The organism is Micromonospora rubida (genome assembly GCF_009908295.1).
Classification (GTDB): Bacteria; Actinomycetota; Actinomycetes; order Mycobacteriales; family Micromonosporaceae; genus Micromonospora; species Micromonospora rubida.
On record NZ_JAAALO010000003.1, the window covers coordinates 283,216 to 398,558 of the forward strand.

Below are 115,343 nucleotides of genomic sequence, written 5' to 3' on the forward strand. Positions count from 1 at the left end.
GAGGTCAGGTCGCTCTCCGCGCCCCGGATCAGGTCGGCGAGGGTACGCCCGGCGAGGTTCGTGGTGCCGACCCCGTCGCCGACGTACCCGCCCGCCCAGGCCAGCCCCGTCGAGGCGGCCAACCCCACGGAGGCCGACCAGTCCCGGGCCACCCCGAGCGGCCCGCCCCAGGTGTGGCTGACCGGCACCTCCGGCCCGAGCACCGGGAACAGCTCGCCCAGCACCCGGCGCAGCGCGACGAAGACCTGCGGCTCCCGGTCGTAGCCGGGGGAGACCCGGGACCCGAAATGGTACGGGGCGCCCCGCCCGCCGAACGCCAGCCGCCCGTCGGCGGTGCGCTGGCCGTAGATGATGACGTGCCGGTGGTCGGAGAACGTCTCCCGCTGGGCCAGACCGATCCGCGCCCAGGTCTGCTCGGGCAGCGGCTCGGTGGCCACCATCAGCGAGTAGACCGGCGCCACCACCCGCCGCTGCCCCGGCAGCCCCGGCGTGTAGCCCTCCGTCGCCCGCACCACCACCGGCGCCCGGACCGTCCCGACCGGGGTCACCGCCGCCCCGGCCCGGATCGCGGTCACCGGCGTCCGCTCGTGGATCCTCACCCCGAGGCGTTCGACCGCCCGGGCCAGCCCGCGGACCAGCCGGGCCGGGTGCACCACCGCGCAGTGCGGGGTGTACGTCCCGCCGCGTACCCCCTCGGCGGCGCACCTGGCGGCGGCCTCGGCGGCGTCGAGCAGCACCAGGTCGTCGGGGCCCAGGCCGTGCGCGCGGGCCTCGGCCACCTCGGCCCGGGCCCGGCCGAGCTGGGCCTCGCTGCGGGCCAGCACCACCGTCCCGCTGAGCTGCCAGTCGCAGTCGATCCCCTCGGCGGCGACCACCCGACCCACCTCGCGGACGGTCTCCTGCATGGCCCGCTGCATCCGCAGCGCCGCGTCCCGGCCATGCCGGCGGGCCAGCGCCGGCAGCGAGGTGGGGAACAGTGCCGAGCACCAGCCCCCGTTGCGCCCCGACGCGCCGAACCCGGCGACCTCCCGTTCCAGCACCGTGATCCGCAGCGTCGGGTCGGCGACCGCGAGGTAGTACGCCGTCCACAGCCCGGTGTACCCGGCCCCGACGATCACCACATCCGCGTCGGCGTCCCCGCCCAGCGGCGGGCGGGGCGTCAGCGGCTCGTCCACGGTGGACAGCCAGTACGACAGCTCCTGATAACGCATGACGGCCGACCGCTACAGCCGTGCCCACGCCTCGGTGAGCACCGCGCGCAGGATCTGCTCCATCTCGTCGAACTGCTGCTGCTCGGCGATCAGCGGCGGGGCGAGCTGCACCACGGGGTCACCCCGGTCGTCGGCCCGGCAGTAGAGCCCGGCCTGGAACAGCGCGGTGGACAGGAACCCGCGCAGCAGCCGCTCCGACTCGGCCTCGTCGAACGTCTCCCGGGTCGCCTTGTCCTTGACCAGCTCGATGCCGTAGAAGTACCCGTCCCCCCGCACGTCGCCGACGATCGGCAGGTCGTACAGCTTCTCCAGGGTGGCCCGGAAGGCGTCCTCGTTGGCCCGGACGTGCCCGATCAGGTCCTCCCGGGCGAACACCTCCAGGTTGGCCAGGGCCACCGCGCAGGAGACCGGGTGGCCGCCGAAGGTCACCCCGTGGGCGAACATGCCGGTCTCGGTGAGGAACGGCTCCATCAACCGGTCGCTGGCGATCATCGCGCCGAGCGGGGCGTACCCGGAGGTGATGGCCTTGGCGGTGGTGATGATGTCCGGCTGGAAGCCGTAGCGGACGGCGCCGAAGTATTCGCCGAGCCGGCCCCACGAGCAGATCACCTCGTCGGAGACGAGCAGCACGTCGTACTCGTCGCAGATCTGACGGACCCGCTCGAAGTACCCGGGCGGCGGTGGGAAGCAGCCGCCGGAGTTCTGCACCGGCTCCAGGAAGACCGCCGCGACCGTGTCCGGCCCCTCCCGCTCGATCGCCCGGCGGATCTCCTCGGCGGCCCAACGGCCGAACGCCTCCGGCGAGTCGCCGTGCTCCGGCGCCCGGTAGAAGTTCGTGTTCGGCACCTTGATCCCACCGGGCACCAGCGGCTCGAAGTCGCTCTTGATGCCGGGCAGCCCGGTGATCGACAGCGCACCCATCGACGTGCCGTGGTACGCGATGTACCGGCTGACCACCTTGTGCTTGTTCGGCTTGCCGGTGCGCTTGAAGTACGCCCGGGCCAGCTTCCACGCCGCCTCGACGGCCTCGGAGCCGCCGGTGGTGAAGAAGACCCGGTTCAGGTCGCCGGGGGTCAGCGAGGCGATCTTCTCGGCCAGCTCGATGGCCTTCGGGTGGGCGTACGACCAGAGCGGGAAGTAGGCCAGCTCGCCGGCCTGCTTGGCGGCGGCCTCGGCCAGCTCGGTGCGCCCGTGCCCGGCGTTGACGACGAAGAGCCCGGCGAGCCCGTCCAGGTAGCGGCGGCCCTGCGAGTCCCACACGTACGCGCCCTCGCCGCGCACGATCGTCGGCACCTCGCCGGCCGAGTAGCTGGCCATCCGGGTGAAGTGCATCCAGAGGTGGTCGGTGGCGTTGGCCATGTCAGCCCCATCGGGTCTCGGGCCGGTCAGGGGTGACACCGGCCGCTCTGCCCACGGTTATCCCACAGTCATCACCGGAAAAGCAAGTGAGATCAGTGGCACCAACCGCCAATAGCAACGGAATCAGCGAGTGGTTACGCCATGTGCAACGGAATCCGCATAATGCACAAGCGCTCGGATCCCCCCGCCCCGCCTCGCCCCGCCCCGCCCCGCCCCGCCCCGCCCCGCCACCCGCCCGCTGTCGCCCTGGGCCCTTGCTCTCCCGCCGTCGGCTCCACCGGTTCCGTCGGCTCCACCGGTTCCGTCGGCTCCACCGGTCTCGTCGGGGTTTACCGGGATCGCGGGGCTCTTCGGGAGCCGCGTTTCCGCGACGCGACGCTGCGGCACCGACCTGCACGCCCTCTCCGGCGTACCCCGCCGCGGGCCTGCCTCGAATGGGGGGTCCTTGCGAGCCGGGAGGCGAACGCGGTCGTCGGGGCCGCGCGAAGCTGCCTCGTCGGCGCTGCTGCTTCTGGTTGGCGTATCGCTCTTGGACGGCACTCCGGCGGGCGGGCACCTGGCACGGCGCACGGGGTCGTTGGTGCCCCCTATGGAGCTGCCCCGTTTGTGCTACCGCTGCTGTGTGGGCCGCCATGGCGGCAGACGTGGTCAATGGCCCTGTCGAGCTGCCCCGTTGGCGCTACCGGTCTCTGCGCAATGGCATATGCCCGGTGCCCGGTGCCCGGTGCCCGGTGCCCGGTGCCTGGTGCCTGACGCCCGGTGCCCGGTGCCCGGTGCCTGACGCCCGGTGCCCTGGTGCCTGGCTATCCGGTGGCCGGTGGCCGGTGGCCGGTGCAGCGTGGCTGACTAAAGCGGCCCACCAGGCCGAGGAGTTTGATGCGGGATCGGGGGAGGGCTTCCCGTGCTGCACCGCTGGTAGCACAGACGGGGCAGCTCCAAAGGGGCCCGTGGGGGACTCCCCATGCTCGTCGAATGGGCCTTCGTCTACCCGTCGCTGTCGCTCTACGACGAACGGGTGGAACGTGGGAGGGCCGAGCTGGCCTGGCTGACTGGCTCAGCTCAGCTCAGCTCAGCTCAGCTCAGCTCAGCTCAGCTCAGCTCAGCTCGGCTCAGCTCGGCTGGGCTCGGCTGGCTGGCTGGCTGGGCATAGCCAGGGCCTTTGACGGGCAGTTCAGGTCGTGAGCGATCCGGTCGACGTTGCTAGCCTGGGGCGCAGGTGGGAGAGCGTCACCGGCGAGGCGCTGCCCCGCCGCCGGTCGATCGAAATGATCAGGGAGGTGGCTACGACGTGGAGTTGACCCACGCACCGACGGCTGCCCGTTGGCGCACTGCGACCCGCAGCAGCAACAACGGCGGGGACTGCGTCGAGGTGGCCGACAACCTGGCCGGGCGGGTGCTGGTGCGCGACAGCAAGGACCGCGACGGCGGGACCCTCAGCTTCGCCCCGGCTGCCTGGCGGGCCTTTGTGGACCTCACCCGCCGGCCGCCGACCGCCTGACCAGCAGCCACCGCCTGACCAATGCGGTTGCCGGCCGCCGACGCCTGGCCGACCGCCTGACCGGTGCAGCCACCGCCTGACCAATGCGGTTGCCGGCCGCCGACGCCTGGCCGACCGCCTGACCGGTGCAGCCGCCGCCTGGCCGGCGGCCGACCGGGCGGTCGGGGCGGCCGGGCGTCGACGATCCACGGCGCAGGCCCAGGCCGAGAACGGCGAGGGCCAGGCTCAGGCCGTACCCCAGCTGTAGGTCTGCTTGCGGAGCTTGAGGTAGACGAAGGCCTCGGTGGCGAGCACGCCCTCGACGGCGCGCAGCCGTTGCAGGATCTCCAGCAGGTGGGCGTCGTTGCGGCAGACCACCTCGGCGAGCAGGTCGAACGAGCCGGCGGTGATCACCACGTAGTCGACCTCCTCGAACTCGGCGAGCCGGTCGGCCACCGCCTCCAGGTCGCCGTCGGTGCGCAGGCCGATCATGGCCTGGCGGGGGAAGCCGAGCTGGAGCGGGTCGGTTACCGCGACGATCTGCATCACCCCGGCGTCGAGCAGCCGCTGCACCCGCTGGCGCACCGCCGCCTCGGACAGGCCGACGGCCTTGCCGATCGTCGCGTACGGCCGGCGGCCGTCCTCCTGGAGCTGCTCGATGATCTGCTTGGCGACGTCGTCCAACAGAGCGTGACTGGCACCCCCGCGGACGGCGACGCGTCGCCCGCCGTTGCCGCTCTCCTGCTGCCGGATGGTCATCGTCCGCTCCCTATGTCCGCTTCTTCCACGGAATCGTAGTGCCCCGGCGCAGTCTGGCGTAATTCGTGGTGCATTGCTATCGCGGCAACGGAATCCCTTGTGAGGTAGGTCGGCTCATGTCAGGATCAGTCGTCCATCGCCTGAAGACCCTCCCGCCGTCGGGCCATCCCCCGTCCCGCCCGCCGGCGATGACCCCCCTAGGAGTCGTCACATGCGAACTCCCCTCCGGCCCCTCACCCGGCGTGGTCTGCTCACCGGCACGCTCGGATCGGCCACGATGCTCGTCACGGCGGGCGCGCTCGCCGGCTGCGGCACCAAGGGCGCCCAGCAGACCGAGGCCGGCTGCGTCAGCGAAGACCTCTCCGGCACGGAGAAGAAGCTGGCGTTCTCGAACTGGCCGCAGTACATGGACGTCGACGACAAGAACGAGTCGAAGCGGCCCAGCCTGGACGCGTTCGTCGCCTCCAGTGGCGTCCAGGTGACCTACACCGAGGACATCAACGACAACAACGAGTTCTTCGGCAAGGTGCAGAACCAGCTCGCCGCCTGTCAGGGCACCGGGCGGGACGTCATCGTGCTGACCGACTGGATGGCCGCCCGGATGATCCGGCTCGGTTGGATCCAGAAGCTCGACCCGGCCAAGCTTCCCAACGTGACGGCCAACCTGCTGCCGTCGCTGCTCAACCGCTCCTTCGACCCGGAGAACCGGATCTCGATCCCGTGGCAGTCCGGCCTCGCCGGCCTCGCCTACCACGGCGGCGTCACCAAGGAGATCCGTACGGTCGACGAGCTGCTGACCCGCCCCGACCTCAAGGGCAAGGTCACCGCGTTGTCCGAGATGCGCGACACGATGGGCCTGCTGCTCCAGTCGAACGGCCACGACGCGGCGAACTTCACCACCGCCCAGTTCGACGACGCGCTGAACAAGCTCAAGAAGGCCGTCGACTCCGGGCAGATCCGCAAGTTCACCGGCAACGACTACGCCCCCGACCTGGCCAAGGGCGACATCGCCGCGTGCGTCGGCTGGTCCGGCGACGTCATCCAGCTCTCCTCCGAGAACAAGAAGATCAAGTTTGTGGCGCCGGACTCCGGCGTGATGCTGTTCAGCGACAACATGATGGTGCCGAACAAGGCCACCCACAGGGCGAACGCCGAAGAGCTGATCAACTACTACTACCAGCCGGCGGTCGCCGCGAAGCTGGCCGCGTACGTCAACTACATCTGCCCGGTCAAGGGCGCGCAGGCCGAGATGGAGAAGATCGACCCGGAGTTGGCCGCCAACCCGCTGGTCTTCCCGGACGATGCCCTGCTGTCCAGGTCCAAGGTGTTCATGGCCCTCGACGAGAAGCAGGAAAAGGAGTACGAGGGCAAGTTCCAGCAGGTAATCGGGGCGTGACGGGGATGAGCGCGAAGACGACGGGACGCGACGCGCCGGCCGGCGACCTGCGGCTGGTCAACCTGACCAAGAGGTTCGGCATCTTCACCGCGGTCGACGACCTCGGCCTCACCATCCCGCAGGGCTCGTTCTTCGCCCTGCTCGGGGCGTCCGGCTGCGGCAAGACCACCACCCTGCGCATGATCGCCGGCCTGGAGCAGCCGACGAGCGGGCAGGTGCTGCTCGGTGACCGGGACATCGCCCGGCTGCGCCCGTACAAGCGGCCGGTCAACACCGTGTTCCAGAGCTACGCGCTCTTCCCGCACCTCAACATCTTCGAGAACGTGGCGTTCGGGCTGCGGCGGCGCGGCATCCGCTCCGTCGACGACGAGGTCATGCGGATGCTCGCGCTGGTGCAGCTCGACGACTTCGGCCACCGCCGCCCGGCCCAGCTCTCCGGCGGGCAGCAGCAGCGGGTCGCGCTGGCCCGCGCGCTGATCAACCAACCGCAGGTGCTGCTGCTCGACGAGCCGCTCGGCGCGCTCGACCTGAAGCTGCGCCGGCAGATGCAGATCGAGCTGAAGCGCATCCAGACCGAGGTAGGGATCACCTTCGTGCACGTCACCCACGACCAGGAGGAGGCCATGACCATGGCCGACACCGTCGCGGTGATGAACGCGGGGCGGATCGAGCAGCTCGGCGCCCCGGCCGACATCTACGAGTACCCGGGCACCGCGTTCGTGGCGAACTTCCTCGGCCAGTCCAACCTGCTCGCCGCCGAGGCCGCCGGGCCCGCCGGGTCCGAGGTGCCGGTCACCGCCCACGGTGCCAACTTCTCCGTGCCCGCCGACCGCGCCCGCGCCGACCGGGGCACGGTCTACCTGGGGGTACGCCCCGAGAAGCTGCACCTGGCCGACTCCGCCGACCGGGTTCCCGCCGGCCACCAGCACGTCACCGGCGTGGTCACCGACGCCTCGTACGTCGGGGTCAGCACCCAGTACCTGGTGCGCACCGGCTGGGGCGGCGAGCTGTCCGCGTTCGCGGCGAACAGCGGGCTCGGCGGCCGGCTGCCGGTCGGCGCGTCCGTGGTGGCGCACTGGGACCCCCGACACGCGTTCCTGCTGCCCCGGAAGCCGGGGCAGGACGACGACCGCACCGCCGGCCTGCTCGACGAGCCGGTGGGTGCGTCCTCGTGACGGCGCTGGCCCACGTACCCACGTCGACGGGGCAACCGCCGGGGCCCCCGCCGCCACCCCGGCGCGGGCGGCACCGGCTGCTGCCGTACCTGCTGCTCCTGCCCGGCGCGGCCTGGCTGCTGTTGTTCTTCGCCGTGCCGCTGTTCCAGCTCGCCGCCGCGAGCCTGTACGACCCGAGCGGCTCGCTCGCCACCGGGTACGCGCTGACTTGGGCATTCGGCAACTACCCGGACGTGTTGCAGGCGTACTGGCCGCAGTTCGCCCGCTCCTTCGGGTACGCCGGGATCGCCCTGGTGCTGGCCCTGCTGATGGGCTATCCGCTGGCGTACGCGATCGCGCAGAAGGCCGGCCGGTGGAAGAACCTGCTGCTGGTCTGCGTGGTCGCCCCGATGTTCACCAGCTTTCTGGTACGCACCCTGGCCTGGAAGACGATCCTGTCCGACAACGGCGCTCTGGTCGGGCTGCTGCGCGACGTGCACCTGCTCGGCCCCGACGGCCGGCTGCTGGCCACACCGATCGCGGTGATCCTCGGGCTGACGTACAACTTCCTGCCCTTCCTGGTGCTGCCGCTGTACGCGAGCCTGGAGCGGCTCGACCACCGGCTGCTGGAGGCGGCCGGCGACCTGTACGCGAGCCCGGTGCAGACGTTCCGCCGGGTCACCCTGCCGCTGTCGATGCCCGGCCTGATCGCCGGCACGCTGCTGTTCTTCATCCCGGCGACCGGCGACTACATCAACGCGGAGCTGCTCGGCACCCCCAACGAATACATGATCGGCAACGTCATCGACTCGGCGTTCCTGGTCCGGCTGGACTACCCGCAGGGCGCGGCGCTGTCGTTCCTGCTGATGGCGGCGATCCTCGCGGTGGTCTTCGGCTACCTGCGCCGGGCCGGAACGGAGGAGGTGCTGTGAGGTTCTCCCGCTGGCTGGCCGACCGCTGGGTGATGGGCGTGGCCCTGCTGGTGCTCGGCTACCTGTCCCTGCCGATCGCCGTGGTCGCCGCACTGTCGTTCAACCGCCCGTCCAGCCGCCTGTCGTACGACTTCAACGAGTTCACGCTCGACAACTGGCGGCAGCCCTGCGCCACCTCCGACATGTGCGACTCGGTGCTGCGCAGCGTGCAGATCGGCTTCATCTCCACCGTCGTCGCCACCGTGCTCGGCACGCTGATGGCGTTCGCGCTGGTCCGGCACCGGTTCACCGGCCGGTCCGGGATCAACCTGCTGATCTTCCTGCCGATGGCCACGCCCGAGCTGGTGATGGGCACCTCGCTGCTGGCCCTGTTCGTCTCCGCGGGCGTGCCGCAGGGCTTCTGGACCGTCGTCATCGCGCACGTCATGTTCTGCGTGTCGTTCGTGGTGGTGACCGTCAAGGCGCGGCTCGCCGGGATGGACCGGCGGCTGGAGGAGGCCGCGGCGGACCTGTACGCCGGCCCGTGGCAGACGTTCCGCCTGGTCACCCTGCCGCTGGTGCTCCCCGGCATCGTGGCCGCCGCGCTCCTGGCGTTCTCGCTCAGCTTCGACGACTTCATCATCACGAACTTCAACGCCGGCACCACCGTCACGTTCCCGATGTATGTCTGGGGTGCCGCCCAGCGGGGCATTCCGCCGCAGGTCAACGTCATCGGCACGGCGATGTTCGTGATCGCGCTGCTGCTCGTCGGGCTCACCTCGCTGCGCGGGCGGCGGTCCCGCCGCGCCGCCCTCCCGGTCGCCCCGACAGCAGGCCGCCCGGTCACCTCGGCAACCGGCCGCCGGGCGAAGAGCCCGTCATGATCCTCCCGCATACCGGCCGGGCGCTCGCCGACGCGGCGCCCGTTCCGTACTGGCTCGACCGGCCGGAACGCCCCGACCCGCTGCCGCCGCTGGCCGGCGCGCACGCCGCCGACCTGTTGGTGATCGGCGGCGGGTACAGCGGGCTGTGGGCGGCCCTGCTGGCCAAGCAGGCCGACCCCGACCGGGACGTGCTGCTCGTCGAGGCCGGCACCTGCGGCTGGGCGGCGTCCGGGCGCAACGGCGGGTTCTGCGCGGCCTCGCTCACCCACGGGCTGGCCAACGGGGCGGGCCGGTTCCCCGGCGAGATCGCCGAGCTGGAACGCCTCGGCCGGGAGAACCTGGCCGACATCGCCGCCACCGTCGACGCGTACGGCATCGACTGCGACTTCGAGCGCACCGGCGAACTGGCGGTGGCCGTCGAGCCGTACCAGCTCGCCGGGCTCGCCGAGGACGCGGAGCTGGGCCGCCGGTACGGCCACGACGTGCGGCTGCTCGACCGCGACGAGGTGCGCGCCGAGGTCGACTCGCCGACGTACCTCGGCGGGATGTGGGACCGCGACCGGGTGGCGATGCTCGACCCGGCGAAGCTGGCGTGGGGGCTGCGCCGCGCCTGCCTCGACCTCGGCGTGCGCATCCACGAGCACACCCGGGTCACCGGCCTGCGCGGCGACGGCCCCGCCCTGCGCGCCGCCACCCTCGGCGGGGCCGGGCGGGCCCCCGGCGTCGTTCGCGCCCGGCGGGTCGTCCTCGCCACCAACGCGTTCCCGCCGCTGCTGCGCCGGCTGCGCGCCTGGCTCGTCCCCGTCTACGACTACGCCCTGATGACCGAGCCGCTGACCCCGGCCCAGCGGGACGCGATCGGCTGGCGCAACCGGCAGGGGCTCGCCGACACCGGCAACCAGTTCCACTACTACCGGATCACCGCCGACGGGCGGATCCTGTTCGGCGGCTACGACGCGGTCTACCACCACGGCAACCGGGTCGCCCCCGAGCTGGAGCAGCGGCCGGCCACCTTCACCGCCCTCGCCGAGCACTTCTTCACCACGTTCCCGCAGCTCGCCGACGTGCGCTTCAGTCACCGCTGGGGCGGCGTCATCGACACCTGCACCCGGTTCTGCCCGTTCTTCGGCACCGCGTACGACGGCCGGCTGGCGTACGCGGCCGGCTACACCGGCCTCGGCGTCGGGGCCACCCGGTTCGGCGCGCGGGTGATGCTCGACCTGCTGGCCGGCGGGGACACCCCGCTGACCCGGCTCGACATGGCCCGGGGCAAGCCGGTGCCGTTCCCGCCGGAGCCCGTCCGGGCCGCCGGAATCCACCTCACCCGCTGGTCGCTGGCCCGCGCCGACGCGCGCGACGGCCGGCGCAACCTCTGGCTCCGTACACTCGATCGTCTTGGTTTGGGGTTCGATACCTGATGCGCATCCTGCTCGTCGGCGCCGGCGGTGTCGGTTCCGCCGCCGTCGCCATCGCCGCCCGCCGAACCTTTTTCGACACCATGGTCGTCGCCGACGCCGACCCGGCCCGCGCCGCCCGCGCGGTCGACGGCCACGGGGACCGCTTCGTGGCCGCGACCGTCGACGCCTCCCGCGCCGACGCGGTCGCCGCGCTGTGCCGCGAGCACCGGATCACCCACGTGCTCAACGCCGTCGACCCGCGCTTCGTCATGCCGATCTTCGACGGCGCGTACGCGGCCGGCGCCGACTACCTCGACATGGCGATGTCCCTGTCCCACCCGCACCCGAAGCGCCCGCACGCCGAGACCGGCGTGAAGCTCGGCGACGACCAGTTCGCCGCCGCCGACCGGTGGGCCGGGGCGGGCCGGCTCGCGCTGTGCGGCATCGGCGTCGAACCGGGCCTGTCCGACATCTTCGCCCGGTACGCCGCCGACGAGCTGTTCGGCGAGATCGACGAGATCGGCGTACGCGACGGCGCGAACCTGACCGTCGACGGCTACGCCTTCGCCCCGTCCTTCTCCATTTGGACGACGATCGAGGAGTGCCTGAACCCGCCGGTGATCTGGGAGAAGGACCGGGGCTGGTTCACCACCGAGCCGTTCAGCGAGCCCGAGGTGTTCCACTTCCCCGAGGGGATCGGCCCGGTGGAGTGCGTCAACGTCGAGCACGAGGAGGTGCTGCTCATCCCGCGCTGGGTCGACGCGCGGCGGGTCACCTTCAAGTACGGCCTCGGCGAGGAGTTCATCGAGGTCCTGCGTACCCTGCACAAGCTCGGCCTGGACTCCACCGAACCGGTCACCGTGCGCGGCGTGCCGATGTCCCCGCGCGACGTGGTGGCCGCCTGCCTGCCCGACCCGGCCACCCTCGGGGCGAAGATGCGCGGCAAGACCTGCGCCGGCACCTGGGTGCGGGGTCTGTCGAAGTCGGGTGAGCCCCGCGAGGTCTACCTCTACCACGTCGTCGACAACGAGTGGTCCATGCGCGAGTACGGCCACCAGGCCGTGGTCTGGCAGACCGCCGTCAACCCGGTCGTCGCCCTGGAACTGCTCGCCACCGGCGCGTGGTCCGGCACCGGCGTGCTCGGCCCGGAGGCGCTGCCCCCGCTGCCGTTCCTCGACCTGCTCACCGGCTACGGCTCGCCATGGGGGATGGAGGAACGTTGACCAGCCATCGCCAGGTTTAGCTTGGGCTATAGTTCTGGCGTGGCGGGATGTCGCAGTGCGGGTGTTGTTCGTCTTCGATCCGTGGTCCCAGGCCGTGCTGCTTGTCGCGGGGAACAAAGCGCACAACCGGACCCGGTGGTACCGGGACAACATTCCGCTGGCCGAGACGGCCTACAAGGCATGGCTGCACCACGAGAGTCAGCGAAGGGGGGAGCCGTGACCGAGTTCCACGACTGGGAGGACATCCGCGACGAGCTTCGGGACGACGAAGCCGCGTACGAGCAGGAGCGTGCCCGAACCGAGGCATGGGTGAGCGCCTTCCACCTGGCCGAGGAGCGCAAGCGGCTCGGGCTCACTCAGCGCCAGGTGGCCGAGCTGATGGGAGTCACCCCGGGTCGGGTGAGCCAGATCGAGAACGGTGACCTCGACGTCAACGAGGTCGCCACGCTGAGCCGCTACGCCGCCGCCCTGGGCGCCCGGCTCCGGATCATCTTCGACTACGGCAACGACCTGCGCCAGATCGCCTGACAAGCGGTGCCACCCGCTGCCCCGAGCACATTTCTCGCTTGAGGCAGCGGGTGGTCGTCGGTTACGGCTGGTCGAGTGATTCGTCGTTCCCGCGCCGGCCGGTCAGGGTGGGAGTGGGGGTGAGGTGGGAGCGGATCAGGAAGCGGAGGCCGTCGGGGGCCTCCAGGCTGAAGCCGCTGCCCCGGCCCGGGACCACGTCGACCGTGAGCCTGGTGTGCTTCCAGAGCTGCCACTGGGATTTCGAGATCCAGAACTCGACGGGCTCGGGGACGCCGTCGACCGCCAGCGACGCCAGCAGCACGTCCGACGCGCCGGTGCGGAACTCGCCCGCCGGAAAGCACATCGGGGCGCTGCCGTCGCAGCAGCCGCCGGACTGGTGGAACATCAGCGGCCCGTGCCGCCCCCGCAGCGACCGGATCAGTTCGGCCGCCGCAGGGGTGAGGGAGACGGGCGACGCCGCGCCGCCCGGGTCGGGTGGGAAACGCGCGCCGGCACCGACCGGGTCGGGCAGGAACTGCGCGCCGGCGCTGACCGGATCGGCCATCAGAAGAAGCCGAGCTTCTTGGGGGAGTAGCTGACCAGCAGGTTCTTCGTCTGCTGGTAGTGCTCCAGCATCATCTTGTGGTTTTCGCGGCCGATGCCGGACTGCTTGTACCCGCCGAACGCGGCGTGCGCCGGGTACGCGTGGTAGCAGTTCGTCCAGACCCGACCGGCCTGAATGGCCCGTCCGGCCCGGTACGCGGTGTTCATGTCCCGGGTCCAGACGCCGGCCCCGAGCCCGTACAGGGTGTCGTTGGCGATCTTCACGGCGTCGTCCAGGTCGGCGAAGGAGGTCACCGAGACGACCGGGCCGAAGATCTCCTCCTGGAAGATCCGCATCGAGTTGTCGCCCTCGAAGATCGTCGGCTGCACGTAGTAGCCGCCGGACAGCTCGCCGCCGAGGTCGGCGCGTTCCCCGCCGGTGAGCACACGAGCGCCCTCCTGGCGGCCGATGTCCAGGTAGGACAGGATTTTTTCGAGCTGGTCGTTGGACGCCTGCGCGCCGATCATCGTGTCGGTGTCCAGCGGGTGGCCCTGGCGTACCGCCCGGGTGCGGTCCACCGCCGTCGCGAGGAAGTCCGCGTAGTGACCCTGCTGGATCAGCGCCCTCGACGGGCAGGTGCAGACCTCGCCGGAGTTCAGGGCGAACATGGTGAACCCTTCGAGGGCCTTGTCGAGGAAGTCGTCGGACGCCGCGCTCACATCGTCGAAGAAGATGTTCGGGCTCTTGCCGCCCAGCTCCAGGGTGACCGGCTTGATGTTCTCGCTGGCGTACTGCATGATCAGCCGCCCGGTGGTGGTCTCCCCGGTGAACGCCACCTTCGCCACCCGGGGCGAGGACGCGAGCGGCTTGCCCGCCTCGACGCCGAAGCCGTTGACGACGTTGACCACGCCGGGCGGGAGCAGATCGGCGATCAGCGAGATCAGGTGGTGGATGGACGCCGGGGTCTGCTCGGCGGGCTTGAGCACCACCGCGTTGCCGGCCGCGAGGGCCGGGGCGAGCTTCCAGACGGCCATCAGGATCGGGAAGTTCCACGGGATGATCTGCCCGACCACGCCGAGCGGCTCGTGGAAGTGGTACGCCACGGTGTCGTCGTCCAGCTCGCCGAGGCTGCCCTCCTGGGCCCGGATCGCCCCGGCGAAGTAGCGGAAGTGGTCGATCGCCAGGGGGATGTCGGCGGCCAGGCTCTCCCGTACCGGCTTGCCGTTCTCCCAGGTCTCGGCGACCGCGAGGGACTCCAGGTTCTCCTGCATCCGGTCGGCGATCCGGTTGAGGATCAACGCCCGCTCGGCGGCCGGGGTGCGGCCCCAGGCGTCGGCCGCGCCGTGGGCGGCGTCGAGGGCGCGTTCGACGTCCTCGGCGGTGCCGCGGGCCACCTCGCAGAACGTCTGGCCGGTGATCGGGGTGGGATTCTCGAAGTACTGGCCGCCGTGCGGCTTGACGTACTCGCCGCCGATGAAATGGTCGTAGCGGGACTGCCAGTGGGTGGGCGCGTCGTAGCGCGTCATCGGTACCTCCGCCGTCGGTGCTCGGGTGACGGCGGCGAGGTTAGTTACCCCGACGTTGCAGCGACGTTGCGCGGCCGAGGTCGTACTCGATGCCGAGCTGGTGGGCGCGGGCCAGCGCGAGGGGCCGGCGGGGGGCGCCCGGCGGCAGCGCCCGCGCCAGGGCCTGCCAGGCGGCCAGGTCGTCGGTGCCGGCGGGCGTCGCGGTCCAGGCCGCGAGCGCCGCCGGGTCGCCGCCGGCCAGCACGGCGGCGCGCAACTGCCCGTCGACCAGCCGGCGCAGCCGCGCCACCCCCGGCGCGTCGGAGCAGGGCAGCAACGACCCCGGGTACGCGTCGAGCGCCCCCGCCACCTCACCCCGTTCCAGCAGCTCGGTGACGGTCCGGAAGTCCGCCCGCACCCGGGCGCGCAGCCGGTACGGGCGGGAGTCGAGCAGCTCCGCCCCCAGCGCCCGGCGCAGCCGGGACAGCTCGGCGCGCAGGGTGACCGGGTGCAGCAGGTCGTCGCCGTACAGGTCGAGGCCGAGCTGCTCGCCGGTGCGCCCCTCGGGATGGTGGAGCAGCAGCACCAGCAGCTCGCTGTGCCGGCGGCCGAGCCGGACGGTCCGCCCGCCGACGCGCACCTCCGCCTCGTCGCGGCCCAGCGCGCGCACGGTGACCGCGTCCGGCTCAGCCGGGCGGGCGGCGGCGAGCTGGGCCTCGGCGGCCCGGGCGGTGGCCCGCACCAGGGCGAGGCTCTGCGGGTGGGCGAGGTGGTCGCCGCCGGTGATGTCGACCGCGCCGAGCAGCCGCCCGGTGGCCGGGTCGTGGATCGGGGCGGCGGCGCAGGTCCAGCGCTGCACGCGCCGGCTGAAATGCTCGGTCGCGAAGATCTGCACGCTGTGGTCGCAGGCCAGCGCGGTGCCGGGGGCGTTGGTGCCGGCGTGCGCCTCGTCCCAGCGGGCACCGGGCACGAAGTTCATCCGCTCGGCGTGCCGGAGCACCCCGGGATGCCCCTCCACCCAGAGCAGCCGCCCGTGCGCGTCGCAGACCGCCATCAGATGCGCGCCGTCCAGCGCGATGCCGCCGAGCAGGTCCCGGAACAGCGGCAGCACCCGGGCCAGCGGGTGGGCGGCCCGGTAGCCCTCCAGCGCGTCGTCGGTCAGCTCGACCGGCGGTGCGACCTCGGGATCGACCAGCGCCGAGCGTTGCCAGGACCGGCGGACCACCTCCCGCACCCGGCCCGGCTCGGTTCCCGCGAGGAACGCCTCGTGGGCGGCGCCGACCTGCGCGATCCGCTCCGCCGGATCGGCGCCGAACTCCAGGGCGAGCCACGGGTCAGCCATCGGCGACCTCCTCGCGACCATCGTGACGCAGCTCACGCCGATCGCCAATACCGGTGGCCGACCTGGTTTCGTCCGGACGTCGCGCCCGTGGGTCCGGTGCCGTCCGGGGTGCGGGGCCCGTCAGCCGAAGGCGCCGTCGAGGATGTCCAGGCCGCGGGCCAGCTCCGCGTCGGAGATGACCAGCGGGGGCAGCAGGCGCAGCACGTTGCCGTACGTGCCGCAGGTCAGCACCAGCAGGCCGGCGGCGTGGCAGGCCGCCGCGACCGTCGCCGCGGCGGCCGGATCCGGGACCAGGGTGCCGGGCTGGACCAGCTCCACGGCGAGCATCGCGCCCCGGCCGCGCACCTCGGCGATCCGCGGATCGCCGGCGGCGACGGCGCACAGCCGCTCGTCCATCGTCGCCCCGATCCGGCGGGCGGCGGCGGCCAGGTCCAGCTCGTGCATGGTCTCGATCGTCGCCAGCGCCGCCGCGCAGGCGATCGGGTTGCCGCCGTACGTGCCGCCCAGGCCGCCCACGTGCACCGCGTCCATCAGCTCGGCCCGGCCGGTCACCGCCGCCAGCGGCAGGCCGCCGGCGATGCCCTTGGCCAGGGTGACCAGGTCCGGGACGACCTCCTCGTGGTCGCAGGCGAACCAGTCCCCGGTGCGGCAGAACCCGGTCTGGATCTCGTCGGCCACGAAGACCACCCCGGCCGCCGTCGCCCACTCGCGCAGCGCCGGCAGGAACCCCGACGCCGGTACGACGAAGCCGCCCTCGCCCTGGATCGGCTCGATCAGCAGCGCGGCGACGTTCTCCGCGCCGACCTGCTTCTCCACCGTCTCGATCGCCCGGGCGGCGGCCTCCGCCCCGGACAGCCCCCCGTCCCGCAGCGGGTACGACATCGGCACCCGGTAGACCTCGCCGGCGAACGGCCCGAACCGGTGCTTGTACGGCATGTTCTTCGCGGTCAGCGCCATGGTCAGGTTGGTCCGGCCGTGGTACGCGTGGTCGAACACCACCACCGCCGGCCGCCCGGTGGCGTGCCGGGCGACCTTCACCGCGTTCTCCACCGCCTCGGCGCCCGAGTTGAACAGCGCCGAGCGCTTCTCGAACGTGCCGGGGGTGAGCGCGTTGAGCCGCTCGCAGACGGCCACGTACGACTCGTACGGCGCGACCATGAAGCAGGTGTGGGTGAACCGTTCGACCTGCGCCTTCACCGCCTCGACCACCCGGGGCGCGGAGTTGCCGACGTTGGTGACCGCGATGCCGGCGGCGAAGTCGATCCACTCCCGCCCGTCGACGTCGGTGATCGTGCCGCCGCCCGCCCGGTCCACGTACGCGCCGACGACGCTGCCGACGCCCCGGGCCACCGCCGCGCCGCGCCGCTTGTGCAGTTCCTCCGAGGAAGTCACGGGGTCAGCCCTCGATGTTGTGCATGACGTGCTTGATCCGGGTGTAGTCCTCCAGGCTGTACACCGAGAGGTCCTTGCCGTGCCCGGAGTGCTTGAAGCCGCCGTGCGGCATCTCCGAGACGAACGGGATGTGGGTGTTCACCCAGACGCAGCCGAAGTCGAGCCGGCGGGTCATCCGCATCGCCCGGCCGTGGTCCCGCGTCCAGACCGAGGCCGACAGGCCGTAGTCGACGCCGTTGGCCCAGCGCACCGCCTCGTCCTCGTCGGAGAAGCGCTGCACGGTGATGACCGGCCCGAACACCTCGTCCTGGATGATCTCGTCGGCCTGGCGCAGCCCGGAGACCACGGTCGGCGCGTAGAAGTAGCCGCGCTCGCCCTGCCGGGCGCCGCCGGTCTGGATAGCCGCGTGGTCCGGCAGCCGGTCGACGAAGCCGCTCACCCGGGCGAGCTGGTTGGCGTTGTTCAGCGGGCCGTACAGCACGTCGGCGTCGTCCGGGGCGCCGGTCCTCGTGTTGCGGGCCTGCTCGGCGAGCGCGGCCACGAAGTCGTCGTGGATGCCGGGGCCGGCGAGCACCCGGGTCGCGGCCGTGCAGTCCTGGCCGGCGTTGAAGTAGCCGCCCATCGCGATCGCCTCGGCCGCCGCGGCGACGTCCGCGTCGTCGAAGAGCACCACCGGGGCCTTGCCGCCCAGCTCCAGGTGGGTCCGCTTCAGGTCCGGCGCGGCGGCGGAGGCGACCTCCATGCCCGCCCGGGTCGAGCCCGTGATCGACACGAGCTGCGGGGTCGGGTGCGCCACGAGGGCACGACCGGTGTCCCGGTCGCCGCAGACCACGTTGAACACCCCCGGCGGGAAGAACTCGGCGGCGATCTCGGCCAGCAGCAGCGTCGACACCGGCGTGGTGTCCGACGGCTTCAGCACCACCGTGTTGCCCGCCGCGAGCGCCGGGGCGATCTTCCAGACCGCCATCATCAGCGGGTAGTTCCACGGGGTCACCTGGGCGCACACGCCGATCGGCTCGCGCCGCACGTAGGAGGTGTGCCCGGCCAGGTACTCCCCGGCGGAACGGCCCTCCAGCAGCCGGGCCGCGCCGGCGAAGAAGCGGAACTGGTCCACCGCCGGGGGCAGCTCCTCTTCGGCGGTGAGCTGGCGGGGCTTGCCGGTGTTGCGGACCTCCGCGTCGACCAACTCGGCCGCCCGAGCCTCCACCGCGTCGGCGAGCCTGAGCAGCGCCCTCTGCCGCTCGCCCGGGGTGGTGTCCCGCCACGTCTCGAACGCGGCGGAGGCCGCCCGCATGGCCGCGTCCACGTCCGCCACGCCGGAGACCGGCGACTGGGCGAAGACCTCGCCCGTGCACGGGTCGATCAGGTCGGCGTACCCGCCCTCCACCGGATCGACGTACGCGCCGTTGACGAAGTTGCGCAGCTTCTGCTGATCGCTCATCAGGTGTCTCCGAGGAATGGCCGAGGGTGCGGACAGCGGAGGTTATCGAAATCTGACTGCCATTTTGGCTACCGAATTCGCGGCAGACAAGGGTTTGGGCGACTGTTTCCGTGCGAGGGCGGGTGGTCTAGGCTGCCGAGGTGTGGAACCGAGAGCCTTCTTCGTCGCCGGCCGCCCCGCACACGGCGAGGGCGAGCTGACCGTCACCCACCCGTACGACGGGCGCGCGGTGGGGCGTACCACCCTCGCCACGCCCGACCAGGTCGAGGCCGCCGTCGCGGCTGCGGCCGGGGTGGCGGCGGAGGCCGCGGCCCTGCCCGCGCACGCCCGCGCGGCGGCCCTGGACCACGTGTCGCGCCGGCTCGCCGAGCGGGCCGAAGAGGCCGCCGCACTGATCACCGCCGAGAACGGCAAGCCGGTCAAGTGGGCGCGGGTCGAGGTGGGACGCGCGGTGTCGACGTTCCGCTGGGCGGCTGAGGAGGCCCGGCGGTTCTCCGGCGAGCTGCAACGCCTCGACACCGATCCGACGGCCACCGGGCGGATCGCCCTGGTCCGGCGGGTGCCGAAGGGGCCGGTGCTCGGCATCGCGCCGTTCAACTTCCCGCTCAACCTGGTCGCGCACAAGGTCGCCCCGGCGATCGCGGTCGGCGCGCCCATCGTGGTGAAGCCCGCCCCGGCCACGCCGCTGTCGGCGCTGCTGCTCGGCGAGATCCTCGCCGAGACGGAGCTGCCCGAGGGGATGTTCTCGGTGCTGCCGCTGCCCAACGAGCGGGCCGCCGGACTGGTCGCCGACCCGAGGCTGCCGGTGGTGTCGTTCACCGGCTCCGGGCCGGTCGGCGCGGCCCTGCGCCGGTCCGTGCCCGACAAGCACGTCACCCTTGAGCTGGGCGGCAACGCGGCGGCCATCATCTGCGAGGACTGGAACACCGACGAGGACCTGACCTTCGCCGCGCACCGGATCGCCACGTTCTCCAACTATCAGGCCGGGCAGTCGTGCATCGCCGTGCAGCGGGTGTACGTGCACGAGTGGCTCTACGACGCCTTCCTGCCCAGGCTGGTCGCGTCGGTGGAGGCGCTGCGGACGGGAGACCCGTCCGACGAGCTGACCGACGTCGGGCCGCTGGTCTCCGTCGCGGCGGCCGAACGGGTCGAGGCGTGGGTCGACGAGGCGGTGGTGGCCGGGGCGACCATCGAGGTGGGCGGCCGGCGCGACGGCGCGACCTACCCGCCGACCGTGCTGTCCGGGGTGCCGGCCGACGCGAAGGTGCACGCCGAGGAGGTGTTCGGGCCGGTCCTGGTGGTCGCCCGGGCCGAGCACGACGCCGCCGCGTTCGCCGCCGTCAACGACTCGGCGTACGGCCTCCAGGCGGGCGTGTTCACCCACCGCCTCGACGTGGCCTTCGCCGCCCACCGCGCCCTGGAGGTGGGCGGGGTGATCGTCGGGGACGTGCCGTCGTACCGGGCCGACCAGATGCCGTACGGGGGAGTGAAGGGCAGCGGCGTCGGCCGGGAGGGCCTGCGCAGCGCGATGGACGACTACACCGACCCCCGCGTCATGGTGCTGACCGGCATGCTGTTGTAGCGCTACCAGGTGCCATCGTCGTGTACCCGGGCGGGGGCGCGGCCGAGCAGCAGGGTGGTGAGGGCGGCGTCGATGTCGTCGCCGAGGAACCACTCGCCGGCCTGGTCCAGCACGAACACCCGGCCCCGCTCGTCGATCGCGATGATGCTGTCCTGGCCCTCCGCGCCGAGGGGGAACAGCCGCGTGCCGAGGACCGAGCCGAAGTCGGCCAGGGTGTCCGCCGAGTGCGCCGCCCGCGTCGGATTGGTGTTGAACCAGCTGATCCACACCTCCTGACCGGGACCGCGACGGTGGGAGTAAACGGCCGGGAACGTGGTGAGGGCGGCCCGCGCCGCCGGGAAGGGCTCGTGTCGGTGCAGCCGACCGGCCACGTCGCACGTGTCCTCGATGGCCCCGGCCGCGAGGGCCGGGTTGAACATCGTGTCCTCCCACCCGCCGTCCATCAGCGCGTCGGCGACCTCGGCGGGGAAGCGGCCGGGGTGGACCGGCGGCTGCGATTCCGGCCGCCGCTCCCGGGTGTAGGCGAGATCGGACCAGTCGAGTGCGTGGAAGTGCACCAGGAAGTTCACGCACGAGTCGCAGGGCCGCTCGGCCGTGCCCCCCGCCGGGTCCCCGGGCTCGCGCACCCGGTGCACCTCGATCCGGCAGGTCTCGAGGAGGGCGCGGGAGCCGGCCATGGTCATCGGTTCCCCACCCTCGGCGGCGCGGCGGTGGTCGTACGCGTGCAGCAGGTCGGACACGACGATCACTTCCGCGTGTCGGTCTCCGCCCCGCGCCAGGTGGCCCGGAGGCAGCTCGTCGAGGTAGGCCCGGACCAGCGGGTGGTGCCGCAGTTCGACGTCGCCCTTTGCGCCCTGCGCCGTGTGGAGACCGCCCTCGACGGTCAGGTGCGCGACGGCACCGGGCGTCGGCAGGCGGCGTACCTCGCGGAGGAGTTGGCTCGCCGGGTCCACCGTGCGCGGCACCGGCTGCGCCGGTCGGCTGCGCCGGTACATCTCCCGCACGGCGGGAAAGGGCAGGCGGGGCCAGGTCGAGACCTCGCCGGTCTCCTTGTCCACCACCATGGTCGGCAGGTCGCCGGGTGGCACGGCGGCGGCCCGGGCCACAGTGGACGTGATCAGGAAGCCGAGGTCGAACTCCTCGACCAGCGGGGCGCACTCGTGCCCGAGGCGCTGGGAGTCCCGGTGGGCCCAGGCGGTGGCGAGCTGCTCGGCCTGCTGACGGTCGATCACCCGATTGAAGTTACCGGACCCCACGGATTCCGTGGCACCCGGTATGTTCTGGCCTACCGACGGTGACGGGGTGGGGAGGGTGGCGGTGGTGGAGAGCGTGGACCGGGACGCCAACCGGGCGCTGCGGGCCCGGTTCGACGAGGTGCACGGGCAGTACCGGCAGCTCCGCTCGGGACTGGACGAACTCCAGAGCCGACTCGCGCACCTCCGGGTCACCGAACGCTCCGAGGACGGCCAGGTGACCGTCGTCGCCGGCGCCCGGGGCGAACTCGTCTCGGTGGACGTCCACCCTTCCGTGTTCCAGGGCCGGGACGCCAAGGCGTTGAGCCGGAAGATCACCACGACTGTGCACCGGGCCACCGCCGTCGCGGTCGCCGCCACACAGGAGCTGGTTGCCGGCTACCTGCCGGCCGGGTCGGGGTCGGTGGAGTTCCTCCGCACCGGCGACTTCGGGGCGCTGCTGGGCCGGGTCGACGCCGTCATGCGGCGCGGGGAGTGAGTGGCGTGGCCGATGGGCAGCTCTGGCTGGACCCGGGCCGCGCGCGGCGCGGCGGCGCCGACCTGACCTCGGCCGGCGAGGCGGTGACCGCCCGGCGCGCGCAGGTGGGCAGCCGGCTCGCGGCGGCCAGCGCGGCCCACCCCTGGGGCCGCGACGACATCGGCGCGGCGTTCGAGAAGCAGTACCGCGGATTCGAGGAGACCCTGCTGCGCGCGTGGGCGGGGGTCGGGCGTGCCCTGGAGAACCTGGGCGAGGGCGCCGTGCGGTCCGTGGACAACGAGGTGACGACGGACGCCCGGAACGCCGGACGGCTCGACCGGATCTCCGACCAGCGGCCAGCCGGGCGCTGACGACCCCGAGGACAGCCGTGAGCCTGCTGCCGAGCCCGATCCCGCACCCGCTCGACTACTCGCCGTGGGAGCTGCCCGGCTGGGTCTACGAGGCCCTCGACTGGGTGATCGGCGTGGAGTGGCCGGAGGGCGACGAGCGGGCGGTCTGGGACCTCGCCGACCAGTGGTACGGCGTGGCCGAGGCCCTGGCCGGGCCGCACGGGGACGCGATCGCCGCCGCCGGTGAGGTACGCAGCGGGTACGGCGGCATCGGGGCGGTGGCCGAGGCGTTCGACGCGGCCTGGCGGCGGGTGGCCGACGGCGACGAGGCCCCGCTGCCGGTCCTGCTGGCCGTCAGTGGCGACCTCGGCCGGCTGGTCGAGGAGTGCGGCTGCGACATCGAGGGGGCGAAGCTCGAGGTCTGGATCGAGCTGGGCATCCTCGTCGTCGAGCTGCTCTCGTTGGCCGTGGCGGCGGTGCTCACCGCCGGTGCCGCCTCCCCCGCCGCCGGCGCCGCGATCACCGCGAGCCGGTTCGTCGTGCAGACGATCTTCAAGAAGCTGATGGCGCAGCTGGCCCGCAAGACCCTCAAACAGGGCCTGAAGGAGGCCGGGGAACGCGCCGCCAAGCGGGTCGCCGAGGGCGGTGTGCGGGGCCTGGCCCGGAAGGCGGCACTCGGGGGTGTGGAGGAGGCGGCCGAGGAGGCCGGGGTCACCCTCGCGACGCAGGCGTACCAGAACTCGACCGGGCGTCGGGACGGGCTGGACCTGGCCGACGCCGGAATGTCCGCGCTCGGCGGGCTGGCCGGCGGGGCGGTGGCGCCACTGGCCGGTCTCGGGCGGCACGCGACCGGGCGGGCGGCGCGGGTCGGCGAGCACTTCGGCCGCGAGATGACCGGCGAGATGATCGCCGAACAGGCGGCCAGCCTGGCCACCGGTCAGGGCCCCGTGTCGTTGGAGGACGCGGCGCGGGCGGCGGCGTCGGGCGTCACGGGATCGGCCACCGGGCAGACCGACGCGGCGCTGCACCACCGGCTGGATGGCCGGATGGCGGTCCTCGCCGGCGCGTCCTTCGCCCCGACGGACCTCGGAGCCGGGTCGGTGCCGACGCCGGCGGACGGCGCGCAGCTTCCCGCCGCCGGGACGACCGCCGGCGTGACGAGCAGGGAGGGTGACCAGCCCCAGCCCCAGCCTGTGGGCGGTGGCGCCCCGTCCGAGCGCGTCGCCGCTGCCGTTGCGCCACCGACCATCGCCACGACGCCCGCACCTGCGCAGGTGCCCTTCGTCCCTGCGGTTGACACCTCCGGGCTCCCGGCAACGCCGGTCCTGTCCGCCGTCACTGTCGATCCCGTGGGCGGCCTGCCCTCCGCACCGCAGTCCGGCCCCGCCTCGGTGGAAGCAGCGGCGCCCGCCCACCCGATGCTGTCGTCGATCCCGGCCGACGCCACGCAACCCGGGAGCCGCGGCGTGGAGACAGGGCCGTCGGCGGCCGCCGGCGGCATCTCGTCGACAGCCAGCGGATCGAGCCCCGCTCCACTGGCTAGCGCGACGTCGACCCCGCACTCATCGCCGATCTCGGCGGCGGCGTCCGGCGCGAACCCGAGCACCCTCCCACCGGTGGTGTCGGCGTCGCCGTACGGCACCGCCGGCCCACTCGGAGCGACCGGGCAGAACAGCTCGGCCACGGAGCACGATCCGACTCCGCCGCCACGCCTTCCCGCGTCGGAGACCGGGGGCCCGCATCCGCGTCCGGCTCCGCAATCGACCCCTCAGCCCGCGCCGGAGCGCCCCGGCCGCCCGGATCCCACCGTTCCTGTGCCGAGGTCACCCGAGTGGTATGCGGCGCGGTGGGCCGCTGAGCGCGAGGCGTTCGACCGGCGCCGGTACCAGGCCTACTTCCAGCGGCAGCGTGCCTGGTACGAGGACAAGCGGCGTCGCGATCGCGCGGCCGAGCTTCGTGAGGGGGCTGAGCGGCACTACGAGCAGGCGCGCTGGCTGATTCGCGAGGCGTACAGCCTGAACGGCGCAGGCCGCCGTGACCTCGCCGACGAGTTCGTCCGGGACGGCCGGCAGAAGGAGCGCCAGTACCACCGGCAGATGGGCCTCGCAGAGGAGGTGCTCGCCGGAAGCGTGGCCCCCAAGGTCGTCGAGGTGGACAACCGGGAGGACTTCGAGCGCATCAACAGCGACGACTACTCCCTCACCATCGGCGTCGTGGAAAGTGCCGGCCCCTCGGCGCTGACCGGCGACGACGACCCGCCCCCGATCGACCGGTCCCGCCGCTACGGGCAGTGGGGCGGGCTTCGCCCGCCGTTGGCGCTGCATCAGTCGGACCTCGAACAGGCGGTGCCCCGGGACGCCGATGGGCGGGTCCTGCGGACCGCCGACCCCCGGCGGGGCGACTGGTTCCGGCTGGCCAACGACGGCGGGCCGGCCGCCGACCCCACCCGGGGCATCAACTGCCTGGACTGCACCCTCTCCTGCTACGAGACGTGGATGCACGGGCGTCCCCGGGTCTCGGCACCCCGCACCTTCGACGGGTACGCCGCCGGGGACATCACCCGGCCCCTCGGCGGTGAGATCGACGGCCCGGGGCGGGTGGAGGACGCCACCGGCGGGCGCTTCCAGAAGGTTGTGGACCCCGATGAGGAGGTCTCCCCGGGGGATACGTGGAGCGCGGTGAGCCGGGGCTTCGGCAGCCTGGAGGGCCGGTTGCGGGCCGGCGGTCACGGCAGCTACGCGTTCCTCATCACCACGTACGAGGGCGGCGGGTCGCACGCCTGGGTGGCGCTCAACCAGAACGGGAGCGTGCTCTACCTGGACCCGCAGATCGGCACCGTCTCGGACATGCCGCTCTACACGCACAGCGGGTTGCCGGCCCCGCACAACGTGACGGGCCTGGACGCCCTGATCCTCGGCCCGAACGGCCGCCCGATGCCGCTGGCGGGGGCCGGGCCGGGGACGTTCAACCAGCGGGCCGAGGCGTCCGATGAGCCTCCCGCGCCCGTGCGGGAGCGGCAGCCGGGCCCCGACGACCCGTCGGACGACGACCTGTACGTCAACCGGATGCACCTGCTCGAAGGCCCAGGAACAGTCGATCCGGGGTCCTGGGGACCCGAGCAATCAGGGCGTCCGAAGGACTACCCTCCCACTTCTGGCGAGGGTGAGGCGGATTCTGAAGCCGAGAGGCTTCGCCAATCCCGTAACGAGGCCCGGGATCACCGTTTAGCGAGTGGGATCTCGCCGAAGGATGTCGTCGCTGCCAGCTCTGATCTCGATCAGGTATTCGCTGCCGGTGTCACACCGGTGGAGCTCGCGTCCGAACTGGACGGGGCCACCCTGCGACGGCTCGTGCCACAACTGCACGAGGCGGCAGCTCAGGATACTGTCAGGCTCCTCGCGGACCACAGGGTACGTCAGATGCTGGACGACACCTGGCGGGTTCCATCGATCGGCGAGCCGCTACTTGCCGAGATGCTGGTAAAGCAGGTGGTGCAGCAACCGAACCTGGTGCGGATGATGTTGGAGACGCCGGAGTTGGTCGTGTCCCTGACGGCGCGTCCAGAGACGCTGCATCACCTTGCGAGCTATGAGCGTGCGATCGGCGTACTGGAATCCGTAGCGGTCGAGGTCAACGGGCGCGATCTAGATTCGATGGCCGATGCGAGTGCGCCAAAGCCACTGCCCACGCCACTGAGCGCCGAACAGCGAGCAATCAGCGCGAGCATCGATCTGGGATCCAGTGATCCGGCGCAGCCAGGTTTCGACCAGACACGGCGTGCAGATGTCGAATACCAAGCCGAGTTCCTCGAACTCCTCTACCAGGCTTCGGTGGCCGCGCAGGAAGAGCTGGTGACGCTGGCCCAGGACCTGGCCCATGATGGGGACCGGGTGGTCGGTGCGGCGGGCTGGCGCCCTAGGCCCAAGGGCAGGAAACGCGCGGAGGACAAAATAAGGAAATATCAGGGTGATGTGTCGCGGTTGCTCGATCTCGCTGCGGCGAAGGTCGAGTTCAACTCGCTGGGTGATGTCTACAAGGCCCTCGAGCGCCTGCGTGACCACCCCAGAGTTCAAATCGTCGCTTGCGACGACCGGTTCCAGGCTCCACAGAACAGTGGTTATCGCGATGTCCAGTTAGTGCTTAGGATGTCCAACGGGTATCTTGCGGAATTTCGGCTGCACTTGGCAAGTATGGACGAGGTGGCTGTCTGGGAGCATTCTCTCTATGAGGTCAAGCGAGACCTTGAGTCTCTGGCGCGTCAGGATGGCCGGAAGTTGAATTTGCGAGAGCGGGCGATAGTTGACGGTATCCTTGAACGCCAGCAGCAACTTTTTTGGAACGCGCTAATTTCGTCCCTATAGGAAACCAAATGAGACCTGTGCCCGGCCTGATCCTTCCCTCCTTTTATCGCTACTACGCCTCACCGGTAAAGATCGTAGCCTCATCTGATGGCGGTATCCGGGTGTGGCGGGTCTCCATCGACACTGGCGGCTGGAAACAGGAAGATGAAATTTTCGAAGAGATTGTCTTTGCCGTCGGTGGTGAAATTTTCACGCTTTCGCCTGACCGGTTCGTGCAGGAGGTGGAAGCGTATCGAGGCCGGCATCTGTCAGGGGAAGGGCCGATTTTCGCGCTCTATGAGACAGTCGATGCAATCATCGGCGCGGAGACTCGAGAGGGTCGCCGTCTCACAGAGCGAGAGCAGGCGTTGGTGCGAGGCATCAGGCGGCAGACCTTCGTCTTGTTCGAGGAGCAGTTGCAGCAGGGAGGTGATCCTGGAGCAGACCCGTCCATCGCCGCTCCCTAGTCCGGAACTCCCCAGCGTGGATCTCTCGATCAGTCGTTCTGGCCGTGGAAGCGGTCCCTCCTCGGGGTCCGCGCTGCACCAAGATCCACTAGCGGTGTCTGAGGGGTTCGGGAGAGAGCGGGCCGGGAACCCGGTGGACGTGGGTGGTGGGGGTGTGGCTATTATTAGTCCGCACGCCGCCCGGCCTAGCCGGCGCGGGGAGCATGGTGGCTGTAGCTCAGTTGGCAGAGCACCGGGTTGTGGTCCCGGTTGTCGTGGGTTCAATTCCCATCAGTCACCCGTTACACGAAGGCCCCCTCCCTGCGGAGGGGGCCTTCGTCGTGCCCGGGGCTGCCGGTCAGGTGGTCGGCTCGGCGCTGGGGGTCTCGGCGGTGTCGCCGGGAGTGGCCTCGGCGCTCGGGGAGGCGGCGGCGTCCGGGTCGTACGGCAGGGCACTGCCCTTGACGTACTCGTCCCAGCTCATGTTCCAGTCGGTCCAGCCGTTGCCGTTGGCGAGCTTGCGCTCGGTGCCCTTGACGGTGATCGGGTCGCCGACCCGGGTGTTGGCGAACAGCCAGGCGCCGTTCTTCATCGAGACGTTCACGCAGCCGTGCGAGACGTTGACGCTGCCCTGCTGCCCCTCCGACCAGGGGGCGGCGTGGATGAACTCGCCACCCCAGGTGAGCCGCTGGGCGTAGTCGATCTTCGTGCGGTAGCCCTCCTCGGGGCCCAACTCCTCCATGGTGTCGAAGACCGTCTTGCGCAGCTTCTCGATGACGACCATGGTGCCGCTGGAGGACGGGGTGCTCTTCTTGCCCAGGCTGACGGGGATGGTCTTGATCACCTTGCCGTCCTTGGTGACGGTCATCCGCTTGGTCTTGTTGTCGACCGTCATGATCACCGCCGGGCCGGTCTTGATGTCGACCGACAGGTCGGCCCGGCCGTACCAGCCGTCACCGAGGGGCAGGCCGCCGGCCTGGATCCGGTACGAGACGGCCGTGCCGGCCTTCCAGAACTCCTTCGGCCGGAACCGGATCTCGGTGGGGCTGACCCAGTGCCAGATCCCCTCCTGGGCGGGCGTGGAGGTCACCGTCATCCGGCGCTGGACGTCGTCGCGGTAGTCCTCCGGGACGGCCCGGCTGAACTTCACGATGAGCGGCATGCCGACGCCGACGACCTGGCCGTCCCCGAGGAAGCTGCTGATCCGGACCTGCTTGCTCGGCTTCGCCATCGTGGTGAAGGTGCTGGTCGCCTGTGCCGGCCTGTCGTCGTCGCCGGTGGCGGTGACGGTGGCGGTGTAGGTCTCGCCGTACTTCAGGGCACCCTTCGGCAGCCAGCTTTTGCCGTCGCCGGCCACCGTGCCCTCGACGGCCGCGCCGGCGGAGTCCTTCAGCTCGACGGTGGTGTCCTTCGCGTCCTTGGTGGTGAAGGCGATGCCGGTGGACGCCGGCACGTCCTTGGCGTCGGCCGCGGGCCCGGTGATGCTGGCGGCGGCCTTCGGTGGGCTCTCGCCGCCGCCCTGCCAGGCTGGCGACTTGCCCCCGTCGCCGTCGTTCGTGCAGGCGGAGGTGACCGCCAGTACGGCGGCGAGCAGCCCCGCCGCGAACATCCGGCGGCGGCCGTCCCGCCGGCTCAGCTGGTCCTGCGTCGCGCGCATGATTCCCTCACTGTCGTGGTGCCCCGGTTGCCCCATCGTCTCTCACTGACGCACGGGAACGCGTACCCGTTGCAGGGGGTGAAGAGAAACACGCGGTCGCCTGCGTCCGAATGCCGATAAAATGTCGACCTTTGCGAGCGCTGCTCCTAAACGGCGGGGAGGGCAGGGCGCCCGAAAGTCGGGTGCCCTGCCCTCCCCGGGCGGTCGTCGCGTCAGGCCAGAGCCGGGCCGGAGCCGCCCTCCGGCACCGGCAGCGCGCTGCCCTTGACGAACTCGGCCCAGCTCAGGCTCCAGGCCGTCCAGCCGTTGCCGGCGGCGAGCTTGCGCTCGGTGCCCTTGATCGTGATCGGGTCGCCGACCTTGGTCTCCGAGAAGAGCCACTTCGCGTGCGCCGTCGAGACGTTCACGCAACCGTGCGACACGTTCTGCCGCCCCTGCGCGTGCTCGGACCATGGCGCGGCGTGGATGTACTCGCCGCCCCAGGTGAGCCGCTGGGCAAAGTCGATCTCGGTGACGTAGCGGTTGGCCGGGTCGGGATCGTCCCGGGTGTCGAAGGTCGTCGACTCCTTCTTCTCCATGACGACCATCGTGCCGCTGGAGGACGGGGTGCTCTTCTTGCCCAGGCTGACCGGGATCGTGCGAACGACCTGGCCGTCCTCGTAGACGGTCATCTTCTTGGTGGCGTTGTCGACCTTCATGACGAACGACCGGCCGATCTTGGCAGTGGCGCTTCGGTCGACGTTGCCGTACTTGCCGTTGCTCAGCGGGATGCCGGCCAGCGCGATCCGTACGGTGATCGTGGTGCCGGACTTCCAGTACTCCGGTGCCCGGTAGTACGCCTGCGTGCCGTTGGAGACCCAGTGCCACGCACCCGGCTGCGGCGGGTCGGTGCGGACGAACATCCGCTTCTGCACCGCCTTCCGGTCCTTGGCCGGGATGCCCGGGTGGAACTCGGCGACCACCGGCATCCCGACGCCGTACGTCTTGTCGCTGAACAGGTAGAGCCCGGAGGCGATCGTCGACTTCGGCTTGGCCATCGTGGTGAAGGTGCTGGTGCCCTGCCGGGTCTCGCCACCCTCGCCGGCGGCGGTGACGACGGCCGTGTAGCGGGTGCCGTACTTCAAGGCGCTGCTCGGAACCCACGACGAGCCGTCGGCGCGCCAGCGGCCCTCGACCTTGCCGCCGTTGGCGGCGGTGAGGGCGACGTCGGTCACCTTGCCGCCCTCGGGGATATTCGCGGAGATCTCGGCGCTGACCGGCCTGTTCTTGGCGCCGTCCGCCGGGCTGACCGTGAGTGACGGGCCGGCGCTGGTGGCCGGCTCGGCCGGGGCCGTCCCTGATTCCGCGGCGACGCTACTGCCGGCGGAGGGGGCGCCGCCGACGAACTCCGCCTTCTTGGGGTCATCGCCGCACCCGGTCAGTGCCAGCGACGCCATCAGGCTCAGGGCCCCCACCCTCGCCCCGACCCGCGCGAACCTGCCCATTCCCACCTCTGTTCTCGCGTACCTGGCGGACATCGTGCCGCATGAGGGCCAGGAAGTGTCGCCTGCGCGCACCTGAGCCGATGATTTGAGAGTGTATGTCCGGTAAGCCTGCCCGAAGGGGGGAGCCGGGTATCGGATTGGAGCACCCTCCAGAGGGCATGCTAATGTTCTCCACGTTGCCAACGAGCGCCGCTAGCTCAACTGGCAGAGCAGCGGACTCTTAATCCGCGGGTTCGGGGTTCGAGTCCCTGGCGGCGCACCAACGAGCAAGGCCCTGATCTGGCAGTTCTCTGCCGGTCGGGGCCTTTTTCGCGTACGCCGGTGGTGGATGGTCGCTCGGCGGGTGCTCGGGAGCCGTTGGACCCTGTCGGCGATGCGGGGACTGGCTGTTACCGGTGGGACGCGGCCTGAGAGGAGGCGATCACCGATGGGCGATCATGGCTCGGTCGATCTCGTCATCTTCGACTGTGACGGGGTATTGGTGGACAGCGAGCCGATCGTCAGCCGGGTACTCGCCGACCGGATGCGGCAGCTGGGTATCCAGATCACCGACCAGGAGTGCACTCGTGCGTTCGCCGGCCTCGATCAAGCGGCGGCGGCCCGGTTGATCGCCGATCGCCTTGGTGGTGCTGTCCCGTCCGGTTGGTTCGACGCGCTGACCATCGCGGTTGATGCCGCGCTGCGTGCCCAGGTGGCGCCGGTGCCCGGCATCGTGCCGGTGCTGCAGCAGCTTCGTGTTCCCGTCTGCGTGGCGTCGAACGGGCGACCCGAGAAGGTCGCGTTGACCCTGGGCACCTGTGGCCTGGCGGCGTACTTCGAGGGCCGGATCTTCACGGCCGCCGAGGTCGCCCGCGGCAAACCGGCTCCTGACCTGTTCTTGCTGGCCGCGTCCAGGATGGGCGTCCCGCCTGCCCGCTGCGTCGTTGTCGAGGACAGCGAGTCCGGGGTGGCGGCCGCACGTAGCGCAGGAATGCGGGTGCTGCGGTACGCGCCCGGCGGCTCCGCGCCGGGGCCGGTTCGAGCCTTCAGAAGCATGGCGGAGTTGCCGTCGCTGCTCAGCCTTGCCAACGGCAACAGGAGCATCTCGGTACGCGCCGATAGCCAATGAGGACGGAAGATCGATGGCAGCTCACGGTAGTGTCATGCCCATGGGTTCGACGGCGCGAAGGGTATCGCTGACCGGCATCAAGCCGACCGGTGAGCCGCATCTGGGCAACTACATCGGCGCGATCCTGCCGGCGCTGCGATTGGCCGACAGCTACGAGTCGCTGTATTTCATCGCGGACTATCACGCACTGACCACGATCCGCGACCGTGATCAGTTGCAGCACTACACCCGCTCCGTGGCGGCCACCTGGTTGGCGGCCGGACTCGACCCGGATCGCACCACGTTCTACCGCCAGTCGGACATCCCGGAGATTTTCGAGCTGAACTGGATCCTGGCGTGCATGGCCAGCAAGGGCCTGATGAACCGGGCGCACGCCTACAAGGCGTCACGAGACCGCAACCGGGAGGCCGGCAAGGAGGATCTTGACGCCGGCGTGAACATGGGCCTGTTCAACTACCCGGTGCTGATGGCGGTCGACATCCTCATCATGGATGCCGATGTCGTGCCCGTCGGCCGCGACCAGGTCCAGCATGTCGAGTACGCCGCGGACATCGCTGGCTCTTTCAACGCTGTGTACGGGGACCGGTTCAAGTTCAAGATCCCCGCTGCTGTCATTCCGGATGAGGGGTCGGCGCACACCTTGCCCGGCACCGACGGTCGCAAGATGAGCAAGTCGTACGGCAACACGATTCCTCTGTTCGCGCCAGAGCCCAGCCTGCGGAAACTGATCCGGCGTATCCCGACCGACAGCGTGCCGGTGGAGGAACCGAAGGACCCCGACTCGGCTGCCGTTTTCAAGCTGCTTGAACGGTTCGGTGCGGTCGACCTGGTTACCGAGACACGGGCGCGGCTGTCGGCCGGTGGGATGGGCTGGGGAGAGGTGAAGGCACAGCTCGCCGACGCGCTTGTCGCTGAGTTCGCGCCGCTTCGGGAGCGCTACGAGGCGTTGATGGCGCAGGGTAGTGAGCTGGACGACCTGCTTGCCCACGGCGCGGACAAGGCCCGGAAGCAGACCAGGCCGTTGCTGGAGCGGGTGAGGGACGCCATCGGTATCGGATAGCTTGGGCCCCGTCCGTCAGATGAGTGCGTCGACCACCTGGTCGGCGCAGTGCTAGGCGGTGGTCCATTTGCCGGGCAGCGCGACAAGCAGGTTCCTAGTGGGAGTCCACCCCTCCGGAGGCTGTCGGAGGTCCACGACAAGGCTGGATGGATCAGCATGCGGACTGGTCGGCTCGCACACGGTCCCCCAGATCAGCCTGAAGTCCGGGCGGGACTGGTGGAGACGGTGTCGATCGAGCGCTTCCAGTAGTCCCCTGTCTGTCAGGGTGAGTTGAGGCCAGCGGTTCATAGCAAGTCCGCCGGACAGGGCGAGTTCAGGATCGGGAAGCGTTGAATACTGCTGTTGACGTCGTGACGGCCCTGGATGGGTTCATGAGTCGCAAGAGGGGTCCGCGTTCGGGCGGGCCGCGGGCGCGCCGGTCGTTCACGTCGGGGCAGAAGTTGGAGTTGCTGGCCGGGTATGAGCAGGCTGTCGCGGCTGGTGAGGGCGGGGCGTTCCTGCGGCGGGAGGGCTTGTACTCGTCGTTGATGTCGGAGTGGCGCCGGGCCCGGGACGCGGGTCTGTTGCAGGGTAAGCCGGCTGGGGAGACGGTCGGGAGGCCGTCGGCGGAGCAGGCCGAGATCGCCCGGTTGCGTCGTGAGTTGGAGTTGGCGCGGGCGAAGCTGGCGCGGACCGAGACGGCGTTGACGATCATGGGAAAAGCGCGCGAGCTCTTGGAGGACATCTCCAGGAGCGAGCCGGACGGTCCGGACGTGTTCGGGCTCGGCAGACGCTGATGGCCGCCTATCATGGGTTGACCAGCGTGGGGACAACGACGCGGGACGCGAAGCGGCTGACCGGGATCGCCCGGTCCAGCGCTGAGCGCGACCGGCGGCGGCCGACACCGGCCCCGCCGGTGCGGCGAGCGCCGGCGAACGCGTTCACTCTGGCCGAACGTGAGCGGGTCCTGCGGCTGTTGAACAGTCCGGAGTTCGTCGACGCGGCCCCGGCCCAGATCTATGCGGCGCTGCTGGACCAGGGCGTGTACGTCGGTTCGATCGCCACCATGTATCGGGTTCTACGCGAGCACGCGCAGGTTCGCGAGCGTCGCCGGCTGGCCCGGCACCCGGCCCGCACACGCCCGGAGCTGGTCGCTGACGCGCCGCGGCAGGTCTACACCTGGGACATAACGAAGCTGGCCGGACCGGCGAAGGGTGTCTACTACGACGCCTACGTGATGATCGACATCTACTCCCGGTACATCGTCGGCGCCCGTGTGCACGCCCGCGAGTCCGGTCCCCTTGCCGAGTCGATGATGCGCGAGGTGTTCGGTGTCCATGGCGTTCCGCACGTCGTGCACGCCGACCGCGGCACGTCGATGACGTCGAAATCGGTGGCTGACCTACTCGAAGACCTCGACGTCACCCGCTCGCACTCCCGGCCGAAGGTGTCCAACGACAACCCGTACAGCGAGGCCTGGTTCAAGACATTGAAGTACGCGCCGGTCTTCCCGGACCGGTTTGCGTCCCTCGCCCAGGCGCGGGCGTTCATGACCGACTTCGTGACCTGGTACAACCACGCCCACCGACACTCCGGGATCGGCCTGCACACCCCCGCCGACGTCCACCACGGCCGTCACCACACCGTCCGCGCCAACCGCGAGGACACCCTCGCCGCAGCCCGCACGGCACACCCGGAACGGTTCGGCACCACCCGGCCCCTGCCCAAGATCCTCGACCTGCCCGAACAGGTCTGGATCAACAAGCCCGAGCCGCAACGACAAGCCGCTTAACTCCCGTTGGCCTCAATCCCTTGACACGTTCCGCCTCGCCAGGGCCAAGCCTGCCGGCTGGCGCTACATGGTCGAGGACGGGGGAAAGCTCGTGGCCAGCGCCGAGACCGAGGTGAACCCGGACGGGACCCAGGAGGTGGCGAGCTTCACCGAGGGACCGTTCGTGGCCGCCACCGACCTCGCCGTGAAGGCGGCCCGCAAGCTGCCCCAACTCGCCGCGATCGGCTTCGAGCTGCGGCTGCTGCGGGTCCCCGCCCGCTACCTGATGGCACTGTGGCTGCACTCACCCGCGGCCGACCTCCTGGTGCCGCTGCCGCCGTCACCGATCGGGAAGGAAGGCGAACCCGTCCTGCCTGCGGTGTTCTTCAGTGACCTGGCGGGGCTGGCCGCCACCGCGACCCCGCCGCCCTGACCGGTGACCAACTGCCGCGATGGCGTCGGTGGAGAGGCCGCCTAACTGGCAGCGACCAAAGAGGATGATCCGGGGGTCGACGACAACTGGCCACGGCTCGATGGTGGGTAGAGCGGTCATAGCGCGGGTTTCGACCAGGTCGAGGGTGGCCTGGAAGTGGGTAGCGAGTTTGTCGTAACGAGTGGCGAGGCCGAGCCCGTGTTTGCGCCGGCTCCGCCCACCGCTTCCGGACTGCGCAATCTAAGGACGTCGTCCGCAACTTTTACTGCACGGCGAGGAGTTCGGAGGCTTGCCTCGCACATCGATCGAGTTGAGACCGGCCGCCGTCGCGACGATGACGAGATCGGCGGGACCGCGCTGGATCTGATCGCGGGTAAGCGTGGTGATCACAACCGGCTCGCGATGGCGGTGCAGATCGGTACGGTGCGAGGCCGAAAGCGCCGTCGGCCCGCCGACGACACCGCTTCCACCTTGCCCGCCGAACCGCCCCTCCGTCACCTCCACCGGGGTGGCCGCCCAGCGGTACCACCGGGCAGCTGTTACCTGATCCACCGCCGCGACACCAGTCCAGTTATTGACGGTGATGACGTGATGACAATTCGTGTCGTCAGGAGAAGGCTGACACCGGCCGGCCTTCGCCGGCCGTCTTCGAGAGGAAGCCTCATGAAGATCACGTCTTCGTCCGTCGGCACCTTCACCACCGCCTCGCCCCCGCAGCAGGTGTCCATGGCCAGGGGGACCGACGGCCGCATCCTGATCGCCGCCAGGGCCAACGGTCTGATCTACACCGGCTGGATCACCTCCGACAGTGTCAAGACCGCCAACTCCTACGCCGGCACCGGTGCCAAGGCCGCCAGTGCGCCGGTCGCCGTGGCGGCGGCCGACGGCCGGATGGCGGTGTTCTACCGGGATCCGGGCAACCAGCTGATGTGCCTGCGGGAGAAGGCCGACCACACCGGCTGGGAGAACCCCGCCTGGGTGGCGGGCGCGCTGATGCTCGGTGACCCGGCGGTCGGCCGTATCGCCGACGGCCGGATCGAGATCTACCTCACCGGAACCGACGGCGCGTTGTACCACACGTGGGCCAACTCCTATGGCGCTGAAAGCTGGCAGCCCTCCGTGAAGTTCGGCGGCGGCAACATACGTGAGCTGGCGACGACGTCCACCGCCGACGGCTGGCAGGCATTCTTCCACCTCAACGGCGCCGGCCAGGTCTGGATGGTCCAGCAGACCCCGCCCAGCGGAGCATGGTCGGCCTTCTGCAACCCTGTGAACGGTGTCGGCGGCCAGTTGGCCGTCGCCCGCGCCAGGAACTTCCCCCTGATCGGAATGTTCCCCACCCCGGACGGCCTCCTGGCCTCCTTCCAGCAGAACACCGCCGGAGTCTGGAGCGGCCCGGCCCAGCTGTCGTTCGGCCAGGCCACGGCACCCGGCGCCTACGCCTCGGTGCGGCCGGTGCTGCTGCCGGGTCCGACCCAGGGGCAGCTGATCGTCGTCCACTATGGCGCCGGACAGCAGTGGATCGTGGAAGAGCCCGCGAACGGCTCCGGCCCGTGGACCGTGCTCCAGCACACCCCCAAGGAGGCCGCCGGCAAGGTCGCCAGCCAGGCAGCCACCTTCGACGGGACCACCCTGACCGTCGCCACGTGTTACGCCTCCGGCCTGCAGTACGACACGTACACCTGCACCGCCTGACCACCGTCAGGCCGGGCGGAGGTCTATGACGCCCCGGCATCGGGGAGCCGCTCATCCGGGGCTGGCCGTGCGGGTGTACCAAACCGGCCACCGGTCAGCCCGGTTGGCTCAGCGGAGGAAGGACGGCCCGCTGAGCCGACCGGCTGGCGCCCCGACGCCGGGGTGCGAGCGCCGTCGGCCGGCCGGTTTCTCATCCGTACTGCCAAGGCGCCGAGCGTGTAGCCGTGGGCGGCAACAAGTAGCCGTCGTTTCAGTGCGGCGGCGGAGTCGGGCGTTCGAAGATCCGGGTCAGGGTCTGTACTGCTTCGGTGAACCAAGGCTGTTCCTGGTAGGTCAAAGCCTGCGCGGCGACGCTGGTCACCCGATGCAGCAGGGTGTCGAAGTCCGGCAGATCGGGGATGGCCGCAGCGTCGGTGACGGACTGCAGTCGTAAGGCGTCACCATTGAGCGTTTCCCAGTAACGGTCCGTTGCGGTGCGAGGCCATCGGGGTGTGGTGTGGGGGGAATCGCCGAAGGCGTTGCGTTGCAACGAAAAGACGCAGAACCCCGATATGAAGGTGCTCCTACCACAGATCAACTTCATAGGGGTCCTGCGTGACAACGAGTTTCGCATACACCGCGCTGCTGACCGTGCGCGGGTCAAGTTAACGGCTCTGGCTCACTTTCGGTGGTGACACCCTGTAGCGGCGTCGCAGGTGTGCGCGCGAGCCTCTGACGTCGGCGCTTCAGGGCTGGCCGGTTTCGCGTGAAGGCTGCAACATGGAGCTGCTACGCCTTTTGCCCCGATAATGCAGGTTTAGACAGTGCTCCCGTCCGGCCGACTGGGCCGCTACTCTCTGCTACCACCGAATGTGAGCCAGAGCCGTTATTTGTACAGTCCCGGTCGCGAAGGATCACACCAGCCGCCGGGACGTAGCGAGGTCTCCGGCTTCAGATTCGGCAATGTTGCTGAATCATCCACCGGAGACCTCGCTACACGTCGCCTGGGGCCTCCGGTTACGGTCGGACGACTACTTTCGGAGCCCGTAGGCGCGGTCGATCTGCTGGGTCACCCGGTTGCCCGCCGTGTCCCAGGCTTCTGTCCGAAGGGAGACCGCGCCAGTGGTGCGACTCAGCGACGGGTGCGTGATCTGGACCTGATACACCCCGTCGCGTCCACGCGACACCCGGGCCGGCGTCCAGTGCGCGCCGTCGTCGTACGAGACGGAGAGCTTGAGCCCGGCGATGGCGGGTGTTCCGGTCGGTTGGGGCTGCCACGGGGTGACCGTGAAGGCGTACGGCCGCCCTGCCCGGGCGGTGTCGTCCAGGGCCAGGTCGAGGCCGTAGTTGAGCTGGATCAGCGGTTGCCAGCCACAGGCTCCCTTACTGCCGAGGATGTTGGACGGACACAGGTACGGGATGGCGACGTTGCTCGTCTCGACGTGGCTCGATCGGAAGGTCCAGTCGGTGCTGACCTTCTTGCCGTACTTCTGCCCGCTGAACTGGTCCTCGTAGGCGGTGCGCAGCGTGTACTTCGCCGGGTCCGCACCGAGGGCGTAGTGCGGGATGCCAAGCCCACCCGGGGCGGAGGGGATCTTGACGCCGTCGCGCTCCAGTGAGATGTTCGCGCTGCCGTCCGAGACGACCCACTTCTCGCGGTCGTTGACGGGGACCGTGCCGCCCAGGTAGACGTACAGGTCGTCGCCTTCGCGGCAGACCATGCAGAGGCTGGTCGCCGTGTTCGGCTTCCACTCGGCGCCGGGTGTGTTCATCCCGAGAACACTGGGCCCCTGGTTGATGGTCTCCGATTCGGACGAGGGGACGCTGAAGCCGTTGGAGGTCTGGATGGAGCGTTCCGGTAGGGCCGGGTCGTTGTGGTTGATCAGCGCGTAGTCCCGGCTCCACCGGATGTCCGGACCGGTCACGTTGTAGTACTCGGTCCGGCTGACCGGCGCGTCGAAGTGGTGCGCGTAGTTGATGCTGAAGTTGTCCTCGGGCGCGAAGGTGTGGCTCACCTCGTAGGCGTTCGGCGTAAGGGGCACCGCCGGGAACTGCGTGTGGTATTCGGTCTGCCGCACGGCCAGGTTCCTGGGGCTGACGCGGTAGTCGAACTTCCGGGGGATCCGGCCGTACTCGTAGAACCGCAGCTTGTACTCGTACGGACTGACGAGCTGGCTGCGGATGGTGACGTAGGGGCGGTGGGCGCCGTGGAGCACCTTCGCCACCTTCGACCACTGCGCCCCGTCCAGCCACAGCACGGGAATCTTCACGTTGGCCGCGTCCAGGAACGGCATGCTGCCGGAGCCGGTCGGGCTGTCACCCACCACGTGGCTGAGCACACCGGCCGCGCCGGCCCGGGTCGCCAGGTCCACGTCCTCGTCGATCCCGACCCAGGGCTCGTTGTCGATCACCACGAGCTTGCCGCGGACGTCCCGGCCGGCTCGCAGGTCCGCCTCCGTCGCGAGCTGCAGGCGCCGGTCGGTGGCGAACTTCGGTACGGTCTCGTAGTCGGCCAGGTAGATGGGCCGTACCTGCACGGCGCCCTTGCCGTGCACGGTGGTGACCGCCTCCGGCGCCGCCCGGAGCTGTTCGAAGAGGAACTTGTACGTGCCGACGGTGACCCGCTTCGAGGTGGGAGTCACGTAGAACCGCTGGCCGTAGGCGCTGGCCGCGATCGTCGCGCTGATATTCGTCCTGCCGCTCGCGGTGGTCCGGGTGTAGCCGATCATGTGCATCACGGCCTCGGTGGGCAGTGGGGTGGCGACGTCGTTCACCGGCACCGCGTCGGTGGCCAGGTCCCACTCGAACGTGGCGTCACGGTTGATCGTGACCTCCGGGTCGACGAGCGCCACCGAGGCGGCGATGCTGTTCTTTGCCGTCCAGCCGTCGTTGCACTGGAGGTCGTACCGGCCCTCGGGGATCCGGGCGCTGCCCTCGCTGACGTTGGGCCCGTCCCAGCTGCGGGACAGGCTGATCAGGTAGCTGTCCGCGTCGCCCTCGTCGTCCAGTTGCTGGAAGTTGCAGAGCTTCTCGCCGTGGGCGAGCGGTTCTCCCGGACGACCGACGATGCGGATGTTGACCGTGTGCAGCGGCGGCTGACGGATCAGCCCGACCGGAGTGGTGAGCCGGGTGCCGGTTGCCTCGTCGGTGGCCACGACCGACCCGGTGTACCTGCCGTTCTCGAGGACGGTCAGGTCGGCGGTGACCGTGACGGTGGCGGTGCCCCCGGCGGGCACGACGACGGTCGAGTCGACGGTCAGGGCGCCGCCGGGTGCGGCCGGCCCGCCGACGCCGCGCAGCGTCGGGGTCAGCTTCAGCGTCACGGGCTGCTTGGTGGGATTGACGTAGCTGATCTGCTTGCTGATCTGCGGCGTGTCGGTCGGGGACGCGATGCGGAAGTCCACGTTCGGCGTGGTGCTGTGGACCGGCTGGCGTACCGCGCGGGCTACGTCGAGCCGGCCCGCGCCCTGCTCGTACGCGGTGAAGCCGCCGTCCTTGGCGGTGCTCATCAGGGTCGGCTTGAGCTGGCTCGCCGTCCAGTCCGGGTGCTGCTGGGCGATGATCGCCGCGGCCCCGGCCACGTGCGGGGTCGCCATCGAGGTGCCGTTGGCGGCGGTGTAGCGATCATCCACCGGGCGGCCCATCGACGTACCGCTGGCCCGGGCGGCGACGATGCCCACGCCCGGCGCGGAGATGTCCGGCTTGAGCGCCCGGTCGGTGATCCGTGGCCCACGGCTGGAGAAGTCGGCGAGCTTGTCGTCCTTGGTCACCGCGGCGACGGTCAGTGCCGCGTCCGCCGTGCCGGGGGCGGCGACGCTGCCCTTGTCCGGGCCGTCGTTGCCGGCGGCGATGACGAAGAGGGTGCCGGTGCTGGCGGTCAGCCGGTTGACGGCCTGGCTCGCGGGGTCGGTGCCGTCGGTCGGCTGGGCGCCGAGGCTCATGCTCACCACCCGGGCGCCACTGGCCGCGGCCCATTCCATTGCGTCGATGGACCAGGACATGTTGCCCTGCCCCTGGTCGGAGAGCACCTTTCCGACGAGCAACTGGGCACCGGGGGCGACCCCCTTGTAGCGTCCGCCCGACGCCGCGCCGGTTCCGACGATCGTCGAGGCCACGTGGGTACCGTGCCCGTGCCCGTCGGCCAGGGCCGACGCGCCGGGCACGAAGCTCTGCGCGGCGCTCACCTTGCCCTTCAGGTCCGGGTGGTTGGCGTCGATCCCGGTGTCCAGGACCGCCACCTTCACCCCGGAGCCGTCGTAGCCGGCGGCCCACGCCTCGGGCGCGCCGATCATCGCCACGCTCTCGGCCAGGTTGACCTGGACCTTGCGGTCCAGCCACACCCGACGGAGGCCGCCGGCGAGGGCCGGGACGGCGGCGCTGCTGCGGGCACCGACCGTCGTACCCCCGGTCAGCGTTGACCAGAACGCGGCGGCCCGGCCCTTGTCGACGGTGAGGCCCTCACCGGAGAGGCTGGGCAGGTCGACCCGCCCGGTAGCGCCGGCCAGCCGCAATCCACCGGCCGCCGCGCTCCGTGCGGCGCTCGACTGGTAGCTGGTGATGACGGGCACGGTCTCGCTCTTGTCGTCGGCGTACCCGTTGTGTGCCAGGTACTTCACGTCGAACAGTCCACGGTCGACCGCGCCCGCGTTGACCAGGGACGCGGCGTTCTGCGGGATGACGTAGAAGCCGGTCTCGTCCCCGTAGCTGTGGTAGACCGGGGCTGTGCCGGGGCGCACGTCGGTGAGCGTCGCGGTCGTGCGGCCGTCCGGTGTCTCGGTGTAGAGCACCTTGTCGCCGGTGATCAACGTGATCGTGGCGCGCAGTCCGTCGGAGGCCCCGGTCGGCACGGTCGTGGTGCCGGTCGGCGGGACCGGTCCGCCGGTGGCCTGGTCGGGTTTGCCGGCCGCCGCTGCCGGCACGGCGACGGTGGCCAGGGCGGTCACGGCGGCCAGGCTGAGCGCGGCGTGCCGTCGGTGAGCAGGCCATCGGGCCCATCTCGATGTCGTCATCAGGCGTCCTTACGCTATTGATCTCCTTCCGCGAATCTCGCAGCCAGTTGACCTGCGGGGAAGTGCCGTGCGGGCCATCTTCTCGCCAATGGCGTGAAGATGGCATAGCATGGCCGCACGATGCGAGAAGATCATCAACCGCTCCGTATCCTCGGCCTGTCCGACCTGGATCAGTCCTGGTACGAGTCGCTGGTGGTCGCCGGGGCGACGGAGATCACCGGCAACGGCGACCCGGCCAGCATGGCCCGGCTGGAAGCGGCGGGTTTGATCGTGCGGCTCACCGCGGAGGAGCCGGCCCGGTGGGCGGTCGTCCCGCCCGACATCGCGCTCGACCCGTTGCTCGCCGAGCGTCGGCGGTGGCTGCATGACGACCGACAGCGCCTCGCCGTGCTCGCCGAGCGGTTCCGCGGCAGGGCCGGGAGCGACACCGACCCGTCCCAACTGGTTGAGCTGATCCATGGCCCCGACGCCGTCTTCCAGGCATCGGAGGAGCTGATCCGGGGAATCCGCAATGAGGCGCGGGTCTTCGACGCGCCGCCCTACGCGCGTGATCCGCTGGAATGCAACCCGACCGAGCTCGAACAGTTGCGCCGAGGGGTCCGCTGGCGGGCGATCTACGACCGGCAGGCGGTCGCCGTGCCCGGTCGCCTGGCCCACCTGTCCCACGCCATCGCCGCCGGGGAACAGGCACGGATCACCACGGTGCCGATGAAGCTCCTGCTGGGCGATCAGCCGCTGGCGATGGTGCCGCTGCGTCTACAGCCGGTGGACATCGCGTGCACGCTGCTCGTGCGCGACTCGACCCTGCTGTCCGCGCTGTCCGCACTGTTCGAGACGTACTGGGAGCGCGCTGTCCCGTTCGACGTCGGCATCGGCGACAAGCCACTGCCGAACGAGGACGGCCCTTCCGGTCCGGAGCGGGCACTGATGTCGCTGCTCATGGCGGGACTGACCGACCAGGCCACCGCCGACCACCTCGGCTGGCACCTGCGCACCGTACGGCGTCATCTCAGCGCCCTGCTCCGGCGGCTGGACGCCGCCACCCGCTTCCAGGCCGGCTACCAGGCCGTGCAGCGGGGCTGGCTCACTGCCGAGGACGTACCGGCGCCGTGAGCCGGCTGATGAGTCCCGGCGAGGAGGCGGCGTACGAGTTGATCGTCGACCGGCCGTCAGCGACCCTGGCCACCCTCGCCGGAAGCTGGTCGGGCGGCGAACCACTCCCCGCGGTGCTCGCCCGGCTCGCCGCCGCCGGCCTGATCACCGTCCTGCCCGGACCACCCGAGAGGTACGTGGCCACCGCCCCGGAGAAGATTGCCTCCACCGTGCTGGTCGAACGAGAAGTGGAACTGGACCTGGCGGAGGAGTTTGCCCAGCGGTTGGCGACGGCGTACCGAGAGGCGCGAGCCGAAGCTGCGACGGCGGACGTCGTCGAGGTCGTCACCGGACACCGCGCCGTCCGCCAGCGTCTCGCCCAGGTGCAGCGCTGCGCGCGACGGGAGATCATGTGCCTCGAGACGCCTCCCTATCTGGATCTGGACGGAACCGGCACGACCGACCTCGATCTGCTCGCGGCCGGCGTCACGTCGCGGTGCATCTATGACCGGGCCGCGATTGAACAGACCGGGGTGCTGCCCGAGATCGAGCAGATGGTCCGCGCCGGTCAACAGGCACGGGTATTGCCGAACCTGCCGATGAAGTTGTACATCGCCGACGGCCGGCTGGCCGTGCTGCCGTTGCAGCGTGACTCCGCCGGCTCCGAGGCCGTGATCGTCGTACACGCCTCGGCGCTGCTCGACGCGCTCGGCAAGCTGTTCGAAGGGCTGTGGCAGCGCGCCGTACCGTTGCGCCTACCGACCGTGAAGGCGCTGCCCGGGCCGCGGCGTCATGCCGTGTCCGAGGAGAGACTCATCGCCCTCCTGCTCTCCGGCATCACCGACGAGGCCATCGCCCGGCATCTCGGCATCAGCTACCGGACGGCGCAACGTCACATCGCCGCGCTGCTGGCCGGGCTCGGCGCGGACACGCGGTTCCAGGCCGGCGTCCAAGCCGCCTTTCGTGAGCAGCGCAATATCGGGACGCCACTCGACGGGCGGATCGATACCGATCGTGAGCTTCGGTAGCCCTGCGAACGTCCGCCGCCACTGGGGGCACCCGACGGGGACTCGGATGGCCGCATTCAAACCCGTTCCTACCACATCACGGCCATCAGCGTAAACGCCGATAACCGATTAGTCGTATTTGACGGTTTTGCCGTCTGGAACCACGCTGAGCAGCCTCGATGCGCCCCCGGGCCGGCCGAAAGTCAGGTCTGGACAGTTCATTGCCGGCACGTTACGGTCCCCTACATTCTATGGAATCCAGAATGTAGATCTGGCAGAGCAGGGCGGAGGCGATGGTGATGGCAACCTCCCGCGCGGCGGTCGTCACCGGGCCCGGCGGCCCGGTCGAGATCCGCGAGTACCCCGTACCCGCCCCCCGACCGGGCGAGGCGGTGATCCGGGTCGAGCTGTGCGGCATCTGCGGCACCGACGCGCACGTCTTCCACGGGCGGCTGCCGACCATCACCTTTCCGGCACTGCTCGGACACGAGATCGTCGGGACCGTCGCCGCGCTCGGCGCCGGGCTGGACACCGACTCCGCCGGCCGGCCCGTCGCCGTCGGAGACCGGATCGGGGTCTTCCCGGCGACCAGTTGCGGCACCTGCCACGCCTGCGTGGTGCTGCGCCGGCCCGGCCAGTGCCAGCGGCGCCCGCAGTCGTACGGTTTCAAGTCACCGGTCGACTCCGGCCCCCCGCTGACCGGCGGGTTCGCCGACTATCTGCACCTGGTCAACCCGGGGACGGTCTTCTACCGCACCGGGCTGCCGCCGGAGGTCGCGGTGCTGGCCGAGCCGATGTCGGTGGCCCTGCACGGGATACACCGGGCCGGCGTCGGGATCGGGGCCACCGTGGTGGTGCAGGGCGTCGGGGCGATCGGCCTGATGGTGGTGGCCGCCGCGCGGGCAGCCGGCGCGGCCCGGGTGGTCGCCGTGGACGGCAGCGCCCGCCGGCTCGCTCTCGCCACGGAGCTGGGGGCGGACGCGACCGTGGACATCACCCGGCTGTCCCCCGGCGTGGCGCGGCACGCGGCGGTCCGCGAGGCGCTCGGCGGCAGCGGCGCCACCGCCGTGCTCGGATGCAGCGGCTCGCCGGAGGGGTTCGTCGAGGCGATCGGTTACGTCGCCGACGGGGGCACCCTCGCCGAGCTGGGCAACTTCACCGACCGGGGCGCCATCGCCTTCAATCCCTACACGGACCTGCTCCGGCGGGACCTCACCATCACCGGCGTGTACGGCGCCGGGCCCGACATGCAGGCGCGCTACCTGCGCGCCCTGGAGATCCTCGAACGGGGCGGCCCGCCCTTCACCCGGGTGGTCTCGCATCGCGTCCCACTGCGGGACGTGGAACCGGCACTGCGCTCACTCAGCACGGGGCACCAGCTCTACGGGACCGACATCGTCAAGATCGCGATTGATCCGACCCGGTAGTCGCCGCCTCGGCACCGTTCATCCCACCACCGAAACACCCCCATGAAAGGGATTACCTGTGCGTAGCTTCCCCCGCGCCATGCGCGGCACAACCCGCCGGGCGGTCCTGGCCGGTGGCCTCGCCGCCGTCCTCACCGCGTCGCTGGCCGCCTGCGGCTCGTCCGACGACGAAGTCACCGGCGGTGGCGTCGGCACCGCCGAAAAGCCCGTCTCGATCCGGATGATCGCCAACGACGCGTTCGCGCGTCAGTGGCAGGACCAGATGGTGCCGGAGTTCAACAAGCTCTACCCGAACATCAAGGTCACCATCGACGGGGTGCCCTACGGCGACCTGCTCGCCAAGGAGATGCTGGAGCTGACCGCCCCGGACCCGACGTACGACCTCATCGTCGCCGACGATCCGTGGATCCCGCAGCTGGCCAAGACCGGCGGCCTGGCGGACCTCAAGGGCGACCTGGGCAAGTTCACGAAGGCCGACTACGACTGGGACGACTTCAACACCGGCCCGCTGGCCGCCGGCGAGTGGCAGGGCAAGCAGTACTCCGTGCCCGTGCGCTCCAACGAGCTGCTGATGTTCTACAACAAGACCCTGTACGCCAAGGCGGGCCTGCCGGAGCCGACCCCGAAGCTGACCTGGCAGCAGTACCTGGAGCAGGCGCCGAAGCTGGTCCAGGACACCAACAAGGACGGCAAGCCGGACGCCTGGGCGGTCGGCACCTACTTCACCAAGGATCCGCTGACGCCGACGATCTGGCAGACGATCCTGAACAGCAACGGCGGTCAGCTCCTCGACGGGGACAACAAGCCGGCCTTCAACACGCCGGCCGGCGTCGCCGCCCTGCAGACCCACATCGACCTGCTCAAGTACGCCCCGCCCGGCGCCGCCACCTACCAGTTCAACGAGCCGCTGGAGGCGTTCCGGCAGGGCAAGACGGCCACCATGTTCATGTGGGGCAGCGTCTACAAGGGCACCGCGGTCGACCCGAAGACCACCACGCTCAAGCCGGAGCAGGTGGGCATCCAGGTGATGCCGGTCGGCTCGCTCAGCGCCGGCGCGCACCGGGGTATGTGGACCGCGGCGGTGGCGAAGAAGAGCAAGCAGGCCGAGGCGTCGTGGACCCTGCTCCAGTGGCTCTCCTCCAAGCAGGGCGAGCAGTGGCAGAGCAACACCCTCGGTGTCTTCCCGGCCCGCAAGTCGACCCTCTCCTCCACCCCGCAGCAGGAGTGGCTGGTCCCGGTCTTCAAGGCCATCGCGGACGGCTACGTGGCGATCGACGCTGGCAAGATGTGGCGGCCCAAGCTGCCCGAGTCCGACGCCATCCAGCAGATCCTGGCCACCCAGACCAGCCGGGCCATGTCCGGGCAGGCCACGGCGGAGCAGGCATTGCAGACGGCGGCTGACGAGGTCAGCAAGCTGTTGAAGTCCAAGGGCTACTGAGCGCGGAGCATTTCATGACCACCAACACTCAGACTGCGCCGGCACGGGGTGGAACATCGTCCCCCGCCGGCCCGGGGGACCGGCGCTCGCGCCGGCCCCGGGCCGGCGGCCCCGGCCTGCGCCACCGCTGGCGGGATCTCGCCAGCCGCTGGGTCTTCCTCGCCCCCGCGTTGGTCATCCTCGCGGCGGTGCTGGCGTACCCACTCTTCTACACGGTCTGGATCAGCTTCTCGGAGCTGGACCTGGCCACGTTCACGCCGGCCCGCAGCGTCGGCTGGATGAACTACCGCACCGTCCTGGAGGATCCCGGGTTCCTCAACTCGCTCAAGGTCACCGGCGTGTACCTGGCGCTGGCCCTGCCGCTGCAGATGTTGCTGGGATTCGGCATCGCCTTCCTGCTCAACGTCGAGTGGCGTGGGCGGGGCGTGCTGCGGGCCCTGTTCCTCATCCCGATGGTGGTCGTCCCGGTGGTCGCCGGCGGGGTGTGGAAGATGCTGCTCGACCCGCTCTGGGGGTTCGTCAACTACGTGCTCGGGCTGGTCGGCATCGGGCCGGTCAACTGGCTCTCCGACCCGACCCTGGCGATGGTGAGCCTGGTGCTCATCGACACCTGGCGGTGGACGCCGTTCGTGGTCCTCATCGCCTCCGCCGGAATCATGTCGCTGCCCGGCGACGTGTTGGAGGCGGCCCGGGTCGACGGCGCGGGCTGGTGGGCGACGTTGCGGAAGATCGTTCTGCCGCTGCTGGCCCCGGTCATCCTCGCCGCGTTCATCGTGCGCTGGCTCGGTGCGGTGAAGATGTTCGACATCGCGCTGGCCGCCACCAAGGGCGGTCCCGGCCAGGCGACCGACGTGGTCAACCTCTACATCTACGAGAAGGCGTTCCGCAGCCTGGAGTTCGGCACCGCGTCCTCGATGGCGACCATGGTCCTCGCGATCACCATGGTGCTGACCTTCCTGTTCCTGCGGCTCAACCGTTACCTGGAGAAGCGATGGTGACCACGACGGCGCCGACGATCGACGCCCGCCGCCGCCCGGCCCGGCGTGGCCGGGCCGGACACCGGCTGCGCATCGCCGGCTCGATCGCCGCGGCGCTGCTGTTCCTCTTCCCGGTGCTGTGGATGATCAGCACCTCGCTGAAGCTGCCCCGCGACATCTTCGCCAGCCCACCGCGCTGGTTCAGCACGGTCACGCTGGACAACTACACGAGCTACATCACCCAGGCGGACATCGGTCCCCGGATGCTCAACACGGTGATCGTGGCGACCGGCGCGGGTCTGCTGTCGATCGTCGCCGGGTCGATGGCCGGGTACGCGTTGGCCCGGCTGCCGATCCGGGGCGCGGGGCTGATCGGTGGGCTGATCCTGGCCTCCCGGGGCGTGCCGCCGATCGCCCTGGCAGTGCCGATGTTCCTGGTGGCCCGTCGGTTCGACCTGACCGACCGGCACATCACGCTGATCCTGGCGTACTGCACGTTCCTGATCCCGTACGTGATGTGGCTGATGCGCTCGTTCTTCATGGCCCTGCCGAAGGAGCTCGAGGAGTCGGCCATGATCGACGGGGCTTCCCGGCTCGGCGCGTTCTTCCGGATCATCGTGCCGTGCAGCCTGCCCGGGCTGCTCTCGACGCTGATCTTCAGCATCATCCTGGCCTGGGAAGAGCTGCTGTTCGCGCTGGTCCTGACCAACCGGGAGGCGGCGACCATCCCGGTCGCCATCGCCGGCATGGCGGCGGACACCGAGCAGGGCGCGATGTGGGGACCGCTCACCGCGGTCGGCACGCTCACCGTCATCCCGGTGGTGCTGTTCGCGCTGTTCGTGCAGAAATGGTTGATCAAGGGCTTGGCGGAGGGCGCGACCAAGGGCTGAGGCCCGCTGTCGCACCAGGAAGGTGGCCGGAAGCATGAGGATTCGGGATGTCCGTGCCTCACTGATCGAGATCCCGTACCCGAGGCCGTTCGTGCCGTCCTGGGCGCCGGAGGGCAAGCACCGGGCCATGGCGGCGGTGGTGGTCGAGGTGGAGACCGACGCAGGTCTGATCGGGGTGGCCGGCGGCGACATGGGGCACGGATCCGGACCGCTGCTGCTGGCAACCATTCGCGACGTCATCCGACCGCTACTGGTCGGGCACGACCTGTTCGCCACCGAGCACATCGCCAACCGGTTGCGTTACGTGGCGCAGTACTTCTTCCCCCGTCCGTGGGTGGTCGGGGTCGCGGTGTGGGACGCGGTCGGCAAGGCCTGCGGCCGCCCCCTCTACCAACTCTGGGGCGGCGTCAAGAACGAGGTGCGGGCGTACGCCAGCTTCGGCGAGGTCCGCGATCCCGCCCAGCGGGTCGACGACGCGCTCGCGGCGGTGGCCGCCGGCTTCCGAGGCGTCAAGCTGCGGGTCCACTCGGCCACCGTGGCCGAGGACGTGCGCCAGGTCGAGGCGGTGCGCGAGGCGGTCGGCCCCGACATCGCGTTGATGGTGGACGCCAACCAGGGCGCGGCCCGGTGGCGTTACTCCCCCGACGGCAGCCGGCTGATCTGGTCCCTGGACCGGGCCCTGACCACCGCCCGGGAACTGGCCGACCTGGGGGTCGCCTGGCTGGAGGAGCCACTGCCCCGGCACGACTACCGCGCGCAGCGGGCGCTGACCGCCGCATCGCCGGTGCCGATCGCCGGTGGCGAGCACAACCGGGGCATCGCCGAACTGACCCGGTTGCTGGAAGATGACTGCTTCGACATCTACCAGCCCGACGCCAACGAGAGCGAGGAGATCCATGCCCTGCGGCAGTTCGGCGCGATGGTCGCCGCGCGGCATCGGCGGATCATCCCGCACGCGTGGGCGACCGGGCTGGGCGTCGCCGGCAACCTCCAGCTCTGTGCCTCCCTGGAGGCCTGCGACTGGCTGGAGTACCCGTACGATCCGCCGGTCATCGTGCCGGAGGTCTTCCACGTGATGCTGGCCGAGCCACTGCTGCCGGACCCGACCACCGGCGCCGTACGGCTGCCGGCGGGCCCCGGCCTCGGCGTCACACTGGACCGGGCGGCGATCGACGAGCTGACCGTGCAGCGAGTGTGAGGGGCGACCGGTGACCACCGATACCTTCCAGATGAAGTCCGACATCGCGATCAGCCACATCAAGCGGATGATCATGTCGGGCGAAGCGCCACCCGGTAGTCGGATCACCGCCCGGGTGGTGGCCGAGGCGTTGCGCATCAGCGAGACCCCGGTGCGCGAGGCGATCAAGTCGCTGGTCGCCGACGAGTGGCTGGTGCTGCGTCCGCACGTGGGCGCGGTGGTGGCGACCGTCGGGCTGGACAACATCCAGGAGATATACGGCATCCGGGCCAGCCTCGGCGGGCTCGCCGTCGAGCTGGCCGGCCCGTACTACCCCGAGCAGCGGCTCGCCGAGATCGACGCGGTGCTGCGCGAGTGCGAGCCGGTGGTCGCCGAGCAGGACGTGGACGCGTTCTCCCTCCTGAATCGACGGTTCCACGCGCTGCTGTCGGACACTCCGCAGACCACGGTGATCCACCGGATGCTCAGCTCCCTTTGGACACGTACCTCGAGCGCCAGGCGCGGGTTCCGGTTCGCCTCCTGGCGGCTCCCGGAGTCCCACGACGAACACGTGGCGATCCGCGACGCCGTGGTGGCCCACGACTTCGAGCTGGCCGCGCGGCTCATCCGGGAACACGAGCACGCCGCCATGGAAGCCCTTCTACAGGGACTGCAACACCAGAACGGACAGCGGCCGACGGCCGCCGACAGGAGATCCCAGTGAGTGAGTCAGGACGCGCGTACATCGACGGCACCTGGTGTGGGCCGGCCGATGGCGGGCTGTTCGAGGTACGAGACCCGGCCACCGGCGCCGTGTTCGGCACGGTCGCCGACGCCGGTGCGGCCGAGGCGCGGGCGGCGGTCGACGCCGCCGCGCGGGCGCTGCCCGGTTGGCGGGCGCTGCCCGCGCCGCAGCGCGCCGACAAGCTGCGCGCGGTCGCCGCGGCGCTGACCCGGCGGGCCGACGAGATCGCCCGGATCATGACCCGTGAGCAGGGCAAGCCGCTGGCCGAGGCCCGCGTGGAGGTGCTCTCCGGCGCCGAGCACATGCTCTGGGCCGCGGAGGAGACCCGCCGGCTGTACGGCGAGACGGTGCCGGCGAGCACCACCGGCTCGCGGATCTGGCTGCTGCCCGAGCCGGTGGGAGTGGTCGCGGCGATCACGCCGTGGAACTTCCCGCTCTCCATGGTGACCCGCAAGGTCGGCCCGGCGCTGGCGGCCGGCTGCACGGTGGTGCTCAAGCCCTCCGAGCTGACCCCGTTCTCCGCGTTGGCTTTCGCCGAGGCGTGCGTCGAGGCGGGGCTGCCCGCCGGCGTGGTCAACATCGTGCCGACCGCCCGGCCGGCCGAGCTGACCGAGGTCTTCATGAGCGCGCCGCAGGTGCGCAAGGTCTCCTTCACCGGCTCCACCCGGGTCGGCAAGCTGCTGATCAAGGCCAGCGCCGACGACGTCAAGCGGATGTCGGTGGAGTTGGGCGGGCACGCCCCGGTGCTGGTGTTCCCCGACGCCGACCTGGCCAAGGCCGCGGCGGGGGTGGCCCGGGCCAAGTTCTACAACGCCGGGCAGGCCTGCACCTCACCGAACCGGATCTACGTACACGCCTCGGTGGTCGAGGAGTTCACCGAGCTGCTGGCCGCCCGCACGGCGGAGCTGCCGGTCGGCAACGGCCTCGCCGACGGCACCCGGATCGGGCCGCTGATCAACGCCGCGGCCGTCGACAAGGTCACCGCCCACGTGACCGACGCGCTGGACCGGGGCGCGAAGCTGCGGACCGGCGGCGACCGGCCGGCCGGCCGGTCGTACGCCGACGGCAGCTTCCACACCCCGACCGTGCTCGCCGGGGTGACCGACGAGATGGTGGTCAGCCGGGACGAGACCTTCGGGCCGCTCGCGCCGGTGCTCACCTTCGAGTCCGACGAGGAGGTGCTGGCCCGGGCCAACGCCACCTCGTACGGGCTGGCCGCGTACCTCTGGAGCCGGGACCTGGGCCGGGTGATCCGCACCGCCGAGGGGTTGCAGTTCGGCATGGTCTCGGTCAACGGCGGCACGTTCGCGCCGCCGCAGGGCCCGTTCGGCGGCGTCAAGGGCAGCGGGTACGGCCGCGAGGGCGGCCACCACGGCGTGGAGCACTACCTCGACTACAAGTACCTGGCGGTGGAGCTCGATGGCTGAAAAACCGGCTGACAGTCGGCCGACCCACGAACGCGAGATCACCAGCCGGGTGGACCTGTGCCTGCCCGACGGCCGGCTCAACCCGGACGCGGTGGGCTGGACCCGGCAGCCGCTGCACCGGGCCAACCTGCGCGGCTGGGGCCGCAACAAGCGGTTCGAGTACTGGTGCGTGACCACCCCGACCCACCTGGTCGCGCTGAACGTCTCGCACGCCGACTACCGGGTCACCTACGCGGCGTTCTTCCTCGACTTCGCCACCGATCGGGCGGTGCAGATCGCCGAACGGTCCCTGCTGCCGCTCGGCACGCCGATGCCGCTGACCTCGGGCGAGGGCGGGGTCCGTGCCCGGGGGCGCAGCATCGCGCTGGGCTTCGACGAGACCCCGGCCGGCACCCGGCTGCGCGCCCGGTCGGCCCAGCTCTCGGTCGACCTGCTGGTGGACCGGCCGGAGGGGCACGAGTCGCTGGGGGTGGTGGTGCCGTGGAACGACCGGATGTTCCAGTACACCCGCAAGGACAACTGCCTGCGGGCGCAGGGCCGGGTGGTGGCCGACGGGCAGGCGTACGAGTTCGATCCGGACACCGCTTACGCCACGCTGGACCACGGGCGGGGCCGCTGGCCGTACTCGATCGTCTGGAACTGGGGTGCGGCCAGCGGTCGCTGCGGCGGCCGGGAGATCGGGTTGCAGCTCGGCGGCAAGTGGACGGTGGGCACCGGGATGACCGAGAACGCGATCCGGGTGGACGGCCGGCTGCACAAGATCGGCGAGGAGTTGAGCTGGTTCTACGACTCGCACGACTGGCTGGCACCGTGGCGGATCGCCGGTTCCCGGGTCGACCTGACCTTCACCCCGTTCCACGACCGGGCCGCACACAGCAGCTGGCTGGTGGTGGAGAGCGACGAGCACCAGGTCTTCGGGCACTACTCGGGGCACGTGGTGACCGACGAGGGCGAGCGGGTGCCGGTGGACGGCCTGCTCGGCTGGGCCGAGGAGGTCCGGCGCCGATGGTGACACCCCGCGTTGACAGCGGACAGATTCTATATTCTGCGGAAAGGACTGGCACGTGGACAGCGGAATGATCGATGCCACCCGACGGGCAGCCACCCTGACGGCACTGGACAACGGGACCTTCGACCTGCTCATCGTCGGCGGCGGGATCACCGGCACCGGCGCCGCCCTGGACGCGGCGTCCCGGGGTCTGCGGGTCGCCCTGATCGAGGCCGGTGACCTCGGCGGGGGCACCTCCAGCCGGTCCAGCCGGCTGCTGCACGGCGGCGTGCGCTACCTGGAGCAGCTGGAGTTCGGGCTGGTCCGCGAGGCGCTGCGGGAACGCGCGCTGCTCGGTGGGCGGCTCGCGCCGCACCTGGTCCGCAGGCTGCCCTTCGTCTACCCGCTCCGGCACCGGATCTGGGAACGGGCGTACATGGGCGCCGGCCTCAGCCTCTACGACGGGATGGGCCAACTGCCCGCCGGCCGGGCCGACCGGGTCTTCCGCCTCCACCGGCACCTCACCCGCCAGGGCCTGGCCCGGGCCATGCCCGCGCTCCGCACCGAGATGGCCGTCGGCGCGATCGAGTACGACGACGGCCAGGTCGACGACGCCCGGCTGACCCTCGCCGCGGCCCGCACCGCGGCCCGGGAGGGCGCGGTGATCGCCACCCGGGTCCGGGCGGTCGGCTACACCGCCCGCCCCGGCTCGGCCGAGGTCACCGTCCGCGACGAGCTGACCGGTGCCGAGAGCACGGTACGGGCCCGGCAGGTGCTCGCCGCCTCCGGCGTCTGGACCGACGAGGTGCAGCGCCTCGTCGGCCGCGAGGTGCTCCGGGTACGCGCCTCCAAGGGCGTGCACCTGGTGGTGCCGAAGGCGGCGCTGCGGGTGAACCGGGCACTGATCACCCGTACCGACCGCAGCGTGCTCTTCGTGATCCCGGTCGGCGAGACCGTGCTGGTGGGCACCACCGACACCCCGTACACCGGCGCCCCGAACGAGGTCGCCGCCGACGGCGACGACATCGCGTTCCTGCTGCACCAGGTGAACCCGTGGCTGCGCCGGCCGCTGGAGCGGGCCGACGTCGTCGGGGTCTACGCCGGGCTGCGCCCGCTGGTGGACCGGGCCGGCACCGCCGACACCGCCAAGCTGAGCCGGGAACACGTCGTCGCGAAGATCGACGACCAGTGCCTGGCCGTCGCCGGCGGCAAGCTCACCACGTACCGGGTGATGGCCCGCGACGCCATCGACGCCGTGGTGGAACGGCTCGGCGGCGGCTACCCGCGGTCCTGCACCGACCGGCTGCCGCTGGTCGGCGCGGACGGCTTCCAGGCCACCTGGAACCGGCGGGGCGCCCTGGCCCGGGAGCACGGGCTGCCCATCGGCATCGTCGAGGGGCTGCTCCAGCGCCACGGCGCGACGGTGACCGAGCTGCTCACCGGGGCCGACCCGGCCGACCTGCGCCCGGTGGCCGGCGCCAGCGGCCTGCTGCGCGCCGAGGTCGGCTACGCGGTCCGGCACGAGGGCGCGCTCGCCGTCGAGGACGTGCTGCTGCGCCGCAGCCACGCCGGCCTGGAGACCGCCGACGGAGCCGTCGAGGCCGCCGAGGAGGTCGCCACGCTGATGGCCGGCCCGCTGCGTCGCGACCACGCCTGGGCCGAGCGGGAGGCCGGCCGGTACCGGACCCTGAACGGCTCGAACCGGGCCGCCCTGGTCGGGGCGGCCGGATGACCGTGCTCGCCATCGACGCCGGCACCACCGGCGTCACCGCGATCGTCCTCGACACCGACGGCCGGGTCGCGGCCCGGGGATACCGGGAGTTCCCGCAGCTCTTCCCCCGCTCCGGGTGGGTCGAGCACGACCCGGAGCAGATCTGGGACGCGGTCCGGGCGGCGAGCGCCGAGGCGCTCGCCGCCGGGCACCGGCCCACTTGCGTCGGCATCACCAACCAGCGCGAGACCGTGGTGCTCTGGGACCGGCAGACCCTGGCCGCACCCCGGCCGGCGATCGTCTGGCAGGACCGCCGCTCGGCGGACCTCTGTGAACGGCTGCGGGCCGCCGGGCACGAACCGGCGGTCACCGCCCGGACCGGGCTGCGGCTGGACCCGTACTTCTCCGCGACGAAGCTGGCCTGGCTGGCCGCCGAGGAGCCGCAGACCTGGGCCGGGGTACGCGCCGGCCGGACCGCGGTCGGCACCGTCGACAGCTACCTCGCCGCCCGGCTCACCGGCGGGCGGGTCCACGTCACCGACCCCTCCAACGCCTCCCGGACCCTGCTCTACGACCTGGCCACCGGGGACTGGTCCGAGGAGCTGTGCGAGCTGTTCGGCGTCCCCCGGGCGGCGCTGCCGGAGATCGTCGCGAGCAACGCGGTGGTCGGCCGGACCGACCCGGACGCCTTCCTCGGGCTCGACCTGCCGGTGGCCGCGCTGGTCGGCGACCAGCAGTCCGCCCTTTTCGGGCAGGCGTGCTTCACCCCCGGCACCTCCAAGTGCACCTACGGCACCGGGTCGTTCGTGCTGGTCAACGCCGGTACGACCGCCCCCGCGCCGGAGGCGGGGCTGATCACCACGGTCGGCTGGCGGCTCGACGGCCAGCCCACCACGTACGCCCTGGAGGGGTCGATCTTCGTCACCGGCGCGGCGGTGCAGTGGCTGCGCGACGGGCTCGGCGTGATTCCCGCCGCCGCCGAGATCGAGCCGCTGGCCGCCAGCGTGCCCGACTCCGGCGGGGTCGTCTTCGTGCCGGCGCTGACCGGGCTCGGCGCGCCGGACTGGGACCCGTACGCCCGGGGGGCGGTCTTCGGGCTCACCCGGGGCAGCACCCGAGCGCACGTGGCCCGGGCCACCCTGGACGCGATCGCGTTCCAGGTGCGCGACGTCACCGACGCGATGGCCCGCTGCACCGGCCGGCCGTTGACCAGCCTCACCGTCGACGGGGGCGCCGCCGCGAACAACCTGCTCTGCCAGCTCCAGGCCGACCAGCTCGGCCTGCCGGTGCGCCGTCCCACCGTCACCGACACCACCGCCCTCGGCGCTGCCTACCTGGCCGGACTCGCCACCGGGGTCTGGGCCGGCCTCGGGGAGATCACCGACCGGTGGCACCTGGACCGGGAGTTCGCGCCGGCCACGACCGGCGTCGGCGCCGACCGCGACGCGACCCACGTACGGTGGCGGCGGGCCGTCACGGCGGTGCGGGAGTGGGCGGCGTGAGCGGGCACAGCGAGGCGACCGGCGGCATGGGCGGCGCGCTGGACGGCATCCTGGTCGCCGACTTCAGCCGGGTCCTCGCCGGGCCGTACGCCACCATGTTCCTGGCCGACCTCGGCGCGGACGTGGTCAAGGTGGAGCGGCCCGGACGGGGTGACGACACCCGCACCTGGGGGCCGCCGTACGACGCCGACGGCACCGCGACCTACTACCTCGCGATCAACCGCAACAAGCGGTCGGTGGTGCTCGATCTCACCGACCCGGCCGACCTGTCCGCCGCCCGGGAGTTGGCCCGTCGGGCGGACGTCGTGGTGCAGAACTTCCGGCCCGGCACGATGGAGCGGTACGGCCTCGGCTACGCCGACGTCGCCGCCGGCAACCCGGACGTGGTCTACTGCTCGATCACCGGCTTCGGTTCCGGGCCCGGCGCCGACCTGCCCGGATACGACCTGCTCGCGCAGGCGATGGGTGGGCTGATGAGCGTCACCGGGGCGCGGGCCGGCGAGCCGGTGAAGGCCGGCGTCGCGGTGGTCGACGTGATCACCGGACTGCACGCCACCGTCGGCATCCTGGCCGCGCTGCGCCACCGTGACGTCACCGGCGCCGGCCAGCACCTCGAGGTCAACCTGCTCTCGTCGCTGCTGTCCATGTTGGTCAACCAGGCGTCCGGGTACGTCTCGGGGGGAGTGGTGCCGGGCATCCTCGGCAACGCCCACCCGAGCGTGGTGCCGTACCAACTGCTGCCCACCGCCGACCGTCCGCTGGCGGTGGCGGTCGGCACCGACGCCCAGTTCGCCGCGCTGTGCCGGGTGCTCGGCATCCCGGACACCGCCGGGGACGCCCGCTACGCCAGCAACGCCGGCCGGGTACGCGACCGCGAGTCGCTGATCGCGACGCTGAACGAGCGGACCGCGCTGCGTACCGCTGATGACCTGGCCGCCGCCCTGCGCGCCGCCGGAGTGCCGTGCGGGCCGGTCAACGACCTGGCCGGGGCCTTCGACCTCGCCACCGAGCTGGGGCTGGACCCGGTCGTGGAGATCGACCGACCGGACCGGGCGTGGCCTGACCGACAGGTCGCCAACCCGATCGGGCTGGCCGACACCCCGCCCGCCTACCGCCGGCCGGCACCCCGGCTGGGTGAACACACCGCACAGGTGCTGGCCTGGCTCGGCACCCCCCAGGAGCCGGCGTCACCGGCACTCCGGACCACACCCACCCCGCTGGAGGAGACCCGATGACCGATCCGCTGGAACTCGCCGCCTTCGACACACTCCTCACCGACGAGGAGCGTGACATCCGGGACACCGTACGCCGGTTCGCCACCGCGCAGATCCGTCCGCACATCGCCGGGTGGTACGCCGACGGCACGCTGCCGGCCCGGGAGATCGCCCGGGAGTGCGGCCGGCTCGGGCTGCTCGGCATGCACCTGGAAGGCTACGGCTGTGCCGGCGTCGGCGCGGTCTCCTACGGGCTGGCCTGCTTCGAACTGGAGGCGGCCGACTCCGGGATCCGCAGCCTGGTATCGGTGCAGGGCTCCCTGGCGATGTACGCCATCCACGCCTTCGGCAGCGAGGAGCAGCGCCAGCAGTGGCTGCCGGCGATGGCTGCCGGTGAGGCGATCGGCTGCTTCGGGTTGACCGAGCCGGATGCCGGCTCCGACCCCGGGGCGATGCGCACCACCGCCCGCCGGGACGGCGCCGACTGGATCCTCGACGGCGAGAAGATGTGGATCACCAACGCCGGGGTGGCCGACGTGGCGGTGGTCTGGGCCCGTACCGACGAGGGCATCCGCGGTTTCGTGGTGCCGATGGACACCCCCGGGGTCAGCACCCTGCCGGTCGGGCACAAGCTCTCGCTGCGCGCCTCCGTCACCTCGGCGCTGGTGTTGCAGGGCGTCCGCCTGCCGAGCGCGGCGCAGTTGCCCGGGGCGACCGGGTTGCGCGCCCCGTTGAGCTGCCTCGGCGAGGCCCGGCTCGGCATCGTCTTCGGCGCGCTCGGCGCCGGCTACGACTGCCTGCGGACGGCGCTGGAGTACGCGGGCAGCCGGGAGGCGTTCGGCCGGCCGATCGCCGGTTTCCAGCTCACCCAGGAGAAGCTGACCGAGATGACCCGAGGACTGGTCAACGGCCTGCTGCTCGCGGTCCACGTCGGACGACTGCGGGACGCCGGACAGGCGACGGCGGCCCAGGTCAGCCTGGCCAAGCTGAACAGCTGCGAGACGGCGATCGGGATCGCCCGCACCGCCCGGACCATCCTCGGCGCCAACGGGGTGACCCTGGAGTACCCGGTGCTGCGGCACGCCAACAACCTGGAGGCGGTGCTGACCTACGAGGGCACCAGCGAGGTGCACAAGCTGGTGGTCGGTCAGGCGTTGACCGGGATCAGCGCCTTCCGCTGACGGCGTCGACGATCGCCGGCCCCGCCCCACGAGGCCCAGGTCCGGCCGCGCCCCCGAGCGGCCGGGCGGCGATCGCGGTCAGAACAGGGTCAGGGGCGCGGCCGGCAGGGGATCGGGCAGTGCCGCCAACCCGGGTACGCGCGCCCGCACGTCGTCGTGGAGGCGGCGGGCGAGCACGGGCGCGTCGGCGTTGTCCGGGGTGTGCACGAAGATGGTCGGCGAACGGCCCTCGCGCAGCCACGCGACGGCGACGTCGATCCACCGCTGCCAGCCCTCGATGGTCCGTGCGGGGTCGTCGCGGCCGAGATACCGGACGATCGGCCGGTCCGTCAGCGCACGCGACCGGAACGGCACGCGCGGCTTCCTGGTCCACGCCTCCCGTTCCGCCTCGCTGGTCGGAGGGCTCCGGAAGAACTCGGTGGTGTCGAACGGGATCCACTCGGCACCCGTGACGGCGAGCGCCTCCTCCAGGAGCGCCGCCGAGCGGGGCTCGTCGAAGAACGCGGGGTGCCGGACCTCCACGGCGTACCGGTGCGAGCGGGGGAGCCGGCGCAGAAAACCGGCGAGCACGGGGACGTCGGAGGGGGCGAACGAGCCCGGCAACTGGACCCAGAGGGCGTGGGCCCGGGGGCCGAGCGGCTCGACCGCGTCCAGGAAGACCCGAAGCTCCCCGTCGGCGTCGACGAGGCGGCGTTCGTGCGTGATGAGCTTCGGCAGCTTCAGCACGAAGCGGAAGTCGGGGTCGGTCTGCTGCGCCCACGAAGCCACGGTGTCCCTGGTCGGGGTTGCGTAGAAGGTCGTGTTCCCCTCCACGGCATCGCACCAGCCGGCGTAGTGCCGCAGGCGCTCGTGGGACGGAAGTGGGTGCGCGAGCAGACGCCCCTGCCATGCCTTGTGGGTCCACATCGCGCAGCCCACGTGAAGACGCATCACCCCGACCCCTCCCGGCCTGCCGTTACCGGCGGGCGTCGACCGAACACGACCGCGGGCCTACGACGCCCGCAGCGCCGGGTAGGTCAGCTCCTCGCCGTAGGCGCGCAGCAACTCCGGCAGTACGTAGCAGTCGGGGTGATCCTCGACCAGGTGCAACCGCGTGAGCTCGCACACGAGTGGGTACACCTTGGCCGGGGAGACCATGGCGATCGCGGCGGCGTTCCTCGCCGTGAAGTGGCTCTCCGGGTGGCGGGCCAGCAGTCGGAACAACCGGGCGGCGTCCGGGGAGAGCGCGGCGTACGACCAGGAGAACACCGACCGGATGCTCGTCGTCGGATCACTGTCGGCGAGGATGTCCAGCCGCCGGCGCGCGTTGCGCAGCTGGACGGCGAGGTGGCCGAGCGAGGTGCCGGGATGCCGGTTCGCGAAGGTGGCCACGATGGCCAGCGCCAGGGGCAGCCGGTCGCAGTGTTCGATGATCTCGTCGAGCACCGGGTGGCCGGGGGCCGCCCGCCGGACACCGAGCCGGCGGATGAGCAGTTCCCGGGCCTCGACCGGTGGCATGCGAGTCAGCGTCACCAGGTCGGCGCCGTCGGCCGTGCCCAGGCCGGAAAGCCGGTCCCGGCTGGTCACCAGGACCAGCGAACCCGCCGACCCCGGCAGCAGGGGACGGACCTGCTGGGCATCCCGGGCGTTGTCCAACAGGATCAGCATCCGACGTTCAGCCATCAGGGTCCGGTAGAGGCCGACCTGCACGTCCGGGTCCGCCGGCACCTGGTGCGACGGGAGGTGCAACGCCGCAAGGAGGCTGTGGAGGGCTGCGCCGGTCGTCAACGGGCTCTGGTGCGGGTCGAACCCGCGCAGGTTGAGGTAGATCTGGCCGTCGGGGAACCGGTGGCGCACCCGGTGGGCCCAGTGAACGGCCAGGGCCGTCTTGCCGATTCCGGCGCTACCCACGATCGCCTGGGTGACCGTCACGCCGTCTTTCGAGGTCAGGTCGGCGTCGAGCAGCCGCATCGGCTCCGCCTGCCCGACGAACGAGGGGATGCTGGCCGGAAGCTGCGCCGGCACCGGGCCCGGCACCGGATTCGTTACGGTCCGTGTTGGAAGCGTACGCGATTCCGAGATCAACGTCGCCGCTTCGTCATCACTGAGGGTAAGCGCGTCGGCCAGTTTGCGAAGTGTTCCGGTGTGTGGCTGCTGGATCCGGCCGGTTTCGAGGCCGCGAATCGTGCCCACGCTCAACCGGGAGAGGTTGGCCAGTTCTTCCTGCGTAAGTAGGGCCCGCCTGCGTAGGGCACGCACGAGGCCGGCGAGCGGGGCCCCTGGCGCGGACGCGTCACGACTCGGGTCCTCCGCCAAGGCCGTGCCCCCAACTTGATGATTTATTGACGGTTAGTTATCTGGCTCTCCCCGCAGGGCCGGGAGAAAGTGTAGCCACTCTCCGTCGATTTTAAGGAAGGGGGCTCACGTAACCTCATGGCCTCAAACCCGTCCGCCACCTCGGCTTTCCGGCAACTGCTCAGGTACGTGCGTCCTCATCGTTCGGTCTTGCTGGTCGGCACCGTGGTCAGTTCCGCCGGCGGCGCCGCAGCCCTGGCGACACCGCTGTTGGCCAGGGAGTTCGTCGACCGCTTGGGCTCGGGGCGACCGATCCTGGGGCTGAGCGCCCTGCTCTGCGGGATCGTGCTCGCCGGTGCCGTCGTCGCCGGCGCGGGCCGGTACCTGATCGACCGGACCGCTGAGGAAATCGTCCGTGACGTCCGGTCCGGCCTGGTCACCCGGCTGCTGCGGCTGCGGGTCGGCGCGCTCAACACCACGCCCCCCGGTGACCTGATCTCCCGGGTCACCGCCGACACCACGCTGCTCCGTCACGCGACCACGAACGACCTGGTGGACCTGGTGCTCGGGACGGTCGTCCTGGTCGGGATGGCCGGGTTCATGGCCTACCTGGACCCGGTCCTGTTCGGCGTGGTGGCCGCGGTGATGCTGTTGGTCGGCGGGGCCACCGCCCTGGTCATGCCGCGCCTTGGCGCGGCGAACCGGCGGGCCCAGGACGCCCTCGGCGACATCGGCGGCCAGTTGGAACGCGCTCTCGGCGCGCTGCGCACCATCAAGGCCAACGGTGCGGAGCGGCGCGAGGCCGAGGTGATGCATCACTCGGTCGACACGGCCCGCGACGAGGGGATCACCGCCGCCCGGTGGAGCGCCGTCGCCGGTTCCGCCTCCGGACTGGTCGTCCAGCTGTCCTTCCTCGCCGTGTTCGGGGTCGGCGGCGCCCGGGTGGCCGACGGCAGCCTGCCGGTGTCGTCGTTGATCGCCTTCCTGATGTACCTGTTCTACCTGTACTCACCGATCAACCAGCTCGTGCAGGGGGTCAGCGGGCTGCAGGCCGGGATGGCCGCCGTGCGGCGCATCGAAGAGGTCGAGGCGCTCTCCACCGAGCCGGACGACCGGGTGCCCCCCGCCGGTGCCGGACGAGGCGCCCAGGCCGTCGACGTCGTTCCGCACGCCGCCGTCGGCGGGTACCCCGGCGGCCGCCCGTCCGGCGAGGTCGCCGTCGCCTTCCGCGCGGTCCACTTCCGGTACGCCCCCGACGGGCCGGACATCCTGTCCGGAGTGGACTTCGAGGTGCCGGCGGGCGGGATGACCGCGCTGGTCGGCCCCTCCGGTGCCGGCAAGTCGACGGTGTTCGCGCTGCTGGAGCGCTTCCACGAGGCGGACTCCGGTGTGGTGGAGTTCGCCGGTCGCAACGTCCGTGACCTGCCCATCCCGCGGCTGCGCGCCGACCTGGGGTACGTGGAGCAGGACGCGCCCGTGCTGTCCGGGACCCTTCGGGAGAACCTCCTCTTCGCCGCGCCGGACGCCTCCGCCGCCCAGCTCGCCGAGGCCATGGAACAGACCCGGCTGACCGATCTCGTCCGCCGCCTCCCCGATGGCCTGGACACCCGGGTCGGGCATCGGGGGATGAACCTCTCCGGCGGGGAGCGGCAGCGCATCGCGATCGCCAGGGCGCTGTTGCGCCGCCCCCGGGTGCTGCTGTTGGACGAGGCGACCTCCGCCCTGGACGGCCTCAACGAGCTGAGCCTGCGGGACGCGATCGCCGAGGTGGCGCGGGTCAGCACCGTGCTGATCATCGCGCACCGACTCTCCACGGTGACCATGGCCCGGCAGATCCTGCTCCTCGACGGGGGCCGGATCCGAGCCCGTGGAACCCACGCCGAGCTGATCGACTCCGACGACCTCTACCGGACCCTGGCGATGACGCAGCTGCTCGACGCGCAGTCCGGCGCGGATCGACGCACGGCCACCGCCTCCTGATCCACTGCGCAACGAAGGATTGGCCAGACAGACATGACACAGCAGGGCGAGATTGCGATCGTCGGGATGGCCGCCCGGGTTCCCGGCGCGGACAACGTCGAGACCTTCTGGAGCAACATCCTCGACGGCCGCGAGGCGATGGCCGCCACCGACGACGAAGTCGCGCGCCTGCGGGGCGTCAAGGAATCGACTCTGTCCCGGCCCGAGTACCGGCGGGTCTACGCCGGGGCCGCCGACCTCGACCTTTTCGACGCCGACTTCTTCGGCCTCAGCCCGCGGGAGGCCGCCCTGGCCGACCCGCAGTTCCGGCTCTTCCTGGAACTGGCCCACGCCAGCCTGACCTCGGGCGGGCACGACCCGGCGGGCGACCTCGGCCGGGTCGGCGTGTACGGGGGCAGCGCGGCCAGCGACTATCGCGAGGACTACATCGAGGCGAACCCGACGGTGGCCGACGCGGCCGGCGGGATGAGCATCCGAATCGGCAACAGCCCCGACTACATCGCCCCCCTGGTGTCGTACAAGCTCGGCTTCCAGGGGCCGAGCCTGTCCGTGTACACCGCCTGCTCCACCTCGCTGGTCGCCGTGCACCTCGGGGTGCAGGCCCTGCTCCTCGGCGAGATCGACGTGGCCGTGGCCGGGGGCGTCCAGGTGGACCTCCCCCTGGACGTGGGCTACGTGTACGAGGCCGGGGGCATCCGTTCCGCCGACGGCCATGTCCGCCCGTTCTCCGCCGACGCCTCCGGCACCATCTTCTCCAACGGCGGCGCCGTGGTGGTGCTCAAGCGGCTGGCTGACGCGCGGGCCGCCGGGGACCTCATCCACGGCGTCCTGCTCGGCTCGGCGATCAGCAACGACGGCAGCCTCCGGGCCGGGTTCGCCGCGCCCGGCGTGGACGGGCAGGTAAAGGTGGTCCGCGCCGCACTGGAGCGCGCGGGGCTGACCGCCCAGGCGATCGGGCTGATGGAGGCCCACGGCACCGGCACGGTGGTCGGCGACCCGATCGAGGTGGACGCGCTGACCCAGGCGTACCGGGCGGACACCGACGAGGCCAGCTACTGCGCGCTGGGATCGGTCAAGGGCAACGTCGGGCATCTCGGCGCGGCAGCCGGGGTGGCCGGACTGATCAAGGCGACCCTGGCGGTCCGGGAGGGAATCATCCCGCCGACGATCAACTGGGCCCCGGTGAACCCGGCCATCACGCTGGACGACAGCCCGTTCCGGCTGGCCACCGAACGTCAGCCGTGGACCGGTGAGGCCCGGCGGATCGCCGCGGTCAGCTCGTTCGGCATCGGCGGGACCAACGCGCACGTCCTGGTGGCTCCGGCACCGGAGCCCGAGCCGCGGCCCGATCCGGTCGGGCCGCACCTGCTCACCCTCTCCGCCCGTACGCCGGAGGCGCTCGCCACCGTCGCGGACCGGCTCGTGGCACACCTGGAAACCACCGACGTCCGCCTCGACGACGTCGCGTTCACCCTGCACGACGGGCGCACGGCGCACCCGGTACGACGGGCGGTGGCGGCCCGGTCGACGGCGGAGGCGGTGGACCGGCTGCGGGCCGCCGGCGCCCACCCGACCGCCCCGGTCACCGGTCACCGCGAGGTCGCCTTCCTCCTGCCCGGACAGGGTGCCCAACACCCCGGGACGGGGCGCGGGCTGTACGCGGCCGAGCCCGCGTACCGGGAAGCGGTCGACGCCTGTAGCGACCTGCTCGCGCCCCTGCTCGGCCTGGACCTGCGCACCCTTCTCCACGCCGACCCGACCGACGACGCGGCGCAGGCGGCCCTGGCCCAGACCGCCGTCACCCAGCCGGCGGTGTTCACCATGGAGTGGGCGCTGGCCGCCCTGTGGAAGGCCCGGGGAGTCGTGCCGGCCGCGCTGATCGGGCACAGCGTCGGTGAACTCGCCGCCGCCGCCATCGCCGGGGTCTTCTCCCTGGAGGACGCGCTGCGCGTGGTGGCGGCCCGGGGTCGGCTCATGCAGTCCGTCGCCCCGGGCGCGATGCTCGCCCTGCCGGTCGGCGTCGAGGCCGCGACCGACCTGCTCCCGCCGGACCTGGAGATCGCCGCGGACAACTCCCCGTCGGCGTGCGTGGTCAGCGGCACCGAGGAGGCAGTGGCCCGGTTCGCCGCCGAGCTGGAGGACATCGGGATCACCGGCACCCCGCTGCGTACCTCGCACGCCTTCCACTCGCGGATGATGGAGCCGATCCTCGACGAGTTCGCCGCCGTGGTCGCCGCGACCCGGCTCGCCGCCCCCACCGTGCCGTTCCTGTCCAACGTCACCGGGGACTGGGCCGACCCGGAGCAGGTCACCCGCCCCGGTTACTGGGTGACGCACCTGCGCCAGCCGGTCCGGTTCCGGGCTGCGGCCACCCAGCTGATCCGCCGGGGAAACCCGTTCCTGCTGGAGGTGGGCCCGGGACGCGCCCTCGGTTCGTTCGCCCGACAGACCGCGATCGCGCAGGGCACGACCCCGCAGTGGGCCGGAAGCCTGCCGACCGTGCGGGAGGGCACCGACGAGCGGGACCACGTCCTGGCGACCACCGGGGCGTTGTGGGCCGCCGGGGTGCCGGTCGACCTGGCCGCCGTCCGCACCGGACCGGCGCCCCGCCGGGTCGAGCTGCCCGGATACCCGTACGAGCGACGTCGGCACTGGGTCGACCCCGACCCGACCGCCCGGACCGTGGTGGCCGAGACCGAGCAGATCCCGAACGAACCGCTGCAGACCCCGTTCTACGTGCCGGTCTGGACCCAGTCGCCGCGCACCGCCGGAGCCGCGGACGTCTTCGGCGAGCACTGGCTGGTCCTCGGGACCGACCCGACCTTCACCGCCGAGGTCGCCGCCGTGGCCCTCGCCCACGGCGCCAGTGTGACCCGGCTCGACGCGGGACCGGCGTTGATCGAGGACTTCGGCGTCTTCGAGGCCGACCCGGAGGACCCGACTCAGATCCGGGCGGTCGTCGAGCAGCTGTGGGACAGCGGCCAGGCGCCCGACCGGGTGATCGTCGGGTACGACGTGCCGGGCCCGGAGGGGCACCCGACCGGCACCGACCCGACCCCGGCGCACCAGTCGTACCGGCGGGCCGCCGTCCTGGCTTGCGCCCTGCTCGACGTGGTTCGCGACCCGGTGGAGCTGGTCGTGGTCACCAGCCGGCTGTTCTCCGTGGCCGGTGAGGAGGCGGTGCCGTTCAGCGCGACCGCACTGGGCCCGTTCCGGGCGCTGCCACGGGAGGCCTCGATGGTGACGGTACGTCACATCGACCTGGACGGGATCGGCCCGGCGCGGGTGCTCGCGACCCGACTGATCGACGAGATCCGGCATCCCGCCGACGAGGTGGTCGCGGTGCGCGGGCACCGGCGGGCGATCAGGTCGTACGCCACCCTGCGACACGGGCCGGTCCACCGGTCCGCCCTGCGCCCCGGTGGGGTCTACGTCATCACCGGTGGTCTCGGCGGCCTCGGCGTCACCATCGCCGAGTCGCTGGCCGAGACGGAACAGGCCCGGCTGGTCCTGGTCGGCCGGACCGGCCTGCCGGAGCGGGCCCGGTGGGCGGATCTGGCCGAGGCGGCGGATACCGACGAGACGGTGCGCCTACGGGTCGAGGCGGTGCTGCGGATGGAGCGCCTCGGCGCCCAGGTGCGGGTGGTCGCCGCCGACATCACCGATCCCGACGCCCTGGCCACGGTGCTGGGGGAGACCGTGGCGGAGTTCGGTGCCGTGCACGGCATCGTCCACGCCGCCGGGCTGGCCGGTGGGCAGCTGCTCGCCCTGCACGACGAGCAGAACGCGGCGAGGGTCCTGCGCCCGAAGGTGGACGCGGTCCTGGCGCTGTACGACCAACTCACCACCGAGAAGTATCCGGAACTGGACTTCGTCGCGCTGTGCTCGTCCATCATCGCGATCACCTCCGGGTACGGCCTGTGCGACTACGCCGCGGCGAACCTGTTCATGGACGCGTTCGCGAACTCGGTGGCCGACCGGCCGGGCCGTCCCCGGGTCGTCTCCATCAACTGGGTCGGCTGGCGCGAGGTCGGCATGGTGGCCGACCAGGGCGCATCCCAGGGGGTGCAGGCACTGCGGGCGATCAGCCAGGGCGGTCGGACGGAACCCCTCGACCATCCGTTCCTCCAGTCGGTCACCGTGAAGGCGGACGGCACCCATCGGTACCAGGGGACCCTCAGCCCGGACGGGCACCGGGCCCTCATGGAGCACCGGATCGCCGGTGCGGCGGTGGTTCCGGCGACGATGCTCCTGGAGTCCGTCCGTGCGGCGGCCCACCACGCCCTGGGCGAGGTGCCGGTGCGGATCCAGGACCTCCTCTTCAGCGACCCGATCGTGGTCACCGGCCCGCTCACCCTGACCCTGTCGTTCGCGCCGGAGCGAGCCGCCGAGGGCGCCCCGTTCGAGATCACGGTCGGTGCGGACGGGGCGGGCCCGTGGACGGTGCACTGCCAGGGCGTGCTGCGGACGGTCGACAAGCTGGCCGGTGAGGCGGTCGACCTGGACCGGGTTCGGGCCGCGCTGCCGGCCGTCGACAGCCGCCGGCAGTCCTCCGGGATGGTGGCCTTCGGCCCGTACTTCGACGTGGTCCGGGAGTACTTCCGCGACGGGGACACCGGGCTCGCCCGGCTCGTGGCCGAGGACGCCGACCCCCGGCTCTGGTTGCATCCGGCCCTGCTGGACCAGGCCGCACACGGCCTGTCCGGCGCGGCGGCGAGCTACCTGCCGTTCTCGTACGCGGGGGTGGGGGTGTACGCGCCGATCCCGGCCGAGGCATGGGTGCTGCAGACGCACCGCCAGGACCCGGACCGACCCGAGTTCATCGAGGTCGACGAGGTCATCGTCGACCGCGACGGGCGGGTCTGCGTGCTGGTGGACAGCTACATCCTGCGAGCCCAGGCCGCAGTCGGGGCGGCCTGGGCCGCCGCGCCACCGACCCAACCGGCGGTGGCCGACGGGCCGACCAGGCCGCCGTCGGGTGAGGCCCGGATGTTGATCAGCAGCGAGCAGGGGATCGAGCTGTTCCGCCGGATGATCGCGGTGCCGGACCAGCCACAACTGATCACCTCGGTGGGGCCGCTCGAGAAGCGGATCGACGAGATGCGGGCGTTCTCCGCCGACGCGGTCACGACCCACCAGGACACCACGGCCAGCGCGGGTACCGCCCGCGCGGAGAACCTCGGCGGGTACGTTCCGCCGGAGACCGACGTGGAGAGCGCCATCGCCGAGCTGTGGGCGCAGGCGCTCGGCATCGCCCCGATCGGCCTCGACGACGAGTTCCTCGTGCTCGGTGGCTCGTCGTTGACGGCGGTCCAGCTCTCCTCGCGGACCCGGGAGCGGTTCGGCATCCAACTGTCCGTCGCCGAACTGTTCGAGCACTCGACGGTGCGCCGGCTCGCGGTCCTCGTGGACGGCCGGCTCGACGCCCTGTTGGACCGGCTCGTCAACCAGACCGCGGGCTCCGGGGACGGCTGGGCGTGAGCGGGGAACGGCCCACCCGAGCGGAGCTGCGGGCCCAGATCCTCGCCGGACGCCGGTCGTTCATGGCGCCGGCCCCGTCGCGGCCGGCGCCGCTTCCCGAGTACCCGGACCTGTTGCCGATGACGGAGGCGCAGCGGCGGCTCTGGTTCGCCGACCGGCTGGCCGGCCCGCAGCCGGTCTTCACGCTCAGCACGGAGATCGAGCTCCGGCCGGACCGGGACGCGATCGCGGCGGCCTGCCGCACCCTGGTCGACCAGCACGCCGCCCTGCGCGGTGCCGTCGTGGTCGAGGCGGGGGTGCCCTCGATCCGACTGCGTCCCGCCGCAGACTTCCCGGTGTCGTACGTCGATCTGGGCGGCCTCTCGGCGGTGGCGGCGCAGGCCGAGCTGGCCCGGCACCGTGCCCAGGCCGCCCGGTACCGGTTCGACCTGGAGCACGAGCCGCTGGTCCGCTTCATCCACCTGCGACTGCCGGACGGGAAGGGCCGGCTGCTGATCTCCGTGCACCACCTCACCTGCGACGGGCACTCCCTTTCCCTCCTGGCGGAGTCGCTGAGCACGGGCCGGCCCACGTCGGAGCGGATGGACTACCCCGACTACGCGGTCTGGCGCGACTCGGTGGAGCAACGTGCCGCGCTGCGCGCCGAGGTCGACCGGGCGGTGGCGGCGCTCGGCGACGCCCCCTACCCCGTGCGGATCCCGGCCGACCTCGCCCCCGCGCCGACCGGTGGGTCCGTGTCGCCGCAGGTCGGTGTGCCGGCGGACGCCTTCGAGCACGACATCGCGCTCCCGGCGGAGCTGCACGACGCGGTCCGGGCGGCCGCGCAGGCCCGCCGGACCACCGACACGGTGCTCCTCTTCGCCGCGTGGGCCCGGGTGGTGGCGGCCTGGACCGGTCGTACCGACCTCGTCCTGGGCATGCCGGTCTCGGTGCGCGACCACGAGGACGTGGCCCGGATAGTGGGGCTGTTCGTCAACACCGCTCTGGTCCGGGTCGCTGTCGACCCGCACGCTCCCGCCGAGGACACGGTGGCGGCCTGCGCGGCGGCGGTGGCGAGGGCGCTCGGGACCACCCAGGCCCCCCTGGAGAGGGTCCGCCGGGGCGTCTACGGTCCGGCCGCCGGCCCGTCCGCCGGCCTGGGCGTGTGCTTCAACAAGTTCTCCGTCGACCCGCGTCTGATGGATCTCGTCCCGCGGCTGCCCTCTCCGGGTGCCGCCGAAATGCCGGTCGTACTGGAGATCGCCGACGACAGCCGGCGCTATCACACCAAACTCGTCTTCGACCCGACCCTGTACGGTCCCGCCACGATCGCCCGGCTGGCCCGGGCCTTCCACGCCCAGCTGGCCGAGTTGATTCCCGCGTGCCCCGCCCCGCCCGACCTGGGCCGGTCCGCTCCGGACCTGCCCGGCCCCGGGACGTCCCACCCGGAGCCGACCAGCTCTGAACGGCTGGGTGCCGACCCGGCCGGGGGAGCGGAACTGCTCGACGTCCTGCGCGAACACGCGACGGCCGACCCGACGCGCACGGCCGTCGACGGGGAGACGGGGACGCTGACCCGGCAGGAGCTGTGGGACGCGGTCGACGACCTCACCGCTCGGCTGCGGGCGGCCGGGGCGCGACCCGGCGACCGGGTCGTGGTGGACACCGCGCGGGGCCTACCGGCCCTGATCGGGCTGCTGGCGTGCCTGGCCGCCGACACGGTGTACGTGCCGCTGTCGCGGCGGCTGCCCGGTCCGCGCCGCGCGGCCGTCGCCCAGCAGGCGGCGGCCTCCTGGGAGATCACCGACGTGGGCGGCGACGGGCCGATAATTCGCCCGCTGCCGGGCCGGCCCGGTCCGGAGCTGCCGACCGCCCCCGGGTACCTGATCTTCACCTCGGGGAGCACCGGGGTGCCGCGCGGCGTCCACGTCGCGACCGGAGTCCTGCTCCGACACGCCCGGGGCATGGTCGACCGGCTCGCCGTCCGCCCCGACGACCGGTACCTCCAGTTCGCCGAGCACGGCTTCGACGCGGCCATCGAGCAGGTCATCGTGCCCCTCCTCGCCGGCGCCACCCTGGTCCTGCGCGGCGAGCAGCCGTGGGACCCCGCCCACTTCGGCCGGATCTCCCGGCAAACCGGGGTGACCGTGGCGAACCTGCCCACCCCGTGGTTCGCCCAGTTCACGGGCGCACCGCAGGCGACCTGGTCGGAGCTCGCCGGCAGCGCCCTGCGCACCGTCCTGGCCGGCGGGGACGTCCTCACCCCCGAGACGGTCGCCCGGTGGGCGGCGTCGGCGCCGCAGCACATCGCCCTGCTCAACGCGTACGGTCCGACGGAATCGGTGATCACCGCGACGGTCGGCACGGTGTCGGTTATCGCAGGCGGTGCGGTGCCGGCGTACCCGTCGATCGGCTCGGCCGTACCCGGCCACGAGGTCCTCGTCGTCGACGCCCGGCTGGGCCCGGTCGCCCCCGGGGAGGTCGGGGAGCTGCTCGCCGGAGGGCCGCTCGCCACCGGCTACCTCGGCGATCCCCGGGCGACCGCGTTGGCCTTCGTCCCGCACCCGACGCGACCGGGGGAACGGCTGTACCGCACCGGCGACCTGGTCCGCCACTCGCCCGCCGGCGGCGGACTGGAGTTCCTGCGCCGCGCCGACGACCAGGTGAAGGTCCGGGGGGTCCGGATCGAGCTCGGTGACGTCGAGGCCGCGTTGCGCGCCCACCCCGACGTCGCCGAGGCGGTGGCCACGGTCACCGACGGCCCGGACCGGCACTTCGTGGGTTGGGTGGTGCTCCGCCCGGGCCGCGCCGTCGGCGAGGCCGAGCTGCGTACCGCGGCGGCCGGCCGGCTGCCGCAGGTCGGCGCGCCCCGCCGGGTGCACGTCCTGGACCACCTGCCCAGGAGCGCCGGGGAGAAACCCGACCGTCAGGCCCTGCGGGACCGCACCACCGATCCGGCCGCGCCCGCCGCCCCCGTGTCCGCCGCGCCCGCGCCCGCCGGCGGCGTCGCGGCGGTGGTGGCCGCCCTGGCCGGGGAGCTGCTGGCCACCACCGTCGAGGCGGACAGCGACTTCTTCGCCTGCGGCGGGGACTCGCTGAGCGCGGCGCAGCTCGCCGCCCGGTGCGCCGCCGCCTTCCACCGCGACGTCGACCTGGCCACGGTCTTCGCCAATCCGACGCCGGACCGGCTGGCCGAGGCGATCGGCGCGCTGCCGGAGGCCGCGCCGGACGACACCGGCGACGGCCCACCGGAGCCCCGCCGGCCACAGCCCGGCGACCGGACGGCACTGACCCCCACCCAGCAGCGGTTCTGGTTCGCCGCCCGGCTCCAGGGCCCGGCCGCCCAGGTCGTGCCGATCCCGCTGCGGCTGGCCGGCCCGCTCGACGTGGACGCGCTGCGCGCCGCCCTGGTCGCCCTGCTCGAACGGCACGGAGTGCTCCGTAGCTGGATCGTCGGGTGGGGCGACGGGGTCCGCGCCGAGGTGCACGCCGTCGACGAGGACGTCCTCGCCGGTCACCTCGCCCTCCGGACCGCCCGGGACGCGGCCGACGCCGACCGGGCCGTGGCTGCGGAGATCCGTCGGTCGTTCGACCTTCGGGAGTCGTGGTTCCGGCCGTACCTGAGCGTGCTCGACGACGGTGAGCACGTGCTGCACCTGGCGGTGCACCACATCGCGGTGGACGGCGACTCGGTCGGCATCCTGGTCCGGGAACTCCTCGACAACTACCAGCGCGCCCGCCGGGGGGAGTCGGTCCGGCGGGACCCGGTGATCCAGTACCCGGACGCCGCCTGGGCGCAGGAGGGGACCCGGCGGGCGGCCGACCGGCTGCCCGACGCCGTACGGGCGCTGGCCGGCACGGTCGACCTCGACCTGTCGGCCGCCGACCCGGACCCGGGGGACGCGGCGACCCGGCGGCTCACGGTGCCGGTCGACGCGTATCTCGCCGACGCGGTGGCCCGGCGCCACGGCGTCACCCCGTACTCGGTGGTGATGGCCGCCTGGCAGCGAGCGTTGGCCCGGTGGAGCGGTTCCACCGGCTTCGCCGTCGGGTTGCCGGTGTCGCTGCGCGACGGGACGGGCGCCGACGTCCCGGGACCGTTCCTCAACACGGCAGCCGTCCGCGCGGTGCCGACCGACGGCACCCGGGCCGAGCACCTCGCCCGGGTCCAGGAGAGCCTGGCTGCGGCGTACTCGTACCGGTTCGTGCCCTTCGACCGGGTGACGGCGCTCGCCGACCGGCGGCCGGACCGGGCAGTCCCGGCATTCCGGACGATGGTGGGCTGGGAGCAGGGCCACGAGGCCGCGACCGTGGGTGGACTGCGGGTGGACTGGTTCGAGCCGACCCCGCTCGGCCTGCCGGCGCCTCTGGTGCTCACCGTCACCGCCAACGGCCGGGCGCACACCCTGGCCGTCCGGTTCGACTCCGGCCAGGTCGGCCGGCGTCGGGCCGCCGACCTGGTGGACCTGCTGGTGGCGGAGCTGGGCGACGAGACTCACGTCGGGTGGGCCGGCGCCGCGACCGGGGTGGTCGACCGGTTGGCCGACCGGGTGGCGCGGCAGCCGGGCCGGCCCGCCGTCGTGCAGGGCGAGCGGGTGTACGACTTCGCGGAGCTGGACCGGCAGGTGAGCGCGGTGACGGCCGGGCTGCGGGCGTCGGGTGTCGAGCGTGGACAGCCGGTGCTGGTGTCGCTGGCGACCCGGCTGGACACGCTGGTCGTGGCGCACGCGCTGTGGCGGCTCGGCGCGGTGTACGTGCCGCTCGGCCCGACCCCGCCGGTGGACCGGGTGCGCCGGATCGCCTCGGTCAGCGCCGCCGGATGGCTGGTCGCCGACCGGGGCGCCGACGATGTCCCCGCTACGGACGGCGACACCGGCGGGGCGCAGTTGACCCGGATCGCCTGGCCGCTCGACGCCCCCGCCGGCCCGTCGGAGCACGTCGGGCCCGGGCCCACCGATGCGTCCAGCTACCGTCCGCTGCCGTCCGAGGCGGCGTACATCATCCACACGTCCGGCTCGACCGGGGAGCCGAAGGGCGTCGTGGTGGAGCACGGCCAGCTCGCCGCGTTCCTCGACGCCTTCGGCGCCTTCGCCCCGTGGACGGGAGCGCGGTGCCTGGTCGGGCTCGCCGCGCCGACCTTCGACGCGAGCGTGCTGGAACTCTGCTGGCCGGCCCTGCGCGGCGGCCCGGTCGTCTACCCGACCGAGTCGGTCACCTTCGACCCGGCCCCGGTGGTGCGGGCGTTCGCCACCGCTCGGGGACATGGCTGGCCCACAGCGTCCTTCGCCACCCCCAGCCTCTGGCAGGAGGTGCTCCGCCTGGACGCCGACGCCGTGCGCGATGTCGCCGTCGGCACCGGTGGCGAGCCGGTATCAGCCGACCTGCTGTCCGCGCTGCGCGCGGCGGGCGCCCGGCCGAGCGTGTTCTACGGCCCGTCCGAGGCGACGATCATCTGCGCCGGTGTCCAGGCCGCTGCCGAGCCCGGATCGGCGCTGGTCGGTGTGGCCCTCACCCCGAACCGGCTGCACGTCCTGGACGACGACGCCCGCCCGGCCACCGAGGGCGAGGCGTACGTGGCCGGGCCCCTGGTCGCCCGGGGCTACATCGAGGCCCCCCGGGACACCGCCCTGCGGTTCGTGCCCGACCCTGAGGGCACCGGGGCCCGGATGTACCGCACCGGTGACCGGGTTCGTCGCCGTGCCGACGGCGTGCTGGTCTTCCTCGGTCGCCGTGACGACCAGGTGAAGGTGCGTGGGGTACGGATCGAACTGGGGGAGGTGCAGGCGTGCCTGACCGCCCACCCCGGGGTGCAGGCGGCGGCGGTCGTCCTCGTCGGCGAGGGCGGGACGGCGCGGCTGGCCGCCGCCGTGGTCGCCCGCGATCCGGCCGCCGAGCCCGGTGACCTGGCCGTCCAGGTGCGGTCCTGGGCCGAGTCCCGGCTCGTCCCGCAGGCGGTCCCGGTCGTCGTGCCGGTCCAGGCCCTGCCGGTGTCGGACAACGGCAAGATCGACCGGCAGGCGTTGCTGGCCCGGCTCGGGGGCCACGCCGCCGAGCCCGACCGGCCCGCTGCCTCGGACGACGACCCGGTCGTCCGACTGGTCGCCGCGGTCTGGCAGGCGAACCTGCACGTCCCGGTCCCGTCGGCCACCACCGACTTCTTCGAGGCCGGTGGACACTCGATCGCGCTCCTGCACGTGGTGGAGACCATCGAGCGCATCTTCAGCATCGACTTTCCGATCGCGCGGGCGTTCGAGGTACGGACGGTCACGGCGACGGCGGACGAGATCCGGGCCATCGCCGGCGACAGCGCCGGGCCGACAGCGAGCATCGCGCTGGAGGTATTCGGAGGCAGCCCGCAATGACGTTGCAGCTCAACGATCCGGAGCGGATGGCCGAGTTCCAGCGCCGGTTGGCCGCCGCCGGGCTCACGCCCCCGCCGGCGGCAGCGGAGCGGGGCCCCGGCACCGGGGTGGGCGCCGATCGGCGGGCGTTGCAGCCCAGCGAGGCCGGGCTGTGGTTCCTCGACCGGCTGCACCCGGGCAGCCCCGAGTACATCGTCGCCGCAGCCGTCGCCATCCGGGGCGACCTGGACCCGGGTCGGCTCGCCGCCGTGTTCGCCGGGCTCGTCGCCCGACACCCCACCCTGCGCACCCGGTTCGCCGACAACGACGGCACCGCGTACGCCGAGACGATGCCGGCGGCGCACCCCCCGGCCCCGGTCGTCGAGACCCCACCGGACCTGGGCACCTGGTTGTCCGCCGCGGCGGCGGAGCCGTTCGATCTGCGTACCGCCCCGCTGGCGCGGTTGCGGCTGGCCGGCGACGGCACCCGTACCGTCGCCCTGCTGACCGCCCACCACATCGTGGTCGACGGCGCCGCGCTGGACACCCTGCTCACCGAGCTGTTCGCCGGGTACGCGGGCGCTCCGCAGCGCCCCGCGCCGGTCGTGCCCCGCGAGCACCCGCCGGCGACCCGGTCGCCGGAGAGCACGGCCTGGTGGCGGGCCAACCTGGACGGGGTCGAGCCGGTGGACCCGCCCACGACAGGCGCCCGCCCGGCCGGACCCCGCCGTGGCCGGCGCGTCGGCCACCGCCTCGACGCCGACCTGAACGAGGGGATCGACGCCCTCGTCCGGAGGTACGGGGTGACCCGGCCGGCGGTCTTCGCCGCCGCGTACCGGCTCGTCCTGCGGGCTTTGTACAGCCACGACGACATCCTCGTCGGAGTCCCGGTCAGTCTCCGCGCGAAGCAGGACGCCGGGGCGTTGGGCAACTTCGTCAACCTGGTCTGCCTGCGCAACCCGACCCGCGCGGCAACCACCGTTGCCGACCTGCTGCGTGCCGAGCAGCGGGCGCTGATCCAGGCGATCGCCCACCGGGACACCCCGTTCGACGAGGTGGCCGATCACCTCGCCGGAGGGGCCCGGGGCGGCGACCGGACGCCGGTCCGGGCGGTGTTCAGCCACCACCGCACCCGGGAGCGGGAGGCGACCCAGGTGGCCGGGCTGGTGGTGGAACGGCTCGACGTCGACCTGGGCACCGCGAAGTTCGACCTGACCCTGCAGGTGGAGGACGTCGGGGCCGGCTCCCGGCTGTGGCTGGAGCACGACATCGCGGTGTACCCCGCCGACATCGCCCGCTCCCTGCTGGACAGCTACCGGCGGGCGCTGAGCGCGGTGGTGGCCCGACCGCAGGCCGCCCTGTCGGCGGTCCGCCTCGACGACCGCCGCCCGGCCGTCGCCCCCGGGTGGACCGGACGGGGGAACCGGGGCGTGGTGGGCTGGTTCGAGGAGACCGCCGCCCGCCACCCCGACCGGATCGCGGTCGCCGATGGGACCACCTACGGCGAACTGGACGCCTGGGCGGACCAGATCGCGGCCCGGCTGCGCCCGGACGCCTCGGACGCCTCGGACTGCCCGGAGGCCCCGGCCGGCCCGGACGGCCCACCGGTCGCCGTCCTCACCGGTCGCACCCCGGGGATGCTCGCCGCCATCCTCGCGGCGGCGAAGGCGGGCCGCACCTACGTCCCGCTGGATGTCGAACACCCCCTGGACCGGATCCGCCAGATCCTCGACCAGGCGGGCGTCGACACCGTGATCACCGACGCGAGCATTCCCGAGGTGCCGTCCGGCCGGCGGGTCGTGGACGTCGACGACTGCCGGCGGGCACCGCGACCGGACACCGCACCGGAGCGTTCGCCGATCCCGTGGTCCGCCCCGCTGTACCGGATCTACACCTCCGGCTCGACCGGCGCCCCGAAGGGCGTCGCCGTCACCCACGCCAACCTCGGCTCCCTGATCGACGGGGCGCGGGACCTGCTCGGCCTGAGCCCCGACGACCGGTGGAGCGTGTTCCACTCGGTCGCGTTCGACTTCTCGGTGTGGGAGATCTGGGCGCCGCTGGTCGACGGCGCCACCGTCGTCCTGGTCGACCGGGACACCGCGCGGACCCCGCAGCGGTTCCTCCAACTGCTCCGCGACGAACGGGTCACCGTCGTCAACCAGACGCCGACCGCGTTCGGGTCGCTGACCCAGTCGGTCGTCGCGGACGACCTCGGGAAGCCGGACTCGCTGCGGCTCGTGGTGTTCGGCGGTGAGGCGTTGCGGCCGGCCACCCTGGCGGGATGGTTCGAACGGTTCGGGGACCGGACCCCTCGCATGGTCAACATGTACGGCATCACCGAGACGACCGTGCACGTCACGTGGCGGGACATCACCCGCGACGACGTCGGCGTCGCGAGCCCGATCGGCCGGCCGCTGCCCACCCTCGCCACGGTGGTGGTCGACGCCGACCTCAACCGCCAGCCCGTCGGGTTCGCCGGGGAACTCATGGTCGCGGGAGCCGGGGTGAGCCTCGGGTACGCCGGCTCCCCGGCCCGTACCGCCCTGCGGTTCGTCCCCGACCTCACCGGCGGTGGTGGCCGGATGTACCGCACCGGCGACCGGGTCCGTGAGCGCGCCGACGGTGACCTCGACTACCTCGGGCGCGTCGACGAGCAGCTCAAGGTACGCGGATTCCGGATCGAACCCGCCGAGGTCGAGCACGCCCTGCTCGCCCACCCCGACGTGACGGACGCTGCCGTGACCGCCGCCCGGGTCGGGCGGGCCGGCGTCGGGTTGATCGGCTTCGTGCAGGCCGACCCGGCGGCCGAACCGGATCAGATCCGCGCCTTCGTCGCCGTCCGGCTCCCCGACCACATGGTTCCCCGGGTGCACCGGCTCGACCGGCTGCCCCGCACCGTCAACGGCAAGCTCGACCGGCGGGCCCTGCTGGCCCTGGCCACGGACCTGGCCCCCCAGCGGTCCGGCCCGGCCGACGGCGGGCACCCCGTCGACGACCGGGAACGGGCGGCGGTCGCGGTCTGGCGGGACCTCCTCGGCGTCGCCGACGTCCGGGTCACCGACAACTTCTTCGCCCTCGGCGGCGACTCGATCCTGGCGGTCCAGGCGGCCACGGCGATGTCCGCCCGGGGACTGCCGGTCACCGTCGCCGACATCTTCGACCACCAGTCGATCCGGGACGTGATCGCGGCCGTCCCCGGCACGACGGTGGCGGAGCCCACGGAGGCCGGGTCCGCGCCGGTCGGCCGGGCGGACCACCGGCACCTGCTCGCCCCCGCCGACTCCGACCGGCTGCCCGCCGGGGTGGAGGACGCGCACCCGCTGACCCTGCTGCAGCAGGGGATGCTCTTTCACCAGCTGGAACAGAACAGCTACCTGAACGTCACCACCACCCGGGTCCGGTGCGCCGTCTTCGACGGTGAGCTGCTGCGGCAGGCGTTCGACCGGGTCGTCCAGCGGCACCCGGTGCTGCGCAGCGGATTCGACCTCGCCACCTGCTCCGAGCCGGTGCAACTGGTCTGGCGGCACGTCGGCGTCGACCTGCCCGTGGTCGACTGGCGGGGCCGGGACGACGCCGAGGTCCAACGGGGCCTGCGGGCGTGGATGGCCGAGCAGCGCCGGCGGCCGTTCGACCTGACCCGCCCGCCCCTGGTCCGGTTCACCGCCCACCGGGTCTCCGACACGGAGTTCTGGTTCAGCGCGGTGGAGTGCCACGCCATCCTGGACGGCTGGAGCTTCACCTCCACCCTGACCGAGGTGCTGGAGGAGTACGACCGGGTGTGCGCCGCCGCCCGGGACAACCGGCCACTCGCCCGGCTCGTCCCGCCGCCGGACTCGTTCGGCGACCACGTCTGGCGGGAGCGGCACGCCCTGGCCGACCCGGCGGCGGTCGAGCTGTTCCGGGACGTCATCGCCCGGGCCCGGCCGGTGCGGATCCCGACCAGGACCGAGGGCGGCGGGCCGGGGCACCGGCAGCGGGCCCTGCTGCCGCTCGACCCCGAGGTGCAACGCGGGCTGGAGGCGGCGACGGTCCGGCTGCGCCTGCCGATGAAGAGCCTGCTGCTGGCGGCGCACGCGGTGGTGATGTCCGTCCTGTCCAACGCGGACGTGGTCACCCTGGGGATGGTGACGAACGGCCGGCCGGAGACGGCCGGCAGCACCCAGACCCGGGGCCTGTACCTGAACACCCTGCCGCTGACCGTCAGCGTCGGCGGGCGCGACCTCGCCGACCTGGCCCGGGCCTGCCTGGCCGAGGAGAGCCGGCTGCTGCGCTTCCGCACCTACCCGGGAGTGGCGACGGAGCTGGCGTTCGGCCGGCAGCAGCTGATGACGACCGCCTTCAACTACACCCGGTTCCACGCGATGAAGCGGGTGAGCAGCGGCGGCGACGTCCGCCGGGTGGGGCACCTGGAGGAGGAGGCCCCCACCAACTACCCCCTGTACGTGTCGTTCGACCACGGTGCCGCCGACGACAGCGACCACCTGGTCCTCATCCTGATGGCCTCCCCACGGCACTTCACCGACGCCGCCGTGGAGTCCCTAGTCTCCTGCTACCGCACCGTGCTCACCGCGATGGCCGCCGACCCGAGCCTGCCGGTGGCCGACGTGGCGTGGTCGACGGGGGACGCCCCGACCGCCACCCCGGCGCCGGATCCGGGCGCCGTCCCGGGGCTGCACGAGACCGTCATCGACCGGGCGGCCCGCTGGCCGGACCGGGTCGCGGTGCGCGACGCCGGTGGCGCCGTGCTCACGTACCGGCAACTGGCCGACGCGGTCGGGCGGGCCGCCGGTGGGCTGCGGTCGGCCGGCGTCGGGCGGGGCGACACCGTCGGGGTCTGCCTGCCGCGCGACCACCGGTTGGTGGTGACCGTCCTTGCCGTCCTCTGCGTCGGCGCGGTGTACGTCCCGGTCGACCCCGACCTGCCGGCGGCCCGCCAGCGGGTGATCCGCGACCGGGCGGCCCTGCGGTACGTGGTCGCGGCCACCCCCACCCGGCCCCGCCTGGACCCGGACGTCCCGGTCCTCGACGTCGACGACCTGGCGGCACACCCCACGCCGGCCGGGCCCCCGGTCGCCACGCACCCGGGGGAGCTGGCGTACCTGATGTTCACCTCCGGGTCGACCGGGGAGCCGAAGGGCGTCATGATCCCGCACGGCGCGCTGAGCGCGTTCGACGTCGCGATCGGCGACCGGTACGCCCCGGGGGCGGTGATGCTGGCCGCCACCAACGCGTCGTTCGACATCTCCGTCGCGGAACTGCTGATCCCGCTGGCCCACGGCGCCGGGGTGGTCGTCTTCGACCGGGGCGGGCGCTTCGACCCGGACGACTTCGCCACGGTGGTGCGTCGCGCCGGGGTGACCATGGTCCAGGCCACCCCCTCGCTCTGGACCGAACTGCTCGCCGGGGACGCCGACCTGCGCGGGATCGAGGCGTGGACCGGCGGTGAGGCGTTGACCGCCCGGCTGGGGCGGTCGCTGCTGGACCGGGCCGGTGCGGTGCACAACTGGTACGGGCCGACCGAGACCACCATCTGGTCCACCGTCCACCCGGTGACCCCGGACGACCTCGACCCGGCGGTGGTGCCGGTCGGCCGGGCGCTGCCCGGTGAGGCCGCCCACGTCATCGGGGCTGGGCTGCGGCAGGTGCCCGACGAGATGGTCGGTGAGGTCTTCGTCGGCGGCGCCGGGCTGGCCCGCGGCTACCTCGACGACCCGGCGCGGACCGCCCTGCGGTTCGTCCCCGACCCGTTCGGGCCGCCCGGATCGCGGATGTACCGCACCGGGGACCGGGCCCACCGGCGGGCCGACGGGGTGCTCCACTTCGCCGGTCGCGTCGACGACCAGGTCAAGCTCAACGGGTACCGGATCGAGCCGGGGGAGATCGAGGCGGCGCTGGCCGGGCTCGCCGAGGTCGCCCGGGCGGCGGTCGCGGTACGGCACGGTCAACTCGTGGCGTTCGTCGTCCCGACGCGGGACGAGGTCGACCTCGCCGCCCTGCGGGGGCGGCTGCGGGACCTGCTCCCCGGTCACCTGGTGCCCCGCCTGGTCCGTGCCGACGACCTGCCGTTGAACGCCAACGGCAAGGTCGACCGGGGGCGGTTGCCGGACGTGGTGTTCACCCAGGACGTGTCGACGGCGACGTTCGTCGCGGCGTCCAGCGCCGCCGAGCGGACCCTGGCCGACGTGTGGCGGGAGGTCCTCGGCGCCGACCGGGTCGGCGTCCACGACAACTTCCTGGACCTCGGTGGGGACTCCATCTCCGCGTTGCGGACGGTCGCCCGGGCCAAGGCGCGGGGGCTCCAGGTCGCGGTGGCCGACATGCTCGGCCCGCAGACCCTGGGGGAGGTGGCTGCCGGGGCGACCACGGTTGCCGTATCCGTAGCGTCGACGGCCGTGCCTGCCGGGCCGGCATCCGCCGACGCACCGGTCCCGGCCGACGGACGTGCCGGATCGGACGGCACAGCCGGCACGGACGGCACAGCCGACCCGACCGGCTCGGGCCCGTCGGATCGGTCGGGCCCGTCGGACCGGGCCACCCGGGCCGGTGGCGGGGTGCGGCCGAACGCCGGCGGGATCACCGATCAGGCCGGCGAGCCCGGGCGGGCGGCCCACCCCGCCGCGCCGCTCGACGGCGTCGACATCAGCCTGGCCGGTCTCGACGAGGAAACCGCCCGTGCCCTGATCGAGCGGCTGAGCAGCAACGGAGAGGAACGTTCCCAATGAGCGGCCCGAGCATGGTCGAGGCGATCTACCCGCTGACCCCGCTGCAGGAGGGAATGCTGCTGGAGTCCCTCGATGCCGGGGACGCCCGGGCGTACCTCAGTCAGGTCCGCTACACCCTGCGCGGGGCGGTGGACGCCGATGCGCTGCGGGCGGCGTGGACCGCGGTCGCCGCCAAGCACCAGGCGCTGCGGGCCTGCGTGGCGTACACGGGCCTGACCGCCCCGGTGCAGGCCGTGTACCGGCAGCCGTTCGACCTGCTTGAGGTCGTCGACGGGGTGCACGACGACGACGCCCTCGACGAGCACCTCCGGCGGGACCTGGACGCCGGGTTCGACCTGGAACGCGCGCCCCTGCACCGGGTACGGCTTCTCGAACGCGCCGACGGCACGTGGGAGATGGTGTGGACCTCCCACCACATCATGATCGACGGCTGGTCCATCCCGATCGTGGTCAGTGACGTCTTCGTCGCGTACGGCCAGCGGTGCGCCGGGGCCCCGATCGATCTCCTCCCGACCGCCGACTACCGCGACTACCTGCGGTGGGTCGCCGGGCGGGACCGGGTGCAGGTGCTGGAGCACTGGCGGCGGGCACTGCGGGGGTTCACGGAGCCGACGCCCCTGCCGGCGCCGGCGCCCGGTGCGGTCGACCAGGGCCGCCAGGTCCTCGCCGCGACCCTGCCGCCCGTGGAGTCGACCCGGCTCGTCCAGCGGGCCAAGCAGGAACGGGTCACCCTCAACACCCTGGTCCAGGCCGCCTGGACGGTCGTCCTGGCCCGGTTCAGCGGCCGCGACGACGTCATGTTCGGCGCCACCGTCTCCGGGCGGCCGGCGGCCGTGCCCGGGTCGGAGACGATGGTCGGCCTGTTCATCAACACCCTTCCGGTACGGGCCCGGGTGCCCCGACGGGTGCCGGTGGCGACCTGGTTGCAGGACCTCCAGCGGCGTTTCCTGGCCAGCCGGGAGTACGAGGAGGCGTCGCTGCGCGACATCCGGTCGGTGGCCGAGGTGCCCCGACACCGGAGTCTCTTCGAGACCATCGTGGTGGTCGAGAACTACCCGCTGATCACCGACGACCGGTTCGGTGACCGGCGTCCCCCGGTGGCCATCGTCGCGGCCACCTCCCGGGAGGAGCTCGCCCACCCGCTCGTGCTCAGCGTGGCGGGCGGGGCGGAGACGGTGGTCGAGTTGTTCCACGACGACGCCAAGGTCCCGGCTCTGGCGGCCCAGGCGATGCTCGACGGGTTCGTCGCGGTGCTCCGGACGCTGGCCGACGGCAGCGCGTCCGGGGTGTCCGACCTGCTGACGGCGGTGCCGGCGGCACCGACGCTGACCGGCGGGACGCCGGCTGTCGCGGAGCCGCCGCTGGTGCCGGCGGTCCTCCGGGCCGTGGCGGCGGCGTCCCCCGACGCGGTGGCGGTGGTCGACGGTTCCCGCCGGGTGAGTTACGCGGCGCTGGTCCGAGCCGCCGACCGGGGGGCCGGACGGCTGCGCCGACACGGTGTCGTCCCCGGCGGGACGGTCGCCCTCCTCGCCGATCGCGGCGTCGACCGGGTCGCGGCGACCCTCGCGGTGTGGTTCGCCGGGGGCCAGTTCGTGCCGCTGGACCCGGCCTGGCCGGCGGCCCGGACCACCGCGCTGCTGGCCCAGGTCGACCCCACCGTGGTCCTCACCGACGCCCCGGCCGTTGCGGCGGCCGACGCCCCGGTGCTGACCCTTACCGATCTCCTCGCCGACGCCGACGCCGATCTCCTCGCCGACGCAGACGCAGACGCAGGCGGTGACGTAGACGCAGAGAACGACGGTGTCGACGTGCGGGAGCCGGTGGAGGCGGGCCGCACCGACGCGGCGTACACGATCTTCACCTCGGGGACCACCGGACGATCCAAGCCGGTCGTCGTCGAGCACGGGGCACTCGCCGCGGCGGTGGCGGGCTGGGAGACGGCCCACTCGTTCGCCGCCCGTACCCGCAACCACCTGCATCTGGCCAACCCGGCCTTCGACGTGGCGATCGGCGAGATGCTCCGGGCGCTGTGCGCCGGCCGGACGGTGGTCGTGGCCTCCCGGGCGGCCGGGGAGGACCCCGCGGCGCTGCTCGACCTGATCCTCGACGAGCAGGTCGACGTCGTGGACATCCCGCCCAGCCTGCTGCGCCCCCTGATGGACGAGGCGGAGCTGTCCGGGCAGCGCCTCGACCAGCTCAGCACCGTCCTGATCGGCGGGGAGTCCTGGTTCGCCCGGGACTACGTCCGCCTTGCCGGGGTCGCCGGCGCGCGGACCCGGGTGCTCAACGCGTACGGGATCACCGAGACCAGCATCGACAGCGCGTACGCGGTGCTCGGCACCGTCGCCGGCCAGGCCGAGACGCTCTGGCTGGACGCCACGTACCCGGGGGTGGACGCGCTCCTCGTGGACGGGGCCGGCCGGCTGGTCCCGGTGGGGGCCCGGGGCGAGGTGTGGCTCAGCGGCCCCACGCTCGCCCGGGGATACGACCGGGACCCGGCCCGCACCGCCCTGCGGTTCGTCCCCGACGTCCGCCCCGGCCGCGCCGGCGCGCGGGCGTACCGCACGGGCGACCTGGGCACCATCGACGGGCGGGGACGGCTGCACCTGCTCGGCCGGGTCGACGCGCAACTGTCGGTCAACGGGCACCGGATCGAGCCGCAGGAGGTGGAGGCGGCACTCCTCGTCCACCCCGACGTGGCCGGCGCCGCGGTCACGGTGCGCGACGGACACCTGGTGGCGTTCGTGACCTCCCCGATCGCGGCCCTGGACACCGAACAGGTGCGGGCCCACCTGCGCGCCCTGCTGCCGTCGTACGCCGTGCCGATGCTGGCCCAGGTCGACGCCCTGCCGGTCACCGCGAACGGCAAGCTGGACCGCGCGGCGCTGCCGGCCACCGTGGACGGCCGTCCCACCGTGACCGGCCACGTCGAGCCGTCCACCCCGACGGAGCGGATCCTGGCCGAGGTGTGGCGGGAGGTCCTCGGCGTCGACCTGGTCGGTGTCCGGGACAACTTCTTCGACCTCGGCGGCGACTCGATCGCCGGGTTGCGGGTCAAGGGCCGGGCCGCCGGGCAGGGCATCGACCTGCAGCCGCGCGATGTGTTCGCCTACCAGACGGTGGCTGAGCTGGCCGCCTACGTGGACGCCCGGGAGCCCGACCCGGCCGTGGCGACCTCGGTCCACGAGGGTGAGGTCCCGCTGCTGCCGATCCAGCGGCTGTTCCTGGACCACGCCGGCGCCGACCCGGCCCACTTCGACATGGCCCAGGGCGTACGGCTGGCCCAGGTCCTCGACCCGGACACCGTGCGGGCGGCGCTGGAGGCCGTCGCTCGCCGGCACGGCGCCCTGCGGACCCGGTTCCGGCGCACCTCCGACGGCTGGCGGCAGTGGGTCGAGGCGGCACCCGACGCGCTGGTGACCCTCCGGGTGGTGGACCTGCGGGGGCGTCCCGACGATCGGGCGGCCACCCACCGGTCGCTGCTCGACGGCCACCGTTCCGGCCACGACCTGGCCGCCAGCCCGCTCTGGTCCTGCCTGGTGGTGCTCGACGACGAGGAGACCACCCTCTACTTCGCCGTGCATCACCTGGTGATGGACATCTACTCGTGGCGGTTGGTGCTCCAGGACTTCCTCGGCAACTACACCGCCCTGGCCGCCGGTGGACCGCCCCGGGACACGCCGATGGCCGGCTACCCCGAGTACGCCGTCGCGGCGGCCGGGGAGATCAGGTCCCTGCGGGAGCTGGAGTCGGCCTGGCTGTCGACGATCGGCACGCCCCGGCCGGTCCCGACCACCGGGTCGGGCGGGGAGAACACCCTGGCCGGGGTCCGGAGCGTCGAGGGGGCGGTGTCCCCGGCGGCCACCGACACGCTGCATCGGCTGCGCGCCGACGGCGGCACCGCCAGCCCGGTCCTGGTCACCCTCCTGGCCGTGTTCTCCCGCGCCTACAGCCGGTGGTCCGGGGAGGACCTGTACCTGTTCGTGGAGACCCACGGCCGGGACACCGCTCTGGGCGGGGTGGACACGAGCGCCGCCGTCGGGTGGTTCACCGCGCTCTACCCGGCGACTGTGCCGTACCGGCCCACCGAGTCCTTCTCCGACACCTGGTGGCGGGTGCGCCGGCTGGTCGAGTCGGTGCCCCGCCCGGTGTCGTCGTTCGGGCTGCTCCGCGACGCCGAACCGCGGTCGGCGCTGGCCGATGTTCCGCTGCCACAGATCGCGCTGAACCACACCGGGACCATGTCGGCCGACGTCGACGGCTCACAACGGCACGGGTTGAGCGTGGTGCCGGTGCCGGCGCTGATCGCCGACCCGACCACCCTCCGCGACCAGTTGATCGACGTGGAGACCGGCGTCGCGGACGGCCGGTTCCAGTTCGCCGTCAACTACAGCTCCGCGCACTTCGACCAGGCCGGCATCGAGAAGTTCGCCGCCCTGTTCAGCGAGGAGATGGAGAACCTGCCTGACCACATCGAGGAGGAGAAGACTCATGGCGCTGTTTGACGAGGACGACGACACCATCATCTACGCCGTCGTGGTCAACCACGAGGAGCAGTACTCCGTCTGGCCGGTCGACCGGGAGGTACCGGACGGGTGGCGCGAGGTCGGGGTGACCGGGCGCGTCCGGGAGTGCCTCGACCACATCGAGAAGGTGTGGGTGGACATGCGCCCGCTCAGCCTCCGCCGGGCGCTGGAACCACAGTGACTGCTGCGATCGACCATGCCCCGCACGAACCGGCCGGCCCGCTGCCCTACGGGCCGGACTGGGCACTCCTGCCGTCGGTCTTCGCCCGGGTGGCCGGCATGCCGATGGACTGGATCCTCGTCGAGCCGGGGCCCGACCACGCCTCCGCGCGGGCCGTCGGGGAACGGGCCCTGGCCGAGATCGTCCGGCAGCCGCTGTTCGCCGAGGCGTTGACCTGGCAGAACCGGGGCATGTTCCAGCAGGCGCGGCGGAACCTCGACTCCACGCGACCGAAGCGACGCCGCGAGGCGCAGCGTCGGCTCTGGGCGTACGCGGCCCGGTACTGCGCGAAGAACGACACCATCGGGTTCTTCGGGCCGATCGTCTGGGGCTCGGTCACCACCGGCGCCACCGAGGTCGGTCCGGTGACCAACCGGTTGCTTCGGCGCGGAGTGTTCTTCGAGCACTGGGCGCTGCGGGCGGTGGCCGCCGAGATCGAGACCCGGCACGGCCTCGACCCGTGGACCATCCCGCGGCTGGCCGCCGGGGTGGCGGTCGTCGCCGACGGGGTGCTGCTCGCCGACAACGCCCCGTTGCGGCTGGCCGCGCTGCCGCGCCGGGTCGTCGAGGTGTGCGACGGCACCCGGACCGTCGCCGACGTGGTGGACGAACTCGCCGACCACCCCGCGCCGGAGGTCGACGCCGCCCTGACCCGGCTGCGAGCGATGGGAGTCCTCACCGCCGGGCTGGTGGTGCCCCGGCGGGTCGACCCGGAGGCGCACCTGCGCGGCCAGCTCGCCCGGGTCGCCGACTCGCGACGTCGGGTGGCGGCGCAGGCGGACCTGGCCGGGTTGGTGGCGGCCCGCAACCGGGTCGCCGACGCCGCCGGGGACGCCGACCGGCTCGCCGCTGCCCTCGACGGCCTCGACCAGTCGTTCGTCGGGATCACCGGACGTGCTGCCCAGCGTGGTGCCGGTCGCTTCTACGCCGGTCGGGGAGTGGCCTACGAGGACTGCCTCGGCGACCTTCCGGTCCGCCTCGGCGCCGACGTGCTGGACCGGATCCGTCCCGCCCTGGAACTGTTGCTGTTCAGCGCGGCCTGGTTCACCCGGGCCGTGGCCCAGGAGTACGAGCGGTTCGTCGCGGACCTGATCACCGCGCAGGAGTCGGCCCCCGGCGCCGGGGTGCCGCTGACGGTGGTCCTGACGGCGGTGGCCGGCACGACCGAGTGGGGTGCCTGGTCCCCGGCCGACGCCGTCGCGCAGCGGCTGCGCCGGACCTGGCAGGACCTCCTGGTCGCCGGGGCCGAGCCGGGCCGGCGGCGGATCGGGCACGACGCGGCCGCCCTGCGTCCCATGGTCGAGTCCGCCTTCGCCCACGACGTGGCGGGGTGGCGCGGCACCCGGCTGTACAGCCCCGACCTGATGATCGCTGCCCGGTCTGCGGCGGACCTGCGCGACGGGCGGTTCCTGGCCGTCCTCGGCGAACTGCACCCGGCCCACAACACCATGGACCTGGTGGCCGCCGACGCCTGGCACCCGGACCGTGACCGGTGGCACGGATGGCTGGACGGCAGCGCCCCGGCCGAGCGGGTGACGCCGCTGTACCCGCTGGACCACGAGCAGATCAACTCCCGGACCGTCCCGCCGTCGGCGTATCTGTCGCCGTCCGCCACCTATCTGGGGCTGGGCTCCGGCGTGCCGTACCACCCCCGGGGCGCCCGGCTGCTCCCGGTGTCGGCGCTGCGGGCGACCCGCGTCGGCGACCGGGTCGTCATCACCTCGTCGGTCGACCCGGAGTACGCCGGCGATGTGCCCACCGTCCTCGGTGAGCTGCTGGCCAACGCGGCGGCCACCCGGTTCGGCGTCCTGCCGGCCGCCGACCACCGCCCCCGGCTGTGCATCGACGACCTGGTGGTGCAGCGCGAGAGCTGGACGTTGTCCTGCTCCGAGTTGCCTGGCGCGAAGCACAGCTCCGATCGGGCGTACGCCGAACTGCGGGCCGTCGGCGCGGCCCGGGACATGCCCCGGCACGTGTTCGTGACCGTCGGCGGCGAGCGCAAGCCGTTCCACCTGGACTTCGACAATCCGCTGTCGGTGGAGGTGGTGCTCTCCAGCATCCGGCGACAGCGCCAGGCCGAGCCGACGGGGCGGGTCACCTTCGTGGAGATGCTGCCCGCCCCCGATCAGCTCTGGCTGACCGACGAGGCGGGTCGCCGGTACACCGCCGAGTTCCGGATCGCCTGCGTCGACCAGCGGACCGCCGGCGGCGGACCCCCCTCGTCCCCGGGAGCGCAACGATGAGTGTCGCCCGTCTCGTCCCCCCGCCAGGCCCCGCCGACGATCGCCCGGTGCTGGTCGTCGCCCCGTACGCGGGCAGCGGCGTCGCACCGTTCCGGGACTGGGGCGCCGACCTGGCGAGCCTGGCCGCGGTCACCGCCGTCCTGCTCCCCGGCCGGGAGCAGTTGTTCGGCAAGCCGGCGCTGACCTCGATGACCGACATCCTGCGCGGGCTGACCCCTCAGGTCGCCGCGCTGCGACCCCGGCCGGTGGTGCTGTTCGGGCACAGTCTGGGCGCGGCGGTCGCCTTCGGGCTGGCCCGCGAGCTGTGCCGGGAGGGCGTTCCGCCGGCCGCGCTGATCGTCTCCGGGGCCGGCAGCCCCTGCCGCCGGGACCCCGCCGACGTGATGCACCTGCTCGGCGACGACGCCCTGCTGCAACGCACCGTCGACTACGGCGGAATGCCCCCGGAACTGCTGGCCAGCCGCGATCTGCTGGCCATGTTCACCCCGATCCTGCGCGCCGACTACCAGGTCCTGGAGACCTGGACCGTGGACCCGTTGCCGCCGCTGGACCTCCCGGTCACGGTGCTGCGCGGGGTCAGCGACACCTCGGTCACCGACTACCAGGCCGACGGGTGGCGGGCCCACACCGTCGCGCCGCCCGTCGAACGGTTCTTCCCCGGCGGGCACTTCTTCGTCCACACCGCCCGGGAGGAAGTGCTCCACACCGTCCGCGACGTGCTGGCCGCCGTGCCCCGCCGCGCCTGTCTCTGACCCGCGACACAACGATTAGGAGAAGTCCCTTGCAAGCGATCTCGTTGACCGGTCACGGCCCCGGAGGCCTGGAGATCCACGACGTACCGGATCCGGTCGCCGTCGGCAACCAGACCCTGCTCCGCGTCAGCAGCGCCGGCGTCAACTTCTCCGACGTCCACCTCGTCGAGGGGACCTACTCCCTCAAACCGCCGCTGCCGTACCGCCCGGGGATCGAGGCGGTGGGCACCACCGCCGACGGCCGCCGGATGCTGGGCCGGGCCCGGCAGGGGGCCTGGGCGGAGGTGTTCGTCGCCGAACAGTTCCTCGACGTGCCCGACTTCGTCTCCGACCGGGCCGCCCTCGCGATGGCCACCCAGGGGTTCACCGCCTGGCACATCCTGCGGACCATGGCCCGGATCACCCGTGGGGACACCGTCGCGGTGATGGCCGCCGCCGGCGGCGTCGGATCGATCGCCGTGCAGCTCGCCAAGGCGTGGGGGGCCCGCCGGGTGATCGGCGCGGCGTCCACCCCGGACAAGCGCGCGCACGCCGCCGCCCTGGGCGCCGACGAGACGGTGGACTCCACCATCGGCGACATCGGCGCGGCCCTGGTCGAGGCGAACGGGGGCCGCATGGTCGACGTCATTCTGGAGATGCACGGCGGTCCGCAGCTCGACTCGGCCCTCGCCGCGCTGGCCCCGTGCGGGCGGATGGTGATCTTCGGCGCGGCCTCGGGGGAGCCCGGCACCCCGATCCGGCCCGAGTCGCTGATGGCCGGCACCCGCACCATCGCCGGCTTCTCCGCGTACAACCTGGTCTCCGACCGGCACGAGGTGTTCCCGGAGACCATGGTGGGGCTGTTCGGCATGATCAAGAAGGGCCAGCTCGACATGGAGACGGGCCGGTCGTACCCGTTCAAGGACGTGGCGCAGGCCGTGACCGACATGCGGGCGCGGGTCACGACCGGCAAGGTCAGCCTGGACTTCGCGGGCTGAGCCGGATGGACGCCGTCCCCGCCGGGATCCCCGCCGCCCTGTGCCGCGCCGTGGCCGCCCACCCCGACCGCACGGCGCTCGTCGTCGCCGACGACGCTGTCACGTACGCCGAACTCGGCCGCCGGGTCGACGCGGTGGCCGTCGCCCTGGCCGGGTACGAGGTGGGCCGGGGCGACGTGGTGGGCATCCGCCTCGACCGCTCCGTCGACATGGTGGTGGCCCTGTTCGGGGTGCTGCGGGCGGGGGCGGCGTACGTCCCGGTGGACCCGGCGCATCCGGCCCGGCGTCAGGCGGCGGTCCTCGCGGAGGCGGGCGTCACCCGGCTGATCACCGAACCGGGCACCCCGACCGGCCCGGACGTCGTGGTGCCGGAGCTGGCCGGCGCGCTGCGCGGGGCGGTCACCGCCGACCCGGCCGCGCTCGCCCGGCTGCCCGAGGTCACCGCCGCCGACCTGGCCTACGTGGTCTTCACCTCCGGTTCCACCGGTCGTCCCAAGGGGGCGATGGTGCCGCACGGGGCGGTCCTGGCGTTGGCGGGCGGGCTCCTCGCGTGCGGGGCGGCCGGGCCGGGACACGACGTGGTGGCGTGGAACGCCGGCCTGTCCTTCGACGCCTCGGTCCAGCAGTGGTCGCGGCTGCTGCGTGGGGACACCGTGGTGCTGCTCCGCGAGGCCGAGCGGCTCGACCCCGCCGCGTTCGCCGAGGTGCTACGCGCCCGTCGGGTCACCGACCTCGACATCACCCCCACCCACCTGCGGGCGCTGCTGCCGCACCTGGACCGGTCCGGGGACCTGCGCATCCTGGTCGGCGGCGAGGCCATCGGGGACGGACTGTGGGCGGAACTGACCGCCCGGCCCGGGACGAGGGCGTACAACGTCTACGGGCCGACCGAGTGCACCGTGGACACGGTGGTGGCCCGGGTCGGTGCGGCAGACCTGCCGGTGATCGGCCGGCCCCTGCCCGGCGTCCGGGCGCGGGTGGTCGATCCGGCGCTGCGCGAGGTGGGGCCGCAGGAGCTGGGTGAGCTGCTCCTCGCCGGCCCTCAGGTGGCCTGGGGGTATCTGGGACGGCCGGCGGCGACCGCCCTGGCGTTCGTGCCGGATGCCGGCGCCGGACCGGGCGGGCGGGCGTACCGCACCGGCGACCTGGTGCGGCGGCTGCCCGACGGGGACCTGGCGTACCACGGCCGGCGGGACCATCAGGTGAAGATCCGGGGGGTACGGATCGAGCTGGGCGACATCGAGCACGCGTTGCGCCGACTGCCCGGGGTGACCGACGCGGTGGCGCTGGTCCGCGACGGCGCTGTCGTGGCGGTGGTCACCGGGCGGCCCGACCCCGGCGCCTGGCGTGCCGACCTGGCCGACGTCCTGCCGGCCGCCGCCGTACCCGCCGACCTGGTGGTCCTGGCGGCGCTGCCCCGCAACGCCAGCGGCAAGGCCGACCGGGCGGCCGTGGCCGCCCTGCTCCGCGCGACCCCGGTCGACCCCGCCCCCGCCGGATCCGCCGCGCCGCCGATGACCGACCGGGAACGCTACGTCGCCCGGCTCTGGACGGAGGTCTTCGGGGCCCGCGACCTCAACGCGGACAGCGAGTTCGCCGCGCACGGCGGGCACTCCCTGTCCGCGATGGTCGTCGCCGGGCGAGCGGCCCGGGAGACCGGACGGGCCGTCACCGTCGCGGACGTGCTGGCCGAATCCACCGTCGGCGGGTTCGCCGCCGTCCTGGACGTCCGGCCCGCCGCCGTCGCGCCGCCGCGACCCGCCCGCGCGGTCACCGGGGCCCGGCGCAGCGCCCCGCTGGCCCCCCAGCAGGAGGGGCTGTTCCTGCTCCACCAGATGTACCCGCACTGCTCCGCCTACCACGTCCCGGCGCTGCTGCGCCTGCACGGTCCGGTCGACCTGGATCGTCTCGACCGCGCGGTCGCCACCGTGCTGGGGCGGCACGCGGCCCTGCGTACCCGGGTCGGCATGGTCGCCGCCCGGCCGGTCCAACTGGTCGCGGACCCGCCGGAGGCCGGCGGCCTTGTGGTGGTGGCCGACCCCACCGGCACCGTCGAGGACTGGGCGGCCGAGGTGGTGCGCCGCCCGTTCCGGCTGGACACCGGCCCCCTGTTCCGGGCGGAGGTGCTGGTCACCGGGGCGGACACCTGCCTCCTGGCCCTCGTCGGGCACCACATCGTGGTCGACGGCTGGTCCATCGAGGTGGTCCAGCGCGACATCGGCCGGGCGTACCGGGGCGAGAACCTTCCCGAGCCGGTGCAGTTCCCCGCGGTCGCCGCCGCCGGTCGTTCCCCGGAGCACCGGGCCGTGGTCGAGCCGGAACTCGCCTGGTGGCGGAAGCGGCTGGCCGACCTGCCCGGGCCGGTCCGGCTGCCGTTCGCCCGCCGCCGCCCGGTCACCCCCCGGTTCCGGGCCGGGCGGGTGGCCCACCGACTCCCCGAACAGGTGGCCGGAGAGCTGCGCGACCTCGCGGTACGTCATCGGGTGCCGCTGTTTCCCCTGCTCGCCCTGGGCCTGGCGACGGTGCTCAACCGGTACACCGGGCAGGACGACCTGGTCATCGGCACCCCGGTCGCGGACCGGGACGACGCGGACCTGGCCGACTCGGTGGGCTTCTTCAACAACTCGCTGGTCCTGCGCCTGGCCGTGGACCGGAACCGGTCGGTGCGGGACAACCTGCGCATGGTGGCCGACGAGGTCGGCGCGGCCCTGGCCCACCGGCGGGTGCCCTTCGACGAGCTGGTTCGGGAACTTGCCCCGCCCCGGATCGCCGCCGCCAACCCGATCTTCCAGATCTGGTGCAACCTGCTGTCGTATCCGGCGACGCCGCTGCACCTCGGCCCGGGGACCCGGGTCGAGGTGCTCACCCCGCCGATGCCGGGAGCGTTGTTCGACATCTCGGCGTACTTCGCCGACGACCGCGACGGTCTCGGGCTGGAGCTGGTCTACGACCTGGACCTGTTCGACCACGACCAGATCGAGGCACTGGCCGAGGACTGCGTCCGGGTGCTCGCCGACCTTCCTCGCGACGCCGCCCGCCTGCTCGGCGACGTCGGACGGGCCGACCCGAGCACGGTACGGTCGCCCTGGCTGGCGTACCCGCCGGTCACCTCGTCCGCGGCGGAACTCGGGCGCACCCTCCTGGCCGCGCTGCGGCGCACCGGGAACCGCCCGGCGGTCCTGGCCGGTGACGAGACGGTGACCGGCGACCGGCTCGCCACGGCCGTCGTCGACCTCGGGACGGCGCTGGACCGCGTCGACCCCGGGCGACGGCGTGCGGTGGCGGTGCTCGGCGGCCGGCGTCCGGCGTTGGTCGCGGCCCTGGTCGCCGCACTGGCCGGGGCCAGGACGTTTCTGCTGGTCGACGCCGGCCTGCCGCCGATCCGCCGAGAGCGGATGCTGGCCGCCGCCGGCGACCCGGTCGTGGTCGATGCCACCGGTGACCGCCCGGTCGTGCGCCCGGACGAGGCCACCGGCGCCCCGGCGGCCCGGGCCGGGGCGGCGCCGATGTCCGGTCCGGGATCGCTGCCTGCCGGGACGGCCTACCTCGCGTTCACCTCCGGCAGCACCGGTCACCCCCGGCCGGTGGCCGCCTCGGCGGCCCCGCTGGCGGCCCTGCTCCAGTGGTACCCGGCCGCGTACCGGCTCACGGGGGAGGATCGGTTCTCCGCGCTCGCCGGGGTCGGCCACGACCCCCTGCTCCGTGAGGTGCTGGTCGCGGTGGCGGTGGGCGCGCCGGTGCACCTGCCGGCAGCCTCGGAGGCGGCGTCGCCGACCGCGCTGGTCGGCTGGCTCGCCGCCGGGCGGATCACCGTTCTGCACCTGAGCCCCGCCCTGGGGCGGCTGCTCGTCGCGGCCGGTCAGGCGGCCGGCGTCCGGCTGGTCGACGTCCGGCTGGTCGCCTTCGGCGGCGGCGCGGTGGACGCTCGGGACGTCGCTGGTATCGCCCGGCTCTGTCCCGGGGCGCGGGTGGTGTCGCACTACGGTGCCACCGAGACCCCCCAGGTGGCCGCCACGATCGACCACGGCCGTCCCCGATCCCGGGAGACCACGGACAACCGGCCGCTGGTCGGCCCGGCCTCGCCCACCGCCGAGATCCTGCTCACCGACGACGACGGGCGCCCTGTGCCGGTCAACGCGGTGGGCGAGATCCGGGTCCGCAGCCCGTACCTGGCCCTCGGGTACCCGGGGGATCCGACCGGCACGGCCCACCGGTTCGGGCCGGACCCGGCTGGCGAGAAGGGCGTGCGGGTGTACCGGACCGGGGACCTCGGGATGGCCCGGCCGGACGGCACCATCGAGTTCCGGGGCCGGGCCGACCGGCAGGTCAGCCTCAACGGCACCCGGGTGGAGCTGGACGAGATCGAGGCGGTGCTGCGGGAGCACCCCGACGTGACCGACTGTGTCCTCGCCGACGGGCCCGACGGGGTGACCGCGTACGTGGCCGGGCCGCCGGAGCTGACCGGGGACGGCTTGCGCCGGCACCTCGCCGACCTGCTGCCGGCCACCATGCACCCCGGTGACCTGCGGATTCTGGCGGCCATGCCGCTCACCCCGAACGGCAAGCCGGACATCGACGCGCTGCGTGCGATCGCCACCACGGCCGCCGCACGTGCCGACGGGCCCATGGTGTCGCTGGTCGAGCGGGTCTGCGCCGCAGCCCTGGGCCGCGACACCCTCGGACCGGATGTCAACTTCTTCGATGCCGGTGGTTCGTCGCTCAGGCTGATCGAGGTGGAGGCCCGGCTCAGCCGTGCCCTGGGTGCTCCCGTCGGCTTGGCCACGCTCTTCCAGAATCCGACCGTCCGATCGCTGGCGGCGGCCGTCGACCGGGTCGCGACCCAGCCATCGATAGGGAGTGTCCACGGTGAGTAGTCCGGACGATCGGCGGGCCCTGGTCCTCGTCGGGTACGTGCAGGGTTGGCTGCCGATGCTGCGCCGCACCGTCGGCGACCTGCGGGTGATCATCATTGAGGAGCCGGCCGTGGCGTACGCCCGGGGGGCCCGCGCCCACCTGGCCGCCCACTGGCCCGAGTGCGACCTGTACGAACTGGACTTCCGCCGCCCGATGGCAGCCGACCTGTTCCACGTCTGGCATCCGGATCTGCGGATCCGGGCGGTCGTCCCGGTCGACGACGCGGGGGTGGTGTTCGCGGCGCGGTTGTCCCAGCGCCTCGGTCTGCCCGGCGCCGGACCGGCGTCGGCGGAGGCCCTCGGCGACAAGTTCCTGCTACGCCAGGTGGCGGAGGCTGGTGGCGTCGCCGGCCCGCAGTGGCGGCTCATCCGCTCGCCCGCCGACGCGGTGGCCTTCGCCGAGCGGGTTCCCGGCGGGCTGGTGCTCAAGCCGACCGCGCGGGCGGGCTCGTCCGGGGTGCAGATCGTCCGGGACGCCGCCGAGGTTCCGGCGGGATGGGAGCGGATGGTCGCCCCGCCGGCGCACAGCAGCACGCGTTTCTCGGCGGTGGAGTCGTACCTGGCCGAGCGGCGCATGGTCGGGCGGCAGTACAACGTGAACCTGCTGGTCCGCGGGGGAGAGGTGCTCTTCCGCAACGTCACGGCCACCGATGTCGCCCCGGGTGCGCATCCGGTGCCGGTGACCGAGACCATCGACCCGGACCTGCCGCCGGCGCAGTACGCCCAGCTGGTCGCCGCAGCGGAGCGGCTGGTCGCCGCAGTCGACTTCGACACGGGATTCATCCACAGCGAGTGGATCCTGGAGGACGGCGTGGTCCGGCTGGTGGAGTGCGCGGGACGCCTCGCCGGTGGCCCGATCATGCTGATGATCGGATACTCGTACTCCTACGACATCGTCGCGGCGTACCTGGCGGTGATGTCCGGCGAGCCGCTGGACGTGGCCCCGCCGGCCCGGCCGCGCCTGGCCTCGATGCTGCTGACCAAGCACGTCCGGCCGGGGCTGGTGACGGCGGTCACCGGCGCCGAGGCCGCCCGGGCGCGGGATGGTGTCCTGGCCCTGGACGTTTTCGTCGCCGAGGGAGACCGGGTGGGGGAGCTGGTTTCTCTGCCGAGCGTGGCCGCCCGGACGGTCATGATCGGCCGGACCGTCGCCGAGGTCCGGCGGGCCGGCGAGGACGCCCTCGCCGTCCTCGATGTCAGCACCGTCCCCTTCGGGGTCGAGGACGGCCGCAGCGGGAGTGCGGCATGAGCGCCGGAGCCGGCCGCAGGCGAGGTGGTCGTCAGGCCGACCGGGCAGGCGCGGGGTCGCTGACGACGCAGCCGGATCGTCAACCCGGGGTTGACGATCCGGCTGCGTCAACCTATGGTTGACGCATGACGAATCCTGCCCAGATGTCCAGCTCGATCCGCCTCGACGACCTCATCGCGGGGATCAAGAAGGCCCACACCGACACCCTCGACCAGCTCTCCGGGGCGGTCGTGGTGGCCGACCACCTCGGCGACCTCGCCGACCACCTGATCGGCCACTTCGTCGACCAGGCCCGCCGCTCCGGCGCGTCCTGGACGGAGATCGGCCGCAGCATGGGGGTGAGCAAGCAGGCGGCGCAGAAGAGGTTCGTGCCGAAGGCGTCCACCGAGCCGTCGACCCTCGACCCCAACCGCGGGTTCGACAACTTCACCCCGCGCGCCCGCAACGTCGTGATCGCGGCCCAGGAGGCGGCCCGCGCCGCCGGCAACGCCGAGATCCGCCCCGAGCACCTGGTGCTCGGGCTGCTCGGCGAGCCCGACGGCCTCGCCGCGCGGGCGGTCGTCGCCCAGGGCGTACCGCTGGAGCGGTTGCGGGAGGCCGCGACCGCGGCCCTGCCGGCGCCGACCGACACGCTGCCCGCCCTGATCCCGTTCGACCCCGGGGCGAAGAAGGCGCTCGAACTCACCATGCGGGAGGCGCTGCGGCTCGGTCACCGACACGTCGGCACCGAGCACGTCCTGCTCGGCCTGCTGGAGGTGGAGAACGGTGCCGGCGTGCTCACCGGGCTCGGCGTGGAGAAGGCCGCCACGGAGGCCACCGTCGCCGAGGCTCTCGCCGCCGCACAGGAGTAGGAGGGGCTCCCACGCCCTTCGGGTGGGCGGGGGCCTTCGCGCCGCCGCCCGGCGACCGCCGGGCGGCGACGGGGGCGTCAGGAGGCCGTGGGCGGCACCGGAGAGCTGGCTTCGGCGGCGGGGAAGCCGTACCGGAGCGCGTGCTCGGGGTCGGCCGGGTCGACCTGCCGGGCGCCGGCGTCGGCGAGCCGCTTGTTGACCTCGTCGAGCTGCTCGCGGACCAGCCGGGCCTCCTCCTCGGTGACCCGGCCCCGGTGCGGCTTGCCGGCATGCTCGATGGTGCCGTAGTCCGGCTTCTCGGCGCCCTTGCGCGCCTTCGGCGGGCGGACCCGCTCGGCGGTCTTGAGCAGCTGGGCCATCGGCACGTCGGTGGCCATCGCGTCGAACTCGCTGGCGGTCAGCACCACCCGGCGGGGCTCGCCGCCGCCGTGCTGGTCGTGGATCTCCACCACCGCGACGTCCAGCGTGGCGTCGTCGATGCTCTCCACCTCGGCCGAGGTGGCGTCCAGCTGCACGGGGCCGGCGACCAGGTCGGGGTGCTCCAGCACCACGACGCGGACCACCTCGTCGCCCGGCCGCAGAACGGTGCCGCTGAAGTCGGAGACGTGGATCGTCTTCTTGCCCATGCGCTGAGCTTCTCCTGTCGATGACCGGAATTTCGGACCAGAAGAAGTTACCCGACAGGTGTGCGAAAACCCCGGCTGGACCCGGCCGGGTGTGTCGCCGCCGACGTTGATCCGTTGCGCCCGCCGGGACGGCGGGCCATGCTCACCCGATGGCTGACCCGTCGACGACCCAACGGCCACCCGGACCCGCTGGCGGCCGGGTCGAAGCAGGCGACGCAACGGTCCGGGTCGGAGACCGAAGGGGAGAGGTGACCGGCCCCGGGCCGCGCACCGAGGCCGAGGCGCTCGCCGTACAGGACCGGTTGCGACCCCTCGCCGACCTGGTCGGGCCGGGTCCCGCCGCGCCCGCGACGGTGGCCGGCCTGGACGTCGCGTACGCCGAGAGCGGCGACCGGCTCGCGGCGGCCGTCACCGTGCTGGACGCCGGGACGTTGGCCGTGGTGGACCGGGCGGTCGGCGTGGGGCGGCCCGCGTTCCCCTACATCCCGGGGCTGTTCGCCTTCCGGGAGCTGCCCGCGCTGCTGGACGCGCTGGAGAAGCTGACCGTCCGCCCCGAGCTGCTGGTCTGCGACGGGCACGGGCTGGCCCACCCGCGCCGGTTCGGGCTCGCCTGCCACCTGGGCGTGGCCACCGGGCTGCCCGCGATCGGGGTGGGCAAGACGCCGCTGGTCGGCGAGTGGGAGCCGCCGGCCGTCCGGCGCGGCGCCTGGTCGCCGCTGCGCGACGGCGGGGAGGTGGTCGGCCGGGTGCTGCGTACCCGGGACGGGGTGAAGCCGGTCTTCGTCAGCGTCGGACACCGGATGAGCCTGGACAACGCCTGCGCCCGGGTGCTCGCGCTGACGCCGAGGTACCGGCTGCCGGAGACCACCCGCACCGCCGACCAGCTCTGCCGCGAGGCGCTGGCCGCCGCCTCCTGACGGACCCGCCGCCCGCCCCCGTGGTGCCCGCCCCTGCGGCGGCGGGGGTGGGGCGGTTTCCGTAACGCGGAGCACATGCGGGGCGCTCGACGAACCATCAGGTCTCGCACCCGGTAGTAACCTGACCAGCGGTCCCCACCCGGGGAGGAACGGCGAGGTGAGCATGGCGGTACGTCGGCAGGCGACGCGGTTCACGGCAGTCTGCGTGATGCTGGGCGGCCTCGTGGCCGTCGCGGCGGCGCCGGCCCTGGCCGACGGCGACTCGGTGCGGGTGCGCTCGACCAACAGCTTCCGGCCGGGTGGCTCGCCGGGGGCGGTCAACGTCGAGGTGCGCAAGCGCACCGAGGGCTGCGTGCTCGTCCGCACCGGGCTGGGGCTGCGGCTCGACGGCCTCGCCGCGGACCAGGTCACCGTCCAGGTGGCCATGGCCGGCCGGTGGTGGCCGGTGTCGGTCTCCGGCGGCGGGGGCGGGGTCACCGCGAGCCAGGTCACGCCGACGAATCCCACGCTGTGCAAGGGCAAGAGCGTCACGGTGCGTTACCGGGTGACGTTCCGGGCGGGCACGTCGGGCGGCCGGCTGGAGCTGGCCGGTACGGCGACCAACGCCCTCGGCCGTGCCCTCGGCCGGGACGCCACGGCGGCCCGGGTGGCCGGGGAGAAGAAGCCGGGCCCGTCACCCACCCCCACGCGTACGCCGTCGCCACGCCCGACCGTCGCGCCGACCGAGGCGGTGGACGTCGACGGCCCGACCCTGGCCGCGGCCGTCGCCCGGGCCGGCTCGGCCACCCCGGTCGCCGTCGAGGAGGACTCCGGCGGTCTGTCGGTGTTCATGCTCGTCGGCATCGGCCTGGTCGTGGTGGGCATCGGCCTGATCGTGCTGCTGGTGCGCCGGTCCCGGGCCGACAAGGAGCCGGCCGACGACCGGGGTGCGTACCCGCCGGTGCCGGTGCCGCGTAACCCGGGCGGTACCACGTACCGCTCCGGAGGCGGGGCGGCGACCCCGCCCGCGCCGCCCGCCAGCGGGGTGTACGGCCGACCGGCCGTGCCCTCGTCCGGCGGGGTGTACGGCGCCCGCCCCGGCCCGCCGGCCAGCGGCGGCGGGGTCTACGGCGGTGGTACGGCGTACCCGGCCGGTGGCGCCCCGCCCCGGCAGCCCGGCCAGCCCGAGGCGCAGGGACCGGGTGGCACGCCCGGACCGGGTGGGACCCCGGGGCGGGGTGAGCCGCCCGCGCCGGCCGGCGGGGGCGACGCGACGACGATCATGCCCCGGCTCCCCGGCTGAGGCGGGGGAGGCAGGGGCGCTCCGATACGCTCAGGTGCGTTGAGGACCTGCGGCCAAGGAGCGGAACCTGTGTCTGATCTGTCCCGGATCGTGAAGGCGTACGACGTCCGGGGCACGGTGCCGGACGAGTGGGACGAGCGGGCGGCCGAGGCGCTCGGCGTCGCCTTCGGTCAGGTGCTCGCCGCCGCCGACGAGCCCGGCGACGCGGTGGTGATCGCGCACGACATGCGGGCCAGCGGCCCGGCCCTGGCCGAGGCGTTCGCCGCCGGCGTCCGGGCGCAGGGGCGGTCGGTGATCGAGCTGGGGCTCGCGTCCACCGACATGCTCTACTACGCCTCCGGCATCCTCGGCCTGCCCGGTGCCATGTTCACGGCCAGTCACAACCCGGCCAAGTACAACGGCATCAAGTTGTGCCGCTCGGCCGCCCGCCCGATCGGGCAGGACAGCGGCCTGACCGACATCCGGGACCGGGCGCAGGCGCTGCTCGACTCCGGCGCCGCGCCCCCGGCCGGGGCGCCGACCCGGCCGACCGAGCGGCGCGATCTGCGCCCGGAGTACGCCGCCCACCTGCGCGGGCTGGTCGACCTCTCCGGCATCCGGCCGCTGAAGGTCGTGGTCGACGCCGGCAACGGGATGGGCGGCTGGACGGTGCCCAGCGTGCTCGGCGATGCCGTGCTGCCGGCGCTGCCGCTGGAGATCGTGCCGCTCTACTTCGAGCTGGACGGCACGTTCCCCAACCACGAGGCCAACCCGCTGGACCCGGCGAACCTGGTCGACCTCCAGCGGGCCGTCCGCGAGCACGGCGCCGACCTGGGGCTGGCCTTCGACGGCGACGCCGACCGCTGCTTCGTCGTCGACGAGCGCGGCGAGCCGGTCTCCCCGTCGGCGATCACCGCCCTGGTGGCGGCCCGCGAGCTGGCCCGGCATCCCGGTTCCACCGTGATCCACAACCCGATCACCTCCCGGGCGGTGCCGGAGATCATCGCCGAGCACGGCGGCAAGCCGGTGGTGGCCCGGGTCGGGCACTCCTTCATCAAGGCCGAGATGGCCCGCACCAACGCCGTCTTCGGTGGGGAGCACTCCGCCCACTACTACTTCCGGGACTTCTGGTTCGCCGACACCGGCATGCTGGCCGCGATGCACGCCCTCGCCGCGCTCGGCGGGCAGGACCTGCCGCTCTCCGAGCTGGCCCGGGAGTACGAGCGGTACGTCGCGTCCGGTGAGATCAACTCGACGGTGGCCGACCAGGCGGCGAGGGTGGCCGAGGTGCGCGCCGCGTACCCGGAGGCGACCGCCGACGAGCTGGACGGGCTCACCCTGAGCTTCGCCGACGGCGCCTGGTTCAACCTGCGTGCCAGCAACACCGAGCCGCTGTTGCGGCTGAACGTCGAGGCGCCGACCGAGGAGCGGATGATCTCGCTCCGCGACGAGGTGCTCGACCGGGTTCGCCGATAAGATCGCCTGCGCCGGTCGGCACCGTCGACCGCCGTCCCCGCACCGTGGAAGGAGCCGCACCATGGCCCTGGACCCGCAGTTGCTCGAGATCCTCGCCTGTCCGGACACACACCACGCCCCGCTGGACTACGACGCCGGGGCGCAGACGCTGACCTGCACCGAGTGCGGTCGGATCTTCGAGGTGCGCGACGACGTGCCGGTGTTGCTCCTCGACGAGGCGCGCGGCGGACCCGCGCAGCAGCCGTGATGGAGGGAACGGCCGGAGTCAGCGGTCGCCGGAACGCCGACGAGGCCCTGCTGGACGACCCGGCCGCCCTCGCGGAGCACGACCCGGGCGGCATGCTCCGGTTCACCGCCTCCGCCGGGGCGCAGGTCCGGGAGTCCGCCGCCCTGACCGCCGAGACGAACCTCACCGCGCTCGCCGACGACGGCCGTCCCCGGGCGGTCGTCATCGCCGGCATCGGCACGGCCGGGCGCACCGGGGACGTGCTGGCCACGGTCGCCGGGCCGCGCTGCCCGGTCCCGGTCATCCCGCACCGCAGCGCCGGCGTGCCCGGTTGGGTGGGCGCCGCCGACGTGGTGATCGCGGTCAGCGCCTCCGGCCGCAGCCCCGAGGCGCTCGGCGCCGCCGAGGCCGCGCACCGCCGGGGCGCCCGGCTGGTCGCCGTCGGCGCCCCCGACTCGCAGTTGCAGGCGGTGGCCGAGCGGGCCCGCGCCCCGTTCATCCCGGTGCCCCGCCGCGCCCCGGCCCGGGCCAGCCTGTGGGCGCTCACCGTGCCGGTTCTGCTCGCCGCCCGTACGCTCGGGCTCGTGAAGGTCAACGAGGCGGATCTTGCCGAGACGGCGGCGCGGCTCGACGCGGACGCCGACCGGTGCCGTTCGACGGCCGAGTCGTTCGTCAACCCCGCGAAGTCGCTGGCCCTCGGGCTGGCCGGCTCCATCCCCATCGTCTGGGGCTCGTCGCCGTTGGCCACCGTGGCGGCCCGCCGGTTCGGCGACACCCTGTCGGCCAACGCCCGCTACCCCGTGGTCAGCGGGGCGCTCGGCGAGGCCGGCCGGGGGCGGGTCGGCCTGCTCGACGGCGTGTTCGGTGGCCTTGCCGAGGGAATGCGGGACATCTTCGCCGACCAGGAGGAGACCGAGGCGGAGGGCACCCGGCTGCGGCTGGTGCTGCTGCGCGACGGCGGCCTCAACGCCGAGGACGACGCCGACGAGCCGTTGGCGGTCGAGGAGCGTCGGGCCGACGCCGTGCAGACCCTCGCCGAGCGGCGCGGGGTGCGCTGCGACGTGGTGACCGCCGAGGGCGGCTCCGCGTTGGAGCGGCTCGCCTCGCTGGTGGCGGTGCCGGACTTCGCCGCCGTCTACCTGGCCCTGGCACACGGACTGGACCCGATGGCGGTTCCGGCCATCACAGAAATGAAGGAGCTGGCAAACCAGTGAGCACGTGCGGCATCGAACGGGGACCGGCATGAGCGCCAACGGCGGCACCAAGGCGATCGTCGCGGCGCTGTTCGCGAACGTGGGCATCGCGATCACGAAGTTCGTCGCGTTCCTGTTGACCGGCTCCTCGTCGATGCTGGCCGAGTCGATCCACTCGGTGGCCGACTCCGGCAACCAGGGCCTGCTGCTGCTCGGCGGTCGGCGGGCCAAGCGCGCAGCCACCCCCGAGCACCCCTTCGGGTACGGCCGGGAGCGCTACATCTACGCGTTCATCGTGTCGATCGTGTTGTTCAGCCTCGGCGGCCTGTTCGCGCTGTACGAGGCGTGGCACAAGGCGGCCGACCCGCACGGGATCACGGAATGGCAATGGGTGCCGGTCGTCGTGCTGGTCGCGGCCATCGTGATGGAGAGCTTCTCCTTCCGCACGGCGATCAAGGAGTCCAACCACACCCGGGGCAACCAGTCCTGGGTGAACTTCATCCGCCGGTCCAAGGCCCCGGAGTTGCCGGTGGTGCTGCTGGAGGACTTCGGCGCGCTGATCGGTCTGGTCTTCGCGCTGGTCGGCGTGGGGATGACCCTGATCACCGGCAACGGCATGTGGGACGCGGCCGGCACCGCCATGATCGGCGTCCTGCTGGTGATCATCGCGATCGTCCTGGCGATCGAGACGAAGAGCCTGCTGCTCGGCGAGGGCGCCGAGGCGAAGGACGTGGCCGCGATCGAGCGGGCCGTCACCGCCGGCCCGGAGGTCGAGCGGATCATCCACATGAAGACGCTCTACCTGGGCCCGGAGGAGCTGATGGTGGCCGCGAAGATCGCGGTCCCGGCGTGCGAGAGCGCCGAGGATGTGGCTCGGGGGATCAATGCCGTCGAGGCCCGGATCCGCGCGGCGGTCCCGCTCGCCCGGGTGATCTACCTGGAGCCGGACATCTGGTCCGTCGCGGCGAAGCGGGCCGGCACCGGCGCCGCGGCCCCCACGGCCGTCCCGGACACCCCGGGGGGCGGCACGCCGGGGGCGGCTGTGCGCGAGACCCACGCCGGGAGCTGAGCATGGAACCGCTGCACGGGCCGATCCGGGACTACGCCTGGGGCTCCCGCTCGGCGATCGCCGAGTTGCAGGGGCGCCCGGTGCCCAGCGCGGGGCCGGAGGCCGAGCTGTGGCTGGGCGCGCACCCGGCCGCGCCGGCCACGGTGCGGCGCGACGACGCGGCGGCGAGCCTGGTCGACCTGCTGGCCGCCGAGCCGGGGCGCTGGCTCGGCGACCGGGTGGTCGAGCGGTTCGGCCCCCGGCTGCCGTTCCTGCTCAAGGTGCTCGCCGCGGACGCCCCGCTGAGCCTCCAGGCCCACCCGGACCCGGAGCAGGCCCGTGTCGGGTACGCGGCCGACGCGGCGCGTCCGGCGGGGGAGCGCAACTACGCCGACCCGCACCACAAGCCGGAGTTGCTGGTCGCGCTCTCGCCGTTCGAGGCGCTCTGCGGGTTCCGCGATCCGGCGGAGTCGGCCGAGGCGCTGGCCGCGTTCGGCGTACCGGCGCTGGAGCCGGTGGTGGCGGCGCTGCGCAGCGGCCCGGCGGGGCTGCGGGAGGCCGTACGGCTGCTGCTGAGCTGGCCGGCGGCGGAGCGGGCCGGGCTGGTGGCGGCAGCGCTGGCGGCGCAGGCCGCCGGGCCGGGCGCGGAGTTGGCCCGAGCGCTGGCCGCCCACCACCCGGGCGACCCCGGGGTGCTGGTGGCGCTGCTGCTCAACCATCTCCGGCTCGCGCCCGGGGAGGCGATCTGGATGCCGGCCGGCAACCTGCACGCCTACCTGCGGGGCACGGGCGTGGAGATCATGGCGGCCAGCGACAACGTGCTGCGCGGCGGGCTGACCCCGAAGCGGGTGGACGTCGACGAGCTGCTGCGGGTGCTCCGCTTCGAGGTGCTCGACGACCCGGTGGTGGCCCCGGAACAGGTGTCCGCCGGGGTGGTCCGCTGGCCGGTGCCCGTCGACGACTTCGCGCTGCACCGGGTGCGGCTGGACGCCGGTGCGCCGCCGGTCCGGCTCGCGGTGCCGGGCCCCCGGGTGGTGCTCTGCCGGGCCGGGAGGCTCTCGGTCGACGACGGTCGGGGCGGTGTCGCCCTTGTGCCGGGGCAGTCCGCGATCGGCCCGGCCGACGCCGGCCCGCTCGTCCTCGACGGCGAGGGCGAGGCGTACGTGGCCACCCCCGGGCTCGACTGACCGTCGCCCCAGTTGGGGGAAGGTCGGCCCCACTCGGCCGACACATATCCGAAATTCCCGGAATAGCTTGACGTTGCCCTGGCGCAGTGTGAATCTATGAGTACGCAGCGTTAACGCGACGAAGGTCCGGAAGCGTGCGGGGAACCAAACCGGGGGGATGCGCGGGGCGGCCGGGCAGTGGGCGGAAAGTCCGTTCACGACCGACCGCCCCGCGCGCTGTCCGCTCTCGCGCGTAAGGTAAAGGGTCGGGCAGCACTTCGTTCGTTCGACAGGAGCTTCTATGACCAGCACCCTCCCGGCTACCCCCAGCGGCAGGCCGTCCGAGGCCCGGCCGAGCACCCTCGCCGAGGGCGACTACAAGGTGGCGGATCTGTCGCTCGCCGAGTTCGGACGCAAGGAGATCCAGCTCGCCGAGCACGAGATGCCGGGCCTGATGGCGATCCGCCGAGAGTTCGCCGAGGCGCAGCCCCTCGCCGGGGCGCGGATCACCGGCTCGCTGCACATGACCATCCAGACCGCCGTGCTGATCGAGACCCTGTTGGCGCTCGGCGCCCAGGTCCGCTGGGCCTCCTGCAACATCTTCTCCACCCAGGACCATGCCGCCGCCGCGATCGTCGTCGGCCCGGAAGGCACTCCCGAGGCCCCGGCCGGCGTTCCGGTCTACGCCTGGAAGGGCGAGAGCCTGGAGGAGTACTGGTGGTGCACCGAGCAGGTGCTGGCCTGGCCGGACGGCGAGGGCCCCAACATGATCCTCGACGACGGCGGCGACGCCACCCTGCTCGTGCACAAGGGCGTCGAGTTCGAGAAGGCCGGGGCGGTTCCGCCGGTCGAGTCCGCCGACTCCGAGGAGTACGCGGTCATCCTTGAGGTGCTGCGCCGTTCCCTCACCGAGGACGGCCAGCGCTGGACCCGGATCGCCGCCGGCATCAAGGGCGTGACGGAGGAGACCACCACCGGAGTGCACCGGCTCTACGAGATGCACCGCGCCGGCACCCTGCTCTTCCCGGCGATCAACGTCAACGACTCGGTGACCAAGAGCAAGTTCGACAACAAGTACGGCTGCCGTCACTCGCTGATCGACGGTATCAACCGGGCCACCGACGTGCTGATCGGCGGAAAGATGGCCGTCGTGCTCGGCTACGGCGACGTGGGCAAGGGCTGCGCCGAGTCGCTGCGCGGCCAGGGCGCCCGGGTCGTGGTGACCGAGGTCGACCCGATCTGCGCCCTCCAGGCGGCGATGGACGGCTACCAGGTCGCCACCCTGGACGACGTGGTCGGGCAGGCGGACATCTTCGTCACCGCCACCGGCTGCTTCGACGTCATCACCAACGAGCACATGGCCCGGATGAAGCACCAGGCCATCGTCGGCAACATCGGTCACTTCGACAACGAGATCGACATGGCCGGCCTGGCCAAGCGCTCCGACGTCGAGCGGATCAACATCAAGCCGCAGGTCGACCTGTGGAAGTTCGCCGACGGGCACTCGATCATCGTGCTCTCCGAGGGCCGGCTGCTGAACCTGGGTAACGCCACCGGGCACCCGAGCTTCGTGATGTCGAACTCGTTCGCCAACCAGACGATCGCCCAGATCGAGCTGTTCACCAAGCCCGAGGACTACCCGATCGGCGTCTACGTGCTGCCCAAGCACCTGGACGAGAAGGTCGCCCGGCTGCACCTGGGCGCGCTCGGCGCGAAGCTGAGCACGCTGACCAAGGAGCAGGCCGCCTACCTGGGCGTCTCGCAGGAGGGCCCGTTCAAGCCGGAGCACTACCGCTACTGAGCCGCACGACAGGGACCGGGTCGGCCGCGCCGCGGCGGGCCCGGTCCCTTCGCGTGTCGGGCCGCCGCGTGGTCGAGTGACGTCGCCCCGACCGGCTTGACGAGTTCACGGAACGGGAGGAAGGTATGGCTGCCCTAAGTTAGCCGAGCAGCCTTACGGATCACGGAGTTCCGATGTTCGCCACCTACCTGATCGGCCTGCGGGAGGGCCTGGAAGCGACCCTGGTGGTCAGCATCCTGGTCGCCTTCCTCGTGAAGTCGCAGCGCCGGGACCGGCTTCCCCAGGTGTGGGCGGGCGTCGGGCTCGCGGTGGCCCTCTCGGTGCTGTTCGGCTGGCTGATCGAGTACACCTCGACCTCGCTGCTGGCCCGCTCCGAGGACCGGGAGCTGTTCGAGGCGGTCACCTCGGTCGCGGCCGTCGTCTTCGTCACCTGGATGATCTTCTGGATGCGCCGGGCCGCCCGGACCATGGCCGGTGAGCTGCGCGGCAGGCTGAGCGAGGCGCTCGCCGTCGGCTCCGTCGCGGTGGCCGGGATGGCCTTCCTCGCGGTGATCCGGGAGGGCCTGGAGACCGCCCTCATCTTCTACTCCGCCGCCCAGGGCGCGGCCGGGGACAGCGGGCCGCTGCTGGCCCTGATCGGCGGCATCGTCAGCGCCGTGGCCATCGGCGTGGGCCTCTACTTCAGCGCCCTGAAGATCAACCTGTCCACGTTCTTCACCTGGACCGGCGCCCTGCTGATCCTGGTCGCCGCCGGCATCCTCAAGTACGGCGTGCACGACTTCCAGGAGGCCGGCGTGCTGCCCGGCCTGAACGACCTGGCCTTCGACATCACCGGAGTCCTCGACCCGGGCACCTGGTACGCCGCCCTGCTCGCCGGGATGTTCAACGTCACCCCCGCGCCGAGCGTGCTGGAGACGGTCGCCTGGGTCGCGTACGCCCTGCCGGTGCTGCTGATCTTCCTGCGCCGGCCAGCCGCCCCGGCCCGGCCCGCCCCGAACACCGCCGTCGAACCGTCCGGCCCGGCGGCCCCCGGCACCGAATCTTCCACCACCAGCGGAACCGGGCCGGCGACCGCGTCGCCGCGCGCCTGACCTGACGAGGAGAACTCCTGATGCGTACCACCCGCTTCCTGGCGCTGGCCGCCACCGGCGTGCTGGCCACCACCGGCGTCGCCGCCTGCGGCGGAGCGGAGAAGGACGGCGCAGCCGGCGACGGGGGCCCGATCACCGTCAAGGCGAACGACACGACGTGCGAGGTCGGCCGGACCGACCTGCCCGCCGGTCAGACCTCCTTCAAGGTGACCAACTCCGGTGCCAAGGTCACCGAGTTCTACATCTACGCGGCCGGGGACCGGGTGATGGGTGAGGTGGAGAACATCGCCCCCGGGCTCAGCCGCGAGCTCCGCGTCGAGCTGCCCGCCGGGACGTACGAGACGGCCTGCAAGCCCGGGATGATCGGCAAGGGCATCCGGGGTGCGCTGAAGGTCAGCGGCACCGCCGCGACCGTCGCCCCCGACGCCGCGCTGGCCGAGGCCACCGCGAGCTACCAGCGCTACGTCAACAGCCAGACCGCCGCCCTGCTGACCAAGACCGAGGAGTTCGTGGCCGCGGTCAAGGCCGGCGACGTGGCGAAGGCCAAGGCGCTGTATCCGGTGGCCCGCACCTACTGGGAGCGGATCGAGCCGGTGGCGGAGAGCTTCGGCGACCTCGACCCGAAGATCGACGGCCGCGAGGAGGTCATCGAGGAGGGCATGGAGTTCACCGGCTTCCACCGGATCGAGAAGGACCTCTGGACGACCGGCGACATCAGCAAGGACGGCCCGATCGCCGACCAGCTCCTGGTCGACGTCAAGGCGATCGTGGCCAAGGCCAACGCCGAGAAGCTCACCCCGCTCCAGCTCGCCAACGGCGCGAAGGCGCTGCTCGACGAGGTCGCCAGCGGCAAGATCACCGGCGAGGAGGAGCGCTACTCGCACACCGACCTCTGGGACTTCAACGCCAACCTGGAGGGCTCGAAGGCGGCGATCGCCTCGCTCCGCCCCGCCCTGGAGCAGCGCTCCCCGGAGCTGGTCGCCCAGCTCGACAAGGAGTTCGCCAACGTGGAGACCGCGCTCGGCAAGCACCGCGACGGCGACGGCTGGAAGCTGCACACCGCGCTGAGCAAGGCCGACCTGAAGGAACTCTCGGACAGCATCAACGCGCTGGCCGAGCCGATCAGCAAGGTGGCGGCGGTCGTCGCCCGGTGACCGACCGCCCCGGTGGGCGGCGCAGCGAAGAGCAGGGGAGGGTGACGGCATGAGCGGGAACCAGGTGTCCCGGCGGAGGGCGATCACGCTCGCGGGCGCGGGGGTCGCCGGGGTGGCCGGCGTCGCCGTCGGGGCCGGCGCGCTGGCCCGGGGCGGGGGCGACCGCGCCGCCGCCGACCAGGGCGCGGCGGCCGGCGCGGTGCCGTTCCACGGCGAGCACCAGGCCGGCATCACCACCCCGGCCCAGGATCGGCTGCACTTCGTCGCGTTCGACGTCGTCACCAAGGACCGGGCCCGGCTCGTCGACCTGCTCCAGGAGTGGACGGCCGCAGCCGCCCGGATGACCGCCGGTCGGGACGCCGGGGTGCTCGGCGCGGTCGGCGGCGTCCCCGAGGCCCCGCCGGACGACACCGGCGAGGCCCTGGGCCTGCCCCCGTCGCAGCTCACCCTCACCATCGGCTTCGGCCCGACGCTGTTCCGCGACGCCCAGGGGAAGGACCGGTTCGGCCTCGCCGGCCGCCGGCCCGCCGCGCTGGCCGACCTGCCGCACTTCGCCGGGGACGCGCTGCGCCCGGAGCTGTCCGGCGGGGACCTCTGCGTCCAGGCCTGCGCCAACGACCCCCAGGTGGCGGTGCACGCCATTCGGAACCTGGCCCGGATCGGCATGGGCGTGGTGAGCGTCCGGTGGTCGCAGCTCGGCTTCGGGCGCACCTCGTCGACGTCCCGTGGGCAGGCCACCCCGCGCAACCTGTTCGGCTTCAAGGACGGCACCGCCAACCTCAAGGCCGAGGACGCCGGGCTGCTGCGCGAGCAGCTCTGGGCCCAGCCGGGCGACGGTCCGGACTGGATGACCGGCGGGTCGTACCTGGTCACCCGCAAGATCCGGATGCTGGTCGAGACCTGGGACCGCAGCTCCCTGGTCGAGCAGGAGCAGATCGTCGGCCGGACCAAGGGCAGCGGCGCCCCGCTGGGCCGGGGCGACGAGTTCGACGAGCCCGACCTCGCCGCGAAGGGCGACGACGGCCAGCCGCTGATCGCCGAGACCGCGCACGTCCGGCTCGCCCACCCCAGCCAGCACGACGGCGCGCGCCTGCTGCGCCGGGGCTACAACTTCGTGGACGGCTCGGACGGGCTGGGTCGGCTCGACGCCGGGCTGTTCTTCATCGCCTACCAGCGGGACCCGCGCAAGCAGTTCGTGCCGATCCAGACCCGGCTGGCCCGCAACGACGCGATGAACGAGTACCTGCGGCACGTCTCCAGCGGCATCTTCGCCTGCCCGCCCGGGGTGCGCGACGGCGGCGACCACTGGGGCCGGTCGCTCTTCGGCTGACCCGCCCGGCCCGCGTGCCGGCGGGTCAGTCGCCGGCCCCGGCGGCGCGCGGCCCACCCCCGGCCGGCGCCGGGGCCAGCTCCGGCCACAGCGTCGCGGTGCGGGCCCGGGCCCGGTGCAGCCGGTGGGTCGCCCGGCGGTGCCGCTCGGCCAGCACGGTGGCCAGGCACACCCCCTGGGGTACGCCGGCCGGCGGCGGCGGGGTCGTCACGGCTGCCACCTCCGCCCAGAGCGCCCCGGCCAGCCGGGACCGGGCCGGCTCGGCGAACCGGTGCGCCCGGGTGACGTACTGCCGGACGGCCAGCGCGAGGTCGTCGTCGAGGCGGGTGAGGTCCAGCGCGTACGCCCAACCGGCCAGCGCCGGGGCCAGCAGCGGGGCGGGCCGCCAGGCGGTGGCGACGCGGGTGTGCACCACCATCGTGCCGGCCACCAGGTCGCCGAGCCGCCGGCCGCGCCGGTCGGTGAGCATCACCGCCACGCTCGCCACCCAGCTCAGCAGAGGCAGCACCAGGCCGGGCCACTCCACGGCGACCCCGACCAGGGCCCGGGTCAGCGACTGCCGCAGCCCCACCGGCCCGCCGTCGACCCGGACCACCCGCAGCCCGACCGCCAGCTTGCCGGGCGTGCGGCCCCCGGCGAACCGCTCCCACAGCGTCGGGTAGCCGACCAGGACCAGGATCGCCCCGACGGTCTGTAACGCGCCGCTGAGCGCCGCGTCCGCGAGCCCGGCGGGGAACGCGGCCACCGCCGCCGACAGGCAGACCACCAGGACCACCGCGATCCCCGCCTGCGCCACCAGGTCGAGCAGCAGCGCCAGCACCCGGGAGCCGATCCGGGCGGCCCGGACGTCCAGCGCCACGGCCTCGCCGCTGACCAGCCCGGCGTCGCCGCCGGACGCGCCGGTGGCCGGTGCCGGTGGTTGCGCGTTCACCAGCACAGTGAACACTATGGTCGCCGGACGGGGGAGGACCAGTGGATCTCGACGCGTACGTCGCCGAGCACCGGGGCGAGTGGCACCGGCTGAAGGAGCTGTCGGGCCGGCGTCGACTCTCCGCCGCCGAGGCCGACGAGCTGGTCGCGCTCTACCAGCGGGCCGCCACCCACCTGTCGGTGCTGCGCAGCCGCTCGCCCGAGCCCGGGCTCGTCGCCGAGCTCTCCCAGCTCGTGCTGCTGGCCCGGGGCCGGATCACCGGCCGGCCCCGCCCGTCGTGGGCCGCCGTCGGGCGGTTCCTGCTGGTCGGCTTCCCCGGGGCGGTCTACCGGGCCTGGCCGTGGTGGTGCGCGGTGGCGACCGGCTTCAGCCTGCTCAGCGGCTTCCTCATCTGGTACGTCGCCGGGCACCCGGACACCGCCGCCGCGTTCGTCGGCGAGGAGGCCGCCGCCGAGCTGGTCCGGTCCGGGTTCGCCGGCTACTACACCGAGTTCTCCGCGCCGACCTTCGCCTTCCACCTGTGGACGCACAACGCCTGGCTGGCCGCCCAGTGCCTCGCCTCCGGGGTGCTCGTCGTTCCGGTGTTCTGGCTGCTCTGGCAGAACGCCCTCAACCTCGGGGTGGTCGGCGGGGTGATGGTCTCCTACGGCCGGGCCGACGTGTTCTTCGGCATGATCACCCCGCATGGCCTGCTGGAGCTCACCGGGGTCTTCGTGGCCGCCGGGGTCGGGCTGCGCACCGCGTGGGCGTGGATCGCGCCGCCGCCCCGGCTCACCAGGGGCCGGGCGTTGGCCGAGGCCGGCCGCTCCGCCGTGCTGGCCGCAGTGGGCCTGGTCGGCGTTTTCGCGGTCTCCGCCGGCCTGGAGGCGTTCGTCACCCCGGCCCCGCTGCCGGCCGCGCTCCGCATCGGCGCCGGCGCGGCGGTCTGGCTCGCCTTCCTCGCGTACGTCGTCGTGCTCGGCCGCCGGGCGGTCGGCGGGGGCGGCGTCCCGCCGGGCGCCGCCGCCGGGTCCACTGTCGAGGCCTTGGGGCTCAGAGCCGGCCGAGGGACTTGAGGCGGAGGTAGGCGTCGGCCACCTCGGGGGCCAGCCGGTCCGCCGGGGCGTCCAGGACCGTGACGCCGTACCGGGTCAGGGCGGCGCGGAGGCGGTCCCGCTCGGCCAGGGCGCGCCAGGCCGCCGCGGCGGCGTACGCGTCGGCGGGCCGGCCCGGCGCGGTGGTGGTCAGCTCGGTGAGCACGGGGTCGTGGGTCGCGGCGACGATCACCCGGTGCCGGGCGGCCAGCCGGGGCAGTACCGGCAGCAGCCCCTCACCGAGGGCCCCGGCCTCCAGCGCGGTGAACAGCACCACCAGGCTGCGTTGCCGCTCCCGGCGCAGCACCTCGCCGGCGATCAGCGCGAAGTCGGTCTCCACCAGCGCCGGCTGGAGCGGGGCGACCGCGTCCACCAACCGGGTCAGCAGCGCCGGCCGGCCCGCGCCGGTCACCACGGCCCGGACCACGGCGTCGGCGGCGATCAGGTCGACCCGGTCGCCGGCGCGGGCGGCCAGCGCGGTGAGCAGCAGCGCGGCGTCGAGGTAGGCGTCCAGCCGGGGCTGGTCGCCGATCCGCGCCGCCGAGGTCCGCCCGGTGTCGAGGACGCAGACCAGCCGCCGGTCCCGCTCCGGGCGCCAGGTGCGTACCAGCACGTCGGAACGGCGGGCGCTGGCCCGCCAGTCGATCGAGCGGACGTCATCGCCGACGACGTACTCGCGCAGCGTGTCGAACTCGGTGCCCTCGCCCCGGCCCCGGGTCACCTGGGTGCCGTCGATCACCCGCAGCCGGGCCAGCTTCTCCGGCAGGTGCCGGCGGGAGTCGAAGCGGGGCAGCACCCGCAGCGTCCACGCCGGGGTGGCGGGGTGGCCGGCGCGCTGCCGGAACGCCAGCCGCAGCGGCCCGTACGAGCGGATGGTCAGCGCGACCGCCGGCCGGTCGCCGCGCCGCGACGGGGTGAGCCGGGTCGGCAGGTCGACGCCCGCCCCCGGGTCCATCCGGACCACCCGCCCCGGCGGCACGTCCGGCCGCGCTCCGGCCGACGGCACCCACTCGTCCCGGACCCGGGCGCGCAGCGTACGGGCCGAGGCGTTGGTCAGCCGCAGGGCCACGGTCGCGGTGCCGCCGAGCCGGACCCGTCGGTCCCCGTCCCGGTCGGCCGCGATCCCGGCCGGCGGCGCGGCCAGCGCCCAGTCGACGGCGGTCAGCGCCAGCACGACCACGGTCATCAGGATGACCCCGACGAACGGCGCCGGCCACAGCGGCAGGGTGGCGGCGCCCGCCGCCAGCAGCGCCGCCGCCCGCCAGGTCATCGCGGCGTCGGCACGGTGGCCAGCACCGTGTCCAGCACCGTGTCCACCCCGACCCCCTCCAGCTCCACCTCCGGGCGCAGCCGCAGCCGGTGCCGCAGGGTGGGGCGGGCGACGGCCTTCACGTCGTCGGGGGTGACGTGGTCCCGGCCGGCCAGCCAGGCCCACGCCTTCGCGGTGGCGAGCAGGCCGGTCGCGCCCCGGGGGGAGGCGCCCAGCTCCAGCGCCGGCACGGCCCGGGTGCCCCGGCACAGGTCCACGACGTAGCCGAGCACCGGGTCGGCCACGTACACCCGGCCGACCGCCGCCCGGGCGGCGGCCAGGTCGTCGGCGGTGGCCACCGGCCGTACGCCGGCCGCGACCAGGTCGCGTGGGTCGAACCCGGCGTGGTGCGCCCGGAGCACCCCCAGCTCCTCGTCGCGGCTGGGCAGCGGCACGGTGAGCTTGAGCAGGAACCGGTCGAGCTGCGCCTCCGGCAGCGGGTAGGTGCCCTCGTGCTCGACGGGGTTCTGGGTGGCGGCCACGATGAACGGCTCCGGCAGCGGCCGGCGCTCGCCCTCCACCGACACCTGCCGCTCCTCCATCACCTCCAGCAGCGCGGACTGGGTCTTCGGCGGGGTTCGGTTGATCTCGTCGGCGAGCAGCAGGTTGGTGAAGACCGGCCCCTCGCGGAAGGTGAACGCGGCGGTGCGCGGGTCGAAGATCAACGATCCGGTGACGTCGCCGGGCATCAGGTCCGGGGTGAACTGCACCCGCTTGCTGGTCAGGTCGAGGGCGGCGGCGACGGTCCGGACCAGCAGCGTCTTGGCCACCCCGGGCACCCCCTCCAGCAGCACGTGCCCCCGGCAGAGCAGGGCGAGCACCAGGCCGGTGACCACCCCGTCCTGCCCGACGACCGCCTTGGCCACCTCGGTACGCAGCCGGTGCAGGGCGGCGCGGGCGTCGTCCGGGCCGGCGGTCGGCGGCTCGGCGGTTCCGGCGGGTCGGTTCACCGGGGGTCCTCCTTCGGCGGGGCGGGGCGGGGTCGGGGGACGGTCGCCGGCCGGTCGGGGCCCGGTAGGTCGGCCGGCGGGTCGGCGGCGACCGGGTCAGGCGGACGCGGGTCGGCGGCCACCGGGGGGCGCACGTGCGGGCCGGCGTCCGCCCGGGCCGCCTCGGGCGTCCCCGCGACGGTACGGGTCAGCAGGTCCAGCGAGCGGGCCAGGTCCAGCAGCTCGCGATCGGTGGTCGGCTCGTCGCCGTACAGCAGGTCGTGGGCCTGCGCGGCGGTGCCGCCGGCTCGCGCGGCGACGGCGGCGGACACCGCGTCGGGGGGCGGGTCGGCGGGCAGGTTGAGCCGGGGCAGCAGCCGGGCCAGGGCGGCGGAGCGCAGCGTGTCGGCGGCCGGGCCCCGGGCGCGCGCCCGCTGGTAGAGCCGGGCCCGGCCGAGCACCGTCTCGGCCGAGCGGACGGCCACCGGCAGCGGCTCGGAGACCGGCGGGCCGAGCCGGCGGGCCCGCCAGAGCACCAGCAGCAGCGCGGCCAGGGCGAGCTGCGTCAGCAGGGCCCAGAACCAGGCGGGGAAGGCCGCCCAGAGCGGGTTGGGCGGGGGCCGGCCGTCGGCGGCGGAGTCCCCGTCGCCCCGGTCGTCGCCGGACCCGCCCGGTTCGTCGCCGCCGCCGGGCGACCCGTCGTCGCCGGTCCCGCCGCCCGGGCCCTCGGAGTCGGCCGGCCAGCTCGGCCCGTCGGTGCCGTCGGGGCTCGGTGGTGGCGGGGCAGGGCCGTCCAGGTCGAGCCAGACCACCCGGCCGGTCGTGCCGAGCAGGCCGGTGGCCAGCTCCCGGTTGCCCCGCTCGCCGATCCGGTCGTTGCGGAACGGGTCGCTGGCCCCGATCACCACGGTCTCGGTCGACCGGGGCACCCGGGCCAGCCCGTCGGCGTAGCAGCGGTCCACGGCCGCCCCGGACCGGCCGGGCGGGACGGCGTAGCGCTGCCGCTCGGCGGCGGCGACCCCGGCGCGGGCGGCCTCGGGCAGCGCGCAGGGCAGCCCGTCAACGTCCGGCCCGACCGCCCGGGTGGCCCACCGCCGGCCGGCGGGGACCAGGGGCAGGCCGGTGGCCTCCAGCACCTGCCGGGGCGGGTCGACCAGCACGAGTCGGGTCCGGCCGGGCAGGTCGCGCAGCGCGCCGAGGGTGCCCGGGTGCAGCAGCTCCGGCGCGGGCACGAAGAGCGTCGCCCGCCCGGCGGTGGCCAGCATCGCCCGCAGCGGGTCGGTCTCCCGCTGCACGACGACGCCCCGGTCGCGCAGCGCCTCGGCGAGCCGGCTGCCGCCGTCCGCGTCGGTGGCGACCGGGGAGAGGAAGCCCGGCTCGGTGGGGTCGGGCTGGTCCACGGCGTGGGTGACCACGGTGATCG

The 115,343-nt window shown here is 72.9% G+C and carries 79 protein-coding genes, 2 tRNA genes and 1 pseudogene (2 of these 82 only partly in view); 60 read left to right on the plus strand and 22 right to left on the minus strand.

Going from position 1 to position 115,343, the window contains the following annotated elements; translation table 11 throughout:
- Together GVV04_RS11000 and GVV04_RS11005 are read right to left on the minus strand one after the other, a co-directional pair.
- Positions 1 to 1,211 carry the 5' portion of an NAD(P)/FAD-dependent oxidoreductase gene (locus GVV04_RS11000; protein ID WP_161687241.1) on the minus strand. Its footprint begins 166 nt before the window's first position, so only the first 1,211 of its 1,377 coding nucleotides appear in the window; it begins with the start codon at positions 1,209 to 1,211; the stop codon falls past the left edge of the window.
- 12 nt (positions 1,212 to 1,223) lie between these two features.
- A complete protein-coding gene (locus GVV04_RS11005; RefSeq protein ID WP_161687243.1) occupies positions 1,224 to 2,570 on the minus strand; it encodes an aspartate aminotransferase family protein in 1,347 nt (448 codons plus the stop codon).
- 961 nt (positions 2,571 to 3,531) lie between these two features.
- Here GVV04_RS11005 and GVV04_RS11010 point away from each other — a divergent pair.
- Both GVV04_RS11010 and GVV04_RS11015 read left to right on the plus strand, forming a co-directional pair.
- Positions 3,532 to 3,720 (plus strand): hypothetical protein, encoded by a 189-nt coding sequence (locus GVV04_RS11010; protein ID WP_161687245.1) that lies wholly within the window; start codon positions 3,532 to 3,534, stop codon positions 3,718 to 3,720.
- Positions 3,721 to 3,858: 138 nt separating this feature from the next.
- Positions 3,859 to 4,068, plus strand: coding sequence for a DUF397 domain-containing protein (locus tag GVV04_RS11015; RefSeq protein ID WP_328822307.1), 210 nt, complete (start codon positions 3,859 to 3,861; stop codon positions 4,066 to 4,068).
- Between the two features lie 225 nt (positions 4,069 to 4,293).
- Here the strand turns inward: GVV04_RS11015 and GVV04_RS11020 are convergent, their stop codons facing one another.
- Complete coding sequence (locus tag GVV04_RS11020) at positions 4,294 to 4,806, minus strand: Lrp/AsnC family transcriptional regulator (RefSeq protein WP_161687247.1); 513 nt, start codon at positions 4,804 to 4,806, stop codon at positions 4,294 to 4,296.
- Between the two features lie 211 nt (positions 4,807 to 5,017).
- On the opposite strand from GVV04_RS11020, the gene GVV04_RS11025 reads away from it, so the two are divergent.
- The 8 genes from GVV04_RS11025 to GVV04_RS11060 are packed head-to-tail and all read left to right on the plus strand — an operon-like array spanning position 5,018 to position 12,299.
- The gene (locus GVV04_RS11025) at positions 5,018 to 6,202 is read left to right on the plus strand and encodes a polyamine ABC transporter substrate-binding protein (protein WP_161687249.1); all 1,185 of its coding nucleotides are present in this window, start codon (positions 5,018 to 5,020) and stop codon (positions 6,200 to 6,202) included.
- Between the two features lie 5 nt (positions 6,203 to 6,207).
- Positions 6,208 to 7,377 (plus strand): ABC transporter ATP-binding protein, encoded by a 1,170-nt coding sequence (locus tag GVV04_RS11030; RefSeq protein WP_161687251.1) that lies wholly within the window; start codon positions 6,208 to 6,210, stop codon positions 7,375 to 7,377.
- Positions 7,374 to 8,288, plus strand: coding sequence for an ABC transporter permease (locus tag GVV04_RS11035; protein ID WP_161687253.1), 915 nt, complete (start codon positions 7,374 to 7,376; stop codon positions 8,286 to 8,288). Before GVV04_RS11030 ends, GVV04_RS11035 begins: the two co-directional genes overlap by 4 nt.
- Positions 8,285 to 9,151, plus strand: coding sequence for an ABC transporter permease (locus GVV04_RS11040; RefSeq protein ID WP_328822308.1), 867 nt, complete (start codon positions 8,285 to 8,287; stop codon positions 9,149 to 9,151). The genes GVV04_RS11035 and GVV04_RS11040 overlap by 4 nt, the downstream gene beginning before the upstream one ends.
- A complete protein-coding gene (locus GVV04_RS11045; protein WP_161687254.1) occupies positions 9,148 to 10,569 on the plus strand; it encodes an NAD(P)/FAD-dependent oxidoreductase in 1,422 nt (473 codons plus the stop codon). The genes GVV04_RS11040 and GVV04_RS11045 overlap by 4 nt, the downstream gene beginning before the upstream one ends.
- Positions 10,569 to 11,771 carry a saccharopine dehydrogenase family protein gene (locus tag GVV04_RS11050; RefSeq protein ID WP_161687256.1) on the plus strand — a complete coding sequence of 401 codons (1,203 nt, stop codon included), beginning with the start codon at positions 10,569 to 10,571 and terminating at the stop codon, positions 11,769 to 11,771. The genes GVV04_RS11045 and GVV04_RS11050 overlap by 1 nt, the downstream gene beginning before the upstream one ends.
- 34 nt (positions 11,772 to 11,805) lie before the next feature.
- Entirely contained in the window at positions 11,806 to 11,991 is a 186-nt protein-coding gene (locus tag GVV04_RS11055; RefSeq protein WP_201753392.1) for a type II toxin-antitoxin system RelE/ParE family toxin, read from the plus strand.
- Entirely contained in the window at positions 11,988 to 12,299 is a 312-nt protein-coding gene (locus GVV04_RS11060) for a helix-turn-helix domain-containing protein (protein ID WP_161687258.1), read from the plus strand. Before GVV04_RS11055 ends, GVV04_RS11060 begins: the two co-directional genes overlap by 4 nt.
- Before the next feature lie 61 nt (positions 12,300 to 12,360).
- On the opposite strand, the gene GVV04_RS11065 is transcribed toward GVV04_RS11060, so the two are convergent.
- The 5 genes from GVV04_RS11065 to GVV04_RS11085 form a co-directional block, all read right to left on the minus strand.
- On the minus strand, positions 12,361 to 12,720 hold the full coding sequence (locus GVV04_RS11065; protein WP_235966077.1) for a DUF779 domain-containing protein: 360 nt from the start codon (positions 12,718 to 12,720) through the stop codon (positions 12,361 to 12,363).
- Positions 12,721 to 12,842: 122 nt separating this feature from the next.
- Positions 12,843 to 14,348, minus strand: coding sequence for an aldehyde dehydrogenase (gene adh / locus GVV04_RS11070; protein WP_161687262.1), 1,506 nt, complete (start codon positions 14,346 to 14,348; stop codon positions 12,843 to 12,845).
- A 40-nt stretch (positions 14,349 to 14,388) separates the two neighbouring features.
- Positions 14,389 to 15,669 (minus strand): helix-turn-helix domain-containing protein, encoded by a 1,281-nt coding sequence (locus tag GVV04_RS11075; protein ID WP_161687264.1) that lies wholly within the window; start codon positions 15,667 to 15,669, stop codon positions 14,389 to 14,391.
- 120 nt (positions 15,670 to 15,789) lie between these two features.
- Positions 15,790 to 17,061 carry a 4-aminobutyrate--2-oxoglutarate transaminase gene (gabT, locus tag GVV04_RS11080; protein ID WP_161687265.1) on the minus strand — a complete coding sequence of 424 codons (1,272 nt, stop codon included), beginning with the start codon at positions 17,059 to 17,061 and terminating at the stop codon, positions 15,790 to 15,792.
- A gap of 4 nt (positions 17,062 to 17,065) precedes the next feature.
- Positions 17,066 to 18,502: a gamma-aminobutyraldehyde dehydrogenase gene (locus GVV04_RS11085; RefSeq protein ID WP_161687266.1), complete on the minus strand. Its 1,437-nt coding sequence runs from the start codon at positions 18,500 to 18,502 to the stop codon at positions 17,066 to 17,068.
- A gap of 142 nt (positions 18,503 to 18,644) precedes the next feature.
- Here GVV04_RS11085 and GVV04_RS11090 point away from each other — a divergent pair, with 142 nt between their 5' ends.
- Positions 18,645 to 20,084 (plus strand): aldehyde dehydrogenase family protein, encoded by a 1,440-nt coding sequence (locus tag GVV04_RS11090; RefSeq protein ID WP_161687267.1) that lies wholly within the window; start codon positions 18,645 to 18,647, stop codon positions 20,082 to 20,084.
- A gap of 2 nt (positions 20,085 to 20,086) precedes the next feature.
- Here GVV04_RS11090 and GVV04_RS11095 read toward each other — a convergent pair whose 3' ends face one another.
- Positions 20,087 to 21,316 carry an SUKH-3 domain-containing protein gene (locus GVV04_RS11095; RefSeq protein WP_328822309.1) on the minus strand — a complete coding sequence of 410 codons (1,230 nt, stop codon included), beginning with the start codon at positions 21,314 to 21,316 and terminating at the stop codon, positions 20,087 to 20,089.
- Between the two features lie 88 nt (positions 21,317 to 21,404).
- Here GVV04_RS11095 and GVV04_RS11100 point away from each other — a divergent pair, with 88 nt between their 5' ends.
- The 5 genes from GVV04_RS11100 (at position 21,405) to GVV04_RS11120 (ending at position 27,230) form a co-directional block, all read left to right on the plus strand.
- A complete protein-coding gene (locus GVV04_RS11100; RefSeq protein WP_328822310.1) occupies positions 21,405 to 21,815 on the plus strand; it encodes a YbaB/EbfC family nucleoid-associated protein in 411 nt (136 codons plus the stop codon).
- A 5-nt stretch (positions 21,816 to 21,820) separates the two neighbouring features.
- On the plus strand, positions 21,821 to 22,165 hold the full coding sequence (locus GVV04_RS11105) for a hypothetical protein (RefSeq protein ID WP_161687270.1): 345 nt from the start codon (positions 21,821 to 21,823) through the stop codon (positions 22,163 to 22,165).
- Between the two features lie 17 nt (positions 22,166 to 22,182).
- Positions 22,183 to 26,505: a toxin glutamine deamidase domain-containing protein gene (locus GVV04_RS11110; RefSeq protein WP_161687272.1), complete on the plus strand. Its 4,323-nt coding sequence runs from the start codon at positions 22,183 to 22,185 to the stop codon at positions 26,503 to 26,505.
- Positions 26,506 to 26,513: 8 nt separating this feature from the next.
- Positions 26,514 to 26,951 (plus strand): hypothetical protein, encoded by a 438-nt coding sequence (locus GVV04_RS11115; protein ID WP_161687274.1) that lies wholly within the window; start codon positions 26,514 to 26,516, stop codon positions 26,949 to 26,951.
- Positions 26,952 to 27,157: 206 nt separating this feature from the next.
- A tRNA-His gene (locus tag GVV04_RS11120) sits at positions 27,158 to 27,230 on the plus strand.
- A 58-nt stretch (positions 27,231 to 27,288) separates the two neighbouring features.
- Here the strand turns inward: GVV04_RS11120 and GVV04_RS11125 are convergent.
- Both GVV04_RS11125 and GVV04_RS11130 read right to left on the minus strand, forming a co-directional pair.
- Entirely contained in the window at positions 27,289 to 28,587 is a 1,299-nt protein-coding gene (locus GVV04_RS11125) for a L,D-transpeptidase (RefSeq protein ID WP_161687276.1), read from the minus strand.
- Positions 28,588 to 28,799: 212 nt separating this feature from the next.
- Positions 28,800 to 30,071, minus strand: coding sequence for a L,D-transpeptidase (locus tag GVV04_RS11130; RefSeq protein ID WP_161687278.1), 1,272 nt, complete (start codon positions 30,069 to 30,071; stop codon positions 28,800 to 28,802).
- Between the two features lie 186 nt (positions 30,072 to 30,257).
- On the opposite strand from GVV04_RS11130, the gene GVV04_RS11135 reads away from it, so the two are divergent.
- From GVV04_RS11135 to GVV04_RS11155, 5 genes are all read left to right on the plus strand, one after another.
- Positions 30,258 to 30,333, plus strand: a tRNA-Lys gene (locus GVV04_RS11135).
- 165 nt (positions 30,334 to 30,498) lie between these two features.
- On the plus strand, positions 30,499 to 31,179 hold the full coding sequence (locus GVV04_RS11140) for an HAD family hydrolase (protein ID WP_161687280.1): 681 nt from the start codon (positions 30,499 to 30,501) through the stop codon (positions 31,177 to 31,179).
- A gap of 40 nt (positions 31,180 to 31,219) precedes the next feature.
- Positions 31,220 to 32,239: a tryptophan--tRNA ligase gene (locus GVV04_RS11145; RefSeq protein WP_161687282.1), complete on the plus strand. Its 1,020-nt coding sequence runs from the start codon at positions 31,220 to 31,222 to the stop codon at positions 32,237 to 32,239.
- Positions 32,240 to 32,610: 371 nt separating this feature from the next.
- Positions 32,611 to 34,010, plus strand: a protein-coding gene (locus GVV04_RS11150) for an IS3 family transposase (protein ID WP_407938784.1) whose coding sequence is annotated in 2 segments (ribosomal slippage) — positions 32,611 to 32,944 and positions 32,944 to 34,010 — 1,401 coding nt in all. Because the reading frame shifts where the segments join, the coding sequence is not laid out codon by codon here.
- A 91-nt stretch (positions 34,011 to 34,101) separates the two neighbouring features.
- A complete protein-coding gene (locus tag GVV04_RS11155) occupies positions 34,102 to 34,422 on the plus strand; it encodes a hypothetical protein (RefSeq protein WP_161687284.1) in 321 nt (106 codons plus the stop codon).
- Positions 34,423 to 34,662: 240 nt separating this feature from the next.
- Here GVV04_RS11155 and GVV04_RS11160 read toward each other — a convergent pair whose 3' ends face one another.
- Positions 34,663 to 34,974, minus strand: coding sequence for a hypothetical protein (locus tag GVV04_RS11160; protein ID WP_161687286.1), 312 nt, complete (start codon positions 34,972 to 34,974; stop codon positions 34,663 to 34,665).
- 111 nt (positions 34,975 to 35,085) lie between these two features.
- Between GVV04_RS11160 and GVV04_RS11165 the strand changes: the two genes are divergently transcribed.
- The gene (locus GVV04_RS11165; protein ID WP_161687288.1) at positions 35,086 to 36,117 is read left to right on the plus strand and encodes a hypothetical protein; all 1,032 of its coding nucleotides are present in this window, start codon (positions 35,086 to 35,088) and stop codon (positions 36,115 to 36,117) included.
- A gap of 250 nt (positions 36,118 to 36,367) precedes the next feature.
- Here the strand turns inward: GVV04_RS11165 and GVV04_RS11170 are convergent, their stop codons facing one another.
- Together GVV04_RS11170 and GVV04_RS11175 are read right to left on the minus strand one after the other, a co-directional pair.
- On the minus strand, positions 36,368 to 36,700 hold the full coding sequence (locus GVV04_RS11170) for a hypothetical protein (protein ID WP_161687290.1): 333 nt from the start codon (positions 36,698 to 36,700) through the stop codon (positions 36,368 to 36,370).
- A 427-nt stretch (positions 36,701 to 37,127) separates the two neighbouring features.
- Complete coding sequence (locus tag GVV04_RS11175) at positions 37,128 to 41,105, minus strand: S8 family peptidase (RefSeq protein ID WP_161687292.1); 3,978 nt, start codon at positions 41,103 to 41,105, stop codon at positions 37,128 to 37,130.
- A 120-nt stretch (positions 41,106 to 41,225) separates the two neighbouring features.
- On the opposite strand from GVV04_RS11175, the gene GVV04_RS11180 reads away from it, so the two are divergent.
- From GVV04_RS11180 to GVV04_RS11245, 14 genes are all read left to right on the plus strand, one after another.
- The gene (locus GVV04_RS11180) at positions 41,226 to 42,218 is read left to right on the plus strand and encodes a helix-turn-helix transcriptional regulator (protein WP_161687294.1); all 993 of its coding nucleotides are present in this window, start codon (positions 41,226 to 41,228) and stop codon (positions 42,216 to 42,218) included.
- Positions 42,215 to 43,225, plus strand: coding sequence for a helix-turn-helix domain-containing protein (locus tag GVV04_RS11185; RefSeq protein WP_161687296.1), 1,011 nt, complete (start codon positions 42,215 to 42,217; stop codon positions 43,223 to 43,225). The genes GVV04_RS11180 and GVV04_RS11185 overlap by 4 nt, the downstream gene beginning before the upstream one ends.
- A 278-nt stretch (positions 43,226 to 43,503) precedes the next feature.
- On the plus strand, positions 43,504 to 44,631 hold the full coding sequence (locus GVV04_RS11190; protein ID WP_161687298.1) for a zinc-dependent alcohol dehydrogenase: 1,128 nt from the start codon (positions 43,504 to 43,506) through the stop codon (positions 44,629 to 44,631).
- Positions 44,632 to 44,689: 58 nt separating this feature from the next.
- On the plus strand, positions 44,690 to 46,069 hold the full coding sequence (locus GVV04_RS11195) for an ABC transporter substrate-binding protein (protein ID WP_201753292.1): 1,380 nt from the start codon (positions 44,690 to 44,692) through the stop codon (positions 46,067 to 46,069).
- 14 nt (positions 46,070 to 46,083) lie between these two features.
- Positions 46,084 to 47,067: a carbohydrate ABC transporter permease gene (locus GVV04_RS11200; protein ID WP_161687300.1), complete on the plus strand. Its 984-nt coding sequence runs from the start codon at positions 46,084 to 46,086 to the stop codon at positions 47,065 to 47,067.
- Positions 47,061 to 47,936, plus strand: coding sequence for a carbohydrate ABC transporter permease (locus GVV04_RS11205; RefSeq protein ID WP_161687302.1), 876 nt, complete (start codon positions 47,061 to 47,063; stop codon positions 47,934 to 47,936). Before GVV04_RS11200 ends, GVV04_RS11205 begins: the two co-directional genes overlap by 7 nt.
- Before the next feature lie 34 nt (positions 47,937 to 47,970).
- The gene (locus GVV04_RS11210; protein WP_161687304.1) at positions 47,971 to 49,134 is read left to right on the plus strand and encodes a mandelate racemase/muconate lactonizing enzyme family protein; all 1,164 of its coding nucleotides are present in this window, start codon (positions 47,971 to 47,973) and stop codon (positions 49,132 to 49,134) included.
- Between the two features lie 10 nt (positions 49,135 to 49,144).
- Entirely contained in the window at positions 49,145 to 49,837 is a 693-nt protein-coding gene (locus GVV04_RS11215; RefSeq protein WP_161687305.1) for a GntR family transcriptional regulator, read from the plus strand.
- Positions 49,834 to 51,285 carry an NAD-dependent succinate-semialdehyde dehydrogenase gene (locus tag GVV04_RS11220; protein WP_201753293.1) on the plus strand — a complete coding sequence of 484 codons (1,452 nt, stop codon included), beginning with the start codon at positions 49,834 to 49,836 and terminating at the stop codon, positions 51,283 to 51,285. The genes GVV04_RS11215 and GVV04_RS11220 overlap by 4 nt, the downstream gene beginning before the upstream one ends.
- Entirely contained in the window at positions 51,278 to 52,297 is a 1,020-nt protein-coding gene (locus tag GVV04_RS11225; RefSeq protein WP_161687307.1) for a DUF2804 domain-containing protein, read from the plus strand. The genes GVV04_RS11220 and GVV04_RS11225 overlap by 8 nt, the downstream gene beginning before the upstream one ends.
- Positions 52,298 to 52,349: 52 nt before the next feature.
- Positions 52,350 to 54,005 (plus strand): glycerol-3-phosphate dehydrogenase/oxidase, encoded by a 1,656-nt coding sequence (locus GVV04_RS11230; protein ID WP_161687309.1) that lies wholly within the window; start codon positions 52,350 to 52,352, stop codon positions 54,003 to 54,005.
- The gene (gene glpK / locus GVV04_RS11235; RefSeq protein ID WP_161687310.1) at positions 54,002 to 55,486 is read left to right on the plus strand and encodes a glycerol kinase GlpK; all 1,485 of its coding nucleotides are present in this window, start codon (positions 54,002 to 54,004) and stop codon (positions 55,484 to 55,486) included. Before GVV04_RS11230 ends, glpK begins: the two co-directional genes overlap by 4 nt.
- Positions 55,483 to 56,721: a CaiB/BaiF CoA transferase family protein gene (locus GVV04_RS11240; protein ID WP_328822312.1), complete on the plus strand. Its 1,239-nt coding sequence runs from the start codon at positions 55,483 to 55,485 to the stop codon at positions 56,719 to 56,721. The genes glpK and GVV04_RS11240 overlap by 4 nt, the downstream gene beginning before the upstream one ends.
- A complete protein-coding gene (locus GVV04_RS11245; RefSeq protein ID WP_161687312.1) occupies positions 56,718 to 57,881 on the plus strand; it encodes an acyl-CoA dehydrogenase family protein in 1,164 nt (387 codons plus the stop codon). Before GVV04_RS11240 ends, GVV04_RS11245 begins: the two co-directional genes overlap by 4 nt.
- Before the next feature lie 78 nt (positions 57,882 to 57,959).
- Here GVV04_RS11245 and GVV04_RS11250 read toward each other — a convergent pair whose 3' ends face one another.
- The 3 genes and pseudogenes from GVV04_RS11250 to GVV04_RS34775 form a co-directional block, all read right to left on the minus strand.
- Positions 57,960 to 58,787 carry a DUF72 domain-containing protein gene (locus GVV04_RS11250; RefSeq protein ID WP_201753397.1) on the minus strand — a complete coding sequence of 276 codons (828 nt, stop codon included), beginning with the start codon at positions 58,785 to 58,787 and terminating at the stop codon, positions 57,960 to 57,962.
- Positions 58,788 to 58,871: 84 nt separating this feature from the next.
- The gene (locus tag GVV04_RS11255; protein ID WP_328822313.1) at positions 58,872 to 59,885 is read right to left on the minus strand and encodes an NB-ARC domain-containing protein; all 1,014 of its coding nucleotides are present in this window, start codon (positions 59,883 to 59,885) and stop codon (positions 58,872 to 58,874) included.
- A 69-nt stretch (positions 59,886 to 59,954) separates the two neighbouring features.
- Positions 59,955 to 60,119: pseudogene (locus GVV04_RS34775) on the minus strand (helix-turn-helix domain-containing protein); the annotation flags it as partial.
- 246 nt (positions 60,120 to 60,365) lie between these two features.
- Here GVV04_RS34775 and GVV04_RS11260 point away from each other — a divergent pair.
- From GVV04_RS11260 to GVV04_RS11315, 12 genes are all read left to right on the plus strand, one after another.
- Positions 60,366 to 62,135 (plus strand): ABC transporter ATP-binding protein, encoded by a 1,770-nt coding sequence (locus GVV04_RS11260; RefSeq protein WP_201753294.1) that lies wholly within the window; start codon positions 60,366 to 60,368, stop codon positions 62,133 to 62,135.
- A 33-nt stretch (positions 62,136 to 62,168) separates the two neighbouring features.
- A complete protein-coding gene (locus GVV04_RS11265) occupies positions 62,169 to 67,616 on the plus strand; it encodes a type I polyketide synthase (RefSeq protein ID WP_161687320.1) in 5,448 nt (1,815 codons plus the stop codon).
- Positions 67,613 to 73,957, plus strand: coding sequence for an AMP-binding protein (locus GVV04_RS11270; protein WP_161687322.1), 6,345 nt, complete (start codon positions 67,613 to 67,615; stop codon positions 73,955 to 73,957). Before GVV04_RS11265 ends, GVV04_RS11270 begins: the two co-directional genes overlap by 4 nt.
- Positions 73,954 to 80,658, plus strand: a complete 6,705-nt coding sequence (locus GVV04_RS11275; protein ID WP_161687324.1) for a non-ribosomal peptide synthetase — start codon at positions 73,954 to 73,956, stop codon at positions 80,656 to 80,658. Before GVV04_RS11270 ends, GVV04_RS11275 begins: the two co-directional genes overlap by 4 nt.
- Positions 80,655 to 85,163 (plus strand): condensation domain-containing protein, encoded by a 4,509-nt coding sequence (locus GVV04_RS11280; protein ID WP_161687326.1) that lies wholly within the window; start codon positions 80,655 to 80,657, stop codon positions 85,161 to 85,163. Before GVV04_RS11275 ends, GVV04_RS11280 begins: the two co-directional genes overlap by 4 nt.
- On the plus strand, positions 85,150 to 85,365 hold the full coding sequence (locus GVV04_RS11285) for an MbtH family protein (RefSeq protein ID WP_091621624.1): 216 nt from the start codon (positions 85,150 to 85,152) through the stop codon (positions 85,363 to 85,365). Before GVV04_RS11280 ends, GVV04_RS11285 begins: the two co-directional genes overlap by 14 nt.
- Entirely contained in the window at positions 85,362 to 87,647 is a 2,286-nt protein-coding gene (locus GVV04_RS11290; protein ID WP_161687328.1) for a lantibiotic dehydratase, read from the plus strand. The genes GVV04_RS11285 and GVV04_RS11290 overlap by 4 nt, the downstream gene beginning before the upstream one ends.
- Positions 87,644 to 88,399 carry a thioesterase II family protein gene (locus GVV04_RS11295; protein WP_161687330.1) on the plus strand — a complete coding sequence of 252 codons (756 nt, stop codon included), beginning with the start codon at positions 87,644 to 87,646 and terminating at the stop codon, positions 88,397 to 88,399. Before GVV04_RS11290 ends, GVV04_RS11295 begins: the two co-directional genes overlap by 4 nt.
- Before the next feature lie 29 nt (positions 88,400 to 88,428).
- Entirely contained in the window at positions 88,429 to 89,376 is a 948-nt protein-coding gene (locus tag GVV04_RS11300; protein WP_161687332.1) for a quinone oxidoreductase family protein, read from the plus strand.
- Positions 89,377 to 89,381: 5 nt separating this feature from the next.
- Complete coding sequence (locus tag GVV04_RS11305) at positions 89,382 to 94,250, plus strand: non-ribosomal peptide synthetase (RefSeq protein ID WP_161687334.1); 4,869 nt, start codon at positions 89,382 to 89,384, stop codon at positions 94,248 to 94,250.
- Entirely contained in the window at positions 94,243 to 95,538 is a 1,296-nt protein-coding gene (locus tag GVV04_RS11310; RefSeq protein ID WP_161687336.1) for an ATP-grasp domain-containing protein, read from the plus strand. The genes GVV04_RS11305 and GVV04_RS11310 overlap by 8 nt, the downstream gene beginning before the upstream one ends.
- Before the next feature lie 125 nt (positions 95,539 to 95,663).
- Positions 95,664 to 96,389: a Clp protease N-terminal domain-containing protein gene (locus tag GVV04_RS11315; protein ID WP_161687338.1), complete on the plus strand. Its 726-nt coding sequence runs from the start codon at positions 95,664 to 95,666 to the stop codon at positions 96,387 to 96,389.
- A 77-nt stretch (positions 96,390 to 96,466) separates the two neighbouring features.
- On the opposite strand, the gene GVV04_RS11320 is transcribed toward GVV04_RS11315, so the two are convergent.
- Complete coding sequence (locus GVV04_RS11320) at positions 96,467 to 97,015, minus strand: hypothetical protein (RefSeq protein WP_161687340.1); 549 nt, start codon at positions 97,013 to 97,015, stop codon at positions 96,467 to 96,469.
- A gap of 248 nt (positions 97,016 to 97,263) precedes the next feature.
- Between GVV04_RS11320 and nfi the strand changes: the two genes are divergently transcribed.
- The 11 genes from nfi to efeB all read left to right on the plus strand — a co-directional run bounded on the left by nfi (position 97,264) and on the right by efeB (position 109,678).
- Positions 97,264 to 97,932, plus strand: a complete 669-nt coding sequence (gene nfi / locus GVV04_RS11325) for a deoxyribonuclease V (RefSeq protein WP_328822315.1) — start codon at positions 97,264 to 97,266, stop codon at positions 97,930 to 97,932.
- A gap of 163 nt (positions 97,933 to 98,095) precedes the next feature.
- Positions 98,096 to 99,214, plus strand: a complete 1,119-nt coding sequence (locus GVV04_RS11330; RefSeq protein WP_201753295.1) for a hypothetical protein — start codon at positions 98,096 to 98,098, stop codon at positions 99,212 to 99,214.
- 69 nt (positions 99,215 to 99,283) lie between these two features.
- Positions 99,284 to 100,669 (plus strand): phosphomannomutase/phosphoglucomutase, encoded by a 1,386-nt coding sequence (locus GVV04_RS11335; protein ID WP_161687342.1) that lies wholly within the window; start codon positions 99,284 to 99,286, stop codon positions 100,667 to 100,669.
- A 61-nt stretch (positions 100,670 to 100,730) separates the two neighbouring features.
- Positions 100,731 to 100,916, plus strand: coding sequence for a Trm112 family protein (locus GVV04_RS11340; RefSeq protein ID WP_117665810.1), 186 nt, complete (start codon positions 100,731 to 100,733; stop codon positions 100,914 to 100,916).
- Positions 100,913 to 102,109 (plus strand): SIS domain-containing protein, encoded by a 1,197-nt coding sequence (locus GVV04_RS11345; RefSeq protein WP_161687343.1) that lies wholly within the window; start codon positions 100,913 to 100,915, stop codon positions 102,107 to 102,109. Before GVV04_RS11340 ends, GVV04_RS11345 begins: the two co-directional genes overlap by 4 nt.
- Positions 102,110 to 102,137: 28 nt before the next feature.
- Positions 102,138 to 103,157 (plus strand): cation diffusion facilitator family transporter, encoded by a 1,020-nt coding sequence (locus tag GVV04_RS11350; protein WP_161687344.1) that lies wholly within the window; start codon positions 102,138 to 102,140, stop codon positions 103,155 to 103,157.
- Positions 103,158 to 103,159: 2 nt separating this feature from the next.
- Entirely contained in the window at positions 103,160 to 104,323 is a 1,164-nt protein-coding gene (gene manA / locus GVV04_RS11355) for a mannose-6-phosphate isomerase, class I (RefSeq protein ID WP_161687345.1), read from the plus strand.
- A 280-nt stretch (positions 104,324 to 104,603) separates the two neighbouring features.
- Positions 104,604 to 106,103, plus strand: a complete 1,500-nt coding sequence (gene ahcY / locus GVV04_RS11360; protein ID WP_161687346.1) for an adenosylhomocysteinase — start codon at positions 104,604 to 104,606, stop codon at positions 106,101 to 106,103.
- Positions 106,104 to 106,276: 173 nt separating this feature from the next.
- Positions 106,277 to 107,194: an iron uptake transporter permease EfeU gene (efeU, locus tag GVV04_RS11365; RefSeq protein ID WP_161687347.1), complete on the plus strand. Its 918-nt coding sequence runs from the start codon at positions 106,277 to 106,279 to the stop codon at positions 107,192 to 107,194.
- 20 nt (positions 107,195 to 107,214) lie between these two features.
- A complete protein-coding gene (gene efeO, locus GVV04_RS11370) occupies positions 107,215 to 108,348 on the plus strand; it encodes an iron uptake system protein EfeO (RefSeq protein ID WP_161687348.1) in 1,134 nt (377 codons plus the stop codon).
- A 49-nt stretch (positions 108,349 to 108,397) separates the two neighbouring features.
- The gene (efeB, locus tag GVV04_RS11375; RefSeq protein WP_161687350.1) at positions 108,398 to 109,678 is read left to right on the plus strand and encodes an iron uptake transporter deferrochelatase/peroxidase subunit; all 1,281 of its coding nucleotides are present in this window, start codon (positions 108,398 to 108,400) and stop codon (positions 109,676 to 109,678) included.
- A gap of 25 nt (positions 109,679 to 109,703) precedes the next feature.
- Here the strand turns inward: efeB and GVV04_RS11380 are convergent, their stop codons facing one another.
- Entirely contained in the window at positions 109,704 to 110,609 is a 906-nt protein-coding gene (locus GVV04_RS11380) for an RDD family protein (protein ID WP_328822316.1), read from the minus strand.
- Positions 110,610 to 110,650: 41 nt separating this feature from the next.
- On the opposite strand from GVV04_RS11380, the gene GVV04_RS11385 reads away from it, so the two are divergent.
- Entirely contained in the window at positions 110,651 to 111,664 is a 1,014-nt protein-coding gene (locus tag GVV04_RS11385; RefSeq protein WP_161687352.1) for a stage II sporulation protein M, read from the plus strand.
- Here GVV04_RS11385 and GVV04_RS11390 read toward each other — a convergent pair.
- The 3 genes in view from GVV04_RS11390 to GVV04_RS11400 are tightly spaced (each overlapping or abutting the next) and all read right to left on the minus strand, a layout consistent with a single transcriptional unit that may run on beyond the window.
- Positions 111,642 to 112,952 (minus strand): DUF58 domain-containing protein, encoded by a 1,311-nt coding sequence (locus GVV04_RS11390; protein WP_161687354.1) that lies wholly within the window; start codon positions 112,950 to 112,952, stop codon positions 111,642 to 111,644. The two genes, GVV04_RS11385 and GVV04_RS11390, sit on opposite strands and share 23 nt — an antisense overlap.
- Positions 112,949 to 113,941, minus strand: coding sequence for an AAA family ATPase (locus tag GVV04_RS11395; protein WP_161687356.1), 993 nt, complete (start codon positions 113,939 to 113,941; stop codon positions 112,949 to 112,951). Before GVV04_RS11395 ends, GVV04_RS11390 begins: the two co-directional genes overlap by 4 nt.
- On the minus strand, positions 113,938 to 115,343 hold the 3' portion of the coding sequence (locus tag GVV04_RS11400; protein WP_235965956.1) for a DUF4350 domain-containing protein. 130 nt of this gene lie beyond the right edge of the window; the window shows 1,406 of its 1,536 coding nt (coding positions 131–1,536); its start codon lies beyond the right edge, outside the window; its stop codon occupies positions 113,938 to 113,940. The genes GVV04_RS11395 and GVV04_RS11400 overlap by 4 nt, the downstream gene beginning before the upstream one ends.

Excerpts from the sequence above, each read along its gene's own strand:
- GVV04_RS11005 (WP_161687243.1), bottom strand. The coding sequence starts at position 2,570 with ATGGCCAACGCCACCGACCACCTCTGGATGCACTTCACCCGGATGGCC.
- GVV04_RS11010 (WP_161687245.1), top strand. The coding sequence starts at position 3,532 with ATGCTCGTCGAATGGGCCTTCGTCTACCCGTCGCTGTCGCTCTACGAC.
- GVV04_RS11020 (WP_161687247.1), bottom strand. The coding sequence starts at position 4,806 with ATGACCATCCGGCAGCAGGAGAGCGGCAACGGCGGGCGACGCGTCGCC.
- GVV04_RS11025 (WP_161687249.1), top strand. The coding sequence starts at position 5,018 with ATGCGAACTCCCCTCCGGCCCCTCACCCGGCGTGGTCTGCTCACCGGC.
- GVV04_RS11030 (WP_161687251.1), top strand. The coding sequence starts at position 6,208 with ATGAGCGCGAAGACGACGGGACGCGACGCGCCGGCCGGCGACCTGCGG.
- GVV04_RS11045 (WP_161687254.1), top strand. The coding sequence starts at position 9,148 with ATGATCCTCCCGCATACCGGCCGGGCGCTCGCCGACGCGGCGCCCGTT.
- GVV04_RS11050 (WP_161687256.1), top strand. The coding sequence starts at position 10,569 with ATGCGCATCCTGCTCGTCGGCGCCGGCGGTGTCGGTTCCGCCGCCGTC.
- adh (WP_161687262.1), bottom strand. The coding sequence starts at position 14,348 with ATGACGCGCTACGACGCGCCCACCCACTGGCAGTCCCGCTACGACCAT.
- GVV04_RS11075 (WP_161687264.1), bottom strand. The coding sequence starts at position 15,669 with ATGGCTGACCCGTGGCTCGCCCTGGAGTTCGGCGCCGATCCGGCGGAG.
- GVV04_RS11085 (WP_161687266.1), bottom strand. The coding sequence starts at position 18,502 with ATGAGCGATCAGCAGAAGCTGCGCAACTTCGTCAACGGCGCGTACGTC.
- GVV04_RS11115 (WP_161687274.1), top strand. The coding sequence starts at position 26,514 with ATGAGACCTGTGCCCGGCCTGATCCTTCCCTCCTTTTATCGCTACTAC.
- GVV04_RS11125 (WP_161687276.1), bottom strand. The coding sequence starts at position 28,587 with ATGCGCGCGACGCAGGACCAGCTGAGCCGGCGGGACGGCCGCCGCCGG.
- GVV04_RS11130 (WP_161687278.1), bottom strand. The coding sequence starts at position 30,071 with ATGGGCAGGTTCGCGCGGGTCGGGGCGAGGGTGGGGGCCCTGAGCCTG.
- GVV04_RS11140 (WP_161687280.1), top strand. The coding sequence starts at position 30,499 with ATGGGCGATCATGGCTCGGTCGATCTCGTCATCTTCGACTGTGACGGG.
- GVV04_RS11145 (WP_161687282.1), top strand. The coding sequence starts at position 31,220 with ATGGGTTCGACGGCGCGAAGGGTATCGCTGACCGGCATCAAGCCGACC.
- GVV04_RS11165 (WP_161687288.1), top strand. The coding sequence starts at position 35,086 with ATGAAGATCACGTCTTCGTCCGTCGGCACCTTCACCACCGCCTCGCCC.
- GVV04_RS11170 (WP_161687290.1), bottom strand. The coding sequence starts at position 36,700 with ATGAAGTTGATCTGTGGTAGGAGCACCTTCATATCGGGGTTCTGCGTC.
- GVV04_RS11175 (WP_161687292.1), bottom strand. The coding sequence starts at position 41,105 with ATGACGACATCGAGATGGGCCCGATGGCCTGCTCACCGACGGCACGCC.
- GVV04_RS11180 (WP_161687294.1), top strand. The coding sequence starts at position 41,226 with ATGCGAGAAGATCATCAACCGCTCCGTATCCTCGGCCTGTCCGACCTG.
- GVV04_RS11190 (WP_161687298.1), top strand. The coding sequence starts at position 43,504 with ATGGCAACCTCCCGCGCGGCGGTCGTCACCGGGCCCGGCGGCCCGGTC.
- GVV04_RS11200 (WP_161687300.1), top strand. The coding sequence starts at position 46,084 with ATGACCACCAACACTCAGACTGCGCCGGCACGGGGTGGAACATCGTCC.
- GVV04_RS11205 (WP_161687302.1), top strand. The coding sequence starts at position 47,061 with ATGGTGACCACGACGGCGCCGACGATCGACGCCCGCCGCCGCCCGGCC.
- GVV04_RS11210 (WP_161687304.1), top strand. The coding sequence starts at position 47,971 with ATGAGGATTCGGGATGTCCGTGCCTCACTGATCGAGATCCCGTACCCG.
- GVV04_RS11225 (WP_161687307.1), top strand. The coding sequence starts at position 51,278 with ATGGCTGAAAAACCGGCTGACAGTCGGCCGACCCACGAACGCGAGATC.
- glpK (WP_161687310.1), top strand. The coding sequence starts at position 54,002 with ATGACCGTGCTCGCCATCGACGCCGGCACCACCGGCGTCACCGCGATC.
- GVV04_RS11245 (WP_161687312.1), top strand. The coding sequence starts at position 56,718 with ATGACCGATCCGCTGGAACTCGCCGCCTTCGACACACTCCTCACCGAC.
- GVV04_RS11250 (WP_201753397.1), bottom strand. The coding sequence starts at position 58,787 with ATGTGGACCCACAAGGCATGGCAGGGGCGTCTGCTCGCGCACCCACTT.
- GVV04_RS11265 (WP_161687320.1), top strand. The coding sequence starts at position 62,169 with ATGACACAGCAGGGCGAGATTGCGATCGTCGGGATGGCCGCCCGGGTT.
- GVV04_RS11275 (WP_161687324.1), top strand. The coding sequence starts at position 73,954 with ATGACGTTGCAGCTCAACGATCCGGAGCGGATGGCCGAGTTCCAGCGC.
- GVV04_RS11280 (WP_161687326.1), top strand. The coding sequence starts at position 80,655 with ATGAGCGGCCCGAGCATGGTCGAGGCGATCTACCCGCTGACCCCGCTG.
- GVV04_RS11285 (WP_091621624.1), top strand. The coding sequence starts at position 85,150 with ATGGCGCTGTTTGACGAGGACGACGACACCATCATCTACGCCGTCGTG.
- GVV04_RS11295 (WP_161687330.1), top strand. The coding sequence starts at position 87,644 with ATGAGTGTCGCCCGTCTCGTCCCCCCGCCAGGCCCCGCCGACGATCGC.
- GVV04_RS11305 (WP_161687334.1), top strand. The coding sequence starts at position 89,382 with ATGGACGCCGTCCCCGCCGGGATCCCCGCCGCCCTGTGCCGCGCCGTG.
- GVV04_RS11315 (WP_161687338.1), top strand. The coding sequence starts at position 95,664 with ATGACGAATCCTGCCCAGATGTCCAGCTCGATCCGCCTCGACGACCTC.
- GVV04_RS11320 (WP_161687340.1), bottom strand. The coding sequence starts at position 97,015 with ATGGGCAAGAAGACGATCCACGTCTCCGACTTCAGCGGCACCGTTCTG.
- GVV04_RS11330 (WP_201753295.1), top strand. The coding sequence starts at position 98,096 with ATGGCGGTACGTCGGCAGGCGACGCGGTTCACGGCAGTCTGCGTGATG.
- GVV04_RS11340 (WP_117665810.1), top strand. The coding sequence starts at position 100,731 with ATGGCCCTGGACCCGCAGTTGCTCGAGATCCTCGCCTGTCCGGACACA.
- GVV04_RS11350 (WP_161687344.1), top strand. The coding sequence starts at position 102,138 with ATGAGCGCCAACGGCGGCACCAAGGCGATCGTCGCGGCGCTGTTCGCG.
- manA (WP_161687345.1), top strand. The coding sequence starts at position 103,160 with ATGGAACCGCTGCACGGGCCGATCCGGGACTACGCCTGGGGCTCCCGC.
- ahcY (WP_161687346.1), top strand. The coding sequence starts at position 104,604 with ATGACCAGCACCCTCCCGGCTACCCCCAGCGGCAGGCCGTCCGAGGCC.
- efeU (WP_161687347.1), top strand. The coding sequence starts at position 106,277 with ATGTTCGCCACCTACCTGATCGGCCTGCGGGAGGGCCTGGAAGCGACC.
- efeO (WP_161687348.1), top strand. The coding sequence starts at position 107,215 with ATGCGTACCACCCGCTTCCTGGCGCTGGCCGCCACCGGCGTGCTGGCC.
- efeB (WP_161687350.1), top strand. The coding sequence starts at position 108,398 with ATGAGCGGGAACCAGGTGTCCCGGCGGAGGGCGATCACGCTCGCGGGC.
- GVV04_RS11390 (WP_161687354.1), bottom strand. The coding sequence starts at position 112,952 with ATGACCTGGCGGGCGGCGGCGCTGCTGGCGGCGGGCGCCGCCACCCTG.